The 115,343-nt window shown below is 34.8% G+C and carries 105 protein-coding genes (2 of these 105 cut by a window edge); 52 read left to right on the top strand and 53 right to left on the bottom strand.

From position 1 onward, the window contains the following. From LNP23_RS15005 to LNP23_RS14965, 9 genes are all read right to left on the bottom strand, one after another. On the bottom strand, positions 1 to 970 hold the 5' portion of the coding sequence (locus LNP23_RS15005; RefSeq protein WP_230001814.1) for a GH92 family glycosyl hydrolase. Its footprint begins 1,316 nt before the window's first position; 970 of the gene's 2,286 nt are visible here — the first part of the coding sequence; the start codon lies at positions 968 to 970; its stop codon lies beyond the left edge, outside the window. Between the two features lie 194 nt (positions 971 to 1,164). Then, a complete protein-coding gene (locus tag LNP23_RS15000) occupies positions 1,165 to 3,435 on the bottom strand; it encodes a GH92 family glycosyl hydrolase (protein ID WP_230001813.1) in 2,271 nt (756 codons plus the stop codon). A gap of 94 nt (positions 3,436 to 3,529) precedes the next feature. After that, on the bottom strand, positions 3,530 to 5,521 hold the full coding sequence (locus LNP23_RS14995; protein WP_230001812.1) for a beta-mannosidase: 1,992 nt from the start codon (positions 5,519 to 5,521) through the stop codon (positions 3,530 to 3,532). Positions 5,522 to 5,982: 461 nt separating this feature from the next. Beyond that, a complete protein-coding gene (locus LNP23_RS14990; RefSeq protein WP_230001811.1) occupies positions 5,983 to 7,497 on the bottom strand; it encodes a SusD/RagB family nutrient-binding outer membrane lipoprotein in 1,515 nt (504 codons plus the stop codon). A 16-nt stretch (positions 7,498 to 7,513) separates the two neighbouring features. After that, positions 7,514 to 10,603, bottom strand: a complete 3,090-nt coding sequence (locus LNP23_RS14985; protein WP_230001810.1) for a SusC/RagA family TonB-linked outer membrane protein — start codon at positions 10,601 to 10,603, stop codon at positions 7,514 to 7,516. A gap of 305 nt (positions 10,604 to 10,908) precedes the next feature. After that, on the bottom strand, positions 10,909 to 11,919 hold the full coding sequence (locus LNP23_RS14980; RefSeq protein ID WP_047776518.1) for a LacI family DNA-binding transcriptional regulator: 1,011 nt from the start codon (positions 11,917 to 11,919) through the stop codon (positions 10,909 to 10,911). Between the two features lie 475 nt (positions 11,920 to 12,394). Next, a complete protein-coding gene (locus tag LNP23_RS14975) occupies positions 12,395 to 13,633 on the bottom strand; it encodes an MFS transporter (protein WP_117610311.1) in 1,239 nt (412 codons plus the stop codon). Between the two features lie 21 nt (positions 13,634 to 13,654). Then, positions 13,655 to 13,882 carry a hypothetical protein gene (locus LNP23_RS14970; protein ID WP_230001809.1) on the bottom strand — a complete coding sequence of 76 codons (228 nt, stop codon included), beginning with the start codon at positions 13,880 to 13,882 and terminating at the stop codon, positions 13,655 to 13,657. Positions 13,883 to 13,888: 6 nt separating this feature from the next. Beyond that, positions 13,889 to 14,485, bottom strand: coding sequence for a TetR/AcrR family transcriptional regulator (locus tag LNP23_RS14965; protein ID WP_230001808.1), 597 nt, complete (start codon positions 14,483 to 14,485; stop codon positions 13,889 to 13,891). Positions 14,486 to 14,833: 348 nt separating this feature from the next. Here LNP23_RS14965 and LNP23_RS14960 point away from each other — a divergent pair, with 348 nt between their 5' ends. Next, complete coding sequence (locus tag LNP23_RS14960; RefSeq protein ID WP_230001807.1) at positions 14,834 to 16,066, top strand: hypothetical protein; 1,233 nt, start codon at positions 14,834 to 14,836, stop codon at positions 16,064 to 16,066. After that, positions 16,057 to 17,082, top strand: a complete 1,026-nt coding sequence (locus tag LNP23_RS14955; RefSeq protein ID WP_230001806.1) for a hypothetical protein — start codon at positions 16,057 to 16,059, stop codon at positions 17,080 to 17,082. Before LNP23_RS14960 ends, LNP23_RS14955 begins: the two co-directional genes overlap by 10 nt. 80 nt (positions 17,083 to 17,162) lie before the next feature. Here LNP23_RS14955 and LNP23_RS14950 read toward each other — a convergent pair whose 3' ends face one another. The 5 genes from LNP23_RS14950 to LNP23_RS14930 form a co-directional block, all read right to left on the bottom strand. Beyond that, positions 17,163 to 17,492 carry a DMT family transporter gene (locus tag LNP23_RS14950; protein ID WP_047776512.1) on the bottom strand — a complete coding sequence of 110 codons (330 nt, stop codon included), beginning with the start codon at positions 17,490 to 17,492 and terminating at the stop codon, positions 17,163 to 17,165. 69 nt (positions 17,493 to 17,561) lie between these two features. Next, entirely contained in the window at positions 17,562 to 18,122 is a 561-nt protein-coding gene (locus LNP23_RS14945; RefSeq protein ID WP_230001805.1) for a Crp/Fnr family transcriptional regulator, read from the bottom strand. Between the two features lie 220 nt (positions 18,123 to 18,342). After that, entirely contained in the window at positions 18,343 to 20,208 is a 1,866-nt protein-coding gene (locus LNP23_RS14940; protein ID WP_230001804.1) for an alpha,alpha-trehalase, read from the bottom strand. Beyond that, complete coding sequence (locus tag LNP23_RS14935; RefSeq protein ID WP_230001803.1) at positions 20,198 to 21,418, bottom strand: MFS transporter; 1,221 nt, start codon at positions 21,416 to 21,418, stop codon at positions 20,198 to 20,200. Before LNP23_RS14935 ends, LNP23_RS14940 begins: the two co-directional genes overlap by 11 nt. Before the next feature lie 415 nt (positions 21,419 to 21,833). Continuing rightward, a complete protein-coding gene (locus LNP23_RS14930) occupies positions 21,834 to 24,473 on the bottom strand; it encodes a TonB-dependent receptor (RefSeq protein WP_230001802.1) in 2,640 nt (879 codons plus the stop codon). 480 nt (positions 24,474 to 24,953) lie between these two features. Between LNP23_RS14930 and LNP23_RS14925 the strand changes: the two genes are divergently transcribed. The 12 genes from LNP23_RS14925 to LNP23_RS14870 all read left to right on the top strand — a co-directional run bounded on the left by LNP23_RS14925 (position 24,954) and on the right by LNP23_RS14870 (position 32,724). After that, on the top strand, positions 24,954 to 25,985 hold the full coding sequence (locus LNP23_RS14925) for a LacI family DNA-binding transcriptional regulator (RefSeq protein ID WP_047776499.1): 1,032 nt from the start codon (positions 24,954 to 24,956) through the stop codon (positions 25,983 to 25,985). A 188-nt stretch (positions 25,986 to 26,173) separates the two neighbouring features. Next, the gene (locus tag LNP23_RS14920) at positions 26,174 to 26,632 is read left to right on the top strand and encodes a hypothetical protein (RefSeq protein ID WP_230001801.1); all 459 of its coding nucleotides are present in this window, start codon (positions 26,174 to 26,176) and stop codon (positions 26,630 to 26,632) included. Between the two features lie 233 nt (positions 26,633 to 26,865). After that, positions 26,866 to 27,327, top strand: coding sequence for a hypothetical protein (locus tag LNP23_RS14915; RefSeq protein WP_230001800.1), 462 nt, complete (start codon positions 26,866 to 26,868; stop codon positions 27,325 to 27,327). Between the two features lie 125 nt (positions 27,328 to 27,452). After that, a complete protein-coding gene (locus tag LNP23_RS14910) occupies positions 27,453 to 27,968 on the top strand; it encodes a hypothetical protein (RefSeq protein ID WP_230001799.1) in 516 nt (171 codons plus the stop codon). A gap of 29 nt (positions 27,969 to 27,997) precedes the next feature. Then, positions 27,998 to 28,390: a CDI toxin immunity protein gene (locus LNP23_RS14905; RefSeq protein ID WP_230001798.1), complete on the top strand. Its 393-nt coding sequence runs from the start codon at positions 27,998 to 28,000 to the stop codon at positions 28,388 to 28,390. A gap of 165 nt (positions 28,391 to 28,555) precedes the next feature. After that, the gene (locus tag LNP23_RS14900) at positions 28,556 to 28,999 is read left to right on the top strand and encodes a hypothetical protein (RefSeq protein ID WP_230001797.1); all 444 of its coding nucleotides are present in this window, start codon (positions 28,556 to 28,558) and stop codon (positions 28,997 to 28,999) included. 282 nt (positions 29,000 to 29,281) lie between these two features. After that, positions 29,282 to 29,710 carry a hypothetical protein gene (locus LNP23_RS14895; protein ID WP_230001796.1) on the top strand — a complete coding sequence of 143 codons (429 nt, stop codon included), beginning with the start codon at positions 29,282 to 29,284 and terminating at the stop codon, positions 29,708 to 29,710. Positions 29,711 to 29,803: 93 nt separating this feature from the next. Next, the gene (locus LNP23_RS14890; RefSeq protein WP_230001795.1) at positions 29,804 to 30,187 is read left to right on the top strand and encodes a hypothetical protein; all 384 of its coding nucleotides are present in this window, start codon (positions 29,804 to 29,806) and stop codon (positions 30,185 to 30,187) included. 138 nt (positions 30,188 to 30,325) lie between these two features. Then, positions 30,326 to 30,676 (top strand): hypothetical protein, encoded by a 351-nt coding sequence (locus tag LNP23_RS14885; RefSeq protein WP_230001794.1) that lies wholly within the window; start codon positions 30,326 to 30,328, stop codon positions 30,674 to 30,676. Between the two features lie 201 nt (positions 30,677 to 30,877). Next, positions 30,878 to 31,264: a hypothetical protein gene (locus LNP23_RS14880; protein WP_230001793.1), complete on the top strand. Its 387-nt coding sequence runs from the start codon at positions 30,878 to 30,880 to the stop codon at positions 31,262 to 31,264. 223 nt (positions 31,265 to 31,487) lie between these two features. Further along, positions 31,488 to 31,919: a hypothetical protein gene (locus tag LNP23_RS14875; RefSeq protein ID WP_230001792.1), complete on the top strand. Its 432-nt coding sequence runs from the start codon at positions 31,488 to 31,490 to the stop codon at positions 31,917 to 31,919. 331 nt (positions 31,920 to 32,250) lie between these two features. Further along, a complete protein-coding gene (locus LNP23_RS14870; protein ID WP_230001791.1) occupies positions 32,251 to 32,724 on the top strand; it encodes a hypothetical protein in 474 nt (157 codons plus the stop codon). A gap of 432 nt (positions 32,725 to 33,156) precedes the next feature. Here LNP23_RS14870 and LNP23_RS14865 read toward each other — a convergent pair whose 3' ends face one another. From LNP23_RS14865 to LNP23_RS14840, 6 genes are all read right to left on the bottom strand, one after another. After that, complete coding sequence (locus LNP23_RS14865) at positions 33,157 to 34,113, bottom strand: FAD:protein FMN transferase (protein WP_428979177.1); 957 nt, start codon at positions 34,111 to 34,113, stop codon at positions 33,157 to 33,159. Positions 34,114 to 34,397: 284 nt separating this feature from the next. Then, positions 34,398 to 36,599 (bottom strand): PepSY domain-containing protein, encoded by a 2,202-nt coding sequence (locus tag LNP23_RS14860; RefSeq protein ID WP_230001789.1) that lies wholly within the window; start codon positions 36,597 to 36,599, stop codon positions 34,398 to 34,400. A 5-nt stretch (positions 36,600 to 36,604) separates the two neighbouring features. Then, positions 36,605 to 37,084 carry a DUF2271 domain-containing protein gene (locus LNP23_RS14855; protein ID WP_047776494.1) on the bottom strand — a complete coding sequence of 160 codons (480 nt, stop codon included), beginning with the start codon at positions 37,082 to 37,084 and terminating at the stop codon, positions 36,605 to 36,607. A gap of 13 nt (positions 37,085 to 37,097) precedes the next feature. Beyond that, entirely contained in the window at positions 37,098 to 38,579 is a 1,482-nt protein-coding gene (locus tag LNP23_RS14850) for an ankyrin repeat domain-containing protein (protein WP_230001788.1), read from the bottom strand. A 135-nt stretch (positions 38,580 to 38,714) separates the two neighbouring features. Continuing rightward, positions 38,715 to 40,046 carry a DUF4374 domain-containing protein gene (locus LNP23_RS14845; RefSeq protein ID WP_047776490.1) on the bottom strand — a complete coding sequence of 444 codons (1,332 nt, stop codon included), beginning with the start codon at positions 40,044 to 40,046 and terminating at the stop codon, positions 38,715 to 38,717. A 25-nt stretch (positions 40,047 to 40,071) separates the two neighbouring features. After that, positions 40,072 to 42,459: a TonB-dependent receptor gene (locus LNP23_RS14840; RefSeq protein WP_230001787.1), complete on the bottom strand. Its 2,388-nt coding sequence runs from the start codon at positions 42,457 to 42,459 to the stop codon at positions 40,072 to 40,074. A 618-nt stretch (positions 42,460 to 43,077) separates the two neighbouring features. On the opposite strand from LNP23_RS14840, the gene LNP23_RS14835 reads away from it, so the two are divergent. Continuing rightward, positions 43,078 to 45,168 carry a M43 family zinc metalloprotease gene (locus LNP23_RS14835; RefSeq protein WP_230001786.1) on the top strand — a complete coding sequence of 697 codons (2,091 nt, stop codon included), beginning with the start codon at positions 43,078 to 43,080 and terminating at the stop codon, positions 45,166 to 45,168. A 364-nt stretch (positions 45,169 to 45,532) separates the two neighbouring features. Here the strand turns inward: LNP23_RS14835 and LNP23_RS14830 are convergent, their stop codons facing one another. Together LNP23_RS14830 and LNP23_RS14825 are read right to left on the bottom strand one after the other, a co-directional pair. Next, the gene (locus tag LNP23_RS14830; protein WP_230001785.1) at positions 45,533 to 46,993 is read right to left on the bottom strand and encodes a glycosyltransferase family 2 protein; all 1,461 of its coding nucleotides are present in this window, start codon (positions 46,991 to 46,993) and stop codon (positions 45,533 to 45,535) included. A gap of 493 nt (positions 46,994 to 47,486) precedes the next feature. After that, on the bottom strand, positions 47,487 to 47,921 hold the full coding sequence (locus tag LNP23_RS14825; RefSeq protein WP_230001784.1) for a PepSY-like domain-containing protein: 435 nt from the start codon (positions 47,919 to 47,921) through the stop codon (positions 47,487 to 47,489). Positions 47,922 to 48,281: 360 nt separating this feature from the next. Between LNP23_RS14825 and LNP23_RS14820 the strand changes: the two genes are divergently transcribed. From LNP23_RS14820 to LNP23_RS14805, 4 genes are all read left to right on the top strand, one after another. Then, complete coding sequence (locus LNP23_RS14820) at positions 48,282 to 48,734, top strand: carboxymuconolactone decarboxylase family protein (RefSeq protein ID WP_230001783.1); 453 nt, start codon at positions 48,282 to 48,284, stop codon at positions 48,732 to 48,734. Positions 48,735 to 48,847: 113 nt separating this feature from the next. Next, positions 48,848 to 49,186: a YciI family protein gene (locus tag LNP23_RS14815; RefSeq protein WP_047776481.1), complete on the top strand. Its 339-nt coding sequence runs from the start codon at positions 48,848 to 48,850 to the stop codon at positions 49,184 to 49,186. A 64-nt stretch (positions 49,187 to 49,250) separates the two neighbouring features. Next, positions 49,251 to 50,144 (top strand): RNA polymerase sigma factor, encoded by an 894-nt coding sequence (locus LNP23_RS14810; protein ID WP_230001782.1) that lies wholly within the window; start codon positions 49,251 to 49,253, stop codon positions 50,142 to 50,144. After that, entirely contained in the window at positions 50,089 to 50,499 is a 411-nt protein-coding gene (locus LNP23_RS14805; protein WP_230001781.1) for a hypothetical protein, read from the top strand. Before LNP23_RS14810 ends, LNP23_RS14805 begins: the two co-directional genes overlap by 56 nt. A gap of 48 nt (positions 50,500 to 50,547) precedes the next feature. On the opposite strand, the gene LNP23_RS14800 is transcribed toward LNP23_RS14805, so the two are convergent. Beyond that, positions 50,548 to 50,892 (bottom strand): hypothetical protein, encoded by a 345-nt coding sequence (locus LNP23_RS14800; RefSeq protein ID WP_047776477.1) that lies wholly within the window; start codon positions 50,890 to 50,892, stop codon positions 50,548 to 50,550. 347 nt (positions 50,893 to 51,239) lie between these two features. On the opposite strand from LNP23_RS14800, the gene LNP23_RS14795 reads away from it, so the two are divergent. Then, the gene (locus tag LNP23_RS14795; protein WP_230001780.1) at positions 51,240 to 51,482 is read left to right on the top strand and encodes a hypothetical protein; all 243 of its coding nucleotides are present in this window, start codon (positions 51,240 to 51,242) and stop codon (positions 51,480 to 51,482) included. A 97-nt stretch (positions 51,483 to 51,579) separates the two neighbouring features. Here LNP23_RS14795 and LNP23_RS14790 read toward each other — a convergent pair whose 3' ends face one another. Beyond that, positions 51,580 to 52,188 carry a thioredoxin family protein gene (locus tag LNP23_RS14790; protein WP_047776475.1) on the bottom strand — a complete coding sequence of 203 codons (609 nt, stop codon included), beginning with the start codon at positions 52,186 to 52,188 and terminating at the stop codon, positions 51,580 to 51,582. A gap of 3 nt (positions 52,189 to 52,191) precedes the next feature. Continuing rightward, positions 52,192 to 52,671, bottom strand: a complete 480-nt coding sequence (locus LNP23_RS14785; protein ID WP_230001779.1) for a TlpA family protein disulfide reductase — start codon at positions 52,669 to 52,671, stop codon at positions 52,192 to 52,194. Between the two features lie 655 nt (positions 52,672 to 53,326). On the opposite strand from LNP23_RS14785, the gene LNP23_RS14780 reads away from it, so the two are divergent. After that, positions 53,327 to 54,049, top strand: coding sequence for an AAA family ATPase (locus LNP23_RS14780; protein ID WP_230001778.1), 723 nt, complete (start codon positions 53,327 to 53,329; stop codon positions 54,047 to 54,049). A gap of 82 nt (positions 54,050 to 54,131) precedes the next feature. On the opposite strand, the gene LNP23_RS14775 is transcribed toward LNP23_RS14780, so the two are convergent. Further along, positions 54,132 to 54,371 carry a hypothetical protein gene (locus LNP23_RS14775; protein ID WP_047776469.1) on the bottom strand — a complete coding sequence of 80 codons (240 nt, stop codon included), beginning with the start codon at positions 54,369 to 54,371 and terminating at the stop codon, positions 54,132 to 54,134. A 650-nt stretch (positions 54,372 to 55,021) separates the two neighbouring features. On the opposite strand from LNP23_RS14775, the gene LNP23_RS14770 reads away from it, so the two are divergent. From LNP23_RS14770 to LNP23_RS14755, 4 genes are all read left to right on the top strand, one after another. Further along, the gene (locus LNP23_RS14770) at positions 55,022 to 55,900 is read left to right on the top strand and encodes a helix-turn-helix domain-containing protein (protein WP_230001777.1); all 879 of its coding nucleotides are present in this window, start codon (positions 55,022 to 55,024) and stop codon (positions 55,898 to 55,900) included. 71 nt (positions 55,901 to 55,971) lie between these two features. Next, the gene (locus tag LNP23_RS14765) at positions 55,972 to 56,808 is read left to right on the top strand and encodes a Rossmann-fold NAD(P)-binding domain-containing protein (protein ID WP_230001776.1); all 837 of its coding nucleotides are present in this window, start codon (positions 55,972 to 55,974) and stop codon (positions 56,806 to 56,808) included. Then, complete coding sequence (locus LNP23_RS14760; protein ID WP_230001775.1) at positions 56,801 to 57,214, top strand: DUF5367 family protein; 414 nt, start codon at positions 56,801 to 56,803, stop codon at positions 57,212 to 57,214. Before LNP23_RS14765 ends, LNP23_RS14760 begins: the two co-directional genes overlap by 8 nt. A 317-nt stretch (positions 57,215 to 57,531) precedes the next feature. Further along, positions 57,532 to 59,880 (top strand): mechanosensitive ion channel family protein, encoded by a 2,349-nt coding sequence (locus LNP23_RS14755; protein ID WP_230001774.1) that lies wholly within the window; start codon positions 57,532 to 57,534, stop codon positions 59,878 to 59,880. A gap of 75 nt (positions 59,881 to 59,955) precedes the next feature. On the opposite strand, the gene LNP23_RS14750 is transcribed toward LNP23_RS14755, so the two are convergent. After that, complete coding sequence (locus LNP23_RS14750) at positions 59,956 to 60,834, bottom strand: NAD(P)H-binding protein (RefSeq protein ID WP_230001773.1); 879 nt, start codon at positions 60,832 to 60,834, stop codon at positions 59,956 to 59,958. Positions 60,835 to 60,915: 81 nt separating this feature from the next. On the opposite strand from LNP23_RS14750, the gene LNP23_RS14745 reads away from it, so the two are divergent. Together LNP23_RS14745 and LNP23_RS14740 are read left to right on the top strand one after the other, a co-directional pair. Then, complete coding sequence (locus tag LNP23_RS14745) at positions 60,916 to 61,281, top strand: winged helix-turn-helix transcriptional regulator (protein WP_305070177.1); 366 nt, start codon at positions 60,916 to 60,918, stop codon at positions 61,279 to 61,281. 107 nt (positions 61,282 to 61,388) lie between these two features. Beyond that, positions 61,389 to 62,669 carry an acetyl-CoA C-acetyltransferase gene (locus LNP23_RS14740; RefSeq protein ID WP_230001772.1) on the top strand — a complete coding sequence of 427 codons (1,281 nt, stop codon included), beginning with the start codon at positions 61,389 to 61,391 and terminating at the stop codon, positions 62,667 to 62,669. Between the two features lie 211 nt (positions 62,670 to 62,880). Here LNP23_RS14740 and LNP23_RS14735 read toward each other — a convergent pair whose 3' ends face one another. Continuing rightward, positions 62,881 to 63,270, bottom strand: coding sequence for a DUF1634 domain-containing protein (locus LNP23_RS14735; RefSeq protein WP_047776596.1), 390 nt, complete (start codon positions 63,268 to 63,270; stop codon positions 62,881 to 62,883). A gap of 4 nt (positions 63,271 to 63,274) precedes the next feature. Further along, positions 63,275 to 64,111 (bottom strand): sulfite exporter TauE/SafE family protein, encoded by an 837-nt coding sequence (locus tag LNP23_RS14730; RefSeq protein ID WP_047776459.1) that lies wholly within the window; start codon positions 64,109 to 64,111, stop codon positions 63,275 to 63,277. Positions 64,112 to 64,598: 487 nt separating this feature from the next. On the opposite strand from LNP23_RS14730, the gene LNP23_RS14725 reads away from it, so the two are divergent. Both LNP23_RS14725 and LNP23_RS14720 read left to right on the top strand, forming a co-directional pair. Beyond that, positions 64,599 to 64,793, top strand: a complete 195-nt coding sequence (locus LNP23_RS14725; RefSeq protein WP_230001771.1) for a hypothetical protein — start codon at positions 64,599 to 64,601, stop codon at positions 64,791 to 64,793. A 138-nt stretch (positions 64,794 to 64,931) separates the two neighbouring features. After that, the gene (locus LNP23_RS14720; RefSeq protein ID WP_230001770.1) at positions 64,932 to 65,201 is read left to right on the top strand and encodes a PrgI family protein; all 270 of its coding nucleotides are present in this window, start codon (positions 64,932 to 64,934) and stop codon (positions 65,199 to 65,201) included. Between the two features lie 80 nt (positions 65,202 to 65,281). Here the strand turns inward: LNP23_RS14720 and LNP23_RS14715 are convergent, their stop codons facing one another. Beyond that, positions 65,282 to 66,238, bottom strand: coding sequence for a hypothetical protein (locus tag LNP23_RS14715; RefSeq protein WP_230001769.1), 957 nt, complete (start codon positions 66,236 to 66,238; stop codon positions 65,282 to 65,284). A gap of 312 nt (positions 66,239 to 66,550) precedes the next feature. Here LNP23_RS14715 and LNP23_RS14710 point away from each other — a divergent pair, with 312 nt between their 5' ends. From LNP23_RS14710 to LNP23_RS14645, 15 genes are all read left to right on the top strand, one after another. Next, positions 66,551 to 66,739, top strand: coding sequence for a hypothetical protein (locus LNP23_RS14710; protein WP_230001768.1), 189 nt, complete (start codon positions 66,551 to 66,553; stop codon positions 66,737 to 66,739). Between the two features lie 55 nt (positions 66,740 to 66,794). Continuing rightward, positions 66,795 to 68,495, top strand: a complete 1,701-nt coding sequence (locus tag LNP23_RS14705) for a tetratricopeptide repeat-containing sensor histidine kinase (RefSeq protein ID WP_230001767.1) — start codon at positions 66,795 to 66,797, stop codon at positions 68,493 to 68,495. A 7-nt stretch (positions 68,496 to 68,502) separates the two neighbouring features. After that, positions 68,503 to 69,168, top strand: a complete 666-nt coding sequence (locus tag LNP23_RS14700) for a response regulator (RefSeq protein ID WP_230001766.1) — start codon at positions 68,503 to 68,505, stop codon at positions 69,166 to 69,168. A gap of 164 nt (positions 69,169 to 69,332) precedes the next feature. Continuing rightward, entirely contained in the window at positions 69,333 to 69,539 is a 207-nt protein-coding gene (locus tag LNP23_RS14695; RefSeq protein WP_230001765.1) for a hypothetical protein, read from the top strand. A 6-nt stretch (positions 69,540 to 69,545) separates the two neighbouring features. Next, positions 69,546 to 69,776 (top strand): DUF4236 domain-containing protein, encoded by a 231-nt coding sequence (locus tag LNP23_RS22965; RefSeq protein ID WP_047776450.1) that lies wholly within the window; start codon positions 69,546 to 69,548, stop codon positions 69,774 to 69,776. A gap of 2 nt (positions 69,777 to 69,778) precedes the next feature. Next, positions 69,779 to 70,108 carry an excalibur calcium-binding domain-containing protein gene (locus LNP23_RS14690; RefSeq protein ID WP_117610309.1) on the top strand — a complete coding sequence of 110 codons (330 nt, stop codon included), beginning with the start codon at positions 69,779 to 69,781 and terminating at the stop codon, positions 70,106 to 70,108. Between the two features lie 12 nt (positions 70,109 to 70,120). Then, positions 70,121 to 70,516, top strand: coding sequence for a hypothetical protein (locus LNP23_RS14685; protein WP_230001764.1), 396 nt, complete (start codon positions 70,121 to 70,123; stop codon positions 70,514 to 70,516). 3 nt (positions 70,517 to 70,519) lie between these two features. After that, entirely contained in the window at positions 70,520 to 71,788 is a 1,269-nt protein-coding gene (locus LNP23_RS14680; RefSeq protein ID WP_230001763.1) for an ABC transporter permease, read from the top strand. A 4-nt stretch (positions 71,789 to 71,792) separates the two neighbouring features. Continuing rightward, positions 71,793 to 72,692 carry a hypothetical protein gene (locus LNP23_RS14675; RefSeq protein WP_230001762.1) on the top strand — a complete coding sequence of 300 codons (900 nt, stop codon included), beginning with the start codon at positions 71,793 to 71,795 and terminating at the stop codon, positions 72,690 to 72,692. A gap of 195 nt (positions 72,693 to 72,887) precedes the next feature. Beyond that, the gene (locus LNP23_RS14670; RefSeq protein ID WP_230001761.1) at positions 72,888 to 73,946 is read left to right on the top strand and encodes a type I restriction endonuclease; all 1,059 of its coding nucleotides are present in this window, start codon (positions 72,888 to 72,890) and stop codon (positions 73,944 to 73,946) included. Between the two features lie 14 nt (positions 73,947 to 73,960). After that, a complete protein-coding gene (locus LNP23_RS14665) occupies positions 73,961 to 74,362 on the top strand; it encodes a hypothetical protein (RefSeq protein ID WP_230001760.1) in 402 nt (133 codons plus the stop codon). Between the two features lie 24 nt (positions 74,363 to 74,386). After that, positions 74,387 to 74,596, top strand: a complete 210-nt coding sequence (locus tag LNP23_RS14660) for a hypothetical protein (protein WP_047776442.1) — start codon at positions 74,387 to 74,389, stop codon at positions 74,594 to 74,596. A gap of 303 nt (positions 74,597 to 74,899) precedes the next feature. After that, a complete protein-coding gene (locus tag LNP23_RS14655) occupies positions 74,900 to 76,021 on the top strand; it encodes a hypothetical protein (RefSeq protein WP_230001759.1) in 1,122 nt (373 codons plus the stop codon). A gap of 10 nt (positions 76,022 to 76,031) precedes the next feature. Next, the gene (locus LNP23_RS14650) at positions 76,032 to 76,796 is read left to right on the top strand and encodes a porin family protein (RefSeq protein ID WP_230001758.1); all 765 of its coding nucleotides are present in this window, start codon (positions 76,032 to 76,034) and stop codon (positions 76,794 to 76,796) included. Between the two features lie 666 nt (positions 76,797 to 77,462). After that, entirely contained in the window at positions 77,463 to 78,050 is a 588-nt protein-coding gene (locus tag LNP23_RS14645) for a DUF4142 domain-containing protein (RefSeq protein ID WP_230001757.1), read from the top strand. Positions 78,051 to 78,130: 80 nt separating this feature from the next. Here the strand turns inward: LNP23_RS14645 and LNP23_RS14640 are convergent, their stop codons facing one another. Both LNP23_RS14640 and LNP23_RS14635 read right to left on the bottom strand, forming a co-directional pair. Continuing rightward, positions 78,131 to 78,532, bottom strand: a complete 402-nt coding sequence (locus LNP23_RS14640; RefSeq protein WP_230001756.1) for a cupin domain-containing protein — start codon at positions 78,530 to 78,532, stop codon at positions 78,131 to 78,133. A 243-nt stretch (positions 78,533 to 78,775) separates the two neighbouring features. After that, positions 78,776 to 79,648 carry a helix-turn-helix domain-containing protein gene (locus LNP23_RS14635; RefSeq protein WP_230001755.1) on the bottom strand — a complete coding sequence of 291 codons (873 nt, stop codon included), beginning with the start codon at positions 79,646 to 79,648 and terminating at the stop codon, positions 78,776 to 78,778. A gap of 364 nt (positions 79,649 to 80,012) precedes the next feature. Between LNP23_RS14635 and LNP23_RS14630 the strand changes: the two genes are divergently transcribed. Next, positions 80,013 to 80,390, top strand: a complete 378-nt coding sequence (locus LNP23_RS14630; protein ID WP_230001754.1) for a hypothetical protein — start codon at positions 80,013 to 80,015, stop codon at positions 80,388 to 80,390. A gap of 83 nt (positions 80,391 to 80,473) precedes the next feature. Here the strand turns inward: LNP23_RS14630 and LNP23_RS14625 are convergent, their stop codons facing one another. Beyond that, positions 80,474 to 80,968, bottom strand: coding sequence for a TlpA family protein disulfide reductase (locus LNP23_RS14625; protein WP_230001753.1), 495 nt, complete (start codon positions 80,966 to 80,968; stop codon positions 80,474 to 80,476). Positions 80,969 to 81,439: 471 nt separating this feature from the next. Here LNP23_RS14625 and LNP23_RS14620 point away from each other — a divergent pair, with 471 nt between their 5' ends. Together LNP23_RS14620 and LNP23_RS14615 are read left to right on the top strand one after the other, a co-directional pair. Beyond that, entirely contained in the window at positions 81,440 to 81,739 is a 300-nt protein-coding gene (locus tag LNP23_RS14620; RefSeq protein ID WP_047776431.1) for an ArsR/SmtB family transcription factor, read from the top strand. A gap of 6 nt (positions 81,740 to 81,745) precedes the next feature. Then, positions 81,746 to 82,852: an NADH:flavin oxidoreductase gene (locus LNP23_RS14615; RefSeq protein ID WP_230001752.1), complete on the top strand. Its 1,107-nt coding sequence runs from the start codon at positions 81,746 to 81,748 to the stop codon at positions 82,850 to 82,852. Between the two features lie 491 nt (positions 82,853 to 83,343). On the opposite strand, the gene LNP23_RS14610 is transcribed toward LNP23_RS14615, so the two are convergent. The 6 genes from LNP23_RS14610 to LNP23_RS14585 all read right to left on the bottom strand — a co-directional run bounded on the left by LNP23_RS14610 (position 83,344) and on the right by LNP23_RS14585 (position 94,139). Next, positions 83,344 to 83,838 carry a hypothetical protein gene (locus tag LNP23_RS14610; RefSeq protein WP_230001751.1) on the bottom strand — a complete coding sequence of 165 codons (495 nt, stop codon included), beginning with the start codon at positions 83,836 to 83,838 and terminating at the stop codon, positions 83,344 to 83,346. A 123-nt stretch (positions 83,839 to 83,961) separates the two neighbouring features. Beyond that, positions 83,962 to 85,104 (bottom strand): acyltransferase family protein, encoded by a 1,143-nt coding sequence (locus LNP23_RS14605; RefSeq protein WP_230001750.1) that lies wholly within the window; start codon positions 85,102 to 85,104, stop codon positions 83,962 to 83,964. 532 nt (positions 85,105 to 85,636) lie between these two features. Continuing rightward, positions 85,637 to 87,853: a glycoside hydrolase family 3 C-terminal domain-containing protein gene (locus tag LNP23_RS14600; RefSeq protein ID WP_230001749.1), complete on the bottom strand. Its 2,217-nt coding sequence runs from the start codon at positions 87,851 to 87,853 to the stop codon at positions 85,637 to 85,639. A gap of 404 nt (positions 87,854 to 88,257) precedes the next feature. Continuing rightward, the gene (gene susR / locus LNP23_RS14595; protein WP_230001748.1) at positions 88,258 to 89,901 is read right to left on the bottom strand and encodes a SusR family glycan utilization regulator; all 1,644 of its coding nucleotides are present in this window, start codon (positions 89,899 to 89,901) and stop codon (positions 88,258 to 88,260) included. 744 nt (positions 89,902 to 90,645) lie between these two features. Further along, on the bottom strand, positions 90,646 to 92,913 hold the full coding sequence (locus LNP23_RS14590; protein WP_230001747.1) for an acyl-CoA dehydrogenase family protein: 2,268 nt from the start codon (positions 92,911 to 92,913) through the stop codon (positions 90,646 to 90,648). Between the two features lie 311 nt (positions 92,914 to 93,224). After that, a complete protein-coding gene (locus LNP23_RS14585) occupies positions 93,225 to 94,139 on the bottom strand; it encodes an EamA family transporter (protein ID WP_230001746.1) in 915 nt (304 codons plus the stop codon). A 102-nt stretch (positions 94,140 to 94,241) separates the two neighbouring features. Here LNP23_RS14585 and LNP23_RS14580 point away from each other — a divergent pair, with 102 nt between their 5' ends. Further along, entirely contained in the window at positions 94,242 to 95,660 is a 1,419-nt protein-coding gene (locus LNP23_RS14580; protein ID WP_230001745.1) for an aminotransferase-like domain-containing protein, read from the top strand. A gap of 913 nt (positions 95,661 to 96,573) precedes the next feature. Here the strand turns inward: LNP23_RS14580 and LNP23_RS14575 are convergent. The 5 genes from LNP23_RS14575 to LNP23_RS14555 form a co-directional block, all read right to left on the bottom strand. Further along, complete coding sequence (locus LNP23_RS14575) at positions 96,574 to 97,521, bottom strand: bestrophin family protein (RefSeq protein WP_319624881.1); 948 nt, start codon at positions 97,519 to 97,521, stop codon at positions 96,574 to 96,576. 48 nt (positions 97,522 to 97,569) lie between these two features. Next, positions 97,570 to 98,292 (bottom strand): hypothetical protein, encoded by a 723-nt coding sequence (locus tag LNP23_RS14570; RefSeq protein ID WP_230001743.1) that lies wholly within the window; start codon positions 98,290 to 98,292, stop codon positions 97,570 to 97,572. A gap of 78 nt (positions 98,293 to 98,370) precedes the next feature. Beyond that, a complete protein-coding gene (locus LNP23_RS14565; protein WP_047776587.1) occupies positions 98,371 to 99,774 on the bottom strand; it encodes a sensor histidine kinase in 1,404 nt (467 codons plus the stop codon). 1 nt (position 99,775) lies between these two features. Further along, positions 99,776 to 100,450 (bottom strand): response regulator transcription factor, encoded by a 675-nt coding sequence (locus LNP23_RS14560; protein WP_230001742.1) that lies wholly within the window; start codon positions 100,448 to 100,450, stop codon positions 99,776 to 99,778. Between the two features lie 198 nt (positions 100,451 to 100,648). After that, on the bottom strand, positions 100,649 to 101,878 hold the full coding sequence (locus LNP23_RS14555; protein ID WP_230001741.1) for a BamA/TamA family outer membrane protein: 1,230 nt from the start codon (positions 101,876 to 101,878) through the stop codon (positions 100,649 to 100,651). Positions 101,879 to 102,109: 231 nt separating this feature from the next. Between LNP23_RS14555 and LNP23_RS14550 the strand changes: the two genes are divergently transcribed. Together LNP23_RS14550 and LNP23_RS14545 are read left to right on the top strand one after the other, a co-directional pair. Beyond that, a complete protein-coding gene (locus tag LNP23_RS14550; RefSeq protein ID WP_230001740.1) occupies positions 102,110 to 102,688 on the top strand; it encodes a pentapeptide repeat-containing protein in 579 nt (192 codons plus the stop codon). Positions 102,689 to 102,818: 130 nt separating this feature from the next. After that, a complete protein-coding gene (locus LNP23_RS14545; RefSeq protein WP_230001739.1) occupies positions 102,819 to 103,544 on the top strand; it encodes a DUF6090 family protein in 726 nt (241 codons plus the stop codon). Positions 103,545 to 104,209: 665 nt separating this feature from the next. Here the strand turns inward: LNP23_RS14545 and LNP23_RS14540 are convergent. The 5 genes from LNP23_RS14540 to glyA all read right to left on the bottom strand — a co-directional run bounded on the left by LNP23_RS14540 (position 104,210) and on the right by glyA (position 108,665). Next, entirely contained in the window at positions 104,210 to 104,731 is a 522-nt protein-coding gene (locus LNP23_RS14540; protein WP_047776408.1) for a hypothetical protein, read from the bottom strand. A 78-nt stretch (positions 104,732 to 104,809) separates the two neighbouring features. After that, positions 104,810 to 105,307, bottom strand: a complete 498-nt coding sequence (locus tag LNP23_RS14535) for a GNAT family N-acetyltransferase (RefSeq protein WP_047776407.1) — start codon at positions 105,305 to 105,307, stop codon at positions 104,810 to 104,812. 21 nt (positions 105,308 to 105,328) lie between these two features. Next, complete coding sequence (locus LNP23_RS14530; RefSeq protein WP_230001738.1) at positions 105,329 to 106,369, bottom strand: GMP reductase; 1,041 nt, start codon at positions 106,367 to 106,369, stop codon at positions 105,329 to 105,331. Positions 106,370 to 106,596: 227 nt separating this feature from the next. Further along, complete coding sequence (locus LNP23_RS14525) at positions 106,597 to 107,190, bottom strand: MiaE family protein (RefSeq protein ID WP_007810758.1); 594 nt, start codon at positions 107,188 to 107,190, stop codon at positions 106,597 to 106,599. Positions 107,191 to 107,390: 200 nt separating this feature from the next. Further along, positions 107,391 to 108,665 carry a serine hydroxymethyltransferase gene (glyA, locus tag LNP23_RS14520; RefSeq protein ID WP_047776584.1) on the bottom strand — a complete coding sequence of 425 codons (1,275 nt, stop codon included), beginning with the start codon at positions 108,663 to 108,665 and terminating at the stop codon, positions 107,391 to 107,393. A gap of 108 nt (positions 108,666 to 108,773) precedes the next feature. Between glyA and fahA the strand changes: the two genes are divergently transcribed. Next, the gene (gene fahA / locus LNP23_RS14515) at positions 108,774 to 110,057 is read left to right on the top strand and encodes a fumarylacetoacetase (RefSeq protein ID WP_047776404.1); all 1,284 of its coding nucleotides are present in this window, start codon (positions 108,774 to 108,776) and stop codon (positions 110,055 to 110,057) included. An 820-nt stretch (positions 110,058 to 110,877) separates the two neighbouring features. Here fahA and LNP23_RS14510 read toward each other — a convergent pair. The 4 genes from LNP23_RS14510 to LNP23_RS14495 all read right to left on the bottom strand — a co-directional run bounded on the left by LNP23_RS14510 (position 110,878) and on the right by LNP23_RS14495 (position 114,973). Beyond that, positions 110,878 to 112,035, bottom strand: coding sequence for an agmatine deiminase family protein (locus LNP23_RS14510; protein WP_230001737.1), 1,158 nt, complete (start codon positions 112,033 to 112,035; stop codon positions 110,878 to 110,880). A gap of 56 nt (positions 112,036 to 112,091) precedes the next feature. After that, complete coding sequence (locus LNP23_RS14505; RefSeq protein WP_230001736.1) at positions 112,092 to 112,919, bottom strand: AraC family transcriptional regulator; 828 nt, start codon at positions 112,917 to 112,919, stop codon at positions 112,092 to 112,094. A gap of 31 nt (positions 112,920 to 112,950) precedes the next feature. Further along, positions 112,951 to 113,646: a hypothetical protein gene (locus LNP23_RS14500; protein ID WP_230001735.1), complete on the bottom strand. Its 696-nt coding sequence runs from the start codon at positions 113,644 to 113,646 to the stop codon at positions 112,951 to 112,953. A 286-nt stretch (positions 113,647 to 113,932) separates the two neighbouring features. Next, positions 113,933 to 114,973, bottom strand: a complete 1,041-nt coding sequence (locus LNP23_RS14495; RefSeq protein ID WP_230001734.1) for an agmatine deiminase family protein — start codon at positions 114,971 to 114,973, stop codon at positions 113,933 to 113,935. A 186-nt stretch (positions 114,974 to 115,159) separates the two neighbouring features. Here LNP23_RS14495 and LNP23_RS14490 point away from each other — a divergent pair, with 186 nt between their 5' ends. Next, positions 115,160 to 115,343, top strand: partial view of a choice-of-anchor I family protein gene (locus LNP23_RS14490; protein WP_230001733.1) — the 5' end (the start) only. 1,340 nt of this gene lie beyond the right edge of the window; the window shows 184 of its 1,524 coding nt (coding positions 1-184); it begins with the start codon at positions 115,160 to 115,162; its stop codon lies off the right edge, out of view.

Genomic DNA, 115,343 nt, shown 5'->3' with positions numbered 1-115,343 from the left:
CATATTGTTTTTGAGGGAAACAAACTGTACGGTACAAACAAGAGTAGAAAGTTCTTAATTGGTCTTCGTTGTTATCTTCTACTGTTATTTTTCCTAGAATTTTATTCCACTCTTTTTTAGATTCTGCTACGGTTTCATCAAAAGAAGCGGTGCCTAATTCGTTTTTTAAATTCAATTCAGCCTGAGCTAAACTGATAAAGGAAGAAGCCACTTTTACATTTACTTTTTCTCCTTTTTTAGTTTTAAAACCAACTACTGCACCTACGTGAGTTCCCGAAAATTCTAACTTCCCTTTTTCCAGTTTTTTTTCATTCCAAGTGGCATTAGTCAAAAAAGGTTTGTCGAACTGTAAAACAAAATAGTTCTTGAAATTCTCCGGAACACCCCCACTGTTACGGGTTGTGTAACCAACAATTTTATTTTCGGATGGAATAATTTTGATATATGAGCCTTTATCAAAAGCATCCACTACAATAGACGAATTTTCGTTATCCGGGAATGTAATCTGAAAATGAGCCGCTCTTTCTGTGGTGGTAATTTCTGTTGTAACATCATAGTCAGCCAGATAAACGCTGTAATAATACGGTTTTGAAACCTCTGCTTTATGACTAAACCAACTGGCACGTTCGTCTTCGGTAAAAGCTAATTTACCGGTAACCGGCATAATCGAGAATTGTCCGTAATCATTCATCCAAGGCGATGGCTGGTGGGTTTGTTTAAATCCTCTGATTTTTTCCGCTGTATAGGTATAAGCCCATCCGTCACCCATTTTTCCGGTTTGTGGTGTCCAGAAATTCATTCCCCATGGTCTGCAAACCGCCGGATAGGTATTTCCGTTAGAAAGATTGGGTAAAGATTGTGTTCCCATTAAAGGATTTACATATTCTACAGGATCTAAGGTCTTCACCTGTGCATTTACAAAAAGGCTGCATTGCACTAATCCTAAAAAAATTAAACTCTTTATTTTCATGGTAGTATTGTTAAATGTGAAATGTGGTTTCTAAAATGTAAGCTGTGGGCTCTATTTTTATATAATTGCAAGGTTTTAATAACTTTGCAGGATTAGTTTGAACTGAAACTAAAACTGTGACTGCAAACTGCGACTGTGACTATTGATTGACCGTTATACCTAACAGGTTTTAAAAACCAGTTAGGAACGTTTATTTACATAGGTCTGTCTTCTTTATTTACTCCAAAAGTTGGTGAAGGCTTGTTGCCCATGTACAATTTCAGTTCTCCTCCTTTTACGATCATATCGTGTGTGATGTACGATTTCGTGTAGGGCTTTCCATTGTATTCCGCTTTTTGGATGTACATATTGATATTGCTGTTGTTTACGGCATTTAAAGTAAAGGAAACTCCTTCTTTATGATGGATTACGGCATTATTTACTAATGGACTTCCCAAAACATAAATTCCGTTGGCAGGATTAACAGAATAGAATCCCATCGCAGAGAAAACATACCAAGCCGACATCTGACCTAAATCTTCATTACCACATAAACCATCGGGTTTGGTTGAATAAAATTTATCATCGATTTCACGAATTAATTTTGCAGTTTTCCAAGGTTGTCCGGCATAGGCGTACAAATACGGAATATGGTGATTGGGTTCATTTCCTTGTGCATATTGTCCGATTAGACCACTGATGTCGGGAGAAATTTCTTCGCCCTCTACTTTATCTGTAATTAAAAACAAGGAATCTAACTTATCTAAAAACTGTTTTTCACTGCCAAATAAATCGATTAAACCATAAGGATCCTGAGGAACTAACCAGGTGTATTGCCAGGCATTTCCTTCTACATAATCATCCTTGCGATGTGCAGAAGAAAGCGGATTAAAAGGCGTTCTCCAATTTCCATCTGTTAATTTACCTCTCATAAATGTGGTTTCTTTATCGAAATAAAGTCGGTATAAATTGGCTCTTTTGGTAAAATAAACATAGTCTTCTGTTTTGTTTAGTGCTTTTGCCATTTGCGCCACACAGTAATCGTCGATGGCGTATTCTAAAGCATTTCCAACTGATTCTAACATTTTATCTGCGGGAATATATTCCAATTTTTGAACGTAATCCATTCCGTCGCGTGTTTGCATGGCGGTTTTTCTAATGGCTTCGTAAGCCAATGCTGTATCGTAGTCTCTGTATCCTTTGAGATAAGCGTCTGCAATTACTGCTATGGAATGATTCCCATTCATTGTATTGGTTTCATTCCCCATTAAATGCCAAACCGGTAGTCTGCCTTGTTGTTTATAAATGGCTAAGAACGATTTAACAATGTCGTTGATCTTATCCGGTTGTGTAATGGTATACAAAGGGTGCAAAGCACGGTAGGTATCCCAAAGTGAGAAAGTCGTGTAATTGGTAAAATTGGCTTTTTCGTATACTTTTTTATCGGTTCCGCGGTAATCTCCGTTGACATCATTAAAAATGGACGGTGCAAACATAGTGTGATACAATGCCGTATAAAAAACTTTCATGGTTTTATCGTCTGCTTTTATCTGAATCTTATGCAGTTCCTTATTCCATTTGTTATTTGCTTCTTTTACTACTTTGTCAAAATCCCAATTTGGAATCTCTGCTTTTATATTGGCAGCAGCATTTTCGTAGCTTACAGGAGAAATCCCCACTTTTACCAAAACCTGTTTGTTTTTTAAGGTGTTAAAATCTAGTATGGCTTTCATTTTCAAGCCTTCGCCTTCATTTCCTTTTACAGGAGAAATACTGTCATATAAAGTAACAGCCGACATTGGATCTGAAAATTCGATTGTAAAATAAATGCGCTGATCATTGGCCCAGCCTTTAGAATAACGATATCCTGCAAGTGTTGTTTCGTTTATTTTCTTTATGAATGTTTTAACCGGTTTGTCCCATCCGATTCCGTCCGCAAGGTCCAGTAGCACGTGTGAATCGGTAGCGGAATCAAAAGTATATTTATGAAAACCTACTCTTTCGCTGGCGGTTAGTTCTGCTTTGATTTTGTATTTGTCTAATAAAACACTGTAATATCCCGGTTTGCTTACTTCATTTTTGTGTGAGAAATACGAACCGTAACCGTTTACCATGTCTTCTTTTGTTCCTTTGGTAAGGGCAACTTTACCGGATACGGGAAGCAAAAGAATATCATTTAAATCTCCAATTCCTGTTCCGCTCAAATGGGTATGTGTAAAACCCAAAATCGTATTACTCGCATAGTTGTAACCACTACACCAATCCCAGCCTTCAAAAACATTTACCGGTCCTAACTGTACCGCCCCAAAAGGAACATTTGCACCAACAAATACGTGCCCATGACCGGCAGATCCTATGAGAGGATTCACATAACCGGTATAATCAGTGGGGTCATTGGTGGTTTTATTTTTAATTTCTTGTGCGAATGCCGATAAATTAATCAGCATCATTATTGAAAAAACAATGTATTGGTATCTTTTATTCATTTTTATTTGTTTTTTGGTTGACACGTTCCCGTAGAGACGCACAGCAGTGCGTCTCTACCGTGTATGTGGAGACGCACTGCTGTGCGTCTTTACATTATTTGTATTTTTTCAAAACATCGTATAGAGAGACAACCTTAATATCGGGATTTGCTATTTTACCTTCAAATGAAAGCGTTTTCTCTTCTCCGGCGGTCAGGTCGATATAATTATCACTCCATTTTCCGGTATATCCTTTTACAGAAATGTATACATATTTTGCTGCTTTTGTTGCTTTTAAAACCACTTTATTTCCTTTGACCTGCCAACTTATTTTTGGGTCTTCCAACTGCAAGTCAATTGGACGGGTCAGATCTATTTGAGGCGTGATATCATCCCTGTAAGCTTCGCGCATGGCATACCAGGCTGCTTTAGGTTGGCGGTTGTAATAATCGGTCACACTCCAACTTGCTACTGGCCAGCAATCGTTGAGCTGCCAAACTAAAGTTCCCATATTGTAAGGAGCTTTAGAACGATGAATGCCTATAATATTTTTAAGAGAATAATACTGTAAACATTGGGTCAGATAGGTATAATCTTCCACATTCATTTTTTTAATTTTAGTGGAGTCTATAAAATACCGGTTTAAATAGGAATCTAATTTTATAAAACCTTTCCCTGCTTTTTGATGGGCTTGTAAAATGTCTGAATACAAATATCGGTCTTCGGGTAACGTAAAGGCTTCTATAGACGAATAGTTGGGCATGGCCTGCATGCCATATTCACTCACAAAACGACCCGTTTTATTCTTTACGACTTCAACATCTTCCAGTCCCCACCAAGTTCCCCAGTAATGACTGTCTCCTTCTGTAATACTTTTTTCTTTCGACCAATGAAATAGAGGTGAAGAACTAATATAAGGGCGCTTATTGTCTACTTCTTTTACCCATTTTGGAATACTGTCTTGAAACAATCGAACATAATCGTGCCACAAACGGGTGGAATCTTTTTTCGACATGTTCATACTTTTTTGCCATCCCCAATTTTTAAAGGCTTCATCTGCTTCGTTGTTACCGCACCACAAAACGATACTTGGATGGTGGCGCAAACGTTTCACCTGGTATTTCACTTCTTCTTTTACATTGTCAAAAAAGGCTTTGTCGCCCGGAACCATCGTACCGGCAAACATAAAATCCTGCCAGACGTAAATTCCGTTTTTATCGCATAAATCATAAAAATAGTCGTCTTCATAAATTCCGCCACCCCAAACACGAAGCATATTCATATTGGCGTCTTTTGCCATCGCAATTACCTTTTCGTACTCTTTTTTGGTTACTCTGGAAAGAAAAGCATCCGAAGGAATATAATTGGCTCCTTTCATGTATACCGGTTTACCATCAATTTTGAAGTAAAATGATTTACCAAGACTATCGGGCTGTTGTACCAATTCGATTTTACGGTTTAGGACATACGGTTTCTCTGCCTCTTTTTTATCGTAGGCTTCTAATCGTGGGGTTTTCCATATTCCGCAGGTTGTGAATTTTGGTCCCCAATCCCATCCAAAATGATATTGTGCTTTACGAACATAGGCACGAGGATTATCGGGAATTACAAAAGGCAGGTCTTTTTTAGCAAGAGAATCAACCACATTTTGTGCGGACTGAAATACAATCACCAAATCATTGTTTCCTGACTTTAGCACCTTTTTAACGTCTACACGCCATTGACGAAACATATTGTCGGCTTTAAGAACCAACTGATTGTTAAGATAAACGGTGGCATAAGTATCCAATCCGTCAAAAACCAGTTCGGTGTTTTTCTTTTTTAGCGTTGCTGCAGCTACCTGAAAAGTCGTTTTATACTCCCAGTTTTTGCGTTCTACCCAAACCACTTTTTTTTCATTGTCCCTGTAAAATGGATCGGGGATTGTTTTATTATTCAACAAATCGGTATGTATCTCTCCAGGAACAGTTGCCGGATACCATTTTTGTGTTTTTTCTTCACGATACTTCCAATCCTTTTTTAAATCAATATTCTGAGCAGTAGCTACCGATGAAAAGTGGATAAGACCAAGGCAGATTACGCTGTAAAAGTGCTTTTTTAAATTCATTTTATTTCGGAATAAATTAATAGTATATGAATTTTAATTATTGGCAGTAGGAGAAGGAATAAAGCGCTACACCATTATCCCTCCTCATTAGGGGTACATGTCAACGAATAACTAACAAAATATTCAGAAATCATTTTCCTATACTGCGCATAATTTAACGGGAATTTGTACTACAATTTAATCAATTTAACTGTAGTAACAGTATATTAAATCAACTTATTAACAGTTCTAAAAGCTATTCTTTTTGGTGCTGTGATTGCTATAAGTGTATTAAAAAAGAATCCCCTTTTTTTCAGCAAAAGCAATTTTAGCGGCTGCGAAAAAAAAGACATTAGAGCAATACATCCAATCCATACCATAAGAATTCTATTTGAAACTTATCAATAAACGATTTAAAGATAAGCCGGGTAAAAGGAAATTACCCGACTTATTCTAACAAACCAACCAATATATATTTTAAACTATTTGTCCCACCAGATTCTGGTTGTCATAACATCAAGCCCCTGACGTTGAATTGCTGCCTTGTAATTGTCCGCATTTGTTATCAACTCCGACTGATCGTAAACTAATCTTCTTGGAATAGTACCTTGAGTTTCTCCGTTTACATCATTAACAGGAACCAGTGCCGGATAACCTGTTCTTCTGTACTCAGAAAAAGCTTCAAAACCATTAAACAATAGAACAATCCATTTTTGACCAATAATTTGCTCAATTTTTTGCGCTTCTGTCCCAGCAGATTTAAAAGGGAAAGCAGCGATATATGCATTGTATTCTGTAGTTGAAACTGCCGGCACTTTATCTCCAAAAATAGTCAGAATCTCCATGGCAGCTTTTACTCCGTCTTCGTAGTGTTTTTGAGCTGTTCCGCCAACACTCCAGCCTTTAACTGCTGCTTCTGCCAATATAAATTCTACTTCGGCATACGACAAAATTAAAGTTGGTGCATCTAAACGCAATACTGTTGAAGTATTCGGGTCTGAAAAAAGCTTTTTATCCCCACCCGGAAATTCTTTAGCATCATTAGCAAGACCTTGCTGACTTGCAGGAGAATTATCTCCGGTTGCTTCCAATTTGGCATAAATTCTTAAACGCGGATCATTTGTATTTTTCAACGCATCTATGAAAGTTTTGCTGTATTTAATGTTTGCTTCTCCTCCGTTCAAGTCATTTCTAACCCATGAAGAAGTAATTGGATTCGTTTTAACACCTGGAGGGCCTGCATCATGTTTTAGCACAACACTGTCATTATTTGAAGTAAAAACACCTTTTGCAGCTGCTTTTTCAACAAATTCTCTGGCTTTTGCAGGGTTTACTTTAGACAAACGCATGGCGACTCTCAACATTAATGAATTGGCTAATTTTTTCCATCTTGCCACATCACTTTGATAATACAAATCGGCATTACCAACAAATGGTTTATTCGCATCTAAAGCTGTTCCTGCTTCGTCTAATTCTTTTAAAAGATCATTGTAAATTGCTTCTTGTGTATCGTATTTTGGTGAAAAGATATTTCCGTTATATCCTTTTCCTGCTTCGAAATAAGGAATCTCACCATAAGTATCTGTCAATTTCTGAAACATCAATACTTTCATGATTCTGCAAGCCTGAATCATATTAGAGTTTTCAGGCGTATTTTCCAATACCGATAACAATTGCATGATCTGATTCAATCCTTTTCCATACGATTCACCAAAAAGAGAACCTGAATATTCGGGAGAATAGGTATATTTTGATCCTGGTCCACCCAATGAAGAAAAATGCTGTACAATTTGTGCTGCATAAGCATTGTTCCCTCTTGTATTAGAAAAATCTTGTCCGTCTACATAAATTTCAGCCAGGGTAAACATTGATTTTACCGCAGGTTTTGTCAAGGCATTTGGGTTGGTATTCATTTCCTCAAATCCTTTGTCGCATGATGTTAATGCCAGTGTACTAACTATTGCAACGCAAAATATTTTTATATATTTATTTTTCATTTTTTACTTTTTAGTATTAGAATTTAACATTAAGCGTTACACCGTAATTTCTTGTCAAAGGCATAGATGCTCTTTCAAGTCCTTGTGCATTACTGTTAGAATAGTTAGATTCCGGATCAATGTTCGGAACTTTATCATAGATCGTCCATAAATTATGAGCAGAGAAAGCTAAACTAATGGATTGAAATGGTGATTTCTTGATAAAAGAGCTTGGAAAATTATAACTAAAAGAAATTGCTCTAAGCTTTACAAAATCAGCATCGTATACAAAGTTTGAGGTTACATCACTATAACTTCTCCAGTAATCGTATGCAGATACTTGTTTGTTAACCGGATTACCATTTACATCTGTACCCGATACGGCAACTCCTCCTTCACGACCTTCAAGTGTGCTTTGAGCTAATCCGTAACGTGTTCCCAATTGGTTAGTCGCCGAATAAATTTCTCCTCCAAATTTAGCATCTACAAAAACAGATAATGTGAAGTTTTTATAGGTAAAATCATTTGAAAGTCCCATTGAAGTTGGTGCTACTCCTTGTCCTGCAATAATTAAATCACCTCTCAAAAATTTACCATCAGTTCCTAATACAATGTTTCCGTTTTTGTCTCTTAAATAATCATAGGCTTTGATTACTCCGAAAGGCTGTCCTTTTTCTAAAACTACAGAAGCTCTTGAGTCTCTGTTTCCTTCCAATGATTTGGTGTTAATCTTGTCAGAAAGACTAATAACCTCACTGTCATTATAAGCAAAATTATATCCAACACTCCAAGAAAAATTTGGCGTTTTAATCGCTTTTACGTTGATTGCAAACTCCACCCCTTTGTTCAGGATTTGTCCCACATTAATTTTGGTTGTTCTGTATCCTGCTGCCTGAGAAATGTCTGCATCAGCAATATCTTTAGTCGTTTTTTTGCTATAGAAAGTCAAATCTGTACTTACTCTGTTATTGAAAAATGTATTTTCAAAACCAAATTCAATTGTACTTACGTTATAAGGTTTTAAGTTTCTATTTGGAACGGTTTCTCCGTTAACACCTAAAATCGGTTGTCCTTGCGAATCGGTTTGCCCGTCCGGTGTTGTATACGTTAAGTCTAAGGCATAGGCATCCTGCAATCCACCTCCTACATTACCCCAACCTGCTCTAAGTTTACCATAAGACATCCACTCCGGTAATTTTATCACTTCAGAATAAATGAAACTGGTACTTACTGATGGGTAAAAAATACTATTGTCTTTTGGATCTAAAGTAGAAAACCAATCTCGACGACCTGTTAAACTAACATATAAAAAATCCTTGTATCCCAAATCTGCCGAGTAAAAAAGAGAGTTTACTTCACGTTCAGAAAACAATTTTTCTGTTTTGTCCGGTTGTGTATTTCCATAGAAATATTCAAATGGTACAATAAAGTTATTTCCCTTCATTTTAATACCACTGTATCTGTTATGTTGACGGTTAGCACCAACAAAAGCATCTAGTGACAGGTTTTTAACGATGTCTCCTCTATAACCTAAAAAACCGGAGGCATTAACTTCTGAACGATTTTCAATTCTGTTTTCATAAGATCCTCCAGGATTGTAATTGATTCCTGTTGGCTCAATTTCAGTATATTCATAATTAATATCATCAACACCGATAACCGCTTTTGCATAAAATTTGTCTGTAATATTATACGTTACTTTTGTCGAACCAATAAAACGTTTTCTAAGATCCTCGTTTAAAGGCTGTTCTGTAGTATAATATGGATTGGTATGATACACATTCGCACCAAAATAATCTGCTTCACCTCCATTTTGATCGTAAGCATTTTTAAGCCATCTGATGTCTGTTCCCGGAGTCAGGAAAACAGTCGGGAAAGAAGGATTTCTTGGAGAATCGTTCAAGTAAGGTCTGTTATCACTCTTCTCTGAGATATACTGTGCATTTGCTTCTACATTGATCTTCTTATTTGGAGACGAGTTTAAACTCAAAGACAGGTTATTTCTACCAAAATCTGTTCCCGGTAAAATAGATTCGTCTTTTGTGTTTCCGAAAGATAATCTGAAATTAGTAGTTTCATTTCCACCCGAAATAGCTAAAGTATTACTGAAAGAAAATCCGGTTCTGTAGAAATTCTCCACATTGTTTTTTCCATAGGCTTTGTAAGGTCTTGTTGTACCATCGATGGAAAGTGAATTTGTTCCGTCGTATTTATCACCCCAGGCAAAATAGTACGAATCTCTTAGTTCCTGCAAATCGCTAAATCTCGTATAAACACCATTTACAGGAGCTCCTGCTCCGTATTGATCCTGCCAGTTCAAAAGACTTGCAGGCGTATTAAAAGTTGCACTTGAGCTAAAATCTACTCCTAAACCTGTTCCGTTTTTTCCTTTTTTTGTCGTAATTAAGATAACACCATTTGATCCTCTGTACCCGTAAAGAGCAGAAGCGGCACTTCCTTTTAAAACCGACATCGAAGCAATATCATCCGGATTGAAAGAAGACATACCATCACCTTTATCGGCACCTCCCCACATTCCTGCATTTCCTTGCTGCGTATTGTCTATCGGAATACCGTCTACTACATACAAAGGCTGGTTAAACCCTGAAGCTGAAGTAGCACCACGAATCACCACACGACTGGAACCTGAAGGTCCCGTAACCGGTGCAGAAACGTTAACCCCTGCAATTTTCCCCTGAAGGGCATTACCTAGGTTAATTTCTTTGTTTTTCGTCAGTTCATCCCCTTTTAATTCTCCAACGGCATATCCTATACTTTTCTTTTGTTTTTTAACACCGAAAGAAGTAATTACCACCTCATTTAATTCCTGATTGCTCTCTGACAATACAACAGAAATTTTGCTTTCATTTTCTTGAAGTACCACTGATTTTGATACAAAACCTAAAGAAGTTATTTTTAAAGTAACTTTACCTTCAGGAACATTTAATTTAAACTGACCGTCAAAGTCAGTAATGGCATTAAACGGTTTTCCTTGTACTTCAACCGATGCACCAACAACTCCCTTGTTCTCTGCATCTACCACTATGCCTGTTATTAATCGATTTTGCGCAACAACACCTAAGCTGCTGAACAATATCATTCCTAACACTGCTAAAATTCGTTTCATAAGCATTTTTTTTGGTTTAATTGTTTTGATTATTGTTTGTTTCTAACGCGTTTGTTTTTAAATATTAATAAAAATTTTGAACTCCATTTCAAGAAAAAAAGCGGCAAGTTTAGCTCTCGGAATAGCCCAAAAAATAAAGCTGTAAGACTGTTTTTTCTATGTATCTCTTTCTCAAAAGAAGCAACTAAAAGCGATTCTTTTTGTTTACTGATTTTACTAAAACGATTTAGTAAAATGACTAAAAAAAAACTACTGCAATAATTTATCTTTTTCTTTTATTTTTAACTTCAAAAATTATAGGTTATCTAAACCGATTCTCTAACAATCAATGTACCTTTTTTAAGTACTTTCTCTACGGTAAAGGAATCAAAATCTGTCATCTGACTCATTAAGAGCTCAATCGATTTAATCCCAATATCATTTATGGGCTGCGCTACGACAGAAATGGTTGGCGTATGCAATTTGAAACTATCATGATCATCAAAACTGATCACTGAAAGATCATCCGGGATTCTGTACCCCATTCCTCTAAAGGCCTGAAGACCGGCAAGTCCCATATAGTTGGCCAAAAATAAAACACCGTCAATCTTGGGATTTTGCTGAAAAAAATGCGCAATCGAATCGATTCTGCTTTGTTCATCAGTATGGTAATCTAAGTGAAGCGTCAGGGCTTCATCATAAATCCCTTCTTCTTTCAGGGCATCTGTATAACCCTTTTCCCTTAATTTCATCTGAATCATTTCAGATTTAGTATTGACAACGGCAATATTTTTGCGTCCTTTATTTATTAGAAATTTCGTAGCTGAGTAAGAACCTTCATAGTTATCCATTACGACGTGACTTACTTCCTGATTGGCAAAATACCTATCGATTAAAACTACCGGCTTTTGCAATTTTAAAAGCAAATCAATACTTTTTTCTAAATTTTTTGTCGGTGTGATAATAAACCCCTCCACATTGGCCTGCAAAAGACTTTGCACTAATTCCTCACAACGTTGATCATCATCTCCGGTACTGCAATAAAAAACTCTGTAATCAATATTTTTCGCTTCGTCTTCTATTACCCTCGCTAAATCAGCAAAAAACTGATTGGAAATATCTTCTACAATAAGACCAATTGATCTCGTTTTTCCTGTTCTCAGACTACTGGCAATCATACTTGGTCGGTACTGAAGCTTTTCGGCAACCTCTTGAACTTTTTTTATAACAGCCGGACTAATTGCCATCTTCTCGCCTTTTCCGTTAATAACAAAAGATACAGTAGATATAGACACTTGGGCCTCGGTGGCAATATCTTTAATAGTGATTCTTCTCATTAACGTTTTTTATTAAATGGCTTTATAATGCTTTGGACAAATATATATAAATAGGGTTTACAAAATCGTTTTAGTAAAATATTTTTTAAACAAATCGTTATTTTAAAGCCAAATTAAAGTATAATAATCAGTAATTATAAAGTTTTTACCTATAATTCTCATTTTTAATTTTACAGAATATTCATCGTTTTTTAACTTTGTTTTTACCTCTGTTCCCTATAAAATAAAGAAAAGTTAAATTGGAGTTAAGTTCTTACTTTATCGCTGAAAAATTTATTTTGATAGTAGTCGTATTACTGTTTAATCCGAATAGATTTTGCACATATCTTCTTACTTAAATGTTTTTGCTTTCTGTTTTTTTAATACTAAAAACAAAAAAAGACAATCAAACGATTGTCTTTTTTTAGTTTAGTTCTTTATAAAATCTATTCGAAAACCTTCTTAGTAAACGATCTCGAAAATCTTCTTTTTTCAATTAAACTTTATCTTTTGCTTTTGCTAATTGATTTACTCTCCACATTAAAAACACGGTACATAGGGTAATAACCGCAATTACATAGCCCAATATATCGTAGTTTTCTAAAGGAGACGTTTTGGTTTCCTGATGCACAATAAAACCCGCACAAACAGCCGCAATACCACCGGCAATCTGTTGTAGCGATGACGTTATAGACATATAAGCGCCACGGTCTTTCATCTCTGGAATAGCAGTGTTTAACGTCGTTGCCGGAATCATACGGCTCATGATTCCCATAAACAATACCATATTAATCACTACTACTTCCCACATAGGGATCGGGTTAAGATTGGTATAAATTAAAATCATAATTACCGAGATGACTGATCCAACTGCAAACAACTTAAATTTGCTGACTTTATCGCTTAATTTCCCAACTAAAGGCATAATAAAAAGTACAGAAAGTCCCGTAAAGAAAAAGACCAGTGGTAACTCCAGATGGCTGATATGAATGTTATTAACCAAAAAGGCTGTCCCAAAAGGCTGTAACATAAAACCTCCCACAGAAAGGAATGCAATGGCAGTAAAACCAACCTGATAGTGTTTGTTACTTAAGGTATGCCAAAGATGCAGAAAAGGACTTTTGTCTGATTGTAGTTCCAAATGTTTTGTGATCGGTTGCATTTGTGTTATAATAGCTGCAAGAATCAATAGTCCCAAAACTGCAATCATAATAAAGGCGGAATGCCATCCCCAGTTATTGGCAAAATAGAGTCCGACCGGTATTCCCAAAATCTGACTGGTTGCAAAGGCCATTTGTATAAATCCCATCACCCTGCCTCTTTGATGAATTACAAACAAATCCGTCACAATTGCCAGTGAAACAGAACCGATTACACCTCCAAAAAGTCCTGTCACGATTCTCGCCAAAAGTAACATCTCGTAAGTTGAGGCCAGCGCACAGAAAACGGTACCTATAATGAATCCCGTATAAAAGAAAATCAGCAATTTTTTTCGGTCAAATTTATCTGCAAAACCTGCCGCAAGTAATCCCGAAATTCCGGCACTAAAAGCATATCCGGAAACTGCAAAACCGAACTTTGAGGGTGTCATATCAAGTGTTTTCATCAGGATATCCCCCAACGGAGAGATCACCATAAAATCAAGTATAACGGTAAATTGTAAAAGCGCCAATATGGCAATAATAATTTTTTGATGTGTGGTAAAAGCAGGAGCTTCTATAGTATTTTTTTCCATTTTAACAGGTTGTTCTTTAGGTTAAGGCAAGTCCTGGCACTCATAGCCAAGTCTTTTAATGATACTCTTTATTGTATCCGGATTAAGGGTTTCTGACACGATGCGGAGCACGCAATCAATATCTTCGTAATCGATACTCCATTGCTGTATCCCTACATGATTATCTAGTGTTTCAGATAAAATAGCTGCTGAGCTAATTTTATCAATATTTGTTTTAAAAACATGTACTGTGTTTAAATCTGTTTCCATAATTTTTCATGGTTTTAAAGCTTTTATGGTTGCGGTAAAAGCTTCTTTCATCATTGTATCGGTAAGAACAAACGGCTTCCCTCCCAAACTCTTACCCTCAGTATGGAAGTTCAACAAAGTATATAATGGTCCATAGGCAATAGCCCAAAAAACTTCAAAAGACATTGGAATAAGTTCATTATTTTGCAAACTATTATCAATAAACTGTTTCATTATCATTCTGAAATCTGAGAATTTGGTGGTAGAATTCAATATTATTTCCCCATGTGGCGAGTGTTTAATGATCTCAAAAAAAGCAACTTGCTTGGGATATTTCATGGTAAAATCAGCCCTGTTTACCCATTGTATCCACAATCCTTCTTCAAAAGACATTTCAGGTGAGAAGTCTTTAATTGTGCTTGAAAAAAAATCAATCGCAACGGTTGCCCCTATTTTCTGAATTAAATCATCTTTGTCCTTGTAGTAAATATATAATGTCGCTACCGAAATATTGCAGGCTTTTGCAAGCTTGTTCATACTGAAACCCTGAAATCCATCCTGCACGATTTGATCTATTGCTCTTGCAACAACCAGTTTTTCTTTATCAATATCTCTTATTCTCATGCCATTTTTTTAGCAAAGATAAAATAATAAGTGAATGAACGTTCTTTTATTTAAACATTTTTTTTCCAAAGCCCTAACTATCAATTTTGAAAGCTCCTTTAACAAAAAAAATAGTGCTGCCTAAAACTCATGTAGGTTCTCTTAAATCCTGAACCCTAATAAAAGCAAGCCTTGCGAAATAATTTTTAATTTATTGCTTCAAAATTGCAGTAGAGCTATTATAATTCCGTTATTTTGCCGGCAAATAAATTAAACCTATTATTCTTAATTATTTAATTACAAGCCTATAGAAATTATTTAAGCGACATACTACAAAACCCCACATTTAACCCCAAAATTTTAACGACAATGAAACCTACTTTTTCCAGAAGTCTATTCACAATAGGCTCCTTATTTTTAGCCATTGCGCTACAGACAAGTTGTAGCGACAGTGAGCCGGATGCTTATGAACCGCATTATTTAGCCCAAATTGATGCAGAGAAACTACCTGCTGCGAATCATCCGATGATTATGTTTGCGGATAATGAAGATCCGGCAAGGATGTACGACAAAAAAGACCGATGGTTTAGAGTGAATCAACCTTTACAGATCATACAAAAAGGAAAGGACTCTATACAACTATCTCTTTATTCGCCGGTTGGTCTTAAAGATGTAGTGGTCTATGCCAAATTACCGAATTATAGCAAACGTTTTGCATTGTATCATTTTACACAAATTCCTGCTTTTCATCGCTCTGTTCACCAAATTCCATTGGTAGCGGCCAAAAATGATTATCAATTAGAAGACGGAAAAACCGTTACTATCGACAAAATAGATGGATTCTCATCCGGAGGCATTGAATTTTCAATCGAATCCTCTGATCCTTTATTCGCAAAATTCAAGAAAATTAAATCTTCACAATTGGTTCAGTTTCACGACGGGTATCATATCGAAGAACTTGGAAAGTTTTTACCAATGAATCCGGTATTAGCCAAGGAAGCTATTACCATGATCATTAACTACTCTTATGCGTTGAGTCATCCTATTTATTATAAAACACATAATAACTTTGATGTTTATAAAAAAGAACAAGCTGCACTTGCCGGAACAGCCGTAGTGGGCGCTACAGACTGGCATGGCAATACTGCGGATGCAAATGGCCAATATGACTATTTTACAAAAGCCGAAATTGAAAAGCGTTACTGGGACTATGTTGACGGAAGAACGCTCTACATGGCAATGGTTGGCGGTGATGCTGCATGGGGCGGCGGAGCACTGGCTTCACAATACGAAGGCGGATACGTAACAGGACACTGGAACGGAGAAATGTCGCTTTGGTCTCATGAATATTCGCACCACACCGGTTACAATCATGACAGTAATTTTGCCAACAGTGGCGAAGGTGGCGGACAACAGGAAATGCTGACGCAGTTTTACAAATACCTGATTTACTTAGACGATCTTCCATTTACGGATCCTGATATATTAAAAACCTATACTAAAACACAGTATCTGAAAGGAACTTATAAAAAACCGGTTTTTAAAATCGATCCAAAAAATACATTTTTATTAAAATATAAAGGAGAAGGAAAATGGAACTAACAAGACTATTCAATATACCAAAACTGGTTTTCGTACTGCTTTTAGCATTAACAAGTTGTAGCGATAAAGATGAAAATAATGCCCCTACAGACTACTCCTATTACTATCCAACTGAAGAGGCAACGATAACTGCCAAACAAATTGGAGACGGAACCGGAGCTTTAGATCCAAGAGGAATAACTATTGCCAACGCAAAATTATACGTTTGCAACGGTGATGTTCTTGAAATTTTTGATGCAAAAAGCCTGAAATACATCAAATCTCTAACGGCTTATACCAAAGGAACTACGACGATTCCTTTTACCAACCTTTCTTCTGTTTCTGTTGACAATAATAGAATTTATTTAGGAAGTGTTGATTCACGTCTTTTTGTATTAGACGAAAACACTAATCTGGGAATCAATACAGTTGGTAACGGTCAATGGTGGAACACTTTTGTTCACGTTTTTGGAGTTACAGTAAAAGACGGATTGGTTTTTGTAAAAGAAAAACACGCCTCTATAAAAGTTTTTGAGACCTCTCAAATTACAGAAAGCAGTAATTGGAACCTCACTCCTATTGCAAAACTAAACACCCTAAGCGGTTTTGATGAAATGTATTCTATGGATGTGGCGGTTGGAAATCTGGTTGTTGCCGGAAGAGATTCCAAAGCCTATTTGCTTTACAATATTGCAGCTATTCGTGCCAATGCAGCAGCTTCTCTTGTTACACCGTTACAGCCTTCAGCAAAACCAATTTCGAAGAGCGAACCAACAACAGTCTCTTTAGGTGCTGATTGGGCCATAACTTCTGAGAATGTTGATTCGGTTGATTATCTAAGATTTTACCCAAAAGAGGAGTTTTTAAATCAAACCTATACGGCCAGAATAAATGCTACTGATATTATGGGGAAAAATTCTTTCGGTACAATCATGGGAATTACACAATTGGAGGATCGCATCTTCTTATCGGATAAGACCAACAAACAAATTAGAATACTCAAGCTAAAGAAATCTAACATTAGCGAACAAAAATAATAGTAAAAAGCTGCTTCAAAAAATTGAAGCAGCTTTTTTTTATTCAAACAAAGACTATATCTTTTTCACAAGTATTTCAATTAATGTGTGGCCGATTTCGAAAATACATTCATTATGACCACTCCCGAAACAATAAGCAGTATACCTATAATTGCCGGTAGATCCAGACTTTGTTTAAAGAGAATTACCGAAATAATCGCCGTCAACACAATCCCAAAACCTGCCCAAATCGCATAGGCAAACCCAAGTGGAATCGATTTTAAAGCGTGCGAAAAAAAGTAAAAACAAGTTACAAAAGCCACAACTGTTACAATACTTGGTACCAGTTTTGTAAATCCTTCCGATTTTTTCAGAAAGCTGGAACCCACGATTTCTAATATAATGGCTAAGCCCAAGAATACGTATTTCATTTTTTTTGATTTTAAAGTACAAAGAAAGCGAACAATTCAAAACGCTTTTTTGATGTACATCAAAATCATCTATCTCTTTCTGATTCTGCTTAACGTTTCCTGAGTGACTCCAACATAAGAAGCAATGTGTCCCAAATTTATTCTTTGCAAAAGGTCGGGAAACTCCGTAATTAGGGACAGGTAGCGTTCTTCTGCAGCTTCTGTATGCAATGAATTGATTCTTTCCTCCAGAATAATACAAAGTTCTTCTGCCAGTTTTCTTCCAATAGTGTTGAGTTCCGGATACGTTTTATAAAGTTCATTCAGGTCATTGATTGCAATAGAATATACCACAGAGTCCTCTAAAAATTCGATATTTTCGAAAGACGGTTTCCCGGCATACAAAGGAAGAATTGAACCTATTATTACATTTTCAACACCAAACCAGGAATTGACTTCTTTATCATTTTTAATAAAATAGGCTCTTACCAAACCTTTTTCAAGCATAAAAAGACTGGCCATTATTTGTCCTTGTTTTAACAGAAAATCATTTTTCTTTTTGCTGAAATAATTGATTTTCCCGGCAAGCTCTCGTTCTGCTTCGACGGTTAAATCGCCATAGGTCTTTAGTTTTTCTATTAATGGATTCATATTTTCAAAAAGAGATTCTTATACGTTATAGAATGTGTAAGCTACGAAATAATCGACAAAGAAATCTTGTTTTCTGAAAATCTACAGTTATTCAATAGCCTTCGTTAGTTACAAATTGACATTCACAACAAAGTAAAATGGTATTTTAAACAAAGTCACCCATTTTTGCCAATTAAAAACAATTCTGTCTCCTTTTTAAAACAAGACAGAATTACTTTTTTTAGAATAGAATATCAGGATCCACTAAATCGGATAATTTTTCTTTTAAATGTGGTTTTAAAAGTGTCAGTCCAAATTGGTAAGAGGCATTCATCCAGCCAAATCCTTCTTCGGTGATGTAATTAAATTCTGTTCCCACATTTCCGTACTCTGCAAAAATTTTATGGGAACTTATAGACAAATCAAATTTTTCGGGAATTGTTCCATTGTAATCAACCGCATTTCGCGTGATCAGCCACAACCAGCGATAGACCATCTCTTGTGTTTCTTCCTGAAAATTGTAATTCAATAACCCTTTCCATAATAATATTTGATGCGGAGCCCAGCCAAAAGGATAATCCCATTGCCTTGTTGGATCATTTTCGGTTACTGTAGCAATAGATGATTTTGTACTTCCGGCAATTCCACCCTTCATTTTAAATTTAGGCAATGTCTTTTGAACCAAAGTGGCAGCTTGTTCCTGCGTACATATTTTGGCCCACAAGGGATAAAAAGTTGTTGCAGCTTCAAAATAATGTTGCTCTTTTAACTCGAAATTATAGTCAAGATAAAGACCATTAGCTTCATTCCAACACAATTCGTTGATCTTTTCTTTTCTTTGTGCTGCTTTTTTTCTCCAATAATCACTGGAATAACGGGTGTTCTCGTTGTACTGGAAATCATCTTTAAAAACAGTTTCAATCAAAAAGGCAATATCAGTTTCATATTTATAGAGAAGACTGTTTATGGCTACCGTATTTAAATCGGCACAAATCCCAACCAATCGATTTGTGGTGTCGTGACCGCTTTCGCGCATGCTTCTGTCATGGGTGAAATAATGGTCCAGATCGGCATCTAAAATTTCTCTTTCCAGGTATTTTTTCTCAAATGCTCTGGTCGAAAGCTTGTATTTTGGAGCGTACTTTTCTAATATATCATCAAAATGTCCTTCCTCGACCTCAAACGGAAGTCCAATTCCTTCTGCTTTGTAACGGTTTAATCCATTTGGAGTAAGCCTTTTCCCCTGCTCCATCCAAACTGTTTGGTATTCTTTTATGGCTGTTTTTAAGTGCCTTTCAACCCATGAAATCTCGGGATTGGACTTTTGGATAATGTCAACAATCAATGAGGTATATAAAGGCGGCTGAGTTCGGGTTAAATAATAACTGCGATTGGCATTTAAGATTTTCCCATAATGATCAATCTGGTATTTAAAGTTTTCGGCCATGCCAAGTGCCAAATCAATTTTGTCATCAATCAGAAGCCCCATGGCAATAAAATAACTGTCCCAACCGTACATTTCATTAAACCTTCCACCGGGAACTACAAAAGGGACTCCATCGGTTGTATCGTTCTTAGTTTGCAGCGCTAAGGCTAAAATACCGGGTTTTTTATTCAATGATAAAACATATTCCGGTGAAATAACCTCAGGCAACTGAACCACTTTTAAAGTAGGATTTGCTGCTTCTAAATTTTTGAAATAAGTAAAAGCTGTTGTGTCTCCGGCTGGTACATATAAATACGAAATCGCATTTTCTATTTTATCATCCTCCAAAATCTTTTTTACTCCTGCAGCATCGATCGTTCTGGTAAGCCCGTTCCAATATAAATCCTTAATTTTTCGGGAGATTCTTTTTACCGGATCTTCTGTAATATCGGCTAAGTTGATTTCGGCAAATTCAACATTCGTCTTTTTGGACAATGCCAATTCCTGCAACAAATTCGAAAGCTGATACGTTCCTTTAATGGCAATCGAATTTCCTTTATCATCTTGCAATGAAAAGCTTTTTGGTCCCTTATCATCAATGGTTATCTTCTTGTCGCCATCAGTGTCTTCCTGAGCCAATAGTTGACTAAGCGTCTGATTGATATGTAATTTAAATTTCATTTTTCGAAGTAATTTTTTTGAGAATAAAAAAGGAGATCAATAATAAAAACATTGGTATCAACGTGAAATAAAAGGCTTTCTCCGGGCCTTCATTTTTAAATAACCAACCTGTTATACGCGAGCCTAATGTACCTCCAAGAGCAGAAAAAATAACAATTAATCCTGTCATTGAACTTTGCAGATTTTTGGGTAATGAACTGAGTACAATTGAATTCAGTAAAGGATAAATTGGTGCTATAAACAACCCGATAAGTGGAAAAGCAAATCCAATAAGCGGAATATCTGAAAGTGAATTAATATTTTTTACTTCAAGTCCAACTACATTGGGCAGCACAAAATAGACAATCAACATGGCTGCTACCACGCAAAAACTTAGTACCCAAATCCAATTAATCTTTTTGGTAACGATTCCGGCAACAAGCCTCCCGATCGCCAATGATATCGCCAGAATACTGGCCATCATTATACTGATGTTTTCCGGTAAATGAAGTACTTTGGTATTAAAGGTTGGCAGCCAGGAAAGTATTCCCTGCTCGATCATTACAAATAGAAAAACGCTGATTACAAAAACAACTGTAAGTGTTTTTGCGATCAATTTAAACATTTGTAAAAAATCATCTGTAAAATTTGCTCCCGCAGTTACCTTAGTTTCTTCAAATTTGGTAAAAAACAGAAACAAAAAAGAAAGCAATGATAATCCGGCCAGAAACCAATAGACATTTAACCAGGAATCCGGGTTACTTTCGTCATTAAAAGCCGGAAACAAAAAATAAGCCAATGCGATTCCGATCATAAAAACGCCTTCAATACTGCTCATTAAAGCGTTATGTTCCTTCTGACTTTCGGTAACCGTTCCAATTAACGAATAAACCGATACTTTTATCAATGCAAAAGAGACACCTACCGTTGCAAATAATATTTTGGCGTTATCAAACGAATTTCCAAAATACATTGAAATACAGGCCAGAGTGACCAATGCCAAACCTGTCAGCATTGCTTTTTTGTAACCGATCCGAGGCAGAAATGAGGCTATAAAAAAAGAGACAATAGCTATAGGCATATCCTTAAAAGCCTCTAGAATACTGGCCTGTACTTCGTCTACTCCGTAATTTTTTTGTGATTTAAGAATTACAATCCCTACGCTATTCAATAAAATAGCAAAGACAAAGTAGTTCAGATAAAGTGATATTTTAATTCCCAGGTTTTTCATTCGTGGATTTCTTTTTATTTTAAACCAGTAGGTTAGTTTTGAATATGCTTGTTTTTGGCTTCTATAGTTCTATATTTTCGTATAATAAAACATTTGTAATTAAGTGGTTCTTGTTCTTTTATGATCATGCTTATTTTGCTACGACTCGAGCGATAGCGAACAGGCGAAGCAATTTCACCAATTGCCACGAAATTTTTTTTCTTACCACTGATTACATAGATTAAAAGGATTTTTTTCTTTGTATAAATTACTCTGTGTTAATCTGTGGCAAAAAACTATTTTTATTCTACCGCAACAGAGTTTTATAATCTAACGAAAGATATCTCAATAAGGTTCTTTCTCTAAAGTTACAAAAATACCAAATGCCGTTTTTCACAACAGCATTTGGTCACCATCCATCTAAACTAACAACTAATTAAAAATTAACGGCTACTGAGAATCTAAAAGCGCGTCCCAAAATTGGTCTTGCCATAAACACATCGCTTGCTGCTGATGTAGTTTGTCTCGGATCGCCTTCTGTTAAACCGATTTCATTGAATAAATTCGATGTATCAACCGCAAAACGAAGGTTGTTGTACGTATAATTTAAACCTGCCCCAACTTCTTTATAGGCTGGTAAAACCTGCTTATTATCTTGATTGGTGAATTTTTTATCGTAATAAGAGAATTGTACATAAGCTGTAAAATCTTTTGTAATATCTACTTCCGGTCTTAAATTACAGAAGAATTTAGGGATTCTTCGGGCTGTATTTCCATTAAAATCAAAGGTAGAACCGTCTGCATTTGTACCGGTAAACTTATCATATTCTGGCTTTTGAACAGTGAACGTAAAATTCAGTTTTACCATCTCGTATCTGGCATTGGTTTCTACTTCAAGACCGATATTGTTCACGTCAGCAAACTTGTTTTCAGAACTTCCGTCCGATAAAATATCGGTAAAAGCGACATTTTTCAAATTCATATGGAATACATTGGCATTCACAGTAAAAAACGAACCTGAATATTTGTAACCAAGTTCTAATTGATTCACTTTTGTATTTTCCAGCTTGCTTAAATCAGCAGCGTTGTCATAAAACGATTCTTCAATTGGAGATCTGAAACCTTGACTATAACGAATATAAGAAGCCATATTATCGTTGAATTTATAATTTCCGGCGGCAGTATAGGACCATTCACTCACATCATATCTCCAATAGGTATACGGATTTCCTTTTACGGTTGTCACAGCATCATCGGCGGTATTGTTGTCTAAAACCCCTAAGTTTTCGGCAAAGAATCGGGCATTGTCTCTATAACCTGAATATTTGTCTTTATTGTAGCGTAAACCGGCATTAAAAGTAAGATTATCAGTGGCTTTAATTTCTGCGTCGGCATATATGTCATTTAAAACACTTTTGGTTTGCGCGTCTCTTTCTAACCAAGTGATTCTTTCAACTCCATTCCACGTGTGGTCTACCCCGGTTGTATTGTCTTTTACATTTAAAAGTCTTGGGTTGTCTGAAACATTAACCAGATACGAATTCCAGTTCCAGTATTGATTCGATTTCCAATTCGAATAATAGTATCCTGCGGTCAATTTCACAGGGTCTAAATCAAATGAGAAAGAGAAATTATTCGCAAAATTGTTCATTTTTTTCTGAATGTACCAATGATCTGCTCTCATAATTAGTGCATTTGGATCAACAGCAGCCCCATTATCTACATAAGTATAAGCTAAATTACCAGCAGTGGTTTTTTGAATATCGGTCGCATAAAAATCTTGCGTCCACGGACCTCCGTTAGGAAAAATTGCATTGTAATTCAAATCGATTGCCGTTTGTTTGAATGCATTTTTGAATGTCACTTTATCAGATATTTTCTTTTTAAACTCCGCTCCAATTGAATTGATAACAGGATGTGAACCATCTTCTAAATCGGCAGTAAAAGTGCCACCACCGTATTGCGGAACATTCAAATGACTGAAATTTGCAGAAGTCAGCGTTCCATAATTTGGATTGAAACCGTCTATGCCTTCAATTTTTCCGTTATTACTTTTTAAGGGTATTGGCAGATAAAACGTATTTCTGTCATTAAGATGTTTGAAATTAACTCTTAAATAATCTCCATCATCAAATTTATAAGTCAAATTTCCTTTGATCTGACCTCCTTTATTAGCAGTGAAACCTGTATTTCTTACTCCATTATCAGCTCTGTAAAAACCGCCAACATTAAAGAATAATTTATCTTGAATTAAAGCACCTGATAAATTAAGGTCGGTTCTGAACATCCCGTAATCCGAGGTCGAAAATTTAGCTCTTCCCTGAAACTCATTTTGCCCTGTTTTGGAGATAAAATTGATGATTCCACCCGGAGCATTGTTCGCAAATATCGAAGCTGATCCTCCGCGTACTGCTTCCATTTTACTAACGGTCTCATCTAACCTGTAAAAAGTATCGGCATTGGCAAACTGCAACGCTCCATCTTCAAAAACCGGTAATCCGTCTTCCTGAATTTGTACATATTCATAAGCTCCTGCTGATGGAATCCCTCTTGCAAAAAGGTTGTTTCCAATTTCTCCTCCCGAGGCTTCTACTACGAATCCCGGAATGGTTTGAAGTAAAGCTGCGGTACTTATTGGGGCTCGGTCTTCAATAGCCTTTGCTCCCATCGTTGTAATTGCGACACTCGATTCTAATTTAGATCGTGGACTGGATGATCCTGTAACCACTACTTCTTTCAGGCTCTGTGATTCCGTTTCTAAAAACAGGTCTTCCTTCACTGACTCTCCATCTTTTACCGTAATTTTTTTCTCGAAGCTTTTATACCCCACATTTGTTGCTGAAATGGTATAACTTCCGGCAGTAACATTCGAAAATAAATAACTTCCGTTTACATCTGTGATCACATTTTGATCGCTTCCTTTTAAGGATACATTTGCTCCCGGAATAGTTTGTCCGGTTTCGTCGAATACTTTTCCGGAAACAGTATTCTTCTCCTGTGCCAACAAATGGTTGGGAACAGAAATTAGGCACAACATTAAAAATAGTCTGCCTAGATACGCATTAATTGGTTTCATTTGGTATTGGTTTGGTTAGTAAATCTTATGATTGTTACTGTAAACTTATACAACTAATTATACCCTGACTATGAAAATAAAATCGAAAACGTTTTCGAAAACACCTAAAACGTTTTCGATTTTATTTTATTTAAGTATAAAGTTAGTTTTTTTAACCGCTAAGTTCACAAGGGGCTATGCTAGTGTCTGTTATTTTATGTTTTTATGTCTTTGCGGAAAAATTTTCACGCAGATTTTGCAGATTGAGCGGATTAATTTGGTTGCTTATGATTTATTTGGATTGTTCTATTGTTAAAATGTACAAATCAACCGATCGCAATTATTTTGGAGAGTGGAGAAAATCGGCCTAATCTGCAAAATCTGCGTGCACAAAAAACTTAGTACCTTTATATCTCCCAGTCTTTACTGACTTACACTATTATAAAGAATTAAAAAATCACTCCGGATCTTGCGGTTAAGATTTTTTAGTATATTTAGTTCATGAATGATACAAAATTAATTGATATCGCTTCGGCATTAGGAATTTCTGTCACCACCGTTTCGAAAGCTCTGAAAGGTTATACAGACATTAGCCAAAGTACTCGCGCAAAAGTAATTGAGATGGCAGATAAGATGAACTATATGCCTAACTCTGTTGCCGTAAACCTCAGGACTAATGAAACCAAAACTATCGGAGTCATCGTTCCTGCGACCGTGCATCACTTTTTTTCGAGCGTTCTAAACGGAATTTTAGAAGAAGCCGAAGAAAGAGGCTACATGGTTATTATTCTGCAGTCAAGTGAAAAATATGAGTTGGAGAAAAAGCAGGTCGCCTTATTGCTTCAAAAAAGAGTAGATGGTATTTTGATGTCTCTTTCAAACGAAACCGATGATTTTTCGCATATCAATGAAGCTATTCGAAAAAAGACTCCTGTGGTTTTATTTGATAAAATTGCCAAAAGGGTTGATTGTTCAAAGGTTGTAATTAATGACATGAAGGCCGCATATGATGCTGTAACTTATTTAATAGAAAAAGGATATAAAAAGATCGCTCATTTTCGCGGTTCTTATGTTCCTCAGAATTCCATCGATCGCTTTCTAGGATACAAAAAGGCATTAGAAGATCATAATATAGTATACGATCCATCTTTGGTCTACGTTTGCGATCACAATACAGATTTTGAAGATGGTTATGAGAATGCCAAAAAATTAATAGAAGACCACGATGATGTAGATGCCGTTTTTGCCATCACAGATTTGGTTGCTATTGGAATTATTAAATATTTCAACGACAACAAAATAAAAACCCCGGAGCAAGTCGCTGTTTTTGGATTCAGCAACTGGTTCATGAGTACGGTAATTTCACCTAAACTAACTACTATCGACCAACCCGGCTATGATATTGGTTATCGTGCTGCTGCAATATTAATTGATGAAATCACACAACTCAAAGAACATCTTCCGGTAGTGCATCAGACAGTTGTATTGCCTACTTACATTATTGAAAGGGAGTCTACGCAGAGAACTTTGTAATTTTTTCTTAACTGCAAGGGACGCGAAGATTTACGCAACATTTACAAAATTGTAATTGAAAAGATTTTCACACCACCATAAAACAATCCCGATCGAACGAATATACTAATACAATATTGAAGTAGATTTGCAATCTATATTCTCAAAATAAAGCGGCCAAAACATAAAAGCTAGAGACTTTAAAAAACATGAAAAAAATATTCTTAAGTTTAGTATTCTTTTTTGTACTATCCTGTAAAAATGAAAATTCAAAAAACAAAATCAATTCAGAAATAAAAATAAAAAAGGAAATTAAATTAGATTTTTTTAAATCTATTCCAGATACATTAGATGGGTGTTTATATACTTTTAACTATGATTCTATCCTCTCACCCCAAAAAAATATTTTATTGTCTAATGGTTCTGACATTACCATAATTAAAATAAAGGGGAGAGAAATATACTTAAATAAAGACACGATAAATACGAAACAATTATCTAATTCGTCCTATCGAGAGGTTTATTTTAACAACGATTATAAATTAATTCTAAATATTGAAGAATACAATTCGGCTAATGAAGCAGCACTTTACAAGGGAACATTAGAAATATCAACTAAACAAAATTTCACCAAAAAATATAAAATTAAGGGGAAAGGTGGTTGCTAAATTATTTACCGAAAGAATCGCGCTAAAAGGTCAATTGCCCAAGTTTCAAAAAAGAAAGTTCTTGTAAAAACATAAATCTCTCAAAATTCTCTCCTTCTTTTACTAATTCTTCAATACACAACAATAAATAAGATAACCTTATCTTTTTAAAAAACTAAAAATGAAGGAGAACAAGGCGATTCAAGATCAAAATTTTCCTTATCCTGAATTTAAAAAAAACACTAATTAACACAATGGACGAAAAAAAAATAGTACTTCGTTTTTTAAATTCATTCAGGTTTAATGAAAAAGTTATCTACTCTGACGAGTGTATTAATCATCTTGAAAATAGTGAAATAATAATTACATATATAGGTAATAATAATATTTCCAATTTGATTACATTTTATGAAGAAAGATTAGAGACAAAATCAATTACAGGCAGTGTGTCCGTACCGGGTTATGAAAATTTAATTTCTAAATTATCGGAATCAGCCAATAAAGAATCAATTATTTATATTATTCGTTTATATGCTCCTAAAGTTGGTTATATTTTGTTTTACTTAAAAGAAAACAATGAGTTGTTTTACATTTTAAAAAATTATAATATGTCTATTGAAAAAGAAGAAGAAAGAAATAAAATTTATTCAAACCTTGGGTATCAAACATCTTTTTATATTAAACTGATAGCGGGGAAGATAATTACAGAATTTTGATAACCTATTCTGTTCTGCACAGAGTTCCAATAGATAGTAGTACCGTAAACTATTTGCGAGCAGTAAAAGAAATCTAATAAAAACCGGACTACAGTTCCATCTCCTCAACTAATTAGTAAAATTTCATGAAAAACTACAACTTAGATTTTCTTCTAAATAAAAAAATAAATAGCATCCACGCTATCTCTATCAATGAAAACGATACTGTCTATGTTCTTTCTGATACATTAGTATTAACATTGGACGATGATTCACTTGTTCAGATCGTAATGAATTACGACATAAAAGTTTATCCATTATCCTCCTTAGAAAAAGTTATCCTATTAGGTGATTATGACCTTCAAAACTCGCAAATTTCTTTAGTAAATACAAGTAAAACAACTGATAATCAAAACATAAAAGTTATTTATAACTATTCTCAGTCAACATACCATTTTGGTTCAAAATTTCTAAATGCAAATCATGAATTTATATTTGGATTTTCTTTTGGTTGGGACGAAATTATATTATTAGACGAGGAAAACTTTCTCACAATGGTGGGTTCTTACGAAGAAAAAACAGATTCTCTTAGACTTAACCGGAATTTGACCAAAGTGGAAAAGAGCACTACCGGAAGATTGAAACCAACTTATGTATTATGAAAAAAACAGTAATAAATTAAACAAATAGAATGAGTTTATTTCAAGAATGTGTAGACAGTTTAAAAAAAGAAGTAATTGTATATGCTGCTGCTGCAACATTGAAAATATTTGAGGAATTTCAGCAAAAAAACAAATTTACGTTTTATGGCAGAATAGATTGGTCTACATTTCAGAGATCCTTCAAAATAAACAACTTGGATGACATTAGAAAACACATCGTGCACAATGAAAAATGCTACATTTTATGGAATGATACGTCATTTCCTGTTTTAGAAACTTCTTTACAGTCAGTGTATATGAACGTTGATAATGTCCTTGCAGTAAGTTATGATACATGGCTTTATGTTTTTGAAAAAAATATTGTAATTGAATTCTATCATGATGGAGAAATAACCATAGGGTTTATTGATTCTAATGATTAAATATGTTCCGTCTCTTCGAATAGTCTTAATCAAAGATTTTACAAATGTTGCTGTTCTATGGGAAGTTTTTTATGAAAAGCTATACAAAGTCAGCCCATCTACACAGCATATCGTCAACGCTTAGAGAAGCTGGACTCAGTAATTTATATCCAAGAAAAGTATTAAATGAAAAATAAATTTTATTCAAAATACCAAATTTATGCGATTACAGGCTTGTTTGTCGGGATTATGTATATGATTTTCAACTTCTTTCAATATGAGAAGAGTATTAAAAATGGTGTCTTAGTCGAAAAAGTAGTAATAAGTCAAAGTTGCAGATCATATACTAAACTTGCTTCAGGAATATCGATAAAAGAAGGTAATGAAGTATATAGTGTCAAATTAGATTATGGCACTTGTATTAAATACCCTGTAAAAAGCAAAATAAAAGTGGTGCACGATAAAAACAGAGCTCTTTTTATTTACCCCGTTAAAATCCTCAATTATGGAAAGATATATCTTTTGGGGATTTTATTATTAATCTCACTTATCCCTTGGTTGTACCTAATCAAGCTGGTCCGAAACACTAAAAAACCACAAAGCCGGAGACGTTCTCGCAGAAGGTATTGAACTCTTAGGAGAGTCGAGACTGTTTATAATAATCCATATGAGATACAAAGTAGTGTATTTATAGATCCTTTTAAAGAAGAGAAAAAAGAAGAGAATGAAACATAAAAAGATTTTAAAACTAGTCCTTCTTTCAATAACAACGGCAGCTGTAGTCAAATATATTCACCTATAACTGTTCAAGGCCTACTACACCTCATGATACAACAAATACAACAACAGATTTTTTTATAAATGGAATACAGCTTGATAATTAAAATAAAGAAGACCACTATCTTACTTTTTATGATAACTATATTTTGTAGTTGCGGAGGACACAAAAATCCCGCTTTAAGTCCTGTTAGCGAAACGGATGATTGTTCTTTAACAGAATGTAAAATCATCAAAATTGATAATTTTAAAAATTATTATCTTATTTATGCTAAAGGAATTAAAAATAATATTGGATATAAAATTATATCGCCCATAAAACCAATAGTCCCTTCTACTACTTCTAAAACTAATAATGCCAATTTACCAAAAGTGATGGTTGGCAATACGTACCGCTTTAAGCTAACTTGGATCAGTGAGCCTGCAAAGGAAAACAGAGTCATGAATTATCTTGATCTCGAACGATGTATTATCCGTCATCCCTTCGTTGAAATATGCACTGAGGCTGGATTTGAGTTATATGAGGCCAATAACCTGCAAGGTTTGGAATTACATAAGGGATGAAAAAGATAAAAAACGCAAAGTCAGAGATATTTGGCGCAGCTTATACTGGGCTCTTTAGGAGATCTTGATTTGGAATTTTTAAAATAAATTAAGATGTTAAAAAACAAAGAAAATATATTTAGAGTAATTGTTTTAGCCCTTCTAGTAATCGTAGTTATTTTTTTAGCTAATTATTTCTCAAATAATGAAGCTTTTTACAAAAAAGCACTTGAAAACAGAAAAGAAGAATCATTTTCAGGTATTGTGATTGAAAAATTTATTGATTCATCACAGCATTGTACTCCAATGCTAAAATTTACAAGTAATTCAAGTAATCCTGTCGTAAATAGTTTTTGGGATGGAGTAGCAATTGGAGATTCCATAGTAAAGAATAAAGGGCAGGCAACTATTTATTTATACAAAGATACACTGCTAAAACAAGTATTTGATTATGAGGCGCATTATCAAGGTCTGATTGATCGAAAATCAAAAAAGTAGACCATATTATTTTAACAATGTACAACCGACCAGTAGTATAATTGGTTCGTTAAATCAACAGCTGAATTTGCAAAATGTTGCAAATAAAATTGGGCATGCGATTAGAATTGACGCAAGAACTTACTATACAAGAGGATAATGAAAAAAACACCTATATTTTTACTTTTCGGTTTATTTGTTTGTTGCAAATCAATAAAGCCGAATACTTATTTTAGTACCTGTACACTCTATGGAAAATCGGAAATTAGCTTAAGGCTAAATAGAGATAAAAGCTTTATTTATAATTTTAGATACTATGATCAAGCAATAATGGGAAAGTGGAAAGTGAACTCTGATACTTTGATTTTGACTTCCGATTTTTTTAATGAATCAATGGACAGTTTAAGTCCAAAAATTAAAAATTCTGATGAGTATGGTGTGGATAAATATTTAATAAAAGGGAAAAAGCTTTTTATTATAAATAAAAAAGGAATGTTATCTAGAAAGTAAATAACCCCTATTTTTCCAGGAATTCTAATGAAATATTGCGACAAATGCCTTCAACTTAGTATCCTCAACATTTCAATGGTAAATGATTAAAGAACTGGATATATTTGTAAAAAAAAGCGCAATGTCATGGACATTTACACTGAACTCTTAAAGGAGCCCGGCTTACATTTATTTTGAATATTACAAACAATTTTACAAAGAATGAGAAATTTTTTAATCTTTATACCTGTTATAACTTTTGGTTGTGCTAATAAATTACAAGAAGATCGTCTGTATTTGAAAGAAATAAAAGCAAAAAAGAAGATTATAGAATGGTTTTATTATTCAAATGTTGCTTCAACTAGTGCTGACTATGTACTACTGTATGATTCAATAAATGACAAAAGCGATACAATTGTTAATTCAACAAACCTAAAAGATCTTCATTTTGCAAACTATACCGTTACTTTATTTTTTTATGGCAAACCGAAAATTTACGATGCCCCTTTAATAATTAAAAACACAATCGATGAATTCAAAATTATAGTTGATACGAATGCAATATCAAACGAACCAAGCCCAAGCAGGCAGTCTTATTTAAAAAAATGATTAAGAGTTTTAAGGTAATGGAAGTCTAAGAAAAATATCCGAGACTTTGACAGGATTAATCATTATCATAAAAAAACGCAAAATCAGAGACATTTGTAAAAAACATAAAATAAGGGCCATTTCCGTAGCGTGTATTGGGCACTTAGGAGTGCTGGAATAAGGAAACTGTTCCAACTGAAACGCGATGTTAAATAGCTAAAGAACTAAAAGATAATAATAATCTATGAAAACAAAATTCTTAATTCTTCTAATGTTACTTGGAAATAGCATGTTTTCACAAGAATTTGCTAATACAAAGCAAACGCAAGAAATATTGGATGCATCTAAAAAATTTTTACTTGAAAAGAAAGAAATGGATATCGAGCTTCCAATGATAACTTTTTCGATACGTGAATTAATCAACAATAATGAACTTAAATATAACACTAAAGGTATTTACAGATTGTTTACAAATAAAAGTCCATCATCTACATATATTGTTTTAAAAGATAAAGATAAATTTCAAATCATAGACTTACGATCTTTTTCAAAAAACATAGTCGTTATATCTGATTTCCTATCATCCAGATTTGATGATACAATTGTTGCGCAATATCTTGAGGAGATTTTAAAGATTTATAAATATAACAGATATGATGAAAAAATAAAAATGTAATACTTTCATAGTTTAGGTTAATAATAACCTCAGTTCTGCAAAGTGTTCGTTAAAAAACTTAATATTGTGTGAACGTCTCTGACTTCGAACTCTCTTCTCTCCACTAACAGTTCTTCACGAAAAGCCGTCTAAAGTCAAAGATTTTGGAAAGATTAAGATTGTAATAAGATATATTTGTAAAAAACGCAAAGTCAGAGACATATTTGTCCAGCGTGTACTGGACTTTTAGGAGAGCTGGGATTATAAAAAGAATAAACCTTTTTTCAAAATTTATCGAATACAAAAGAGATAACCAATCATTAAATTATTATACAAATTTTAAAAAAATCTCGTGAAAAAATATTTATTATTAATCTTAATTAGTTTCCATATTTCAAATAGATGTGATGCCCAAGAGATTACTAAAGACCAACAAATTTCAAACACATTAAAAGAGTTCTATTCAAGCTATACCAAAATAATAAGTAAAAGTTATTTTCCTTTTAAAAAAGAGCAATTAGTAGAATTAAGCTTACTTCAAAAAAAATATTGCACTAAAAAAGTGATTCTAGAATACAAACAATGGTATGAAGATGGTCATGACTTATTTACAAATTATTGGGAGGTCGATACGAAGTCATTAAATACAATGAGAATAATTAAAAATTTAAAGACTCAAAATAGTTATAATGTTTCATTTATAGTTGATTCGAACCCTGTATCACCCCAAAAAATTGTTAAAAAGGATATACAACTTCAAATTAACTTAATAAAAAACGGAGAAATATATAAAATTAATTCAATTATAGATATTACAAAAGAATAAAACTATTATGCAAGTCAAAGTCTTCTAATTTCCAAAGTCTTCCTTAAAACATAGAAGTGCTGACGAATATCTCCGACTTCGAACCTTCAACAATGAGCAAACAAAACATATAAAAACAAAATCGACTGTCTCTAAATTTATTATGAAAGCCTACCTATTTTGTTGTCTCTTTTATTGTTCATTTCGAGGTACGAGAAATCATACAAGAAACTCCGTTTCTATTTTCCGCAATTTTGTCATTCTGAGGAACGAAGAATCTTCATCAGATAATCCGTAAAGTGAAGTTCAACAGTATCAATTCAGCGAACGAAGATTCTTCGTTCCTCAGAATGACAAACTGGACGTAAACTATGTGTGATTTCTTTTACCGCAATGACAAAATTTACTTATTATATTGATAAACCAGCATTGTTCTCTCGACTCAAAAGCCTTTTAACGCTTAAACTTCTTTGATTTGAAAATCTTCCCTTTGTCTGTAATCATCATACAACTATACTCCGGATATTGATTGATTAATTGAAGTCCTGATTCTTTTCCTAGAACAATTAAGGAAGTGCTAAATCCATTTGCCATTTCTGCGCTGGGACCAAAAACGGTAACACTTACCAATCCGGTCGCGGGATAACCTGTAATCGGATTTATAATGTGTGAATAACGTTTACCGTTTAATTCTACAAACTTTTCATAGTCGCCGGATGTGGTAACGGCTTCACTTTTTAACGGAACTATTTTAACAAACTTCTCGGTATCAAAAGGGTTTGTAATCCCAATCGTCCATGCTTTTCCGTTGGGTTGTTTTCCCCAGGTTGTCAAATCACCGGATGCATTTACAATTCCGGCTTTTATACCTTTGGCTTCCATAACTTCACGGGCTTTATCGGCTGCGTAGCCTTTTCCAATTGATCCAAAACCGATTTTCATTCCAGGCAATTGGAGGAAAATAGTCGATTGAATACTGTCCAAAACTATGTTTTTATACCCGACCTTCTCTACCGACTTTTTAATTTGTTCAGGAGTTGGGATTTCGGTCATTGAACCGTCAAATTTCCACACCTTTTCCATTGCGGCAAAACTAATGTCAAAAGCACCGTTTGTCATTTTAGAAATTGCGATGGCACGTTTGGTAAGATCAAACACTTCCTTGTCTACTTTTACAGCACGAATACCGGCATTTTGATTGACTTCGGAAACTTGAGAATCTGATTTCCAATCTGAGATAAGATTTTCTATTCGTGTAATTTCTGCAATGGTTTCGTTTATTCGGGTTTCGGCGGTCAGAGAATCCTGCGCTACAATGGTAATATCAAAACGACTTCCCATCAATAAAGTGGTTCTTTTTCGCATTACCTCTTGCCCTGTACAGCAGAAACTAAACAGGATCAAGGACATTAGAATAGTATTTTTAAATTTCATAATCATATTTTATAACCTTATAACCTGAGTTGAATTATTAAGTTACTGATTTTTTTTAACACATAGAAACATAGATTTGGAAATTATAATTCGAGAAATTTTAAGAAAATCACACTTTTTTCACATAGTGCCATGCGATTTATTCAAAGTAAAACGTCTTTCTAAGCTTTGTTAACTATGTCTCTATGTGTTACAATTAATTGCACCCAACGGGTATTAAATACTAACAAACAATAATTTAAATATTAAACGAGTTCCGGTTAATAACAATCTGCTAACACCTGCTTATTTGTTTTGTAGTACGCGAGATTATTTCCGTTTTTCTCTATGCAAATGGCATCCAGTACTTTTTCAACATCTTGTTGCATTACCAGTGAACCGCAGATCATAACAACTCCACCTTGTTGCAATAAAGTAGCAAAGAACTCAGTCTCTTTTTGTATTAAATCCATCACATAACATTGATTTTGTTCGCGTGAAAATGCAATATGAAAATCTTTTAAATGTTGCTTCTCAATCTGGTTTTCTGCAAACTGTTTGTGTTTGGTAACGGTTTCAGTTTCATTTCGAAAACCTGTATACAAATGACAGGCTACCTTGCTCTTATTTTGTTCTATCATTCCCAGAAATGGTGCAATTCCGGTTCCGTTTGAAATCATAGCCACAGCAGTAGCTTTCTTAGGAAAATGGAAAGCTTCATTTTTCATCACACGGGCTTTGATAACCGAACCCGGCTGAAGATTGTACAAATATCCTGAACCCAGTCCATGTGGATGTAATTTTACCACGAGACTTATATTGCCATTACTTTTTCCAATCGAATACAAACGATCTCTGCCATCTCCCGCAGGATAAACAGCGAGTAAATCTCCGGAAGTAAATTTTGTTCTCATTCCGGCACGCAAGGTCAACATAAAGGTATGATCGGTTTCTGAAATTGTCGTTTTTTCCAACACAATCATTTTCTCTAAACCTTTTGGCTTTTGAGCATACGTTGCTGGTGTTGTAGCTAAAGTAATTTCAGATTTTGTATTCCATTTTTTAACCCAGTCCGCAAATTGTACGGGGGATTTATCATCTATCGTATGCAAATCCAAAAAGCGGTTGCTCCAGGTTTGAGTGGTCAAAATTTCATCTGTTTTTCTAGCAAAACCGCAGAAATCAGGATATGATTTTGAACCAAATCCGATTACTGAAACATTAACTTTTTGTTCTTGTGGGTATTGTTCTACCAAGGACAAAAATTTGGTCCCATTTGAAGGTGCATCGCCTAATCCGTGTGTAGAAGTAAAAATAATAATATGTTCTGCTTTTGAAAAGAGAGCATATTCATTTAAACCTCCCAAATAAGAAGAGAAACCGTTGGTCATTAATTGCGTATGAACCGCATTGGCAAAACGCAATGTACTTCCGTTTTCTGAACCGGCCAGTAAAATAAATTGACTGTCTTTTGCTTTGTGTTTGTTTTTAATTCGGGTTTCTCTACGACGTAAAGTAATTGCAAATCCGGAATAAATAAAAAACAGGATGTTTAGTGCTGCTATTGCCAAAACGATTGCCCAAATGGCACTTGCTCTTCCGGTATGGAGATCAAGGCTCAGGTTTTCGAGCAAAACTGTAGTTGGATAGTGTACTTCACTACTAATTTGCCCTGTAAACTGGTTTACCTGTATTTCACGGTCTGTTAATTTCAGTACATAAACTTCTTCGGGATCTTCTGTATCAAAAGGGAATTCTATTTTTTGAACTTCAGAAAGTTTAGTCTTTTTGAAAATTTCAAAATCGGCAATGCTCTGCTGTTTAAGGGTCTTATTTTCAACTTGTACTTCTTTCTGATCGTTTTTGTTTTCAGGGAAAAGTTTAAATCTTTGCATTGAAAGATACGTACCCGAAAGTGCCATGATCAAAATAGGAATTAACATCAGTCTTCCTAAGATAACATGGTAATATTGTACAAAACTGTCTTTAATAATTTTAGAGAAAAAACGTCGTACTCCTTTTTGTCTCTGTATCACTAATACGGAACCCGAAATAGCAATCAGAAAAAGTAAAAAAGAATTAACGCCTACAAAAAGTCTTCCGGCTTCATGTAAAAAAAGAGAACGGTGAAGTGAAGTAACCCATTGTATAAAATCGCTTTTCTTTTGGTTTTTCCCTACCACTTTGCCGGTAACAGGATTAATGTATGCATCAACATCGTTGCCGTCTTCATCAAGACCTTTTAATGTTGTAAATTGATTGTGATCTACGCTGATTTCACTAACTTCCAGATAATTTTTAGTCAACGCAGGAAGAACCTCCGCTACTGACAAATTCTCAAAATTAGCTACACGATAAGGCGGTATTTTCTCCCCTATTGCGTCGACAGCAAGTACCACTCCGGTAAGCGATGCCAAAACAAGAAAGAGTGAAGAAAATACCGCCAAAGTTAAATGAGCATATCTCCAAACGGATAATGTCATATGCCTTATATATTGCTAAGTTTTACATATCTAATGTAGCCTTTACCTTCCACTTTTTCAGTAATACCAGCTGTTGTTAAAGGTATTTCTGCGTCTGTAACGTGATATTTTTGATCTTCAACTGCTGATTCAAAACGTATTTTATACCCTTTGTCTATTTTAGCGGTTTCGATTTCAAACATCGTCACACTGCGGTCTCCTCCGGTAACAGAAGCACCTGTTTTTGCACTTACATCTGCCTTTTTAGAACTGAATTTATGCCATTCTTTTAAACTTGTATACCATTTTTTATCATCACCCATTACATACAGGGTTTTTTCATATTCTCCTTTAGCATTAATAAGCGATACAGCTACATAAGCTCCTTCACCTACATAGTTTGACATTTGCAAAAGACATTTGTATTTGGTGGTTTGTGCCGAAGCCTGAAAAGAAAATAGGGATACAAGTACTGCCATCAGGCAGATTTTAGATACTGATTTCATTTATATTTATTTACTATTTTAAAAAGTCAATTGCTATATTATTCTTTGTTAACAATTCATTCTCTTGTGCCAGATTATAAGCCGTTTCGTCAAATTCAGTTTTAATCTCTTTTTTAGCCCCGATCGACAACAAATACTTCAAAACACTATCGTCTTTTGCAATCATTGCTGCTTTGTGTAATGCTGTTAAACCTTCTTTGTTTTTAGCATTGACATCAATGTTTAATCCGTCCAGTTTTTTCAACAAAGCGATATTGTTTTTGGCTGCAGCAGTATAATACAGGGTGCTTCCGTCTTTTTGTTGCGCTGCAAAGTTAATTCCTTTACTCTTTAATAAATTCAATTTATCGTCAAAATCATCTTTTTGCGCTCCGCCTCTTGAACCTTTGTAAGATTCAATCAGATAGAATGCCAAATTGTTTCCTGCCGTGTCCTTAACATTGATGTCAGCTCCTTTGCTTAAAAGCAACGAAATCACTTCTGTAGAACTTCCTTTTACGGCCGCAGTTAATGCAGACTCTCCTTTAGTATTTACTGCATTGATATTTTTTACTTTTGGCAACAATGTTTGTATTAACTCAACATCTTTTCCTGCTGCTGCAATGATTAAAGCTGTATTTCCTTCTTTATCGGCTTTGTTTGCGTCTACTCCTTTGTCTATAAAATACTTTACAATCTCAGCTTGCTTTTCTTTATAAGCAATGATATGAAGTACTGTTTGCCCATTTGAAGCAGTTGCAGTTGGTTTTAATTTTAAATCATCTACCAAGTATTTAAACACTTCAATAGAATTTGCACTTCTTCTCATTCCTTGAGCTGCTGTTATTAAAGCATTATCTGTATATTTTACTCCTTTGGCAGCTAATTTTTTCAATAAATCAACATTCCCTGATCTTGCTGCATAGTCAAAAGCAGTATTTCCATGACTATCAACCTCTTTAAGAGATAAACCTTTTGATACTAAATAGTCAGTAATGGTTAAATCTTTATCGCCGGGAATCGCAAGCAATAAAAGGGTTGCTCCCTCACTGTATTTTTTCTTAGGATCAATTCCTGCTTTAAAAAAAGCATCATATGTCGTTGGATTATTTACCCCTGCCGAAGCAGCAAATGCAATTGGTGTTGTGCCATGGCTGTCTTCCAGATTAATATCAGAACCTTTGGCAATAAGATGTTGTACCAGTTCTGTGTTTCCTTTGTAAGCCGCCCAATGCAAATAAATACGATTATCGTGTGTCATTTTATTAGTTGCATTACCAGGGAGCTCTAACAAATATTTTATATCCTCAAGAGGTGCACTATTATTAATGGCCAAAACAACCGGATCGAAGGCATTTGCATTTAATTCTGCAGGATTATTTCCTTTTTCTATTTCAGCTTTTAAAGTCGCTAAATTTGGAGAAGCTTTCCAGAAATTTGCATCTAAAAGTTTATTTTCCTGAGCGTTAACCTGCAATGTCGCTGCGATTATGGCAGTAAAAAGTATTTTTTTCATAATTTAAATAATAACAAATGGTAGTGTATGAAACGAAACAATCCGCCCCGTGATTTCGAGGCGGAAAGTTAGTTCTTATTTAGAATATTTCAAAATAAGAATTAATGATTCTGTTCTAATTTTTCAACAAAAATCCTAGAACACTCCAATATAGCGATTTCCAGTTTTATTAATTAATTTAGCACCTTTTGTAACGGCTCCGGTTTTACCATCCAAAATATAGATATTACCATCTTTACCAACAGGAGTAACTGCAATAAAAAGTTCATTTTTATCTACCACAAAACCTTGATACTGCTCAAAACTTAAATCTGCATCATATGGAATACCCTCTACTAATTTAGCTGTTTTTGCAGTAAGATCAATTCTGGCTACAAAACTTTGCTTGCTAGCTCCAACTCTGTATACTGCATACGCAATACCATTACCAACATATCTCCAAGCTTCTACATAAGAACCTTTTACTCCTAAAGCAGTATCTAAACTAAAGTCATAAGTGTTATCGTATTGATTGTTTTGATTGATTTTTAAGATATAAGAACCTTTAATTAAATCTCTCTGAGTTGCCTGATAAATGTTTCCGTCAGTAGCAAGAAAACTGTTAAAACTTCTAAAACCACTTGTATCTCCAAAAGCTACTGTAGAAGTAATAATCTGAGGATTTTTTAATGAAGGATAATCTACTACGACAGATTTAGAGCCAATACGAGTAAATTCTTTATCTTGCTGTCCTGTAGCTGGGTTAGTCTTAGCCATCCAGGTACCAATAATCAATTTATCTCCTGCTTTATTAAGAGTTGGAGCGTCTAAACGAAAAATATAGTGCCCTAAAGCTTCTTCTGCATCTGACAATGGAATTTGGTATTGTTGAGCAGCAGAAATTGCTATCCCTTTTAAATCTAAAGACAATACGGTAGCTCCACCTCTAGTGTGTTTGTAGCTTTTATCTTCATTTGTAACTACAACCGGAGTTGTTATGTTTACTGCTACACCTGTTTTATCTCCGTCAAAAAGTTTGTTCCATCTAGGTGATGTCCCTGCATATTGTGAAATATTTACAGTAGTTCCTGATTGAATAAAGTTTTTTCCACCACCTACAGTATAAGTCATAAATTCACCTCCATTTGCTCCTGTATAGGTAATATTAAAAAGTGTACTACCATCTACAGAAGATTGTAAACGTGCCGTTCTGCTTGATTGTACCGGAGCTCCGTCGTCAAAAACATTAACAGAGAAAGCAGGATCTTTTGCATTTTCTTTACTAATCGAAAACACTTTGGTTCCACCATTTCCATCCCCTGGCTGATCTTGCATTAAAGCTCCTGCAAGAGTGATCCAACGACTATCTGCTGCTGGCGGAGCAACAATAACCTCTTCTTTTTTATCGTCACTACTGCAGCTAGTTGCCAATCCAAATGTGGTTAGAACCAAACCACATGCAAGTAATTTAAAGGTACTCTTTTTCATATTTATTGTATTAAAAATTTAATTATTAAAATTTACTGATCGTATAGTTCAACTTCACATAAAAGGCTCTTCCGGGTTTTTGAGCACCAAAATTATCATATATCTGTTCGTTAAAAATATTTCTGGCATCCAAGCTCACTACAAATTTTTTATTTGGAAACGTATAACTGGCTCCCAAATCCTGCGGAAACTGTGCCGGAGCAAAATCCAGTTCTTTCTGCCATGACGTATAAAAAGGAGCTACATAACCAAAATTGTAATACAGATTAAACTCTGATTCACTCTGTATAATATTTTTAAAATTGTATTGAACACTTCCATTCACTGTAAAAAAGGGCTCGTTTGGCAACTGCCGGTTATACCATGGAACGAGATTACCATTACTATCATACTTCGTTTTATATAAAGAATTGAATTTTGACATGTTCAAAGACACAAACAATCTGTTATCGTAAACATACTCGGCTGAGGCTTCAAAACCAACTGACTGCGCTCTTCCCACATTCACATAAGGCGATGCCTCGATTGCTTCATTTACTCTGTCACTTATTCTTTGAGCAATTTTATCTTCGGAATTCCTCCAAAAATAAGATCCACCCCAAGAGATTTTATGCGCGTTGTATTTATAAGGACCAAATCTTAATCCTACATTCAGGTTATTACTTAACTCTGGTCCTAAAGCAAGGTTAGGTAAAATATTTTGTCCGGGTCTACCAAATATTTCATCATCAGACGGTAATCGGTATGCTCTTTCTGCAGAGGCCGAAACCATCACTTTTGGTGTCACATAATAAGATCCTGCAAATCCATAACCATAAACCGAGGTGGTGTTTTTGGTTATCTTTTCCGTTATAACATTTTGTACCAAGCTCCAGTTTCTGTATACGTACTTTTGCTCATAAAACTTACCGAAAAGATTTGTTTTCAAACGATTCTCAAAAGCACTCATTTCATAACCCAACGAGGTAATGCTTTTTTGATAATCACTCTTAGGTTCATAAGTTCTTTGCAATTCGGGTTTCATTATATCTAAATCACTTCGATCTGAATCATAAAACATGCTACCAATTGTTATTTTGTGATTTTCATTCAAGCTGTAATTTAATGCCGCTCTTGTATTTAGTATGTTATTTTTAATTGTAATTAGTGTTGCCGCGCCTTGTTGAGCACCCAAAGGTGTCAAAAGTGGCACTCCATGTATACCAATTGACTTCTTACCATCCCAATTATAAACCCATTTAACGGTATCATTTACGATCTCATTTCTCTGGCTATAAACCGCGTTCAGAGTAAATTCAAGCCCTTTTACCAAAAAGTCCTTTTTGGCATAATTCAAACTAAGCACATGAGCCTCAGATTCCGTAAAACGACCTTTATAGGGTTTGGTCATATATTGACCGTGTTGGATTTGATTGTAATCTGCTGAACCATTGTATCCGATCAAAAAAGCATCAGCCCATTTAACTTTTGTAAAACCAGCCTCTATCCTTCCGCCATAAGAGCGGTACATACTCTCAAAACGTTTAACTCTCGTTGGAATACGTTGCCCACCAGGATTTATATTGTAAACAAATCTTCCCCATACTTCATAATCGTTGTCGGAGTAATTTGAAAATCCCGATGCTTTTACCGTAAAACCGGACTTAGCACGATAACTTGCATTTAGATTGGCTTGAAAAGTATTGAATGAACCGTATGAAACAGAAGCGTTTAAAGTATTTTTAGCTCCGTTTTTAAGAATAACGTTGATAGCTCCACCTAATGCATCATCAGCCAGGTGTGCGGGAATAACGCCTTTGTACACTTCGATACGCTCTATTAGCGCCGGTGGGATACTATTTAAACTGAAGGATGGGCCATAAGTAGAAATCGAAATTCCGTCAATAAATACGCGTACTGCATTTCCTGACATTCCGTTTAGGTTGTAATCCACTCTGGAACCCAGTCCCCCGTTTTGTCGAATTCTAACCCCTACGGATCGGTCTAATAAATCGTTTGTTTGAAGATTTCTTTTGGCTGCTTCTTCCGTCTCAATTACGTTTACAGAAAACCCTTTGTTGATAATCTCTTTTTTAACCGATGTTTTTTGAATAACAACTTCCTTTAAACCCTGTGCCCCTTTCTTTTCTACTGTTATGGCAACTGTCAAAGAAGGACGGTCTAAAACAATATCAACTGTTTTTGTTTGAGCCTCTGCAGAAGAAACCTCTAAAGTATGCGCTCCATAAGGAAGTCCCTTAATTTCAAATCGGCCCTCATTGTCTACCACCACGTATTTTTGAGTCCCCATGACCATTACTGTTGCACCAAAAGCATGTTCCTTGTCATTAAAAGTAACTTTTCCACCAACATTTCCGTTTTGAGACCAGGCCGAAAAATTAACCAGCAAGAACATGAGCAATAGTAAACGCATTTTTTTTGAATTTCTTAAAATAGGAAGGCAAAACTAGCAATCTATTTTTACTTAATCTAAATAAGCAGATTAGAAAATCATTAGAATTACATTAGAGATTCTAATCTTAAAGGTAAAAGAGTCGTTACATTCATTCAATTTACCCTTCAAAACAAATACTCAGAAAGGGAGCGCGTAGCACTATTTATCTCATGCTTAATAATTATGCGCATCGAGAATTACGAAATCTTAAAGACAACTTATGTTCATATATCCAATAATCTTAGAATTACCTCTTAAATAAAAACAAGAATATTCATACTTTTAGTAACGTTAATATAAATATTATTTACAAATATAAACTCATATAAATCATATATGAATCAGTACAAACTCTTTCAAACTGCTCATCTTATATTTGTGCCAATACAAAGAAAGAGGTTTCATGAATTTTTAGTTTTTTATTAGTTTTAAGCATAACTTCTGTTATGCTTTTTTTTGACAACTATCTTAGTATTATAAGAATTATTACTTATTTATGATGCTTTATATCAAAATATTTTACATTTTTGCTGACTTTAATGAATACTTGACTTATTTTTCCAAATAATTCTCTATTCGACTAACCCCACTTTTATTATGAAAAAAAACTACTTTATTCTCTTTTTATTATTCTCTTTAAAAATTCTGGCGCAGGATATTGATAACAAATGCGGCTTTAAGATTGAATTAAATAAAATTGACCCTGCTGTTCTTAAAATGCAGGAAATGCAATTACAGCAAAAGATAAAAGAACGCGACGAGTTTTCAAAAACCTCAAAAAACAACGCGACTGTTCTTTATCAAATTCCAATTGTGATACATATTATACATACAGGTGAAGCTTTAGGAACAGGATTAAATTTATCTGAAGAGGTGGTCTTAAACTATGTAAAAAGATTAAATCTATACTATCGCTATTTAAATGGTGATGTGAATTTTGATAAGCGTTATGGTTTAGATTCTAAAATCGAATTTGTTTTGGCAGTACGTGATCCAAAAGGAAATTGTACTAACGGTATTGAAAGATATGATTATTCAAACAACGCTACTTACGTTAGCGGCGGAATAAATGATAAGACCGGAGTGCCCGATTCCCAAATTAGAGCGGCCATGCAGTGGGATCCAAAAAAATATTACAATGTTTATTTAGCAAAAGTTCCAGGAGTTAACGGTTATGCTTATTATCCCGGAACAAGCACAGACGGGGCTTTTATTAACGCAACGCTTGCCTATGATCTCAATAACAAAACAATTGCACACGAAATAGGACATGGATTAGGCCTACGTCATACTTTTGAGGGAAGTTCCGATACTACATGTCCGTCATTAGCCCCTGCTTCAGGGGATCTTTGTGAAGATACCCCGCCACATCTCGAAACAAATCAGGATTGTGATAAAAACAAAGACGAAGACATTAATGCATGTGCTCTAAATTATGTTGATTCGAGAACTGGATTATCGTTAAAAAGTAATAAATACTTTATGAATAATATAATGTCGTATTCTCCGAACTCTTGTAAATTCATGTTTACACAAGACCAAATCGACAGAATGATCGCTACATTAGAAACAACCCGAAAAGGTTTATTGGCTCAAAACGGAAATTTATCTTTAGTACCGGTACAACAAGCAGAAGTTGATTTTGTTGCAGATAAAACTATAATCTGCCCTTCTAATAATAGCGTTACACTAAGAGATGCCTCAACGTGTATCCCTAACAGCCTTTTACCAAACAGCCAATATCCCGGCATTAGTTTTCTTTGGACTGTTACCAATGGCACTACAACATTAAACTCTACGGTGCAGAATCCAAGTTTTGCTTTGACACAAGGCGGAACTTATGATGTAACATTAGCCATCACTACTTCAGCAGGAACTGTTACAAAAACAAAATCAAAGCTTATTACTATAGGCGAGACCGGAACTGCTCCGTCTTGTAAATTTGGAACGTACCAAAGCGGAAACTTTGGAGCAGCATTAAGTAAAGTAGAATTTAACACCATACAAAACACAACTCCTGTAAGTCTAAATGAACAATACTCTGATTTTAAATGTTCAAAAATTACCGAAGTTCAAACCTCTAAAAGTTACCAATTACAAGCCTCTATCTCTACTATAACAAGTCGTAATAGTTATGTTAAAGCTTGGATTGACTATAATAATGACGGGGTTTTTAATAAAAGTGAAGTCATCTTTGCCGGTAAACAAATGAGAGACCAAACCCAAACACTACGTACTGTTTTATCGCACAATATTGTAATTCCTAATCAGGTTGTAAGTAATAAAATTTTAACGATGCGTATCGTTTACAGATCTTCTTCTTCTGATTTAGACCCTTACTCTGATGCAGCAATATCAGACTCCGGCTGTTATCCAAGTTCATCAAATGTTTTTGATGTTGAAGACTATGGTATAATAATCAAAAGTGGAACATTGGGTGTTGAAAATTTCGAAAGTGAGCTACCATCTTATGTTATCTATAAAAACAACGGTTCTTTCAGGGTTGAAGCCAATAAGATACTATTGCAGGAAATCTATGTTTACGATATTACCGGTAAAGTTTTATTTCATTTCGATAAAATTAATTCCACCCACTATGATTTACCAGTATTAAACAATCACCAGATGTATATTATTAAACTAAAAGATACAAATGGTACTGTTTATTCTAAAAAGGTCATCAATTAATTCAAGTTGCCAGTTCTCTTATAACTAAAATGAAACAAGTTATAAGATTGTCTAAAAAAATCTCACGCAAAATCTGCAGATTTTAGCAGGATGTAATAAAAAAAATCCGCAAAATCTGCAAAATCTGCGTGAAAAAGCTCTTAACTTAATGACATTGAGCTAAAGCTCGAGGCTATTCAGATTGAAAAAAAAACAATTAGCCAGCAACTCGAATTAATTAGAATTTAGCTTTTTAGAGGTTTGCCATTTAAATAAGTTATAAAACAAGAAAGCTCCTGTTCAGTCGAACAGGAGCTTTTCAAACAAATTAATCTCAATCAATTCAAAATTACAATTTTCACTTTTTACTCTTCAATTTTCACTTTTAATTTTTATCCGACAGTCCACGGGTTAACCATCCTCTTTTATTTGCTGTAACAATTGCGTAAGGCGTTATCCAGAACAAACTAAAGGTGTAGAATATACTATAGGAATATGCCCATAGTGAATCAGCAAAATTGTATCTTTTGGCGTAAAATAAAACCGGAAAAGTAGACACTATCAAGATACTCAACAAAGTCGAGCTTAAAAATAACAACGGATGTGTCAGTATAAAAAACAGCATAAAAATCAGAAACGGATATGCTAAAATGATTTGCAAAGATTGGTTCACAAACAAAAGTCTTGTACCAAACTTAGATCCTTTTCTAAAATCTTTAAAAACATATTGTGCCATCATAAGATTCTCACGCACATTACTCCTGCTCCATCTGATAAACATTTTGTATAGACCGGTATATTCTTCCGGCACATTTGTTAACACTAAAGCATTTCGCTGAAACAAGACATGAAGTCCTTGTTTTAGAATCATATTGGTCATCGCACGATCTTCTCCAATATCAGAAGGTTGTCCCATAAAGGTTTGATTGATCCATTCCGGAAGACATTCCAAAACAGCATCTCTGCGGTATGCCGCTGCTGCACCCGGAGTACAAAGCACCGATCCCAGACTACTTTCAGCAGAACGCATAAATTCAAAACTCATTACAAAACTTACGTTTAACATTTTAGGAAGCAATGCTTTTTTATTATTCAAAACAAGAACATTCCCGGCGACTGCACCACATTTTTCGTCAATTATAAAAGGACTCACTAAATTTCTCAAAGTATCCTTTTTTACGATCGAATCGCTATCTACGGTTACAAAAATTTCTCCCGTACCAAGTTCAAATCCACGGTGAAGTGCATGTCGTTTTCCGGCATTTTCAGGTTGCTGAAAAATAGTCAAACGATCTCCTAACTTTATTTTTGCTTGTTGCATCCAGTACCAAGTATCATCTTTACTCCCATCATCAATAGCAAGTATTTGTAGTTTTTGCTCCGGAAAATCACTTTCGGCCAAACTCAATAAAGTATCCCAAACCAATTTCCCTTCATTATAAGCAGGAACGATAACGGTACAGGTTGGCAATAAATCATCCGAAACGGACTCGATTGGTTTGTAGCGCAGGTAAAGAAATAAATTATAAGCAAAAACACCGCTTTGAAAGACAAATAAAGCAATCGCTAAAATTAAAAAAGGAAATCCCCAACTGGAATTTATTCGGTCAATTTGAAACTGATCAAAATCGGTTTGAAATTGATGCACCATAAAAGCGCCCGTTAACATCAGTATAAAAGTACTTGCAAGGACTATTAAACCTAATGGACTTGCCTTTTCTTCACTGTTATTGGTTGCTGTTTTACTCTTAAAACGAAAAATGGAACTGCTTACAGAATGTTCGTTATTGTTTGTATTGTCGCTTGTAGTATAAAATTGTTCTGAAATAATTGTTTCACTCTTCATATTGTACTTCTATTGATTTCTATCCTATGGCTTTTAAATAAATTTTCCCGAAAACAGGAATTCACAGTAACACATTTAGCAATGCATGTGCCATTATTCTATAAAATGGATTCTGAGGGATTTACGATAATTCAATACGATTTAGTGTGTATAAAGTTTATACACTTGTACAATGTTTACACAGGTTTTGTGTGTCCGGAAGCTAAGATTATGAGTAAATACAATTGCTTTGAAGTGTTGCAACCGTCAATTCTATCAATTTTGAAAAGTACTTCAAAATGAATTTTAAATTACTCCTGTATTAACGCAAAAAAAAGAGGAATAGTATTTACCTACTCCTCTTTTCATGTTTCATGTTTCATGTTTCATGTTTCATGCTTCATGTTTCATGTTTCATGTTTTATGTTTTACATTCCACCTTTCACAACAAACAAGTCACATCAAACCATCTGAAAAAATTGCAATTTCCCTGAACCGCACTCCACGGTTTAATTTATTCTTTTTTTCCTTTTAGAAGTTTGCCCTCTTTTGTAAATTCAAGATCAATTTTGTTCGTTAAATCTACATCGAGGTCTTTGTGACCGTAATCAATGTGGGTTATTTTTTCGTTCGGATAGTTTTTTGCGACATAGTCTTTAACAGCTGCCGGAATAAATGCAGTCGGAATTGGCTTCTTACCTCCGTCAACCTCCCGATAGGAACCGTCTTTCCAGAACTCTACTTCGGTTCCGTCTTTCAGTATGACTTCATATCCTTTTTCACCGTGTTCCGCGTCTTTTTTGACTACTTCAACAGTGGTGTAACTAAAATGTTTTTTTAGAAAATCTTGTGATGCTTCGGGAAGCTCGGTAATTTTGATTCTCTTTTGCGCGTTAGCCGATATTGCAAAACCCAGCAATACTGTGGCAAAAATGATTTTTATTTTCATGATTCAACTGTTTTAAGGTTATTGCCTTACTAATTTACTACAAGCAAAAATGTTTCCAAATCAATTTAAGAAACCTTTATCACTTATAAAATGCTTCTTTAAAAATGCTAATCTTGTATTTTTTACTTTTCTAAATGTGTTTACTGCTCATTACTAACTCCATTTCCAACACGATTTCGCCTTCCGGAATACTTTCAAATAAAAATACACAGCAAATAATTCTTTTTATTTCAGTTCGTAAGTCCCGTAAACATTCACTTTTACGCTCACGTTCATTTTTTTTACATTTTTTTTATTTTTTTTGTCCAATTTTGAAAGTTCAATTGTTATTAGAGTATAAACATTTAAAAATTACACTACATGGAAACTAGAATTAACGTATTTGAAAAAGGTCAAAAAGCAATCGGAACTTTATTTGCAATTACCGGTTATTTGAAAAAATCAAGCCTCGATAGATCTCTTATGGAATTAATCGATTTTAGAATATCTCAAATTAACAACTGTGCTTATTGTTTAGACATGCACTCCAAAGAAGCATTGGCCAATGGCGAAACTACACAACGTTTATTTGGATTAAGCGCCTGGAAAGAAACTCCTTACTTTACAAAACGTGAAAGAATTGCTCTTGCCTACGCAGAAGCCGTAAATGCCTGTGATGTTCCCGATGAAATTTACAATATTGCACAAGAGGAATTTACAGAAGAAGAATTAATAGATCTTACACTTGCCATTACTACAATAAATACCTGGAATCGCATTAATATTGCTTTTGCTAATACTCCGGGAACTTACAGAGTAGGGCAATTTGGATAATTAAATTGGATTTTTTAATCCCGCAAAACACTATTTTTATTGTTTGAATAAAAGCAGTGTGTAGCCAAAACTATTTTACAAACGCAAATTGACAACTTATAAAACGTACAAAAATGAATGAATTTTTATTGATTTTCAGAAGAGATTTTATAACCAAAGAGACACAGCCTTCACCCGAAGAATTGCAACAACATTTACAACAATGGCAAAATTGGTTTGGCAGCCTTGCAGCACAAGACAAATTAGCAAGACCCTTACAACGTTGGGACGGACAAGGTAAATTGGTTTCTTCTAATAAAGGAATCACCGATGGTCCCTTTGTAGAAATCAAAGAATCAATTGGAGGGTTAATTATAATCAAAGCCAAAGATTATGAGGAAGCAGCCGAAATCGCACAGGGATGTCCGGTTTTAAATTTCGGTGGAAACGTTGAAATTCGTATGGGCGTTTAAACTTTCAAATGACAAATTTTAAAAATGCCTTTGTATCTTTACTTGGGCATTTTTACTTTATACTATGGAGAACAAAGAACTTATACCTCATTTATTCAGAACCGAATATCAAAAAATTGTTTCTGTTCTTTGTAACCTGTTTGGTATTCATCATATCGAAATTGCCGAAGATATCGTGAGTGATACCTTTTTGTCTGCTTCAGAGACCTGGGCTATAAAAGGAATACCTGAAAACCCGGCCGCCTGGCTCTATACCGTTGCCAAAAACAAAACCAAGAACTATTTGAAAAGAAATACTCTTTTTGAAACCAAAGTAGCCGCTGAAATAAAATACAACACCCCACTAAACAATCCCGAGGTCGACATTGATTTATCGGATCAGAATATTGCCGACAGTCAATTGGCAATGATTTTTACAGTTTGCAATCCTTGTAATTCCAACGAAGCACAGATTGCACTGGCACTAAATCTACTGTGTGGTTTTGGAATCAATGAAATCTCCGATGCTTTCCTTTCCAATAAAGAAGTCATTTACAAAAGAATCAACCGCGCCAAAGAAAAGCTTAAAGAAGAAGATATTAAAATTCAAAATCCTAGTATTTCGGAAATAAAGGAACGAATAAGTACCGTTTTGAAAACCATTTACCTTCTTTACTCCGAAGGCTACTACTCTACTTCACAAAATACGATGTTACGCGAAGATCTGTGTGCCGAAGCCATGCGTCTTACCTATTTATTAATTAGCAACAAAAACACCAATTTACCGGAAACGAATGCTTTAATGGCTCTAATGTGTTTCCATTCTTCCCGATTTGAGGCCAGAACAGCCGAAAACGGAGAAATTATCTTATACGTCGATCAGGATCAATCGCTTTTGGAATCAGGAATTAATAGATCGTGGAATGTATTTTCTGAGCCAATCTTCTACCGGGAGTACCCTTTCAAAATACCATCTTGAAGCCGGAATTGCCTATTGGCATACGATTAAAGAAGACACAACCGAAAAATGGCAACATATTCTGGAATTATACAACAATCTGATCATTTTAGAATATTCTCCTATTGTCGCGCTAAACAGAACCTATGCTTTATCAAAAGTAAAAAGCAAAAAAGAAGCCATTGTAGAAGCCGAGAAACTCAATTTGACCGACAATCATTTTTATTATTCTTTGCTTGGAAATCTATATGCGGATTTTGACACAAAAAAAGCCTTGAAACAATTTGAAACAGCTTTGGAGTTAGCCAGAACGACAGCGGACCAAAACGTTATTAGTAAAAATATCGAGAAATTGAACTTAAAAAACAATCCCTAATGACCCGATGCTTATTCCTAAAATATTACATTGTATCGCACGAATACCTTAGTCTTTTTCTTTGACGACGAAAAGATCGTTAAAAGGATAGGTAATAAAATAAACTTTACTTCCATATTCTGATTTTTTCTTAAACCTGAAAATGATGACATACGATTCTCCCTCAGAAACATCAGGGGGAACTTTAACTGAAAAATGAGTATAGGATTCATTTACTACACCGGAAGTAGTAAAAGCAGAATTTAATCTTCTATTGTTACTACAGGCAAACTCAACACCTTCCAATACCAAAGACTCCGGTTCAACATTCTTATTATCGGAAGACACCAATCTAATTATTGTTCCAATCGGGCCTTCTGATGGTGCAAACGAAATGATTTCAAATACTTCCATATATACTGTCCTTATTTTTTGTACTCCATAAAAACTACACGCGATTAAAATAACAACCAAACCCTCAGTAAAATAGATTTAAATCGATATTTGAGTGTTTTCATCTTATATTTGAAAAATACTTTTCGGTTTTGCGAATTGGCAAGATTTTTACTTCCGTAAAACTTTTGGACTTGAACCCTATTCCTAAAAAAAAAATAGAATTCTACTAAAACCAAATTACCTATTTGAGCGTATTTGTAAGAAAGGATACTCTTGAATGAGGTGAATTCAAATGAATAATACGTTTTTTGGAGCTATTGAACTTTACCTCATTCCTGATTATTCACCATTAAACAAAGTAACAGGTGGAAAAAATAAACATTCAAACATTAAAAGAATCTTTAAAATATCTGGAAAGCAAACAGCGTCAATTAAACCGAATGCACGAAACAGATAGCCGAAGTCTCGAATCAATAATAAAATACACAAAAAAGGATATGATAGAGCGGTTCAATTTATTGGATTTTGACTCTTATATCAAACAGGAAATTGAAAATACGGACACTTTCATCAGTATCGTAAAAAGCATTATAGAGACCAACTCCTAGGGGAGCTTCTAAGATTTGACCAAAACACAAAGTCAGAAATAAAAAAACGCCTCAAAATTTGAGGCGTTTTTACACTATTTTAGCGGTATTAATCCAATTATGCTTTCGCTTTTCTTTTCACTGTACAACCAATTTCTTTCGTTTCCGTTATAGTTGGCTTTTGATTCTTTTGTAAGGCCGAAATTACGTCTTCGACATACTTTGTTTTTTCTGCTTTGTCTCCTTCAGGGTCATTGTCAATTGCACCGGTATATTCTACAAAAGTTCCTTTTGCACTTTTAGACACCACAAAAAGATGTGGTGTATGTTTGGCTCCATATTGATCGGTTACCAACTGTCCTTTATCAAATAAATAAGGGAAAGCGTATTTTTTATCTTTAGCCAAATCCTGCATTTTATCAAACGTATCAGCTTTTGATGCTTCCGGATCATTTGGATTAATGGCAATTACAGGATATCCTTCGGGTTTAAATTTTTTGTCCAGGTCAATTATTCTTTGCTCATATGCTTTGGCGTACGGACAGGTATTGCACGTAAAAACCACAATAAAGCCTTTTGCTTTTGGAAAGCTTTCAAAAGAAACGTCTTTGTTGTCTACATTTTTAAGTTTAAAATCCGGTGCCGTCTCTCCGGCCTTTAAAGTTTTGCTTTGCGCCTGAGAAAGAAAGGCAGTCAAAAACAACATAATGGTGATGTACTTTTTCATGATTTATAGTTTTTTATACTCGGTTAATAATTGTTCGTAGGTAAGTTCACTTTCGGTGAATTTTCGTTTCTCCTTTTTAATAAATAGTGTTGCCGGAATACTCCCCGACCACGATGGTTCTATACGATCGATATATTCCTGTGGATTGCTTTCGTTGAGAAGAAAAACCTCATTTTTTATCTTTTTTCTTTTCACAAAAGGAATGACTGCCGAACTCAATTTCGATTTAAAATCCACACTAATCAACAATACAACCAGTTTTTCTGATTTATACTCCTGACCCAATTTTTCAAAATACGGTAATTCTTTAATACAGGGTGCACACCAGGTCGCCCAGAAATTCACCACATAGGTACTGTCATTTCCTTTTTTGATTCTTTCTTGAAGCTGATCAACCGTAATGAGTTTGACTTGCTGACCGTAGAACGTTGCTGAATACGTCAGTAAAAAAGCGAAAATTATAAAAATGCTGATTTTCTTCATCTAAGTACCTGATTGGGTTTCTTTTATACTATTTGGATTCTCTGTAACAAATATAAATATTATATCTAACCTGTTGAGCATAATTTTTTAACACATAGAAACATAGATTTAGAGTTGTTCTTTTCCCAGAGTTTTTAAGAAAATTACATTTTTTTCACATAGTCTTAATGTAAATTATTTTAAGTGAAACGTCTTTTTTGCGGCTTTCTTTGCTATGTCTCTATGTGTTAAAAAATCGCACCCAACAGATCATCCCTACTACCTAATCACTCCTAAACGCAATATTTTGAGCCCGCCAGAAGCCTTATTATAATCTTGAAATAACCCGTTGATCATATTTTTTTTTAACACATAGAAACATAGATTTAGAGTTATTCTTTTTCCAGAGTTTTAAGAAAATTACATTTTTTTTTCACATAGTCTTATGTGATTTATGTTAAGTGAAACGTCTTTTTTTACGGCTTTGTTAGCTATGTCTCTATGTGTTAAAAATTATACCCGACAGATCATCCCTACTGCCTAATCACTCCTAAACGCAGTGTTTTAAGCCCAACAGGAGCCTTATTGCATCTGGACATCAAAATATACCTCAAGTAAATTTTAAGCTGTTATATTACAGAATAAGCTTTATTTTTGCACCAAATAAAAACTGCAAATGAATTTGTCCGAGCTTATCGTAAATGATACTGAAAAAATTGCGTTGAAAGATCTGTTTTTTAGCCCCGAGAATAAAGCTGCCTTAGCGCAGACGATCAAAGAGCATCACTATCTGGAGGAATTAAAAAAATACAATCTTAAAGTAGATCATAAAATACTGCTTTACGGTCATTCGGGCTGCGGTAAAACCACGACTGCAAAAGCAATTGCGACGGCTTTGGGGAAAAACATTGTCATTTTAAATCTTAGTACTCTAATAAATGCCCGTATTGGCGAGACATCCAAAAATGTAAAAGCCTTATTTGACAAGGCGATTCGCGAAAAAGCAGTGCTGTTTTTGGACGAATTTGATCAAATCGGGAAAAGTCGCGATAGCGAAGACAAAGACGTCGGAGAAATGAGACGTCTCGTAAATACCATCATTCAGTTAATTGATTACTTTCCTGCAGACAGTTTACTCATTTGTGCCACCAATCATTACCACAGTATTGACACCGCTTTATTGAGAAGATTTCAGTTGCAATTGAAATTTGAAATGCCTCAAGAAAACGAACTTGATCGTTATTACGATACGATCTTAGAAACTTTCCCTGTTCAATTCCGGGATATTCCACGAAAATATCAGATTTCTTATGCTGAGGCCAAAGATTACACTCATACGCTGATGAAAAGGCAAATTATTGCAGCATTAGAGCTTGCTCACAAAAAAGACAGGGTTTAGAACCATTAAGCTAAACCCAGCCCTGTTTTAGACTATGTTATCTATGAATCTAGGTGTTAAAAAAATGCGTCCAAGGGGCTATTTATTCCTTCCGGATCAGATAAATCAATATCTCTTCTTCCAGTTCTTTTGATAAGTTTTCAAACTCCAACTGGTTGCGAAAATCCTTTTCAAATTTCTTTCTGTACTTCTCTGTTTTGATTCTACTCTTCGAATACTCATCACAGATTGTTTTAAATTTATCATCTACCAAATACAAAATCTTAAGCGATTCAATGTATTCAGCAAATTTTGTATTGTACAATTCGTTGGGAAGGGACATATTTCTCTTTTTAAATAAAACAATAAATTAAAAAAATAAGCAGCTGTTTAATGAAATCGCTTTTTAATAATCAATTGTTACTATTGTTTTGATACCTACTAAATTAACAAGAAGTATTAAACAATAACTTGCAAAGAGGTTTCATTCTATAAAATGAAACATGAACATCCTACATAATACGGTTTTGAAACACATAAAAATTAAAAAAGTCTTTCTCTTTGAATTAATTTTGAGCCTTTATTGAGTCAATTCCAAAAGTTGTGAAGAAGTAAAATCTCGCAAAGTCGCAAAATCGCAAAGTTTTAATAAAAAAGTAAAAAACCTTTAAAGCCCTTATCATTTCGAGAAAGCTAAAATGAGAAATTAGAAAACAAAATAGTAAAGCTTAAAAAATAAGAAGAAAAATTTGGCGTCTTTGTGTCTTTGCGAGACCCTCAACGCGAAAATTTGGAAAATGCCCCTTTGAAAATCGATGGCAAAAAAAGTATAAGATCTGCTACTTCTAACAAAAGAGAAATTCTACAACTTTTGAACTTGATTCACTTTATTCTAAAACTTTTTCTATCTTGACGTAACAAAATTTCATAACACTGACTCATTAAAAAACAGAAAAAGACATCCTGCCCCAACCAATTCTAAAGCAAAAACCAATGACAACAGATATCATCGAATTAAACGACTTTATTGTTTTGATTGAACAATCCAACACAACAAAAACATTTGTTCAGAAATGTGAAATTGATGGTGACGCTGTAGGATTTGCCTTTTATGGTTCAGGTAATGTTGAACTGGAAATAAAACACAACAATCAAACAAAATACTTGACTAACACCACGGGTTTGGCCATTTGCTTTTTTGGAAATCAGAAAGTAGAATTTGCGCATAAAATTGAACCCGATAAACCTTTACAGTCGATTAGCATCTTCACCAAACTAAAAAATCTGCCCTCTTTACCACAAGCAGAAAAAGAAGTTTTTGAAAAATACCTGCCTCAATTGCTCAACCCTCAGGAGCATTTTGTAAAAGGCCCGTCTTTTTATATGACCTTGGATATGCAACTGGCCGTTCAGAAAATTTTCAATACCAATTATACCGACAATACCCGATTGTTATTCCTGAAAAGTCAGATCAACGAACTATTAGCGCACTTTTTCGGACTATTAGCAAGTGATCAAAAACAAGCCTTTTCGGATAAGGACAAAGACAAAATTTTTCAGGCAAAAGAAATCGTTACACACAATTACTCTCAACCTCCTTCTATAACACAACTATCTAAAATGGTTGGACTTAACAGTAACAAGTTAAAAAAGAACTTTAAGGAAATATTTGGCATTCCGGTATTCAAATTTGTTCAGGAAGAACGACTAAACAAAGCTTATGAGCTCTTGCAAAACAAGGATAAAACGGTTCAGGAAGCCGCTTGGGAAGTGGGTTACGAAAGCATCAGTTCTTTCTCTAATGCCTTTTATAAAAAATTCGCAACCCGTCCGAATGACGTAAAGCAAAAGTACTTTTCAAACAAATTATAATTCTTTTGCAACAAATGATTTAGCCTTAAACCAGGCACCTTTGTATCAGTATTCATTTAAAAAATATTGATATGAGCAAAAAGAAAATTTTAGTACTTGGTGCTAACGGAAAAACCGGACGAAGAGTCGTAGAACGTTTACAACACCTAAACGATATAGAAATCATCATAGGATCGCGTACTGCGGAGCATCCTTTTGATTGGGAGAATCCTGAAACCTGGCCAGCAGTTATTGAAGGGGTTCATTCGGTTTACATCACTTTTCAACCCGATCTGGCTGTTCCCTCCGCTCCGGAAATTATCACCGAATTTACACGTCTTGCAAATAAATTTGGCGTTGAAAAAATGGTTCTCTTATCCGGAAGAGGTGAAAAAGAAGCACAGGTATGTGAAGAAATAGTACAATCTACCGCAAAAAGCTGGACTATTATAAGAGCGAGCTGGTTCAATCAAAATTTTAGCGAAAGCTTCTTTCTAGAGCCCATTTTAGCCGGCTTTGTTGCCTTACCCCGAGCAGAGGCTCTCGAACCTTTTACCGACGCTGATGATATTGCCGATGTTGTTACAGCATGTCTTTTGAATGACAAACACAACAGTCAAACCTATGAACTTACCGGACCAAGATTGTTAACCTTCCCCGAAGCGGTTAAAGAAATTGCCAAAGCAACTGACCGAGAGATTCAATTTCAATCTTTAACTCTGGAAGAATACACGCAGCAACTACGGGAATATCAAGTTCCGGAAGATCATATCTGGCTGATCAACTATCTTTTTGAACACGTATTGGACGGCAGAAATTCAAGTATCACCAACGACATCGAAAAAGTGCTGAACCGCAAAGCCACCGATTTCAGTGCTTATGCAAAAGAGATCGCAAAAACCGGAATTTGGAATGCTGTAAATGTCTAAAATCACGATGATGACTTATTCAAAAATTCTGCTGCCCGGTATTTTTGTTTGGATTTGTGTTAGTCTGTCCTTTTCACTTTTAGGTCTAATTCCGATAGTGAAAGATTACTTTAACCTGCAAACCCTAATAGCAATGATGCTGATTGTTTTATATGCTATAATCGGAGCTTCTTTTCACTATAAAAACAGTTCAAAAATGCACGGTTTAACTCTTGGTTTAATTATGTCCGTCACAGCATTATCATTGGATGTCTTAATTACCGTTCCTTTGGTCGAAATTCCAAACGGAAGAACCTATCAAAGTTTTTTTACAAGTCCGGTTCTTTGGCTATTGGCTTGCATAAATTCGATAACCGTTTATAGCTATTGGAAGGTGAAAATTAAAGCTAAAAAACACTCTTTTTAACACAAAATTTAATGACAAAATGGCAAAAACTCCAATTTATCACAATTGGAGTTTTCTGTATAAAAGTATAAACAATTAATTCAAATAAAGAAACATAATAAACTGAATTACAATACAATTAACTCAATTCCTACAAAATATAATTTCAGTAAAAAAGCAAGTCTTACACCTCTAAAAAAGCCTCTTTTTATTTCCGAACCGCTAAGACGTTTAACTTTTGATTTTCTAACCAAAACTTTCTCTTAAATCATGACTGATTTTAACGAAAGTTCCTCAAAAAAAATTAAATTTGAGCCCTTAATTCATTCCCAAATTTTATGATTCAAAAAAGAAGTTTTACGCGTTTTCTGAGTTTATTGACGTTGTTGTTTTTTACCACACTTACCTACTCGCAAACTCCGGCTAAAAAAACAGAAGGCCGTTCTAAATTATTTGAAGAAACCGCAACCGACAGCGATTATCTGATGGCAATTGAAAAGGCCAGCACGGTAATGGAAACAGCATACAACGATGCCGATTTTGACGGAGCAAGTCATCACCTTTTTGGAGAGATTAAAGGAACCCAAAGCAAACTGGATTTAATTTTAGAAAGTCTCAAAGACGCCAATCCAAATGTGCGCAACCAACAAATGTATCGTGTTGTTTTAAAAGAAATCCAACAACAATTGGACGAACAGAATGACGCCATCAACTTGCGCAATAAAAATCTTGAAAAAATCAAAGACCGATTTATCGAATTGCGTAAAGACAAAACATTAATAGGACTTTTAAAGGATACGATCCGTCGTAAAAATTTTAAGAATGAATTTGCTAATCTTAGAAAAAAATACAAGAATACGGACAGTCTGATGACTAAAAACCAAGGCGTATTAAACAAATACAAAAGGCTGACCGTACAAAGAAAAATTGCCGTTTCTAATGCGCTTATCGCCGTAGAAAGCAAACTTGAAAAAACCGGAATCAGTATCCTTAAAAAAGAATATCCTTTTTTATGGAATGTAACCGATTCTGTACCCAGAAAGAAAGTAGCCCAGACCATCAAATCAAAAATAATTGTCGAAGAACATGTCGCAATCTACTATCTGGGTTATTGTGCCGGTGGCTTATTTACCTTAGCTTTTTTCATAGGTTTATTGGGTTGGTACATCTCTCGCAATATTAAATACCTGAAAAGCAACGGTCATGCCGAGAACTTGTCTCTTTTTAATTTTAAATACCTCAACAGAGGCATTCTGATTCCTGTAGCCGTAATAGGCCTTAACATTGCCGTGGTGAGCAATCTGTATGCTCCGGCTTTATTTATCGAAATACTTCAGCTTATTCTGCTTGGAATTCTTACGATCCTTTTCAAAAACAAGTGGTCAACAAATGCGATGAGAAACTGGACCTTTCTTTTGGGACTGTTTTTTGCCCTCTGTTTCCTTGATTTATTCATCAGCGTTGGGTTATTGCAACGTTGTTGCTTTATTATCATAAACCTATGTGGAATACGCTATGGACTGGTTCAGATCAAAAGTGTGAAAGACGAATTGTACATTAAAGGGTTCTTTAAATGGGCTAGTATTCTTTTTGTTGGATTTAATGGTTTATCGATACTTTACAATATTTTCGGACGCGTTTCGCTTTCAAATATGCTAAGTTTAACGGCTTTTATTTCCCTTACGCAAATTATCGCCCTGAGTGTTCTTTTAAAAATAATCTTAGAAGTTATTATTCTACAAATCTACACGACCAGAGTTAAGCGCGGAATTGAGAAGATTTTCGATCACGAAAGTTTATCAGATACTTTAAAAAAACCCTTTATTATAATCATCAGTTATATGTGGCTGGTTGTGATTGCTTCTAATTTGAATATCTGGGAATCACTTCGGGCTTCGTTCGGATTGCTGCTTAGTCATCCTAATACCATTGGTAGCATTACCTTTACCTTAGGCAACATTTTATTGTTTTTTATCATTATCTGGGTTGCACATTTGCTGCAAAAATACGTCGCTTACTTTTTTGGAGAGATTGATGATGAAAACGAAGAAAACATCAACAAAAGACAACATTCCAGATTACTGATCACCCGACTTGTTGTTTTAATTGTGGGATATCTTCTGGCGGTAGCAGCTTCGGGTATGCCTTTAGACAAATTAAGCATTCTTTTAGGGGCTTTAGGTGTAGGAGTCGGACTTGGATTGCAAAACATAGTCAGTAACTTCGTTTCGGGTATTATTCTGATCTTCGATAAACCCATACAAATTGGAGATGTAGTAGATATTAGCTCTGAATCAGGCCGCGTAAAATCTATGGGATTGCGTACCACAAAAATTAATGCCTCAAATGGAGCCGAGATCATTATTCCGAACGGAAACCTATTGTCTCAAAACATCACAAACTGGACGTACACGGACAATTTTAAGTTGGTCGAGGTTTCTATTGAAATTACAGGAGATAGTTTACCAGAAGCCATTAATAGCATCATAAACGAGTCCCTGCAAACGATTCCTTTAGTTAACGATACAAAACCTTCACAAATTTATTACACTGCCATTTCTGAAGGCAAATTTAAAATCCAGATTAAATTCTGGTGCAGTATTTACAAAACTGAAGAAACAGTCAGCAATGCCCGTCAGGTATTGTTTAGTAACTTTAAAGCAAAAGGTCTGACTTTTTCAACCTAAAATCAGTTCTGATTCAAAAAAACCAAAAGCCGTCAAGTATCCATTTGACGGCTTTTAGTTTATATTCTATTGGACTTAAAATTTCTCAGCAAATTCTTTTGCAAAATCCTCCAATTTGATTTTTCCATCAATAGAGAAATTTCCTTTTATAAAATCTTCTGTAATTTTACCACTTCGCAAACCTGAACCCATTTCGGTATACAAACCGGCAATTTCTTCGGGCAATCCCGCCTGTATCATCCCCTGCAAAGATTGTTCATCCGTAAACTCAACCCAAGGTAAATCGGTTTTGTCAATGGCTAATCCTACTGCTTTTGCGATTTCACCGGGAGTTCGTACATCGCTAATGATATAACGGATATTTTTACCTGTAGCTTCTTTTAACAACTCTTCCGCCACTGCGGTTGCAATGTCTTCGGGATGTACTAACGGCATTTTAATACCAACAGGATAATTAGCGCCCATAATTCCGGCACCTTTAATCATCGGGACATCATTGTACAAATTGGTATAGAAAAATCCGGCACGCAGAAAGGTAACCGCTGCACTTTCTAATTTATTGTAAACTGCCTCTATATGATGAAGTCCTGCAATTGGTCCCGTTCCACCTGGTAAATCTGCACCGATACTACTAAGCATTACTACACGCTTAATATTTGCGGTTTGTATTGCTTTCGCGAAAGCTTCTCCGGCCGCAACGGTATTAGAAACCACATTTTTTCCTCCTAAATTGGGTGGTGTCATTGCAAAAATAGCGTCAGCTCCGATAAAAGTATCAGTCAAAAAAGCAACGTCACTAACCGAACCAATAGCCGCTTTTGCTCCTATTTTTTCAATTGCTTCTTTTTTATCGGCATTACTGCTGATTACCGTTACATCATGTCCGGCAGCTACCAGTTTGTTTGCCAATGGCTTTCCTATGTTTCCTAAAGAACCTGAAAGTATAATTTTCATCTTTAATTTGTTTTAAATTTATAAAAACAAAGGTATATTTGTACTTACTTTTATACAAGTACTTACCCTAAAGTATGTATCATGACAGCAATCAAAGAAGCCTCTACAATACAGGAAAACAAACAATACGCATTAGACACCTGTCCTGTGACTTATGTAATGGAAAAAATTGGCGGATACTGGAAACCCATAATCCTTTACCATTTATCAACCAGTAATAAGCGCTACAGCGAATTAAAAAGAGCCATCCCGGCCATAACCGAAAAGATGCTTATTCAGCACCTGAAACAACTGGAAGCCGATGGTTTGGTAATCAGAGAAGCCAAGCCGGTTGTACCTCCGTTTGTAACCTATAAATTAAGCAATGCCGGAAATGGTTTGATTCCTGTAATTCATGCCATGGCAGAATGGGCTTTTAAAGAAAAGGATGGAGTTTATAAAAAGTAATGAGATTCGTTGAAAAAAATCTCAATACTAAATTGCAAAACCTTACCTATGATTTACAACAAGATCGTCGTACTTTTATTACCCAATAAGAACTTAATACAATCACTATGGAAAATCAGGATAAAATTAGAAAAGTAGCCATTGTTGGATATAACCGAATTCCGTTTGCCAGGGCTAATACTTTCTATTCGGATGTAAGTAATTTACAAATGATGACCGCTACACTTGATGGTCTTATCGAGAAATACAAACTGCAAGGTCAATTGCTTGGAGAAGTGGTTGGTGGTGCTGTAATCAAACATACAGCAGATAATAATCTAATAAGAGAATGTGTGATGAAGACTGCTCTTGATCCTGCAACACCTGCCTGCGATTTGCAGCAAGCCTGCGATACAGGAATTGAAAGTGCCATCTACATCGCCAACAAAATTGCCCTTGGACAAATAGAATCCGGAATTGCTTGCGGGGTTGATTCGATCAGCGACATGCCAATTGCGGTGAGTGAAAAGCTCAGAAAAATATTGCTCCAGGCAAGAAAAGCAAAATCATTAGGGGAAAAAATCAAGTTGTTTCTGAAAATCCGACCAAAGGATCTAACGCCCTTAGTGCCAAAAAACGAAGAATCACAAACCGGACTTTCTATGGGTGGACACACAGAAATCACGGCTAAATATTACCAAATCACAAGAGAAGATCAGGACAAACTGGCCTTACAAAGTCATCTGAATATGGCAAAAGCTTATGATGAAGGCTTTTTTGCTGATATGATTAGTCCGTTTAACGGACTTGACAGAGACAACAATTTAAGAAAAGACAGCACACTGGAAAAACTCTCCAAATTAGCTCCTGCTTTTGATAAAATCAACGGAACGCTCACAGCAGGTAACTCTACTCCGCTTACTGATGGTGCTTCGAGTATACTCTTGGCCAGTGAAGAATGGGCAAAAGAACACGGCTTACCGATTTTGGCTTACATCACCCACGCAGAAGTAGCTGCTATTGAATATGTCAAAAACCAACAAAATTTATTGTTAGCCCCTTTATTTGCTGCATCGCGAATGTTGGAGAAAGCCAATCTTTCTTTGCAGGATTTTGATTATTATGAAATTCACGAAGCTTTTGCTGCTCAGGTTTTAGCCACGCTCAAAATTTGGGAGAGCCCCGAACTTAGCAAAGAAATTGGTCTTAAAAAACATCTAGGTGCCATAGACAGAAGCAAACTTAATGTAAAAGGAAGCAGTCTGGCCGCCGCTCACCCGTTTGCAGCTACGGGAGGAAGAATAATTGGCGTAATGGCCAAATTACTAAACGAAAAAGGCTCCGGAAGGGGTTTCATTTCTATTTGTGCCGCAGGCGGACAAGGAATTACAATGATTTTAGAGAAGTAGTTCTAGCTCAAAGTTGAAAAGGTACTGAGGCACTAAGGTACTGAGATACTGAGATGCTGAGATTTGGCTAAAGCCTTTTATATCCTTCTTTTATACCTCCAGCTGAAGTTGGAGGCTATTGAAAAAAAGCTGTGCGCCTTTGAACCTCATTACCTCATTACCACAGCCTCATTATCTCATTATCTTAGTACCTCAGCAACTCTGAACCTCTTTAATGCGAGAAACCAAATGAAATACTCAGTACAATTATTCCAATAACGATTGTGGTAATGACAACATATAGGTAATCTTTCTCTAAAAAGAATGAAAACAATGACAATAATACTCTGAAAACCGGCGTCAGGAAAAGCAATACAATACCCAGAAATATTATCGATTCTCCCCTTCCCTGAATTACACCTTGGTATACTGCGGTAATTACTTCGAAAATATTTCGGTCATTTTCTTTAAAAACAGAATAGTCTTCAAGCTCGTTGCCGTGATGCAACAGATATACAATACCTCCAATAAATGCTACGGATAACGAAGTCCAAACCCCATAACGCAATAAATTACCTATAATAGTCTGAAAATCTTTTTCTCCAAATTTTTCCTGTGTCATATGCTTAGATTTTTCCATTAAGTCCACTGTAGATCATGTTTAAGGCCAGTACAAAAATAAGACAGGCAAAAAAGATGCGCAGTTTTTTAGGATCTGTTTTCACCAGAATTTTAGCTCCCGCCATGGCTCCGAACAGTACTCCTATTACAACTGGCATACAGATTCCCGGTTCGATATATCCTTTTTGAATGTAAATAACAGAACTCGCCATTGCAGTTACTCCCATCATAAAATTACTGGTTGTGGTAGATACTTTAAACGGAACCCGCATGATATTGTCCATTGCAATTACTTTAAAGGCGCCTGAACCAATTCCTAATAGTCCTGACATCATTCCCGCAATTCCCATCATGCTGAATCCTCCCAATACATTTTTTGTTCCGTAAGTCACCAATTCTCCATTGTGCGTAGGATAGGTTCCTTCTAATTTTAACTTTTTGGCTAATGGACTTGATTCCAAAACAATATGTTCTGTCTTTTTTCTTAATGAATTTATGGCAGAGAAAATTAAGGTCAGTCCAAATAAGACTGCAATAAAAGAAGTTGGCGCAATTGTAGAGAGTAATGCTCCGCAAACCGCTCCGATTGTGGTTGCGATTTCAAGAAAAATCCCCAAACGCATGTTGGTGATCCCTTCTTTTACATAAGCAGCAGCCGAACCCGATGAAGTGGCAATTACAGAAACCAAAGCAGCACCGATGGCATAATGAATATCGACTCCAAGAACAATCGTCAAAAGGGGTATGATAATAATCCCGCCGCCTAATCCTGATAAAGAACCTATAAAACCAGCTAAAAATGCACCCAGAATCATAATCAGGGTAAATGTAAGTACTGTCATTTGGATTTATTTATTTGACAGCTAATTTACAAATACAATTCTGCTATTGGAATATTATATTTTATGACAAACAGGCAGAAACCACTTTTACGTACATAAAACATTAACTACCAATAAATTAACACTAAACTTAAAAAGACCTTAAAAATTCTATTCCTCAAAAATGGTTTACTTTTTACACACAACTGAGTATTTTTAGGTCATAAACGGAAATCTCAAATTGCATTATTTGTATCCTGTTTTAAAACAATCCAACTACAGCTGCTCTAAAGAAGGGTCTACGTTTTATCAATTCCTTTTCAAAAACATCTTATTACAGTCATTGTATTACGCTAATTTCCGGTTAAACTGTTATATCCAAAACAGTAACCGTTTTTCGCTGAAAATTATGTAATTAGAAATCTAAATTCTATAAAGTAAAAACGGTTTATGGCCTTAATTTTGATACATACAACCTATTGAGGTTAATTTTTAAATCAAAAGCGTTATGGTAGAAAAGAATTATGATCCCGACAACGATCATTGTCCGGAAAAAGACACCGTAGAAAATCTTCATAAATCGAAGCTAAATAATGGTAATACTCAGACTGTAGAAGAGTTTATAAATGATCATCCAAATTTTTCTAAAGACAAAGAGAAAGAATCCGGGCAAAAAAAGGATACGGATCGCACAAGAGATTAATATCCTAAAAAGAAGATTTACTAAAAAGAACTAATAAAAAAGCTATAAACCTCTACAATTACAGGTTTATAGCTGAAAACCGAATCTGAACTGATTTTCAGATTTTAAAAATGTCTAATTAAAAAAACAAAACAGAATATGGCAAATTTCATTAATCCATTACTAGCAGCAAATACCCCTTTATTAGAAGATAATACATCAAAAATCTCTGTCAAACAATTGATTTGTGCCGGAGTAGGTTCACTTTTAGTTGGTGCAGCTTTAAAGAAAACCGGACATGACAAAGCAGGGGCTTTTATTGCAGGTCTGGCTATACCAATGCTGACATCTGCTTGTTATAAAAAAATCAAGGAAAAAAAATCAGAGAATTTTAATAAGAGTACCGACATTACCGGAAATTATTATTAATCTGTCATCCCCAATAAAAAAAGCACTTCCGTAATAAGAAGTGCTTTTTTTATGCCCTTGTTTCACCAAAGTCCATCAAACTATTTTTTTCTGTTTTTGGACTGACAATCTTCTTTGTACTTATTAAATATATGATCTGTTACTGGTCTTAATTGTTTACCATTTATGGGGTTCCACCCGTCTATATTAAAGAAATCAACTTTATTATTAATTTTTCCGTACCAGATAATCGGCTGGCCATTCTTAAGATACGTTGTTGTATCGCAAACTTCAATTTTCTTTAGCTCAAACTGCTGCTCTTCAAAAGATTTGATACTATTAAACCCTACTAAACTTTTTACTTCCTGAACGCAATCTACTTTTTCATAATGATCTCCTGTCCATTGCATGCACTGTTTCTTAGGATATAAATAATAACTTATTAAAAACCCTAAACAGAAAACTATTGAAATTCCTGCTATCGTCAATTTTACTTTGTTGTTAAATCGTTCTCTAATACTTTTTCCAGATGGTACAGTATTAACTAAATTATCTTTTAATAAAGCTTGCTTTCCATTTTGATCTTCACCTTTTTCTACTTTTTCTACTTTTTCTACTTCTTCCGCTTTTTCTACTTCTAAAATAAATTGCTCTGATCCATTCAGATCTTCAATTGTTTTATTTTCTTCACTTATCCCTTTATTATCTTCAAAATTTCTGAAAGGACGCGGTTTAAAATCAACTAAAATAGCTGCCATTTCTATTCTAGGTCCATTCTCTGTATTTCCACCTTGCAAGAAAGAGATAATAGGCTTTAACTTTCCAGTGTTACAGTTTTCAATGGCTCTTTTCAATGGAAAACTTTCCCTGGTTTCGAAAAATATTTCCATAATTTCCGTATCAATTTTTCCCACACCTTTTTCAAAAATTCGAAAATAAAAATTTCTAATCTCAGCTGGTTTTGGATTAGACAAAATACCGGACACATCCTCTGCAGTAGCAATTTTATACTTAGCTCTAATTGCTCTTTTATAATCTTCAATAGTAATGTTGCTCATAAGTTTCTGCGGAATTATTAGAAAAACTGGAATGATCGGAAATATAAGAATCTTCTATAAATTCAAAAGTAAAACTGCCATTCCTTTGTCCTCAGATTAGTTATCGATTTGATCTGCAGGTCAAAAACAAATGTACAAAACTAGTTCAATTAAAGAGTGCGGAAAACCGTAAGACGGACTTTATCCGGGAAGTATAAATAAAATCATACTGTTCTACGCACTTCACTTCCCAACCTCAATTGGTATTGCTTTAACAAGATCCGGACAGAATCCGGACGGCCATACCCATGTCCACTTTTAAAATTTAATATCATGAAAAAATTAATATACTTGGGAACATTTGCGCTATTGACTACTACATTATTTTCTTGCACAGCTGACGACTATGAAACAGCCGACAAAAAAACAGATCTAAAAAAAGAAAGTCTGAAATATGAAACACAAGCAACTGATGAAGGTCCCGGAGATGATCCAATTCCAATCAAACCACCAAAAAAATAATAGATTAAAGTAGTTCGTTTACTATTAATTACTAAATTCGGGGAAAGTAACTTTCATGCTACGATCCCCGTTTTTTTGTTTATTTATTTTTATACTTTTCCTTTCCTGTAAAGAAAAAACAACCGTTTCAATACAGCCGGACTCTCGCAAAAAAGAAGCTCATTCTTTGCGGGAAAAAGCACTGAATTACCTTGATGACAAAAAATTCAATAGTGCATTTTACTACTTCAATAAATCAAAAATACTTTTTGAGTCCATAAAAGACAGCTCTAATATTACTTATAATCTTGTCATGATGGCGTCTATTCAACAAATAAACGGCGATTATTATGGTAGTAAAGAGACATTGACAGAGGCTTTACCCTTTGTTAGGAAGGACTATAATTATTCGGCTTCAATTAATAATTATTTCGGAATTGCAGACAAAGAACTCTCCTTATACGATGATGCTGCTTCCTATTATAACGAAGCAATAAAAGAGGCTAAAGATACTACATCAAAGCAATCTCCATTAAATAATATTGCAGTCGTTTACATTAAACAAAAGAAATACGATCAGGCAATTACTATTTTAAAGTCAATTCTGGATTCAAAAATATTAGACGATTCTGAACTTCATAAAGGAAAAGCCAGAGTTCTTGACAATCTGGGATACGCCTATTTTAAAAAAGGAGTCAATGACAAAGGGCTTCAACTAATGAATAAAAGTCTGGAACTCCGAAAACAAATCGATGATTCTTATGGAAGTATTGAAAGTTATCTCCATTTAGCGGAATATTTTGCTGAAACTGATCGTCAAAAATCTAATCAATATGCTCAAAGTGCTTATGCGATAGCGACAAAATTTAATAGTATTGATGAGCGTCTCAAAGCTTTATCCTTATTAATATCAAATGATGCCGATACAAAATATGCTCAAAAGTATATTACATTAAACGATAGTATCATCAAGATCCGAAACAACTTTAAAAATAAGTTTGCCAAAATCAAATACGATTCCAAAAAAGAAAAAGACGAAAACCAGAAACTTCGTTTAGAAAAAGCAGAGGATTTAGTGTCCTTACAAAAAGCAGAATATCAAAAATTTGTACTCCTGATCATTTTTGCTCTTCTCATACCACTTGTGATCGTATACAGAAGGTACTATCTGAACAAACACAGAATAGAAAAAATTCAGACTTCTTATGATACGGAGAAACGAATTTCGAAGAAAATCCATGACGAATTAGCGAATGATGTTTTTCATGCCATCACTTTCGCAGAAACACAACCTTTAGCTACAGCAAACACCAAAGAAAATCTACTCCAGAAATTAGACGATATTTATGCCCGTGTGAGAGGGATTTCGAGAGAAAATAATGATATCGACACAGGTGCAAATTATTCAGCAACCTTAAAAGAGATGCTCTCTACTTATAACAGCAGTACCACAAACGTCATTGTAAACAATATCGAAAAAATAAACTGGGAAGCGGTCGACGAAATTAAAAAAGTTACTATTTATCGCGTTTTACAGGAATTGATGGTCAATATGAAAAAACACAGTCAGGCCCCTGTGGTGATGGTAAAATTTGACAGTAACGCAAAAGCACTGCTTATTGATTATGTAGATAAGGGAAAAGGATGCACAAAAGAAAAAATCATCAAAAATGGTTTGCAGAATATGGAAAACCGTATTCTGACTATAAAAGGAACTATTATTTTTGACACTGAACCTGACAATGGATTCAGAGTTAAAATATCAACGCCAAAATAAACTTTATATGTTTAAAAAAGTAATAATTGCTGAGGATTTGGATAGCATCAATTTAGGAATAGAGCAAGCCCTTGATGATTTAGGCATTATCAATTATCAACATGCTAAATATTGTGATGATGCTTTTCTAAAAGTACGAAAAGCAGTTCAGGACAACGAACCTTATGATTTACTAATTAGCGATTTGTCTTTCAAAACCGATCATCGCGAAGTAAAAATTGCCAATGGTGATGAACTCATACAGGAGGTTCGCAATTTACAACCACATATTAAGATCATTGCCTACTCTGTCGAAGACAAAGGCTATCGCATAAAATCACTTTTTGATAAATCCGGAATCGATGGTTTTGTATTGAAAGGCAGAAATAGCATTGAAGAGTTAAAAAAAGCAATTCATTTAGTGCTGTCCAATCAACAGTACATTTCGCCGGATATTGCTTCTGCAATTAAGGAAAATAACAATTACGAAATAGATGATTTTGATGTGTTAATCATAAAACATTTGTCTTTGGGAACCCCACAAGACGATTTTACTGAAACTTTTAAAGAATTGGGGATAAAGCCAAACAGCAAAAGCACCATCGAAAAAAGAATCTCAAAACTAAAGGACTTTTTTAAGGCCAATAATACGATTCATCTGGTTTCTATTGCCAAAGATATGGGGATTATTTAAGTCTTTTACTAGTCCATACCATCATTTATCAAGCTCCTTCGGGGGCTTTTTTTATGGCTCGATTCTAAATTCTTATGGTTTACGGTTTTCCGTAAAATACTGGTTTCTATTGGGTTTACATTTGAATAATTAAAAATCAAACTATTAATTAAACCTGAAAAATTATGAAAATTTATTACGTAAACAAAAATGCACAAGAAAGTAAAGATCATGAAGTCCATACAAGCGATTGCAGCCATTTACCAATTTCTGCCAATAGAAAATACTTAGGTGAATATGCTTCCTGTGAACCTGCCATTATCGAAGCAAAGAAAACCTATCCTCAATCCAATGGCTGCAAAATCTGCTGTCCTGATTGTCATACCAATTAAACTGCCATGGGATTTCGATTTCAAAAGAGAATAAAACTCGGAGGTGGGCTCGGCATAAACCTAAGTCAATCCGGTATTTCTCCAAGTTTAAGAACAAAAATGGGGACGTTTAGTAAGAATAGCTATTCGGTTAAGACGGGAATACCTGGGCTAAGATATCAAAATAGCGGTTGTATGGTACTTATTGCTTTTACAGGATTTACAACACTTTTAATTTACACACTAAAACATTTATAACTATGGGATATAGAAAAGCATATTTTAAAAAAGATGGAACTTATGTTCAAGGACATTATACTAATAACAGATCCAAATCTTTTTCGAATAAAAATAACGGATGTCTGATATTATTTTTAGCACTATTGCTATTAGGATTGCCAATGGCATGTTCAGATTCGTCCTCATCAGAAAAAACAGATACAACAGCAAAAAACAACTGTCCAACTAAAACTTGCGGTGATTTTACAACTCAGGCGCAAGCACAAGCAACTTTTAATAGTAATAAAAGCTGTTACAAGAATCTCGATGCGGACGGAGATGGAATTGCCTGCGAAAACTTATCTAAATAAACAGTACAAAACATGATGACACTAGAACTAAAAAGCCATTTTTTGAGATTGTATCAAATGGCATTATCCGATGATCAATTTGACGTATTAGAACTTCAAATGCTATATCATTTTGCTGATGAACGAGGAATTCCACGAGAGGAATTAGATAAACTTTTCCTGAACCCGATCAATTCTGAACTAATTATACCGGAGGCACTAAACACACGGATAGAGTACTTATATGATCTTGCACGAATCATATGGGCCGATGGAAAAGTTACCGATGACGAACTAAATATGCTGAAAAAGTATTGCAGGAAATTTCATTTTCTGGACGAAAACATTGAGGAACTCTCTAGTTACCTTATTGATTGCGTTCAGAAAAACATTCAAAAAGAAGAAATCATTAGTCAATTAAACACTTAGATCATGAAATCACTTACCCAACTGTTCAGCATAAAAAAAACGGAAGATTCTACAGTCGAAACTATTGATGAAAACGAAGAAGACAGAGAACAAATCAGAATTACCTATTATCAAAGCGGGTTTGCAGCATCTATAAAAGCGACTGGCAAACCAATCGTTCTAAAAGCATGTTTACAAAATCTTTATATGAGTTTTGAAGATCAATGCCGGAAACAAAAACTCGAACAGGATAAGCTAAAACAGCCTTATCGCGAAGAACAGGAGAAAAACAGAACAGAACTTAAAAAATGCGAGGCAGCAATTGGCATTTATGAAAAAAAAGAACTGGATATCGATGCTACTGTTGATCAACTAAAAAATGAAATTATCGAAGTAAAACGCAATCCTGATAAATACGGTATTGAGGATGGAAAGGGCTTGAAAGCCCAGTTTTACATCGGATTATTTTTGCTTCTGCCCATTACACTTTATGTACTGGTTTTTTACATTTCTGCTTCTTATTCTGCCTTTTTTAAAGAATTTTCAAATGATAGTTTAACTGCAGCCATTTTTGATGCCGATGCGTTGACCAATTCCTTTAAAGCAAGCTGGTTAGAAGGCGTTTTGGTTGTCACTATACCCTTTGTTTTTATGGGGTTAGGTTATGTAATTCATATGGTACAAAAAGGAAAAGGCATTAAAAATACCTTCAGGATGATTGCTTTATTCCTTACCACCTTTTTATTTGATGCCTTATTGGCTTACCAAATCGAGAAAAAGATTTACGAATTTAATAAAACAACAGATTCTGCTCCTTACAATCTAAATATTGCATTGGGAGAAGCCGAATTCTGGATGATCATATTCGCCGGATTTGTAGTATATATCATCTGGGGACTTGTTTTTGATTTTGTGATGAAGGAGTTTGAAAACATCGATAAAATCAGAGCTTTCGTAAGAGGTAAAAAGGAAAAACTTATTGATTTAGAAAAACTAAAAACAGACTACATCAATAAAACAAATGATTTCAAACAACAGCTAATTGCCATAACTGGGAAAATCTCAGAACTACAGTCCAAAATCGATGGATTTGTATTCCCTGTCAAAGAATACCTGCACTACCATCATCAGTACAAAGAAGGGTGGTTTCAAGCAATAAATACCGAAATCGCTTTGGCTCATAAAGAAAAAACAGAACTGCTGGAAAACTGTGAACTTCATTCCGAAGAACATCTTAGTAAATTAAACTTAGTAGATCCTGACTTTCAGCATTTGGTCTATTCTAAAAACTAATTCTATGAACAACCTTATAAAAACATTCGTCCTGTTACTAGTATTAGTTTCTGCATTTTCGTGCAAACAGGATTCTGATACAACTCATGAAGAAATACTATCTAAAAACACAGTCACAGAAAATTATAACATTAGTATACTTTTGGACTTGTCTGACAGAATTAGTCTTCAGAAGAATCCAAATCCAACAATGGAATACTATCAAAGGGATTTGGGATACATAAAATGGGTTTCAGAAGCTTTTACCCAACATTTAAAATCCAAAAGAATAAGGCAGATTAAGGACAAAATGCAATTGTTTTTTAATCCTGAGCCTCAAGATCCGGAAATTAATTCAATTTCTCAAAAGCTAAAAATTACGATTGATAAAAATAATGCTTCAAAGGAGTTATTGAATTCAATAAACTCAAATTACGCTTTACAAACCTCAAAAATTTATAATTCGGCCATAAAAGACAACAATTTTATTGGCTCGGATATATGGAGTTTTTTTGATTCCAAAGTGAAAGATCAGTGTATCGAAAATGGAGACCGTAATATACTAGTCATATTAACCGATGGTTATATGTATTATGAAAGTACTAAAATGAAAGAAGGCAATCGCACCTCTTTTATTACACCGGAACTGATCAAAAAAAATAGTCTGAACACAAAAGACTGGGAGGAAAAAGTACAAAATGGCGATTTTGGTTTTATCAAAGCCAATGATAACCTGTCAAATTTGGAAGTTTTGGTTTTAGGAATTAATCCCAGTCGTGCGAATCCTTACGAAGAAAAAGTCATAAAAGCCTATTGGACCAAATGGTTTACTGAAATGAAAGTAAAACGTTTTGAAATTAAAAATGCCGATTTACCATCGAATATGGAAAAAATCATCAAAAACTTTATACTGGAAAAGCAGTAGTCTTTTTACTTCCAACTAAAAGAAAATTATTAATTCGTTTCGCAAAGAGGATTTTATCGATCCTCTTTTTGTTTTATAACACTCCCCTTCAGATAAAAACATAAAAAATTTCAGTTTACGGTTTTCCATAAACTACTGATTTTTATTGGGTTTACATTTGAATAAACAATCAAAGTATTACTAAACTACACAATTATGGAAATTAACATTCAACTTAAAGCATTGGCAGATAAAATTATACTGCTAAAAGATAAAATTGAAACAGAAGAGTCAACCAAACATGCTTTTGTTTTACCTTTTATAAACATATTGGGTTATGACACTTTTAATCCGACAGAAGTTGTTCCTGAATTTACTGCCGATCTGGGCTTGAAAAAGGGAGAAAAAGTAGATTATGCGATTTTTCAGGATGGTGCTCCCATTCTTATCATCGAATGCAAGAGCTGGAAAGAAAAACTAACGATTCATAATTCTCAGTTATTCCGTTATTTTCATGTTACTAAAACACGATTTGCCCTTTTAACGAATGGAATTACCTATCAGTTTTTTACCGATTTGGATGAAAAAAATAAAATGGATGAAAAACCATTTCTGGAATTTGATATCACAAGTTTAAAAGAGAATGTAATAAACGAGATCATTAAATTTCACAAGTCCAATTTTGATGTGAATAAAATTGTAAACAATGCCAGTTTACTTAAATACACCACCGAAATCAAAAAACAAATCGACAATGAATTACAAAAACCTTCCAATGAATTTGTAAAACTATTTGCTAATAAAGTATATGCCGGACGATTAACCGAAAAAGTAGTGGATGAATTTAAAGATCTTGTTCAAAAAGGCTTTAATCAATTTATCAGCGAAAAGATAAACGACCGTCTAAACGCAGCAATTAATAAAGAAAACCAAAAGCAAAAAGAAGAATCCGAAGAGATTGTCATTCCCGAAGATACCAAAATTATTACCAGCGAGGAAGAACTGGAAGGTTACAGAATTGTTGTGGCCATACTGAGACGAAAACTTCCCACAAACCGCATTGTCTATCGTGATACGCAATCTTATTTTGGAGTATTACTTGATGATAATAACCGTAAACCGATTTGCAGATTGCATCTTAACGGAAGTAAAAAATACATCAGTCTTTTTAATGACAATAAAAGCGAAATTCGTCAACCCATACAAACTATAGATGATGTATATTTATTTGAAAAAGAACTGTTAGAAACTATTGAAAGCTACGAGTTGGCTTAAATTCAGGTATAACTATGATTAAAAATATACTCTTAGTATTGCTATCAACACTAGTCAGTTGTAAAAAAGCCACTCCCACACAAAAAATAAATTCCTTCTACCAAGAAGTCGTTACAGCCGATGATCGAAAAACTATTACGCCCGAAGAAGCAAAAACCTATCAGGTAAACACCAGGTATCAGTACGAATACCGAACGGGTACACCAACTCATTACGAGTATAACTATGATGTAAAAGGGGTAAATTCGAAAGGAGATTCCGTACATGGGAATATTAATGTTCAAGGAAAATACGGAGCCGGAATACTCCTTTTTGATACCATCGCGGATATTGAAATTAAAACAGAGTGGATTTCCCGTGGAAAACTAAAAGCAACTGACAATCAAAAAAATGAATACCTCTTACTAGTCGATTAAAACCCTAACCCCAAATCTCATCAAATGAAACATGCCATTATCCTGCTCTTTGTCATTTTTGCTTCTTTTCGTCCGCTGGAAACCAAAGTATATATCTGTGGGCCTGTAGGAGCAAAAAAATACCATTACACCGAAAATTGCCGTGGATTAACCGCCTGTCGGCATGAAATTACAAAAGTACCTGTTTCTAAAGCTCAGGGCTACGGATTAACACTTTGCGGTTGGGAAGATTAATTTTTCAACGTCATTACCCCATAAGGACAAAAGAAGCTTTCTCTTTTGTCTTTTTTGCTTCAAACTCCACATCCTATTCATTTTCAACACATTATTCCTATTATAAAAACTCATCTTATTGAAAATAATATAAAATTGGTAAGAAAAATTATTTAACTTTAACACTAATTAACATATTTGCCCCATTCAATCCTTTAAAATAATCCATTTATACTACCACAATTCTAAAAAAGAACCAAAAAGAATATTAGTACCTATTTATTTTACGCAGTTTGATTAATTAATTTTAAAAACACTAAGCCAATGAAATGCAATACACTACTATCCGCTTTTTTATTATTCTTTAGCATTCAAATTTTCGGACAGGTATATACTGATAAAATTGTTGGAGAAAAAAACCAGGAACTTAAAGACAGTCTCAAAGTCGAAAAATACCCGTACGCTCTACCCATATGGGGAGAAAAAGTAGCCCAAAAAGGGTATAAACTACCTTATTCTGCGGGGCTTTCTGTAAATTACTTCTGGCAGGAATCTGATATTATCATCAATAGCTTAGAAGTGGGATTTAATAATGGCCCCTTATACAATCTGGACGAGATTATACGTTTTGATAAATCTTCTGTTGTGGCCAGTTCTGTTACGATTCGACCAGATGTATGGCTGCTTCCCTTTCTGAATGTATATGGCATCTTTGGGAAAGCCAATACCGCGACCAAAATAAATGCCGGTGTCTGGATTCCGGATGCCGATAATAACTGGTCTGAAGTTGTCAGTTTTAAAACCCAACAGCATTTTAACGCCACTACATTTGGAATTGGTATGACTCCCACAATAGGTATTGGTGGTGGCTGGCTGGCCCTTGATATGAATATGGCCTGGACCGATATTAGTGCTTTAGATAAACCTGCCTTCTCCTATATTTTTGGACCGCGATTGGGTAAAACTTTCAAATTTCACAAAGAAGATCAAAACATTGCGGTATGGGTTGGTGGATTTAGAGTACATATTTCCGGTGATACCAACGGAAACCTAGCTTTATCTGATGTAATCCCTTTGGAAGGTGCTCAGGAAAAAGTTGATAACGGTTTGGCAAAAGTGTCCGAAAATCAAACAAAAGTAGATAATTGGTGGGGGGCATTAACACCTACGCAACAAAAAAATCCAGCCAATATTGCCAAACACAATACCGCAAACAGAGCCTTAGAATCTGCCGGAAACATTTTGACAACCCTGGACGGCGCTTTAAGTACCGCTGGTTCTTCAACTGTGCAATACTCGCTTCAGAAAGCCCCTAAAGATATGTGGAACTTTATTGTGGGAACTCAATTTCAATATAATAAACACTTTATGCTCCGATTAGAGACTGGCTTTTTAGGCAGCCGCACCCAGGTTTTATGCGGTCTGCAATATCGTTTTGGACTTTAACTTCAGCTGTATGAAAAAAGGATTATTACTACTTGTCATATTATTTAGTATGACTCCGGTACATTCTCAGGTTTTAATCTCTCTGATCTTTGGAGACAAACTCAACTCCCCTTTTCTGGAGTTCGGTTTAGAAGGAGGTGTCAATTTTTCGACAATCTCTAACCTGGATACTTCAGGAACAGAGCCCGGTTTTAATCTAGGTTTTTATTTTGATATCCGATCCAAAAAGAATCCGGCCTGGATGATCAACACCGGAGTAATTGTAAAATCTCCCATGGGCGCACACGGATTGCCGGTCTATTCTTTAAACGATGAAAACCTGGATAAAACTTTTGCTAATGGAAGTGTTGATCGGGAAATTCGGTACTTTAATGTTCCTATTTTAATCAAATACCAACTTAAAAACGGCATCTATTTCAAAGCCGGACCACAGTTGGGTTTATTAGCAAAAGCCTTTGATAAATTCCATCAGGAATACGACAAAGAGGATGTTGTCTACAAAAAAAACATCCGCGACCAGATTCATGTCATTGACGCCGGTATCGCTATTGGCACCGGTTATCATATGAAGGTTGGAAATGGTTTAAACCTAACCGTTCAATATTACTACGGATTGGTTCCGGTTATGAAAAATGATATCAACCCAAATTCATACAACAGATCGCTGTATGTAACAGCCGGAATACCTATCGGGAAAGGAAAAGCGGCTCAAAAAAGAGCTCAAAAAGAGGAAGAATTAAACAAAATTCCACTTCCTGAAGAAGCAAAACCTTAATTAACTCAAGTAGCTGATTAGTTATTCTTTTCAATCTGTTACTATTTTAGTAGTCTCCTGATTTAGTTCAATGGCATTGTGTTAAGGTGTTTTTTTTTACGCAAATTCTTCGGATTCTTCGGATTTTTCTATTTCAATCCGCTAAAATCTACGTGAGACTTTTTTTTAGCAATCCTTAACTAAATGATATTTTTTCACGCAGATTCTGCGGATTCTGCGGATTTTTTCTATTTCGATCTGCTAAAATCTGCGTGAGACTTTTTTTGACAATCCTATAACTTGTTTCATTTCAGGGATCAGAGAACCAACAACTTGAATTAATTGCACTCAACTTTTTTCAAAGACATAAACACAAAAAATCTCTATTCCGCTGAGTAAAGTTTTCCGAAAAGGTAAGAATCGTTAAAATCTAATTTTTTGACCACCTTTACTATTGTCTTTTTATCTGATTAACTATCATCGTCTCTTAATACAAATAAATCTATCCTTTTGTGGAACTTTATCTTCTGCGCTTGTAACGGTATCCAATAAACCATCATTCTTCCTTTCTTAATTTCCCTTAAAAACTACTAAAAAGAGAAATCCTGTAACATTATCTATAAATGCTGTAAGATATTTTTTAAGATTCTGAATAGTTTTACAGTATAACATTTAAAACATACCATTATGAAAAAGTTAGCACTGGCAGTAAAAGTAATTTTTGGCGCAGGATTAATCCTGATATTTCTAAATTCCTGCAAAAACGAACCAAAACAAGAAGACCCTAAAGAGGCCGCTGAAGATACAAATGAAGCCAAATTTGACTCCATTGAAGATAAACAAGATGACTCCGAATTTTTAGTAGATATTACGGAGGTAAATTTAGCTGAAATTGAAATCGGAAAACTGGCTCAAACCAAAAGTACCAATGCAGAAGTAAAAAAACTGGGAAAAATGCTTGTTGATCAACATACCAAATCTGCTTCTGAAGTAAGCGCTTTGGCTAAAACCAAAAACTTCACTATCCCAACTTCTTTAACCGAAGAGGGTCAGGAAGCATACAAAAAACTAAACGAAAAATCTGGTGTTGATTTTGATAAAAAATTCGCAGATATGATGATCGACGGTCATGAAAAAGCAATTAATGAACTGCGAAAAGCCTCTGAGAGTGCAAAAGATCAAGACATAAAACTTTGGGCATCTAAAAGTATTGCCGGTTTAACGGTACATTTGGAGCATGCCAAAATGCTTAAACAAGGTTTAGATAAAAAATAAGGTAAGTTTCTAAGGTACTAAGATGCTAAGTTTCTAAGTTTAACGTTTGTTTTTCTTAGAAACTTAGTGCCTTAGAAACTTTATTCAAAACTATTGTATTCTTCATCGGTTACACTTGCTAACCAGACTCCTTTGCCTTTATCAATTTCTGTGATAATTGTGATATGAGAATATCGGCTATTCGGTGTTGCACCGTACCAATGCTCTACTCCTGGCAATACGGTAATGACCTGTCCTTTATTAATCGTTTGTATTTCTTTACCCCTTTCCTGATAATAACCAACTCCGGCTGTCGCTATAAACAACTGCAAACTTGAATTGATATGCCAGTTGGATCTTGAACCCGGTTCAAAAGCAACATCTTTTATCATTGTATTTCTTGGGTGAATAGCACTGGTTTGTTTTTTATAAGAAACATCACCAGTCATATAAGTATTGGAAACTTTTCCTTCTTCCGTGACGGTACTATATTTTGTTGACATAAATTAGGTATTAAAGGGTTTCTTTTAAAGTATTCAAAAACTGTTGGATGCTGGTCTGTCACTCTTCAGTCCCGATTTATCCGCGGTGTTATCATTAAAAAGCAATCCGTTATTGAAAACTGCGCTTTAACCGACCACTAAGGACTTGTAAATGAGTATTACGATTAATCGAACACAAATTTACTTTAGTAAAGTCACTCCGAATAATAAAAATCAAACAAAAAATTAAGAATATCAAACAATTTACCCCCTAAGTGATTTCGGAATCGTTCCAGTAAGTCTTTTAAAATAATTATTGAAGTAACTCGGGTATTCAAATCCTAACGAATATCCGATATCTGCAATACTCCAATCGGTGTGTTGCAGTAATGCTTTTGCCTCACTGATAATTCGTTCTGTAATATGGGCTGTGGTAGGCTTTCCCGTGATTTCCTTTACCGAACGATTTAAATGATTTACGTGAACAGCCAAATTTTGCGCATAATCTTGTGGTGTCTTTAAGATAAGCGGCTGGTTTTTAGTCTCAATCGGAAATTGCCTTTCTAAAAGTTCTAAAAATAAGGCCGTTATTCTGGAAGAAGCATTTTTATGCTTATAGAAATTTTCCGAAGGCTGCATTTTCATGGATTCATGAATAATCAGATTGATATAATTTCGGATTAAGTCGTCTTTAAAAACATAATCCGTATCCTGTTCTTCAATCATTTTCTGAAAAAGAGACGTTACAAATACCTTTTGTTCAGCGGATAAATAAAAAATCGGAGTTCCGCTGATTTTAAACAACGGACATTCATGAAGACTTTCTGAACGATCGTTTACCTTTAGAAACTCCTCCGTAAAAACACAGGCAAAACCATGATAAGAAGGAGACAATACTTCCCATGAATAAGGAATATGCGGATTCCCGAAAAACAAAATAGTTCCGTCGGTTTCAATCCCTCTGTCGGCATATTGTATGATATTCTGACCGGTAGTAATACAGATCTTATAAAAATCTCGTCGATTATAAATGGGTATGGTACTACAATCACTCCCCACTTCATACACTTTAAACCCCTTCAGTTTCAAGTCGGAAGCAGCAAAATCAACAGTTTCAGAAATAAGGGTTTCCTTCATGCGCCAAAGTTATGAAATTCAAACAGATATTTGCTTCTTGGAAGGGTGAAAAGATTTTAGATTGTAGATTGCAGATTGTAGATTGTAGATTGCAGATTTTAGATTGCAGATTTTAGATTGCAGATTTTAGATTGTAGATTTTAGATTTTAGATTGCAGATTTTGGGATTTGTTTTTTGATTTGGAATTTGGAATTTGGAATTTGAGAATTGGGATTTTACCCCCCCTTAAATCACTAGTATTATTCAAGTTACATCTACAATTGCTGGGCTTTGAAAAATTTAGAATCATTCTATCTGCCCTTATTTGTCAAATCTTATTCAATTAACTTAATTTTACTTACAAATAGATAAATTGTATGAATTATGAGTGTTATAAAAGATGTAGACACGTTTCATAGCACCCTGAAAAGCATCGATCAGAAGATTAATACGCTGAATGATGAAAAAATAGTTGCTTTTTTTGAGTCGCTTGGTCTAAATGAAAGAGAAGATATCCCTAAAGATTTCCTCCAATGGGAAACCATACTTATCATTGTACCCGACCGTCATGTGTCTAATGAACTAAAATCCTATAAGTACTCAATTGCAAGGCTTGCCTTCGTTACCAACCCGTACGCCAGCCAGATTCATATTCTTGATTTTCAGGAATGGAAAAACAGTACCCGAAGTAAAACACAGTTTCAAATCAGAGAAATGCTGAAAACCAATTTTGGAGGGGTTAGAAAAATACCGAACGATTAATTAAATTCCAAATCTCAAATTCCAAATTCCAATCTTATACGTTAAAATTGGAATTTGGAATTTGAGATTTGGAATTTTCAACCCTATTGTGTTGTTACCAGGCTTTTGACCATTTCATTCAATGCATTTCCGTGAATGTTCTTCGCTAATACGACTCCGTTTTTATCCAGTAAGACATTAAATGGTAAAGCCTGAATCATATAATCCCCCACAACAGGAGAGCTCCAATACCTTATGTCACTAACCTGAGACCAAGGTTGTTTTAATTTCGCAACCATTGCCACCCAATTCGCTTTTTTATTGTCTAAAGAAACACCATAGATAGAAAGTTTATCCGGATACGTATTATAAAGTTTTAGTAATTCCGGTTGTTCTTTTAGACATGGTCCACACCACGTTGCCCAAAAGTCAACTAAAACCAATCCGCCTCTTAAAGACGAAAGTGCAATTGTCGTTCCTTTGGTGTCCGGAAGGTCTATTTCGGGTGCAATATCTCCTACATCAGTTCCAACAACTTGCGCGTTGACATGGATTAGAGTAAAGAATACTAAGGCTAAAATAAAGTAGCTTTTTTTCATAGGTAATTGTGTTTATCAGATAAATTTGGGACTATCTTCTTTTGTATCATTTTTAATTCAAAATCTTTCGCATTCTACGCTAATTGGCTTAGTAAAAGAATTAGCTATTTTGCATTTCTGCGTGTGAAATTTTTAACCCTATAAGTTATGTAAGTTCAATTAAACTAAACTTTATGATTGGAACGCTCACTTATCTATCTGTTCTCTTATTCTATTGTCAAAATAATCCAAATAAATCTGCTAAATCTGCGTGATAAATTCACATCAAAGTAAGTCAAAAAACCTGTATTCTGGCGGCTTTCCGGGAATAGCAATAAAAGACCTAAATCAAAACAAATATAATGACTTCCTGAAATATTTCAATACCTCCTTCAAAATTTAAGCTTCTAATATCCCCTTGCTCCATCTTAAAGTTATGCTAAATATTTTTCGCTAAACAGATATATCGGGAAAAGTCGATATCTTTGTTACATGGAACATATCGAAATATTCAAGGCATTGTCTAATAAATCCAGATTACAAATGCTGGAATGGTTAAAAGAACCTGAAATAAACTTCCCGGGCCAAATCACTGCAGGATTTGAACATGGGGTTTGTGTTGGGCAGATACAAGCCAAGGCAGGCCTGACACAATCAACAGTTTCTGAATATTTGTCGATTTTGCAACGTGCCGGTTTTATCGAATCCAAACGCGTTGGACAATGGACATACTACAAACGCAACGAAGGTGCCTTTGAAGCACTCAGTAAAATAATTAAATCTAATTTATAAATTACTATGAGTACAAATAGTTTATTTACTCCCTTTCACTTAAAAACTTTAAGTCTTAAAAATAGAATCGTAATGGCGCCAATGACGCGCTCTTTTTCTCCTAACGGAATCCCAACTAACGATGTAGCTTCTTACTACCAAAAAAGAGCGGAAGGCGAAGTTGGATTAATATTGTCTGAAGGAACTGTAATCAACAGAGCTTCTTCCTCAAATGATGCCAATGTACCTCGTTTTCACGGGGATGCAGCGCTGCAAGGCTGGAAAAAGGTCATCGATGAAGTTCATGCAGCCGGAGGACAAATGGGGCCTCAAATCTGGCATATGGGAATTATGGACAACCACCATTCGGGATGGGTTCCTCCTACTCCTTTTGAAGGGCCATCCGGATTAAACCGACCTGATTTTAGTAACGGAAATGCAATGTCTGAAAAAGATATTGAGGATACGATTATCGCTTTTGGAAAAGCCGCTGCAGATGCCAAAAGATTAGGTTTTGATACCATCGAAATTCACGGCGCTCACGGTTATTTAATCGATCAATTCTTCAGAGCCGAAACCAATTTACGTACCGACGTTTATGGTGGAAAAACATTGCCGGAACGTAACCGTTTTGCTATAGAAGTAATTAAAGAAATCAGAAAGCAAGTTGGAGAAGATTTCGCAGTTATAATGAGATTTTCTCAATTTAAACCTTCTGATTACAATTATAAACTGGCTAAAAATCCGCAGGAAATGGAAGCCTGGCTTACTCCTCTTGTGGATGCCGGTGTAGATATTTTACACTGTTCACAACGCCGTTTCTGGGAACCTGAGTTTGAAAATTCTGATTTGAATTTTGCAGGTTGGGCTAAGAAAATTACAGGTAAACCAACCATTACGGTAGGTTCTGTTGGATTATCAGGAGATTTTTTTGGTGCTTTTGCCGGCGAAAGTTCTCAGCCAACTTCATTAGAAGAATTAAACAGACGTTTCGACAGAGGCGATTTTGATTTGGTTGCGGTTGGAAGACCTCTTTTATCTGACCCGAATTGGGTGGCGAAAATCAAAACAGGAAAAACAGACCAGTTAAAAGGTTTTAGCAAAGAAGCTTTAGGACAATTGGTTTTGGAGTAATTTATTTTCCGGATCTATGGCGGCAATTTTAACCGCAAGGTACGCAAAGGGTTTACGCAATGAACGTAAAGTTTAATTATAGCAGTATGGCTCCTTTTTAATTTTACACCTATTTTTTTTTTTTCACGCAGATTTAGCAGATTGAACAGATTTTTTTAAGAGGTAAATAGATCAGCCTAATCTGCTAAATCTGCGTGAAAAAAAAATCTTTGCGAACGTTTACTTTATTTAATCACAAAGTAAAAACAAAGTACGCAAGGATTTGTGCAAGGGTAGCAAGGTTTAGTTGTAGCTTACTACCTTCTCTATGACTATTTGATTTTAGAATAATTTTTCTTTCTACTATCTAAAAAAGACATCTCTTTTACAGTTAATTACAGCATCTTATATACTCCTGCAAGGTCTTTTTGACCTTGTAGGTTTTTAATAACTCCAATTATACCTACAAGATCAAAAAAAGGCCTTGCAGGAAATGGGTTAACTCCAACAAATTACTCATCATCATCTCCATCTGTTTCAAAAAAGTCATTTGAATCAAAAGGAATATCATCGTCGGGATCTTTATCATGGGCATTAACTCCGGGTGGATTAAATAGCCCCCAATCATCTTTGATATAATTCCAAACATCAAAACTTGCTACCCAATCAACAAATAAAAGACGGAATTCATCAATTGCATTTCTTAACAAATCAATATAATCCAAATCTGTAATATCTTTTTCGAAGCGCAAACTTCCTGCCTGAACATATAATTCTCTGGCAGCTTTTCGAATAATTGAAGCATTTTCCATACGTAAATCATATAAACCACAACTTTCCGCACCTGCTATTTTAGCTGGAATAAGCATTGCATTTTCCAGCATAAAACAAACGGTTGTTTCTTGCAAAAAAACATTTTCAGCTGGCACAATATGCACAAATCCTTCTGTAAGTTTTAAAATTTGTTCTGCTTTTTGAAAAATGGGTAATTCATGAATTTCATCCATATCTGATATCCTTTGTATGTTCTACTTTCATCAAAGATATAAACTAAAAAAGGGACAAAACTTAAGTTTTCATCCCTTTTACTTATCTGTAACTAACAAAATCACAAATGAAATTTTTATCTTTTATGAAACAGGCACACTTCTTTTTTGAAATTTCTTCTGCAACCAATTCCTAACCGGCTCATCGTATAGTTTCAAACAGGCATAAGCCAATACGATACTGGCAATCAAAACTCCGATTCCCAACATATAACCGTCTTTTAAAGCAACTTTATTATCTACAACCCAAGCTGTATACCAATAAATAAGCGGATAATGTGTAATGTAAATCGGGTATGAAATAGCTCCCAAAAGTTTACAGATTTTCAATGAAAAAGGATTTTTTAATTCTCCTCCGGCTCCAATAGAGACAATTAAAGGAAATAATAAAATAACACAAACGGATTCATAAATCCCATTCATCCATAAAGTATTTTCGTCTCCAATTCTTGGGATGGCTAATACTATTGTGATCAGTAAACTACAGATCCAGAATGCTCCTTTTATGTGAATTAATTTTCCTAAACGGGAAAGTAAAACTCCGGCAAAAAACGGATACAATAAGCGGGTAAAACCAATATTCATTTGCTCCAGGTTTAAAGACCAGCCACCAATCACATCCCCTTTTGGTCCAAAAACAGTATAATTGATAAACATTCCGGCAAATATCACAACAAATAATGTCATCACTTTATTTGAAAATCTGCGAAAGAGTACCGCGTAGAGTATATTGGCAATATATTCAAAAAACAAAGACCAGGCCGGCCCGTTGAGTGGATGCATTTCACCCCAACCTCTAATCTCTGCTGATGGTGTCAACGGAATTAAAGTAAATCCAACAAACATCACCAGAATCAGTTTCCAAACCGGCATAGTTGCAATTTGCGGAAATAAAACGTCTGAAGCCTGAAAATAATACAATGCGGCTCCAATGATCATTCCCATAATGACCATAGGTTGCAAACGAATTAAACGTCGTTTGTAAAACTCCCATTGGGTCATCTTTTCCCAGCGATCGTCGTACGCATAAGCAACGACAAAACCCGATAAAAGAAAAAAGAAATCCACAGCCAGATAACCGTGATTGATCATTTGTATAAAACGATTCCCGCCTGAGAAAGTTTCAAAAATGTGAAAAGCAACTACTAAAATTGCCGCAACACCGCGCAATCCGTCAAGAATCTCGTAATGCTTTTTAGGTTTGATAATTAATGAATCTGAACTCATAAAATATTTTGGTGGTTAAAAGGTTAGTTTTGGTTTAATCTAAAATACTAAAAATTTCAAGTAGAGCGATTTTATCTTTTTAACACATCAAGACATTGTTTTGCAACTCAAAAAACATCTCAATAATTTAAACAATCAGAACTAAACAAAGTTTCGCGTTAAAATTCCACATCCAAAAAGTAAAACAAAAAAACAATCGTCATTATGTTAGGATATTTTTTCACGCAGATTTTGCGGATTCTACTGATCCCGCGGATTTTTTTAATTCATTCCGCTAAAATTTGCGCAAGACTTTTTTTGATAATCTTTGACTTACTGACATTGAGCTAAAGCAGGAGATTCTTCAAAATGATACTTTTACAAGCCTTTTAATTTTCACAAGAAACTTGAATTAAACTATTGTTTTCAAAAAAAACCTCCCACATCTCACATTTAATATTTCACATTCCCACAAATAGTCGCTTAAAAAAAAGCTGCAACTTTTTACCATTGCAGCTTTACAAACCAACCAAAGTTTAGAAATTAATAGAAATTATTGAAGCGAGAAACTCACTTTAGATTTTATATCCACTGCCGAAGCTCCAATTATGGCTTCGAAAGCTCCGGGTTCAGCCACCCAGTCGTGTTTTTTATCATCAAAAAAGCTTAAAGCTGTTTTATCTACTGTAAACGTTACTGTTTTCTCTTCTCCCGCTTTAAGCGAAATTTTCTCGAAACCTTTCAATTCCTTAATCGGACGAGGCAAAGACGATTTCAAATCACTGATATAGAGCTGAACGACTTCAGATCCTTCTCTGTTTCCTGTATTTTTTACTTTTACGGAAAACGTGATCTGATCTCCGGCTGTCATTTGTTTTTTGTCGGCTGTCACTTTCCCATATTCAAAAGTAGTGTAGCTTAAACCATGTCCGAAAGCAAATAAGGGTTTTGCTTTTTGCTTGTCTGCCCAGCGGTATCCGACAAAAATGCTTTCTTTATAGGTTACCTCATCGCCACCCGGAAATTCTCCTAAAGCATGAGCACCATTATCCGATAATTTTACCGGAAAAGTAAATGTCAGTTTTCCTGATGGATTTACATCTCCTACTAAAACAGCTGCCAAAGCATTTCCGGCCTCGGTACCTAAAAACCATCCCTGAACAATTCCGGGAACTTCTTTTACCCACGGCATCGCTACAGCATTACCTGAAATATTTATAAAAACGATTTTTTTATTTACTTTAAGCAATTCAGAAATCAATTGATCCTGATGGTACGGAAGTCCTAGTTCTGTTCGATCATGTCCTTCTGCATCCTGATGATCACTTTTGTTCAATCCTCCAAAAAACAATACAATATCGGCGTCTTTTGCCACCTTCAAAGCTTCGGCAGTCAACTCTTCCTGGGAACGTTTGTCCTCTAAGCTAACTTTTGCAACTACGCCGTTGTACTTACTGGTTGGGTCTCCCACATAACCACGGGCATATACAATTTCGGCTTGTGAACCTACTCTTTTCTTCAAACCGTCTAAAGGTAAAACTTCATATTTCGCTTTAAGCGAAGAACTTCCCCCACCAACGGTCATCATTTTGATCGCATTTTCTCCGATTACCGCAATTTTTTTGGTTTTAGAAAGATCGATTGGCAAAACATTATTTTTGTTTTGAAGTAATACAATTCCTTCTTCGGCGATTTTTAACCCGGCATCAGCATGTTCTTTTGTTCCGAAAGAGCCGAAAGGTCTTTCTTTATTCATAGTAGTTAAGAAAGATAAACGCAAAATACGACGTACTTTATCGTCCAGTTCTTTAGTTCCTACTTCACCATTTTTAATCATGTTTGAGTAAGGTTTTCCTAAATAATAGTTGTCGTAAGCATTACTCGTTCCCCACGAAAGTCCGTTTGTCCAGGAACCAAACTCCATATCCAAACCATTGTGAATGGCTTGTTTGGTGTCATGAACTCCTCCCCAATCGGAAATTACAACACCTTTGAAACCCCATTCACCACGAAGAATATCATTCAATAAAAACTCATTATGACAGCAATGTTGACCTTTGTATTTATTGTAAGAGCCCATTATTGCCCAAGCATCACCTTCTTGAACGGCAGCTTTAAAAGCGGGTAAATAAATTTCATATAAAGCACGATCATCCACAATTACGTTTACAGCATTACGGTTGGTCTCCTGATTGTTTAGGGCGAAATGTTTGACACAAGCAGCAACTCCATTAGACTGAACTCCTTTGATATAAGGAACTACCATTTTTGAAGTCAGAAAAGGATCTTCACCCATATATTCGAAGTTACGACCGTTTAATGGCGTTCTGTAGATGTTTACGCCTGGTCCTAACAATACATTTTTATTGCGGAAACGGGCTTCTTCTCCAATTGATTTCCCGTATAATGCAGCTAATTCCTTATTCCAGGTAGCTGAAAGAGCGGTAAGCGCAGGAAAAGCAATACAGGAGTCATTTGTCCAGCCGGCCTGATCCCACTCGTCCCATAAAACCTCCGTACGAATTCCGTGTGGTCCGTCTGTCATCCAGTTTTCAGGAATTCCCAAACGAGGAACGCCGGGCGAACTAAACTTAGACTGTGCATGAATCATGGCAATTTTCTCGTCGGTAGTCATTCGCAGAAGCGCATCTTCTACGCGTTCCTGAATTGGCTTTTTATCATCCAGATAAACCGGAACTTTATTTTGCGCTTGAAGCCCTAACGAACTCCATAAAACTAAAACAACAATTGTCTTAACGTTTTTAAACATAATTATTAATTTATTAAAGCATTTACTTTGGTCAGGAGACTCTTTTGGTTTGCCGGTTATTGTTGTTTTAACACATCAAGGCATAGACTTACTAAGCTTAAAAAAGACATTTTATTCCGAATAAATCGCATAAGGCTGTTTGGAAAAATTGTGATTTTCTTGAAGCGTCTTAGATGGTCAATTCTAAATTTATCTTTCTATGTGATAAGATAGTATGCGACACCATTACACCCAACGCATTCTTTTAAAAAGTGTCTTTTAATACTATTGTAAAGCTAAAACGTTATAGTACACGTTACATTTCTAAACGAAAAAAAGTAGTGATCTAAAAAACCAAAACACTAACAACCAATAAGTTAACAAGTTAATAAGCCAAAAAAAAGTAGTACTTTTAAAATCAATCCTTAGGCTTTCAAGGAAATTAAACCGATTTTCATGACCATTTCTTCGAAATCATTTCGCGAAACAGCGGCTTTATTTCGGGCTCTGGTGCGGTAATTATAAATCGTACTTAAAGAGTAACGCAGGAAAGCAGCAATTTTTACACTGTCGGTAATCCCAAGACGGATTAAGGCAAAAATTCTAAGTTCTGTATTGAGTAATTCTCCTTGTTTTAAAACGATCTGCTCCTCTTTAATAAGCAGTTCATTAAAATCTTTTACGAAGGTTGGATAGAGGTTTAAGAAAATACTATCGAAGTTTTTGTATAATTCCTCCAATTCTGTATCAACCAATGTAGTTGATTTTAGCATTTTATAGATCTCATCAAATTGTTTGGCCGTAGCTTTTTTATTCAAAGTGATTCGATAATTCTCTAATTTGTTGATGTAAGTAGAACAAAGACTAAAAAAGTGCGCAATATATTCTTCTTTAATATGATTTGATTCTGATAATTGTGCATTACGTTCCTGCAACTGATTGTTGGTTTCAGTAATATCTTTGTTTAATTCGGCTAGTTTCTGACCACTTTCATAAAGTTCTCCACGGATTTTGGATACCTTTTTCATTTGTTTGTACACGTAAATCACCGCGACAATCAAAAATACCGAGAGTAAACTGATACATAAAAGATAAAGTTGCAGTTCTGTTTTTCTCTTGGCCTCTCTTTCTAAATAAACTGTATTGATTATCGAATATACTTCGGACATCAAAAGGGTACGAAACTGGACATTGCAATACAAGGCATCTTCAATAGCTGATTGCGTCAGTTTGTAAGCCATATCTACATCCCCCACTTCATAAAAAACCAATGCCAATTCCTGAAGGGAAGCATTGTCTTTATTTGCATTTTTTATGTCTGAGGTAGCCGAAAGGGCATAGTATTTTTTTCTTAATTCTAATTGATGTGTTCCTTCATAAATACTCCCCAGAAGATACGCAATCATAGCATACTGAGGGTTATCTTCTTTTTGATATTGCAATAGATCAACTAATTTCTTTTGGGCAACAGCATATTTTTTTTGGTAAATCTCCTGTTGGATTTTGTTAATCTTATAATTTAAAGAGCTCGGATCTAAAACAGTCAACAAAGAGTCCCGGTACTGCTGTATTTGTTCTATGTATCTTTTGTTGTAACTGTTGGCTGCATAATGTTCAAAAAACTCGCGATATGCAATGTAATAGGTCGGAAGCAACGTAACCGACAATTTTCTTTTGTCGATACTTTTTAAAATCCCTTCCGATTCACGGTATTTTCCGGAAGAGGAATAAAGCGATACCAATTGCAGGTTAGCCAAATCGGAAAGTTCTTTATTTTGAAGTTCAGCCGCTATTTTCAGATTCTTTTTCACATAAAAAATAGCCGAATCTGAATTGAATTTCTGGTACTCCGCGTACAAAGCTTTGTTATAATTGTACTCCTGCTCTTTGGTTAAATCAGCTGACTTAATTTTTTTGAAGTTCAGAATTCGTTCTTCCTTAAGTTTAACGTAATACTGCTTCTTTTTCAGAGCATCATTCAGTTTATTCAAAATAGTAGCTGTACTATCCGATGAGTAAACCGGAAAACAAATGAGAAGGGTGAAAACAAACAGTAAATATTTTTTCAAACTAATAAAAGATAAAACAGAATTACAAATATAAGTAAAGTGATAGTATAAAAGGATAAATTAAAAGAGTGACAAGCATCAAAATTTTAGGGCGACAAACCTAAGGAAAACTATTATATTGGAATCTGTTTTTCATTCCATTTCTAATTTGGTTTAAGAGAATTTTTTATTCCAAATACCGTTTATCGCTTCTAAAACTTTGTCTTGGTATTACACCAAATTTGAATAATCGTTAGTCTTAACCAATGGTTGTGTATGTTTGAGTCGATAGGTTTTAGCCAAAAACCTTACGAATCGCATTTTGGCTAAAGCCTTTATCATCTCCTTTTTTAATCCGTTGGTTAAAACCAACGGCTATTCAAAAAACACATAGGGCGACGTTTTGGCTAATGCCTGCATTATAAATAACCAATCCGGATTTGAATTGCCGTTGGTTTTAACCAACGGTCGTGCATCTTGGGTTGATAGGCTTTAGCCAAAAAACCGTAAGCCTAGCGTTTTGGCTAAAGCTCAATGTTATTAAGTTAAGAGATTTTTTCACGCAGATTCTGCGGATTTTGCGGATTTTTTTTATTTCAATCCGCTAAAATCTGCGTGAGGCTTTTTTTTTGACAATCCTTAACTTTCTGATATTGACCTAAATTCAAATCATTACCTTTTTTTTAAATTCGTTGGTTAGACCAACGGCTATTCAAAAAACACCTATTAGATATTTAAAAAAATAGCATCGAAATGTACTGCTAATTAATTACTTTTTACTGCAATTGGCGCAGCCAGACAGCTCTCGGGAATATCAAAAGCATTTACCAAAGCAACAGCATCGGGACGAATATCCCAACAAAGCTGATTGACCATTTTACGGATTGCTTTCGTTTTTACTGCTTCCATATAACCGTCTTCAAGATACCAAGCTTTATTTTTTTCTATTTGCGAAAGTGCATACAATTGATTTAGTTTTATCAGGATAGCTTTAGAATTTTCATCTTCTACCGTCTGAATCGCTGCTTGAAATTGCTCTAAAACTACTCGTTCCAAATACGCTTGCGCTACATCTATCATTTGATGTTGTACAACATTAAAAGCATCATAAGCTTCTAAGCCTTCTTCAACCAGTTTTTTGATTCTTTTTGCTGCCGATGCCAGAATTGTTTTTTCTCTGTGCTGAAAGGCCAACAAATGAAAGGCTCCATCCAATAAATGCTCCTCATCTGTTTTACGCGTTGCGATTGGATTTTTCTCAGCAATGGCAGATTTTGCATTTTCATACACATAATTAATGATTCCTAAAGAACCCATTTCGCCAAATGCCTTTCTGAATTCAGACAAACGGTTTTTAGCTACCAATTGCATTAAGACCGTATTATCTCCTTCGAAAGTGGTGTAAATTTCGGTATCGTTTTTTAAGGCATTAATTCTGTTTTCAGATAAATAACCTTTTCCACCGCAAGCTTCGCGGCATTCCTGCAAAATATCTCTGGTGCTCCAAGTCGAATAGGATTTCATTCCCGCTGCCAAAGCTTCTATTTCTTGCATTTCTGATTCAGTTCGGTTCAGAAAACGATTCGTCAGGTATTGCAAAGCAAAATGTACGGCGTATGTTTTGGCTAAATGAGGCAATAACCTGCGTTGGTGCATACGGTAATTCAGAATCGGCACTTCAGAACCGCCTTCAGGGCCAAATTGTCGGCGTTGATCGCTATACCGAATTGCGATCGTAAGCCCCGATTTAGCAGCAGCCAAAGCCGAACGTGGAATACCAATTCGCCCTCCGACCAAAGTTCCCAACATCGTAAAAAAACGTCTGTTATCACTTGGAATCGGGCTTTCGAATTCACCTTTGTCATTTACAGAGGCAAAACGATCGAGCATATTTTCTTTTGGAATTTCAACCTGATCAAAACTAATTGTTCCGTTATCGACACCATTCAGTCCCATTTTGTGTCCGCAATCTCCGATGGTAACTCCTTTTAAGGTATTTCCGTTTGTGTCGCGTAAAGGAACTATAAAAGCATTTACACCATAATCATGATCGTCAATAATCAGTTTAGCGAAAACGGTTGCCATTTGACCGTGAACTGCAGCGTTACCGATATATTCTTTTTGAGCATTTTTGTTTGGCGTATGAATGATAAAAGTTTGATTGTTATGCTGGTAAGTTGCTGTAGTTTCAAGTCCTTTTACATTGGAACCGTGATGTGTTTCGGTCATGGCAAAACAGCCCGGAAGCTTTAAGGAACCGATATCTTTTAAATATTTTGCGTAATGTTTCTCTGTTCCCAGCGACTGAACACTCATTCCCCAAAGTCCAAATTGGACTCCAAACTTAATTACAAGACTCAAATCGTGATAACTGAGTGTTTCCATTATGGCAAAATAGTCCGCTATGTTTTCTCCTCCTCCATATTGTTTTGGATAGGCCATATTTCCGAGATTTTCACCGGCTAAAATTTTACACCAATTGTATACGGTTTGACGATAGACATTGATATCGGTTGAAGTTTCGTAAGCAAATTCGGGTTTTGAAATAATCGATTTTACCTTTTTAATGATTACCGCTTCTTTACCATCCAAAAGTGTTGTTATTTTTTGGATATCAAAATTAGAAGTGGTTTGAGAACTGGCGGTAAAAGAACCTGTTCTGGTTTTAAAGTTCTGAATTACTTCTTCTCCCAAAATTCCAAGGTCATTTTCTAATTTTAAAAAATCAGCCTCTGCTACATAGATCGCAGAATCCTTTTCTGAAAGCGCTCCGGCAAGTTCAAAAATAGTTTTAATGGCAGGTTTATTTTGAATGGTTTTCGCTATATCTGATTTCCATTGTTCTAATTCATTTCGCGAAGGCGGATTTGAAATGTCAATTTTAGACAAAAGATACTCTTGGTCTTCGGGCGAAATTCCTGTTTTTGCAACGATAAATTCTTTTAAAGTGGCAAACTCTTTTTGGGTCAAAAGATCATCGGACCATACTAGATAAAATAACGGTATAAAGGCTTGGAGCTTGGTGTTTTTCATAACATCTTAAATCAGTTAGTGTATTTATTTTTTTTTGCCACAGATTCAAAGGATTTACACTGATTTTTTTGCCACGAATCGCACTAATTTTCACGAATTATTTGTTGATGGTGCATCACTAAATCATTTTAATCCTTTAATCTGTGGCATTATTTCGTTGCAAAAAATTTCAATCCTTAATTTGTGCAAATTCGTGGCATAATTTTTTCTGATTTTGAATTGTCCGTAAACAAAAAAACAGAAATGAAAAATACTCATTCCTGTTTATAAATCCTGTTAAGATTCTGGTAATTTTATTGAACTACTGTTTCTTATGTGTTTTTCGATGCAAGAATCCATTTTTGTCTTATTGCAAAAAGGTGATGTGAATTAAATACCAATACTGCCATAAAAATAATCCCGTACGCACCAATCTGTAAACTGCTTATTTTTTCGTGGTACACAAAATTTGCCAGACCAAAAGCAATCATTGGATTGATGTTTAAAAGCATTCCAACTGTAGAGGAATTAATTCCGGAAAGCGCATACAGATTTAAGAATAACGGAAAAATAGTAAACAGAACTGCTATTGTCTCTATACACAAGTAGAATTTAAACTCTGTTGGAACCGGTCCACTGTAAAACGGATAAAAAGGCAATAAAACAATTGCTGCAAAAGTAATGTGAAATGTAAGTGTAATAAATTTATCAAAACCTTTATTTACTCGTTGGCTTACTAAATAACCCGCATAGGTCAAACCAATTATTATACTAAAAAACATGTCCATTATATCGGCATAAGACAATAACAAACAGCCTGAAACGCTTAGTCCAACAGAAACCCACTGTACTTTAGAAAGTTTTTCATGCAAAAGAAAATAAGCCAACAACGTGGTTAGAATTGGGCACACCAAATACGCCAGCGAAGTTGCTTTTACACTAACATGATTCATTACATAGATAAACGTAAACCAATTGGCCATTAGAAAAGTACTACCTCCGAAGTTTAATAAAATAGTCTTTCTTTTTTCTGCTTTTGATAATGCTTTAAAAATTTCTATCGTCTCTTTTATTCTTTTTCTTTTAAAAATAAAGACAATCAATAACATTAGAATGCTACAACTAAAAACGCGATTGAATAAAATATCTAAAGAAGGATAGTCATGAATTGGCTTTAGCGCTAAGCTAAAAAATCCCCAAATCGTATAAGCTGTAATGGCTGCTAAGTAATATTTTGTTGTTTTCACGGAATCTTCTTTTTTGATTGATTTCTGATGCAGCAAATTTCTTAAAAATAATACAGCAATACAGATACAGTTTTTGTAAATTGCACCATAACAGTTTCTTTTATGAAAAATTCAAATTACTTATATCTACAGTTTGCTGATCGAATTGAAAAGCAAATAAAATCGGGCGTTTTGAGTGTTGGAGACAAATTACCTTCGATTCGGGAAGTCTGCTCAGAAACCGGCTACAGCATGAGTACGGTGAGCAAGGCCTACTACGAAGTTGAAAGTCGTTCTTTGATCGAATCAAGGCCGCAATCGGGTTATTATGTAAGTAATATTTCTGCCCGAACGGTTCCCGAACCCTCGGCCAGTTCTCCTATTTTAAGCGTAAAAAATGTAGAGCGTGAAGATTTAATCGATTTGGTTTATAATGATATGAGAGCAAAAGGAGTTACGATGTTTTCATTAGGTTTTCCATCAAATGAACTTCTTCCTATCGCCAAACTGAACAAAGGCATGATTCAAGCCATGCGGTCTTTACCCAATAGTGGAACCAGTTATGAAGATCTACAGGGAAATCTAAACTTAAGAAAAGAAATCGCACGTTGGGCATTCACTTGGGGAGGATCTCCAACCGAAGATGATATTATAACCACTCCCGGTTGTGTCAATGCCATATCACATTGCCTAATGTCTTTAACCAAACCCGGAGATACTATAATCACAGAAAGTCCTGTTTATTTTGGTGTTTTACAATTGGCCAAATCTTTGGGCTTGTATGTGATGGAATTACCGACCAATATTACCACAGGAATTGAATTAGATGCCGTAAAAAAAGCCATTGCTACCAAAAAAATAAAAGCCTGTGTATTGATGAGTAATTTCAGCAATCCGTCAGGAAGCATGATGCCAAATGAACATAAAAAAGAAGTCGTTCGCTTAATGGAGTTTTATAACATTCCACTTATTGAAGATGATATTCACGGGGATTTGTATTTTGGCTCCGGCCGTCCAACAAATTGTAAAACTTACGATGAAAGTGGAATTGTACTTTGCTGCAGTTCTGTTTCCAAGACATTGGCTCCCGGATATCGTGTGGGTTGGGTATTACCGGGGAAATTTAAAAAAGAAGTCCTGCGCTCTAAACTCTATCATACCATCTCCTCTCCTACCATCACACATGAGGTTGTGGGGGATTTTCTAAAAAACGGAAGATATGAAAATCATCTTCGTAAGATTCGCAAGATATTAAATCAGAATTGTAACAATTATATTAATACGGTCTTAGAATCTTTTCCAACGGGGACAAAAGTGAGTCAGCCACAAGGTGGTTTTTTCCTTTGGGTTGAACTTGATAAAAGAATAGATACGGCTGATCTTTATCATTTAGCAATGAAACATCAGATTAGTATTTCTCCCGGAAGAATCTTCTCTTTTCAGGATCAATTTTCGAATTGTATGCGTTTGAGTTTTGGCTTGCCTTGGACCAACGAGTTGAGACAATCTATACAAACTTTGGGCAAACTGGTTGATTTATAACCAAACATTCCCCTGTATTGAAAGTTAATCAATGGTTTATGAGCAAAAAAAGCCACAGATTAAAGGATTAAAATGATTCATAAATTGTGATGTAAAAAAAATAAACACGAATTGCACTGATTACACTAATTAACTCGGGTTAACTTTGAAATTCTTGGCAAAATGATCAAAATGATTTGTTAATCTGTGTGAATCATTTTGATCTGTGGCAAAAAAAATAAACACGAATTGCACTGATTACACTAATTAACTCGGGGTAACTTTGAAATTCTTGACAAAATGATCAAAATGATTTGATAATCTGTGTGAATCATTTTAATCTGTGGCAAAAAAAATAGACACGAATTACACTAATTTCACTAATTAACTCACTTTGTCTTTTTTTACGAAGGTGGCTCGAACCAAAGCGAATAAACCAAATAAATCTGCATTTGCTGAGCTTGTTTTTACGGAGTTTCTTGCGGAGATTTCTCCTTCGTCGAAAGGACAAACCGTGTGTGTGTGTGTGTGTGTGTGTGTTAGATAAACTAAATTCTCACATCTATTTTTCCTTTTTAGACTAACGAATATATAAGCTTAATTTTTGCTACTCCACAGATTTTCATGATGATCCATAATCTGTGTGAATCATTTTAATCAATGGCAAAAAAAAATTCGCGCCAATTAGTGAAATTCGTGGCAAAAAAATTAAAATGACCAGATAATCTGTGTAAATCTTTTTAATCAGTGGCAAATAAAATTCGCGCCAATTGGTTGAATTCGTGGCAAAACATTTTTAGAAGCTAAAGAAATCACAAAACTATTTTTACCCTTTGTAGCTTCGTAGTTTTTTAAACCAAAAAAAATACCAGGCAGTGTGAACAATAAACACACTGCCTGGCTAACAATAACAATTAAAGGACCAAAAAATTAATTATAAAACGAAATAAGCGTCGTTTTCCGCTTTTCTAGGCTCGGGTTTAAGATCAAATTCTTTGATGATATCAAATTCACTTTGATACTCATCCAACATTTGCATTAAATTCTTTTCGATTGTATTTGCAATAGCGGTAACCGGCGTATCTGTAGGCCTGTTTTCAAACGGGTCCTGCAAATGAATCGCCATTTTTTCAATTAAGAAAAAAGTACCTCCAATGATTGTGATCAAAGGAATGGCAAACCAACTTAATAAGCTGATCAATCCAAAAGGCAATAAGATAATAAACAAACACAATGTCATTCTGATATACATACTGTAGGTCGTTGGGAAAATCGTATTTTTAATACGCTCACATTTCCCCATTGCATCACACAATCTCGTTAATGTATTATCAATTTCAACTTGTTGATAAGTGTTGAAACGTTTATTTTTTTTGGCAATTCTCAAATCTCTCGCATGTAACAACAAGATCGCATTTGGAATGTTCTGATGGTTCTTTACAAAACGCAATTCTTCCTCACTTAAAAGGTCTTTAATTGGTTTTATAGCGTCTTTATTTCGTAAAGACTGTCCCAAACTAAAACACCATGCAATTTGTCTTTTAGTGAAATTTTCTTTGAATTCGTTTGCTTCAACAGAAAAATCAGGGTCTTTGTAGAATGTCAACAATTGTCTGATCAAAGTCCTGGATTCGTTTACGATAGATCCCCAGATAATTCTGGCTTCCCACCATCTGTCATACGCCTGATTGGACTTGAAAGCCAATAACAAGGATATAATCGTACCAATCATTGTTGGTATCGCAATCGGAATATCTACGGAAACATTAATAAAATAGTGATGAAAAATCTCAAACAATATCGTATAAGCCATCAATAGAGCCAATTCTACTTTTATTTTCCCAAGAACGTACTTCATTGGGATTTTCTTTTTTAACAGCATATTTTTTCGCTTTAAAGTTTAAACTTGTATTTTTTAAACATTTAAGTTTTAAGCCAATTCTTCGTAAAGTGATAATACTGGAAGCCCCAATTTATCATTCACCGTCTCTTTTTTGGTCTTTTTGAATTTGATTTTCTCGCCTTTACGGGTTTCAACCAGTAAATCAATACCGTATTTTGAAATTGCTTCAGACAAATAAGGTTCAAATTGCTCTAAGTTGTCATCAAAATTCGCTGTTTGGCTTACAATTTCATAAGAGAAATTTTGACTCAAAAACTGCTGAACATCCTTTACGTGCATGTTAACATTGCTGTTTTCTATATAAAGTGCTTTATTGAAGTCTTCTTTGATTGCTTCTGTACCTAAATGCAGTATAGGGCATCTTTGATTTCCGGCTAATTTTACGGAGTATTGGTGAATACGCTTTGTTTCCTGCTTGTAAGAAGGAGTCAGGATAACCAACTTCACATCAAAAGCATCAATAATACCTTTAAATATTGGTGACGAAAGTCCGAATTGGTTGTGTATTTTTATTTTGCAATTAGCAGTATGCTCTACAATATAGCGGCAGGTTTCCAGGACTTCTTCCTGACTTAAGGTAAGACCAGTTCTCATCTCACGCAAGAAATGCGACGAAGAAAAAGAGTCGGGAGCATCTGCAACCATCATTAAAACAATCTCACAACTCGTGTTCTTTGCCTGATTAACAGCCGATTTAACAGCGCTTATGGTATCTTCTTTTAATGTAGTGGGTATAAGGAAATTTTTCATAAGTATAATTGTTTAGTTTTATACGTACAAAATAACTGCCTGAGAATTAGAAGGGTCTTAATATAAAATTAGATTTCTCTAAGATTCAATATTAGATTTTTTAATATTGGCTTTTTTATTATTATCTTTCCTAAAGACGATCGTCACAATGGTACCTTTGTCCTGCTCTGATTGTACTTGTATTTCACCATCATGCATTCGGATAATCTTAGAAGCTAAAGGAAGCCCCAAACCATATCCTATATATTTAGCGGCGATTTTACCTCTGAAGAAAGGTTCATACAAATGCGGAATATCCTCTGGAGGGATTCCGATTCCGATATCATTTATCGCAATTTTAATCCATTCCTTATTCGCGGAAAGCGATACAAAGACTTCATTATTGTCTGAATATTTTACACCGTTGGTAATAATATTATTAATCGCCAGTTCTAAAAGTGGTTTATTACAAGGAATCAACAATAAATTGGAATCTTTAGGCGCAAAATTAAGCTTGATACTTACACGGTTATCCGGATAAATTTTATCCAAATCCGATTTTACATCCATCAATAATTCATCAATTCGGGCAATGTCCAGAACTTGTTTTTTTCCGTCGTAACCTGTTTGCGTCAGTTTTAGCAAACTTTCTGTTAGATTTCCTAATCTTGATGCCTGACTGTAAATATTTTCTAAAGACTGAATGTATTCGGATACTTCTCTTTCCTTAAGAAGCATGATCTCAGACTCTGCGATGATCGTGGTAATGGGTGTTTTTAACTCATGAGAGGCATTATTAATAAAATTTGCCTGTATTTCAAACGAGGTTTCCAAACGGTCCAACATATCATTAAAAGTCTCCGTCAGATCTGAAATTTCATCTGAGTTTTTAACTTCAGGCAATCGGTTGTGCAGATTAGAAGCACTTATTCGGTTTACTTCTTTGGTAATTCTTGCTACCGGATTTATAACACGTTTTGCCAAAAATCGACCTAAAAAGAAAGCCAGAAATATAAAACCGATACCACCAAAAAGCATAATTTTGACAATATAAATCGCGGTCGTTCTTCCTTTTCTGTCCCTTGCACCGACAATTACTATATACTTTTGGTTGTGTTCTGTAAAAACCTGTCCTAAATAATACTTGCTATTAATTTCAAAATAGTCTTTTCCCGTTTTTAATATATTTGTATAAAAGTTATTGGGTAAATTAAGATTGGTATTGTAATCAAAACTATTGGCGCTGTTTATTTTAAGGACAAACTCTTCTTCTTCAATAAGTTCTTCCAGTCCATTTTTTTTAAGATTACTGTAGTATTTTATTTTTTCAGGATCTTTCTGAAAATGAATTGACGCTACAATTTTAGCCCTGTCTTCCAGTCGTTTTAAAAAATGGTATCGGTTGTTTTCACGAAATAAAACAAAAACAACGATACATAATAGCAACGTACTAAAAGAAGAAAGAGCCACATAGGTAACCGTAATTTTTTTTCTTATATCCATTTTAAGGCTGTATGACATAACCCAAACCTTTCATGGTATGAATCAGTTTGGTTGCAAAAGGTTTATCTATTTTTTTTCTTAAATAATTGATATAAACGTCCACGACATTGGTGTTCATATCAAAATTAATGTCCCATACATTGTCTAAAATTTGATCGCGGGATACAATTCTACCCGTGTTTTTAGCCAAATAATACAGTAATTTAAATTCTTTAGCTGTCAAAACAATAGATTCGCCGTCTCTTTTAACCGTTTTGGCTCGTCCGTTTATTTCTAAATCACTAATCGTAATGGTATCTACTTTATCTGTTTCCTGATTGGCTCTTCTGTTTAAAGCATTTACTCTTGCATCAAGTTCGCCAAACTTAAAAGGTTTTACCAAATAATCATCGGCCCCGGCATTAAGACCGGTTACAATATTCTCAGAAGTTCCAAGTGCTGTGAGAAGCAGAATAGGAACAAAATTTTTACTGGCTCGCAATCTTCTGCAAATCTCAATTCCGTTAATATCCGGCAACATTACATCTAATACAACTACATCAAAAGTATAATTATGAAGCATCTCTAAGGCAGTTTTGCCATCAAGTGCTACACTTACTTCATTATTGTTCTCAGCAAATCCTTTTCGTAAAATGGATAAAAGGTTTGGTTCATCTTCGACTATTAGTAATTTCATCTTTAGAAAGTAGTATATCGAACAAAAATAAGCATTGAATTTTATAAAAGTAGTACATCAACAAGAAAATATGAGGAATAAAAAAGAGGCTGTCTCCCAAATGTAGTGAAACAACCTCTTTTCTAATTCTTGTTCCGGCAGCATTGTACCGCAAAACAGGAATAGCAATATGTCTTAAATCATTAGAAAAACAAACTCTTAAAAAGTCTCACCCGCATTGAGATAAAACGCATTTGAATTGTTTCCAACTGCGTAATCTACAACTAAGTTGGTACGTGTTTTTTTATCTATTAAAATACGTAAACCAGCGCCAATTGCGGGTTGCACATAACTAAAAAGAGGTGTATTGGTTTCTGAATTACTGGCAGTAGTAAAATTGGTAAATACAGTTCCGCTAAACATTTGATTGCAACTTATCGGAAATCTGAATTCTGCTGAAAGATAGACTAAATTACTACCTCTGAACAATCCCTGTGTATACCCCTCTCCGCTCCTGCTTCGCTGATCCCAGCCAATAGCGGGCAGATTCAGATACGGTACTTTTCCTCTTGTTACAAATTGTCCATACGTCCAAAATGCCAAAATATAACGCTCATTTTTACTGGAAAGAGGAATAAAATGCCTGTATTCTGTATAAAGAACATTACTGTATCGCTGATTTTTGAAGAATACCGGATTAAATCTATAATTAATATTGGCAAACCAGCCGCGAGCTGTATTAACCTGATTGTCCCGGGAATCGTAGACGAGATTAAGGCTCATTCCGGTTAAATAATACTCGAGATCATTAAATCCGTATTTCTGACTGTAGTTATAATGGTAGGTAAAAACCTGATTCGCCACATCTAGATCTTCGTCTTTTATAGACGAATACCAATCGATATTGATTCCGCCACCCACATAAAAATTCTTTTTTACCTCCCAGGATGCGGTTTGATGGAATTTAAAATAATTATAATCCATAGGTTGTGCAATAGAATCGATACTGAAATTATCTCGCCTGCTGTGATGCGGAATAATATTGGTTCCGAGACCATAATTGGGCTGCGAAAAAATATACATTCGATAATCGCCACTCAAAAAAATCTTATTGTTTTTTAGTAAAATATTGTTCTTGACATTTATAAGCCATTGTTTTTTGGTGGTATAGGTTACTCCTAAATTGGCAATAGAGTATTTGTCTGTGGCCTCTTTTCCTTTAAAAGTATATTGTGCCACTCCGCCAAAAACAAAACCCGTGGCAGGCTGCGCACCGATAACAGGGATTACCAGAAAAAAACTGTTTTTTATGGGCTTTAGAACCAAAAGAGAATCTTTCTTCTTAAAAAGTTCAAATACGGTTTTAGGTGGGCATAATTCCGGATTGTCGGAATCATTTTGCGCATGAAGCATAAATGGAAGAAAAAACAATAGTACTAAGACTGTCATTGAACATTTAGAATAATTATTTTTTAAAAACTTTACCATTTCTAAGTTCAGTGTTTTTGGATAATAACAAACTCTATTGTAAATATAACCCTTATTTTCAACATTTTACACAACTATTCTTAATAATAAAATCGGTTTTATAAAATCAAAGAAGCAAAAAGTCAGACAAAAAATGTATAGTATCTTGCTTAAATTAGTATCTTTTCGCTCTGAAACAACGAATGAAAAGCATTGAAAAAAGAATCTGAATATTTCCTTGATAAAGAATACAATACCATCGTTTATGGTAAAGAGGATCTTAATTTTAAGGATTTTGAATGCTGTGTTTTTTCGAATTGTAATTTTTCTGCCTGTACTTTTCTAGCCGTTACCTTTATTGATTGTGTTTTTAATGATTGTACTTTTACGAACACAAAAATCAATTATGTGGCATTCAGAACAGTTACTTTCAACCGCTGCGAGATAAAAGAAGTCAATTTTGCGATGTGCGACAAATTGATTTTCGAGGTTCATTTTTACAATTGCATTTTAGATTTCTCTAAATTTTATACCTTAAAAATAAAAGGAACAACCTTTAACAATTGCAGTCTGATCGCCGTAGATTTTATGGCCACAGATCTGACAAGTGTTCTTTTTGATCATTGTGATCTCTACCGCTCTGAGTTTGACAAAGCCATCGCCAACAAGGCCGATTTTAAAACCAGTTTCAATTATACGATTGACCCTTCTAAAACAAAGCTCAAAAAGGCTGTTTTTTCTTTGAATGAAGTGAAAGGCTTATTATTTAAACATGATGTTATTGTGAGTTAGATATTAACTTCAACCTTATTATATTCTTTCATCCTAAATATTTAAATTTTAACCGATAAAACTCAAATATTTTAAGATATTTTAGTCAATTACTATATTTTTGTAAAAACGTAACTAACTAATACAAAAAATGGCAGACCAGGAAATCATTAAACACACTAAAAAAGTACATCGAATTATAACAAACAAGAAGCACAATCTTATAGAAAAAATAAAAGAAATTAGTTTAGAGATTTTTATCATTGTTTTTGCCGTTTCGCTATCGATCTGGCTACACGGATGGAGCGAACACCAACACGACCAGCAAGACGTTAAAAAATTCCTGATTGGACTTAAATCAGATATCCAAAATGATATTAATAGTACTAAATCTTTAATCAAACAGTATCAGGAATTTGGTCAAATATACCAGCACCTTAACCAATTAGATCAAAATAAATCTTACGACGAAAATCAATTTAAAAAAGAATTATCATTTATCAATTTAAATGCCTATTTAAGACCTAATATTTACAGATTTAACGGTTTTGTGTCATCGGGCAGAATCGGAAATATCGAAAATGATTCTCTTTCCCTAAACATTCTGAGATTCTATCAGAAAAACCTCTCTGAAGTTAATTCTTCTGAATCAGGATGGCTAGCGCGACAAAAAAAATTACAATCTTATTTAGAGGATAATTTAACCAATCCGGAAAGCACTGCCGACAATTGGAAACTACTTAATACTCCAAAGGGTAAACAGTTGACAAAAAATCTTGTTCCGTGGGATCAGATTTACGAGCGCTACAATAATTTAATTCTTTTAGGAGAAACAATTGTTAAACAGATTGATAAAGAATACGATATAAAAGAATAGAACTTTTTCTTAATCAAACAGGATCTAATCAATGTTAATAAACAAGTGATTAGATCCTGTTTTGTTTTTAAAGCGGTCGCTATGGTCAATAATTTATTACTTAAAGACAATCTTATTTTGAATCAAATCCAAAAGTTATAGGGTAATTTTTAGAACTTTCCTCTTGTTAGAATTAGCAGATTTTATACTTTTTGATCACAGCTTTTTAAATTTCCCAACTTCTCGCTTTGACGATCTCGCAAAGACGCCAAGCCGCAAAGTTTCTTCTTCTTATTTTTAAGCTTTACTTTTCTATTTTTCACTTTCTCACTTTGGGCTTCTCGAAATATCATGGAGTCTCAAAGTTTTTTTTCTAATTTTTTTATTAAAACTTTGCGATTTTGCGATTTTGCGACTCTGCGAGATTTTTACTTCTCCGCAGCTTTTGGACTTGATCTCTTACTTTGAGTTATTACCATAAAAAAAAGCCAGTATAAACTGGCTCGTGATTTCTATATTTTCTTTAGGATTATCCTACTATAACATCTCTTTTCATGGCATACAATTTTAAGTTAATTGGATATACAATTTTACGCAATAATTACCTTGTAGACAAATAATTAGTGTTAAATATTAGTGTTAAATATTAGTGTTAAATATTAGTGTTAAATATTAGTGTTAAATAATTAAGCAACCCCTAAATCATCTCCCGATTTAAACCTTTTCGTTGTAATAACATCTTTACAATAGAAGTCCTGAACAAAAATATTTGTAAAACCCGACAGTGAATGTTTCGCAATTACAGTAAGTCTAATATAAGAAGACGTATCACTCCAATTTGATTCGATATCTTCACTGGTTCTGACTCGCATGGCATGTAAACTATTTGTATCAGATTTCTTTTTACAGGGAATATAGGAGATGAAATTATCCTTTAAAACGATATCCTTTCCTTGAATATTCATGCCTCCAACACCTCCTACTTGTTTATAAAATGTCGGTTCAATTCTAATATCAAATATTTCTGAGTTTGTTTTATTGACAAATTTGAAAAAATAATTTACTTCTCCTTCAAATATTACCTTACTTACATGAGGTGATATTTCAATCTTTACTCTTTTTCTTTTTAAAAAATACATTAAAAACAGGTAAGATGAAATTACGCCTGCAACGATACTGATAGTGATTCCTAAAATTAGATCTGTCATTAAATGAATACTTTGACAGAAAGTTAAACTCAAAATTCAAACCATTAAAAGATTATCTCACATTGCTTTGATTTCGATTTACAATCGTTTCTCCATCACATAATCCTCCATTAAATAACCGTTTCCAATTTCGATATTAACTTCATCGATGATTTTAAAACCTGTTTTCTCATAAAAATGTAAAGCTTTATTAAATCGGTTTACATTTAAATACAATGAAGCTGAATTATGCTCTAAAGCAAAATTTCCAATACTTTCCATTACTGATTTTCCAATTCCTTTGCCCTGTGTTTCCGGCAAAAGATATATTTTATGAATTTTTGTAATAGCTTCTTTTTTATAATTGTGCTCAATTCCTATAAATCCTAAAACCGAATTTTCGTCAGAAATCAAATAAAACAACTGTTCTTTTTTATCCAACTGAGCGGTTAAAGCTTCGTCCGAGTAAAACAAATCCAGCATATATTTTAGTTGTTCTTCAGTCAAAATTTCACCATAAGTTATAGGCCATGTTTTATAGGTTATATCCTGAATTATTTTAATATCATTCCTGCCTGCTTCTGAAATTGTAATCATATTTAAGTATACTGCTTTAAATTAATTCGTAAAAACTTGATTTTCCTGTTCGCTTACCCTAATAAAAGTAGTTCGTTTGGTAAGCTCTTTTAATCTTGAAGCGCCTACATAAGTACAAGTGCTTCGTATTCCTCCTAAAATATCTAAAATTGTATTTATAACTTTTCCTTTAAAAGGAACCTGAACTGTTTTTCCTTCACTTGCTCTGTATTCAGCAACACCGCCTACGTATTTATCCATGGCGGTCTTCGAACTCATTCCGTAAAATTGTCTGAATTCCTTACCATTAATTTCGATAAGCTCTCCACCACTTTCCGTATGTCCGGCAAGCATACCGCCCAACATTACAAAATCGGAACCTGCGCCAAAAGCTTTGGCAACATCCCCTGGTATTTTACAGCCTCCATCGCTAATAATGTGCCCACCTAAACCATGAGCAGCATCAGCGCATTCTATAATAGCTGAAAGTTGCGGATACCCAACACCGGTTTTTACACGTGTTGTACAAACGGATCCTGCCCCTATGCCTACTTTTACAATATCTGCGCCGGCTAATAACAGTTCTTCCACCATTTCACCGGTTACCACATTACCGGCAATAATAACTTTATCAGGATACTCCTTTCGGGTTTGTTTTAAAAACTGAACAAAGTGTTCCGAATACCCATTGGCAACATCAATACAAATAAACCGCAACAGTGGATTAGCCGTAATAATCTCTCTGATTTTTAAAGAATCTTCTTTTCCAGTACCCGTACTTATAGCGATATAATTGTAAAAATCGGGAGAAACCTTCTCTAAAAAATCAGTCCATTCCTGAAGCGAATAATGTTTATGAATTGCCGTAAACATTTTTTCTTTAGCCAAAACTTCAGCCATTTCAAAAGTTCCGACCGTATCCATATTGGCAGCCATAATCGGAATTCCTGTCCAAACACTACTACTGTGTAAAAATTTAAAATTTCGTTCTAAAGAGACCTCCGATCTGCTCTTTAACGTTGATCTTTTAGGTCTGATCATCACATCTTTAAAACCCAATTTTAAATCAGTTTCTATTCTCATGGTGCTAAATTTCTGTTACTCTCAAATGTAAGGATTTTAGATTTTAGATTTTAGATTTTAGATTTTAGATTTTAGATTTTAGATTTTAGATTTTAGATTTTAGATTTTAGATTTTAGATTTTAGATTTTAGATTTTAGATTTTAGATTTTTGTTGGAACGGAAAATTGGAACGGCAAAATGTAACTACAAACTGAGACTGAAAACCGAGACTGTAAACTAAAAAAAACTACCCGTGAATAGTCTCTCCTTTTCCGTAATTTGAGATAATTGACTCTTCGTAGGCCAACCATTCTCTCCAACGTTTTTCAACATCGATTCCTACTCCGTATTTTCGGGCATAGGTGATGAATGTAGTGTAATGACCGGCTTCACTTTCCATCAATTCTCTATAAAAAACAGCCAGCTCTTCGTCTTGAATGTTTTCAGATAAAACTTTAAAACGCTCGCAACTTCTGGCTTCAATCATTGCTGAAAACAATAATCTTTCCACTAAACCGGAAACTCTGCTGCCATCACCGCTTTTCTTCATGTACAAATACAATTCATTTACATAATCGTCTTTGCGCTCGCGTCCTAGTTTAAGACCTCTTTTGATGATGATATTATGCACCTGCTCAAAGTGATCGATTTCTTCTTTCGCTAAAGCCAATAAATCTTTCACTAAATCCTGATGCTCAGAATTATTTGTGATAATCGTTATGGCATTTGTAGCCGCTTTTTGTTCGCACCAAGCGTGATCTGTCAGGATTTCCTCGATGTTTTTCTCTACTATATTAACCCATCTAGGGTCAGTTGGCAGTTGTAATCTTAATACACCCATATTCTTTTTTTGTTTCAGGTTTTCTTTTGTTTCAGGTCTCCTTTTGTTTCAGGTCTCCTTTTGTTTCAGGTTTCTTTTGTTTCAGGTTTTCTTTGTCTCATTTTTAGTTGAAATAAAAACTAAAAAAAGTTTAAAGCTTTGTGCTGTTTTAAACCAACACAAAACTTTAAACTTGAAATTTTAAACTTGAAACTTATTTCTTAGTAAACGAAAATCGGTCTTTCGCTCATCATTTCATTTACTTCATTTGCTACTTCTTCGATCACTGCTTCGTTAGTGTGATCCACAAGTACTCTGTCAATTAAAGCTACGATAGTTTCCATATCAGCTTCAACTAAACCACGAGTTGTGATTGCAGCTGTTCCAACACGAATTCCTGAAGTTACAAATGGTGATTTGTCATCAAAAGGAACCATGTTTTTATTTACTGTAATTTCTGCTTTTACTAATGCGTTTTCAGCTTCTTTTCCTGAAATGTTTTTGTTTCTTAAGTCAATTAACATCATATGGTTGTCAGTTCCTCCAGAAATAATGTTATATCCTCTTTTTACAAAAGCATCCGCCATAGCGTTTGCATTTTTTTGCAATTGCATAGCGTAAGTAAAGAATTCGTCTTTTAAAGCTTCTCCAAAAGCAACAGCTTTAGCAGCAATAATATGCATTAATGGACCACCTTGATTTCCTGGGAAAACAGCTAAATCTATCAAAGAAGACATCATTCTGATTTCTCCTTTTGGAGTTTTTAAACCTTGTGGGTTTTCAAAATCTTTCCCCATTAAGATCAAACCTCCACGAGGTCCGCGTAATGTTTTATGTGTTGTTGTAGAAACAATATGACAATGTGGAATTGGATCATTTAATAATCCTTTTGCAATAAGACCTGCAGGGTGAGAAATATCCGCAAATAAGATTGCTCCTACACTATCTGCGATTTGTCTGAAACGTGCAAAATCCATATCACGTGAGTAAGCCGAAGCTCCTGCAATGATTAATTTTGGTTGTTCTTTAGTAGCAATTTCCTGAATTTTATCGTAATCTAAACGACCTGTTTCAGCATCTACACCATAAAAAACCGGACGGTATAAACGTCCTGAAAAGTTTACCGGTGAACCGTGAGTCAAGTGACCACCGTGTGACAAATCGAAACCTAAAATCTTGTCTCCAGGGTTCAAACAAGCATGGTAAACTGCTGTATTTGCTTGAGAACCTGAGTGAGGTTGTACGTTTGCATATTCAGCACCAAATAATTCTTTGGCTCTGTCAATAGCAATTTGCTCGATTACGTCTACTACTTCGCATCCTCCGTAGTATCTTTTGCCAGGGTATCCCTCAGCGTATTTATTCGTTAAAACAGACCCGGCTGCTTCAATTACTTCATCACTTACAAAGTTCTCTGAAGCAATAAGTTCTAATCCGTGAATTTGTCTGTCCTGTTCCTCTAGTATAAGGTCAAAAATTTGTTCGTCGCGTTGCATTTTTTCGTTTTTCGTTAATTTGATGCAAAAATACAAAAAAACGTTTGTCATACAGTTAGATTATGATATATTTGACAAGTAATTTTTCAACAAATAATTAACATTCACATGCCGATAACCGCCAACGATACCAAAAGAAAATCATGGTTAGAAGTGCCTGAAAATAGCGACTTCCCTATTCAGAATATTCCTTTCGGTGTATTTCTTACCAAAGAAAATGTCGTTACAGTAGGAACCAGAATTGGCGATTACGCTATAGATCTAGGAGCTTTACAACAATTAAACTATTTCTCCGGAATAGATTTAACTGATGATATGTTTATGCAGGACACGCTTAATGATTTTATTTCTGACGGAAAAAAAACATGGCGCCTGGTCCGCAACCGCATCGCAGATATTTTTGATGCAACCAACCCACAACTTAGAGATTCGACAAAAGATCGTGATATCGTTATTTTCAAGATCGACGATGTTGAAATGCAATTACCGGTTTTAATTGGTGATTATACAGATTTTTACTCTAGTAAAGAACACGCTACAAACGTAGGTAAAATGTTCCGTGATCCCGAAAATGCTTTATTACCAAACTGGTTACACATTCCGGTAGGCTATCATGGAAGAAGTTCTACGATTGTTCCGTCTGGAATTCCGGTTCACAGACCAATGGGACAAACATTACCTAATGGAGAAAAAACACCCGTTTTTGGTGCTTCCCGATTAGTTGATTTTGAATTGGAAACTGCTTTTATTACTACAGACGTAAACGTAATGGGCGAAAATATCCCAACTTACGAAGCCGAAGATTATATTTTCGGAATGGTTTTACTAAACGACTGGAGTGCCCGTGATATTCAGAAATGGGAATATGTACCACTTGGGCCTTTCCTTGCAAAAAACTTCGCGACTTCTATATCGCCTTGGATTGTAACTATGGATGCATTAGAGCCTTTTAGAACAAAAGGCCCAAAACAAGATCCGGCTCCGCTTCCTTATTTACAAACGAAAGGAAAAAAAGCTTTCGATATTCATTTAGAAGTTTCTATTCAGCCTTTAGATCAGGAAGAAACGGTTGTTTCTAAATCAAATTTTAAATATTTATACTGGTCAATGTGTCAGCAATTAGCACACCACACTTCTAATGGATGTCGTGTAAATTCTGGCGATATGATGGGTTCAGGAACTATCTCAGGACCAACACCGGACAGCTTTGGTTCGATGTTAGAACTAACCTGGGGAGGAAAAAATCCATTAAAATTAAAGGACGGAAGCGAACGTAAATTTATAGAAGATAATGATACCGTAATCATCAGAGGTTTCTGTGAAACTAATGAAGTTCGTATTGGTTTTGGTGAAGTTGCCAGCCAATTATTACCTCCTTTTGTGAGACAATGAAGAGCAAATGAATTGCCTGAATAATATAAAAAACTTGTTAGAAGACTAACAAGTTTTTTTTTGTTTACGTTGTTTCTCTCGCAAAGTCGCAAATACGCAAAGTTTTTACTTTATTACGTTAAGCTCTATACCCTACAAAATAGCGAAAAACGTGTAAGTAAGGTTTAATCGAAGCCGATTTGTGTTTTGTTGAAAGGACCGGATATACTTAAATAAAATAGCACGCGGATTTTGCGGATTTAACGGGTTTTCGCGGAAAGCAATGATCAAAAATCTGTGAAATCTGCGTGAAAAAAAATCTTAAAACTTTGCGATTCTGCGACTTTGCGAGAAATCAATCACGCTGCGAAATGAATTATATTAATTTGACGATAAAAAAAACTTGTTAGTCTTCTGGATATACTTAAATAAAATAGCACGCAGATTTTGCGGATTTAACGGATTTTCGCGGAAAGCAATAATCAAAAATCTGCAAAATCTGCGTGAAAAAACCTTAAAAACCTTGCAATTCTGCAACTTCCCTACAAAATAGCGAAAAATACGTAAGCTAGGTATAATCGAAGCCGATTTGTGTTTTACTCAAAGTACTGGATATACTTAAATAAAATAACACGCAGATTTTGCGGATTTAGGGGATTTTCGCGGAAAGCAATGAATAAGAATCTGCAAAATCTGCGTGAAAAAATCTTAAAAACTTTGCGTCTTCGCGACTCTGCGAGAGATCAACCACACCGCAAAACGAATTATATTAATTTGAAGACATAAAAAAAACTTGCTAGTCTTCACTAACAAGTTTTTTACATTTTAAAATTTAATAATGCTATTGCTTAGGTTGCTGTTGGGTAACACAATGTACCATTCCGCCATTTGCGTATAAGTTTCTTACATCTATACCGACAACTTCTCTTCCCGGATAAAGACCTGCAATAATTTTATTTGCAACACTATCATTTGGATCATTATAATTTGGAACCAAAACTTTACCATTAGCAATATAGAAATTAATGTAATTCCCTTTGTAACCAAGGGCTTTCCCTGTTTTTGTCACTACATTTTTCTGCGTAAGTGGCAAAATTACTTTTGTATACACTTCGTTTTTAGTGTTTGAGGCTGCATTTAAAATCGCAATATCCGAATCTATCAGTCCCCAACCTGATAAATCAGAATTACTCATTGTGATCATTTTGTTACCAGCTGCAAATTTCATGATCCCATCGATATGCATATCTGTAACATCCTCTTCGCTAAAACCTCCTTCAAGCCAAATGAATTTTGTAGCTCCAAGATATTTCGTAAAATTTGATTCCGCCTGAGCTTGGCTCATTCCTTTATTTCTAACCGAATTTCTAGCTTTTTGACTGATTATAGAACTTTTAGTTGCCATTAATACTCCATGACCGTCTAATTCTACCGAACCACCTTCGTTTACCATTACATTATTTAAGTTCAATACGGTTACTCCGGTGTCAGCTCCGATCGCGCTTGGTATTGCATCACAATTCGCTGAATCGTATTTGCCTCCCCAACCATTAAATCCCCAGTCTTCGATCACTAGTTTTCCCTGAGCGTCACGTACGTAAATTGGTCCGTTATCTCTAACCCAAACATCGTCTGTACGATGAATTTTAAAATCAACATTAGTTAAAGAAACATTTGCTGCTTTTAATAAATTAGTAATTCTCGTTTGTTCAGCGGTATTGTAAGCAATAATATGCACTTTTTCGGTAGATTGCAGCGCTTTTGTCATTGCTACCCAAGTTTCGTCCAGTTCGTTTCTGTAGGTAACACCGTGTTGGTATTGATGTGGCCATTGCAACCACGTCCCTTCATGTGGTTCTGATTCTTCGGGCATTTTATACACTATTTGTGTAGGATCAGGTTTACCGATTACCTCTGCAGTACCTTCGTCGCCGGCACAAGAATTAAAGATTGGAGCAGCCATCGAAGTAAATAAAATTAAGAATTGAAATTTAATCATGATGTATATTTTTTTAGATAGGCAAAACTAGAATATGTCTGAGTATCAAGATTGTCTTATTTTGACAACTTTCGTTTTACGGGAACGTATATTGCTGTTGTTAGTTGGTCTGGCGATTTTTCATCATCAATATACTGTTCTATAATAGGAGAAATTCCTAATTCATAGTCACTCTCATAAAGCCATCGGTAATATATTTTTCGGTAGGTTTCTTCAATTTTATCAAAATCACCAAGATGAATATACTTCGCATACCAGCCTCCAAAAATAGCCTTCGAAAGGTATAATTTTGGATTAACACAGGTGCCGATACAGGCCTCATACCTTGATTTCTCTTTATCTGAAATTATAGGTTGATCCACAATCACGCCAAAACAATTGTAAGGTGGGATCGTTTTATTCTCTTCAATAATCGCATCCCATAGCTCATTTATCGCCACATTATTGTAATTATTACTGATAAGCGTTTTAGAATAAACTTGTATTTTCTCTTTGTACTCGTATTCAAAATCAATAAACGAAAGGTCATTTTCTTTCCCTTTTATATATTCCTCAAAAAGAGGTTTTCTGTTCTGGCGGGCTTGCAAAGGCGTAATTTCAAATTTATTTTTAAATGCTTTCGCAAAAGACTGATTGTTGCTATACCCAACATCATACGCAACAGCTACAATGGTATTATTGGTATAAATCAACTGTTTATAAGCGTTTTCCAGCTTTAACCGGGTACAAAAATCACCTATTGTTTCCAATAGTATCGCACTAAAAATACGCTGTATATTTCTATAAGAATAATTCGAAACTGCTTCTAATTCTTCCGGTTCGATTTGCCGATGATAATTGTCTTCTAAAAAAGTAAGTACCTTTTGTATATTCTCTATTTTCATCGATTTTAATGTGAGCTGTAAATAAACATTATCAGTTTTTTAAATCCTCAAACTCCAAATAAAGCTGCCTTAACAAATCAACTTTAAGTTTTCTACCATCAAAATTAACTTCAATCGTGTTTCCGCTAACACCAATAGGCGCATTAACCGTTTCATCAAAAGTGAAAATTTTATACGTATCTAACCGTTCTCCTGTTTTTATTTGCAGAATTTGATCGAAATCCGGAGCTTTCGCAATACTATGAACGGCAAACTGCTCCCTATTATTACCAAACAAAATAAAATCTGTAGTTTTTGGCTTAATCGTATTTGGACTCAACTTCTTAAAATAAATAACCTCCTGAATTCTTACCGCAACCGATTCGGCAATTTTAATGCCTCCGCGTTCAAAATGCCCTCTGTAAATACTTGCTTTAAACGGACGGGGATTTGCAATCATGTCCGGTAGAATAAACTTTTCCGGTTCAATTGTGTAAGTAGCATGTTCAGGATGTTGCTGTTGATCCCTTATAAATTGCTGTCTAGTTCTTTCATCAAAAACCAATTCCAGAACAATCTGATAATCATGCGGAGATCGAAACATTGGTAAATGGTACGCATAAATTTTATTTCTTCCAAAGATAGCCATCCCGTGTGTTGAAGGCTCGTCCTGCGCACCATGATCGTGTTGCTGCGAAAAAACACCACAAGAAATAAGAGCAAAAAAGAAAAATACTGTTTTTTTCATCTTTAAGTATATTTAGATTAGGGACTTTTTTTTGTTCTAAAAACAATAGCAATGCAATAATTGTCTTTAGAATTTAACTTCAAAGTTAAAACAAATCTACTATCTAAAACATTTTTCACAAATCAATACAACACTGAAATTCAATATCTTAAAAATAAAACTACATCAGACCTGGTAATTACTTATCCATCTGAATAAATAAAAGCAAAAAAAAATATCCGTACAGCTTATGTACGGATACTTTTATCAAATGCCGACTTACGGCACTCTATTTTAAAACACTTGTTTAAGCCGGAATCTGCTGACTTAGACAGTGCAACGTTCCAAATCCCCAAATAAAATCGATACAGCTAATTCCGATTACTTCACGATCAGGGAAACACTCCGATAGAATATTCAAAGCCACACGATCGTTACTATCATTAAAAGTTGGAACCAGGACACAATTATTCAAAATCAAGAAATTAGCATAACTCGCCGGTAATCTTAGATCTCCAAAATCAACACGTTTTGGCATTGGCAAAGCTACAATTACTGGAGATTTTCCGTTTTCTAACTTCGCATTTTGCAAACGTTTTAAATTATCCTGCAAAGCCTTGTAATTAGAATCGGTTTTATCAGTTTCAACAATAGTAACAATTGTATCTTCATTTACAAATCGACATAAATCATCAATGTGTCCGTGCGTATCATCCCCTTCTATTCCGTCTCCTAACCAAATCACATTGGTAACACCCAGGTATTCTTTAAAAACAGCTTCGTAATCTTCTTTTGTAAATCCGGGATTTCTAACCTGAATTGACTGGTGCATCAGACATTCCTCAGAAGTCAATAAAGTTCCTCTTCCATTTACATCAATAGCACCACCCTCTACAATTACCGGTTTACCTTTATACATTACCTGCGTTACCGGCACTTCAATAAAATCAGCTATTTTAGAAGGAACATGTTTATCTAACTGATGATTTTTATATTTTGCCCAACCATTAAAATTAAAATTCAGCGCTTCTCTTTTTGAACCGTTTTTTACAATAATCGGTCCTGAATCACGCATCCAGCTTCTGTTGGTTTTATGAATGATAAAAGAAATATTACCCATATTTACTCTTGCGTCTTCTAACATTCCGGCTACTTTCTCTTTTAACTTTTCATCGGCTACAACCAAAAAAACAGTTTCAAAAGTGGCTACTTTTTTTATAAATTCTACAAAAGCCCATTGAATGGCTTCGTATTTCCCTGGCCAGTCATTGCCATTATGCGGAAAACACAATACAATTCCCTGTTGTTTTTCCCATTCTGCTGGGAATCTTCTATTATTTGTTGACATAAAGCATTTCTAAATTTGAAAGAGTACAAAGATAATGATTCATAAGGATTATAAAACAACTAAGCGAAAATCAAATCAAAATCAGTCCAAAACAATTCCTAAAATTAAGTTAAAGATTAAATAATACAGCCTTAATACAAAGCCAGCTTCTGCTATTTACATTTGAAAAAACTAAAAACAAACACAATGAAAAAACTAAGTATCTCTTTATTAACCGCTTTGTTTCTAATGGCAAGCTGTAATAATGACGAAAACTCAAACAATGAAAAACCCGAAGCTGTTGTAAACGAAGATCCCGGAACCTTCAAAGAAATCGGAAGCATTACTATAGGTGGCGAAGGTGCAGCAGAAATTTCGGCTTATGATGAAA

This window comes from Flavobacterium cupriresistens (assembly GCF_020911925.1).
In the GTDB taxonomy this organism is placed as follows: domain Bacteria; phylum Bacteroidota; class Bacteroidia; order Flavobacteriales; family Flavobacteriaceae; genus Flavobacterium; species Flavobacterium cupriresistens.
Note: the sequence above shows the minus strand (reverse complement) of the source record. Positions and strands in the feature narration are given on the sequence as shown.

What these genes read in the sequence shown, in the direction of transcription:
- LNP23_RS14745 (WP_305070177.1), top strand. Translation starts at nt 60,916, where the DNA reads ATGACAGCAATCAAAGAAGCCTCTACAATACAGGAAAACAAACAATAC.
- LNP23_RS14785 (WP_230001779.1), bottom strand. Translation starts at nt 52,671, where the DNA reads ATGAAGAAAATCAGCATTTTTATAATTTTCGCTTTTTTACTGACGTAT.
- LNP23_RS14510 (WP_230001737.1), bottom strand. Translation starts at nt 112,035, where the DNA reads ATGATTAAATTTCAATTCTTAATTTTATTTACTTCGATGGCTGCTCCA.
- LNP23_RS14855 (WP_047776494.1), bottom strand. Translation starts at nt 37,084, where the DNA reads ATGAAATCAGTATCTAAAATCTGCCTGATGGCAGTACTTGTATCCCTA.
- LNP23_RS14880 (WP_230001793.1), top strand. Translation starts at nt 30,878, where the DNA reads ATGAGAAATTTTTTAATCTTTATACCTGTTATAACTTTTGGTTGTGCT.
- LNP23_RS14640 (WP_230001756.1), bottom strand. Translation starts at nt 78,532, where the DNA reads ATGTCAACAAAATATAGTACCGTCACGGAAGAAGGAAAAGTTTCCAAT.
- LNP23_RS14945 (WP_230001805.1), bottom strand. Translation starts at nt 18,122, where the DNA reads ATGAATCCATTAATAGAAAAACTAAAGACCTATGGCGATTTAACCGTC.
- LNP23_RS14605 (WP_230001750.1), bottom strand. Translation starts at nt 85,104, where the DNA reads ATGAGTTCAGATTCATTAATTATCAAACCTAAAAAGCATTACGAGATT.
- LNP23_RS14555 (WP_230001741.1), bottom strand. Translation starts at nt 101,878, where the DNA reads ATGACAGTCTTAGTACTATTGTTTTTTCTTCCATTTATGCTTCATGCG.
- LNP23_RS14935 (WP_230001803.1), bottom strand. Translation starts at nt 21,418, where the DNA reads ATGAAAAACCTGGGAATTAAAATATCACTTTATCTGAACTACTTTGTC.
- LNP23_RS14850 (WP_230001788.1), bottom strand. Translation starts at nt 38,579, where the DNA reads ATGAAAAAAATACTTTTTACTGCCATAATCGCAGCGACATTGCAGGTT.
- LNP23_RS14975 (WP_117610311.1), bottom strand. Translation starts at nt 13,633, where the DNA reads ATGGAAAAAAATACTATAGAAGCTCCTGCTTTTACCACACATCAAAAA.
- LNP23_RS14705 (WP_230001767.1), top strand. Translation starts at nt 66,795, where the DNA reads ATGCTACGATCCCCGTTTTTTTGTTTATTTATTTTTATACTTTTCCTT.
- LNP23_RS14830 (WP_230001785.1), bottom strand. Translation starts at nt 46,993, where the DNA reads ATGAAGAGTGAAACAATTATTTCAGAACAATTTTATACTACAAGCGAC.
- LNP23_RS14675 (WP_230001762.1), top strand. Translation starts at nt 71,793, where the DNA reads ATGAACAACCTTATAAAAACATTCGTCCTGTTACTAGTATTAGTTTCT.
- LNP23_RS14725 (WP_230001771.1), top strand. Translation starts at nt 64,599, where the DNA reads ATGGTAGAAAAGAATTATGATCCCGACAACGATCATTGTCCGGAAAAA.
- LNP23_RS14865 (WP_428979177.1), bottom strand. Translation starts at nt 34,113, where the DNA reads ATGTCCTTGATCCTGTTTAGTTTCTGCTGTACAGGGCAAGAGGTAATG.
- LNP23_RS14655 (WP_230001759.1), top strand. Translation starts at nt 74,900, where the DNA reads ATGAAATGCAATACACTACTATCCGCTTTTTTATTATTCTTTAGCATT.
- LNP23_RS14700 (WP_230001766.1), top strand. Translation starts at nt 68,503, where the DNA reads ATGTTTAAAAAAGTAATAATTGCTGAGGATTTGGATAGCATCAATTTA.
- LNP23_RS14735 (WP_047776596.1), bottom strand. Translation starts at nt 63,270, where the DNA reads ATGACACAGGAAAAATTTGGAGAAAAAGATTTTCAGACTATTATAGGT.
- LNP23_RS14570 (WP_230001743.1), bottom strand. Translation starts at nt 98,292, where the DNA reads ATGAAAAATTTCCTTATACCCACTACATTAAAAGAAGATACCATAAGC.
- LNP23_RS14680 (WP_230001763.1), top strand. Translation starts at nt 70,520, where the DNA reads ATGAAATCACTTACCCAACTGTTCAGCATAAAAAAAACGGAAGATTCT.
- LNP23_RS14900 (WP_230001797.1), top strand. Translation starts at nt 28,556, where the DNA reads ATGAAAAATAAATTTTATTCAAAATACCAAATTTATGCGATTACAGGC.
- LNP23_RS14915 (WP_230001800.1), top strand. Translation starts at nt 26,866, where the DNA reads ATGGACGAAAAAAAAATAGTACTTCGTTTTTTAAATTCATTCAGGTTT.
- LNP23_RS14815 (WP_047776481.1), top strand. Translation starts at nt 48,848, where the DNA reads ATGAATGAATTTTTATTGATTTTCAGAAGAGATTTTATAACCAAAGAG.
- LNP23_RS14990 (WP_230001811.1), bottom strand. Translation starts at nt 7,497, where the DNA reads ATGAAAAATAAATATATAAAAATATTTTGCGTTGCAATAGTTAGTACA.
- LNP23_RS14835 (WP_230001786.1), top strand. Translation starts at nt 43,078, where the DNA reads ATGAAAAAAAACTACTTTATTCTCTTTTTATTATTCTCTTTAAAAATT.
- LNP23_RS14695 (WP_230001765.1), top strand. Translation starts at nt 69,333, where the DNA reads ATGAAAATTTATTACGTAAACAAAAATGCACAAGAAAGTAAAGATCAT.
- LNP23_RS14600 (WP_230001749.1), bottom strand. Translation starts at nt 87,853, where the DNA reads ATGTTTAAAAACGTTAAGACAATTGTTGTTTTAGTTTTATGGAGTTCG.
- LNP23_RS14615 (WP_230001752.1), top strand. Translation starts at nt 81,746, where the DNA reads ATGAGTACAAATAGTTTATTTACTCCCTTTCACTTAAAAACTTTAAGT.
- LNP23_RS14955 (WP_230001806.1), top strand. Translation starts at nt 16,057, where the DNA reads ATGGAACTAACAAGACTATTCAATATACCAAAACTGGTTTTCGTACTG.
- LNP23_RS14575 (WP_319624881.1), bottom strand. Translation starts at nt 97,521, where the DNA reads ATGCTGTTAAAAAAGAAAATCCCAATGAAGTACGTTCTTGGGAAAATA.
- LNP23_RS14630 (WP_230001754.1), top strand. Translation starts at nt 80,013, where the DNA reads ATGAGTGTTATAAAAGATGTAGACACGTTTCATAGCACCCTGAAAAGC.
- LNP23_RS14715 (WP_230001769.1), bottom strand. Translation starts at nt 66,238, where the DNA reads ATGAGCAACATTACTATTGAAGATTATAAAAGAGCAATTAGAGCTAAG.
- LNP23_RS14930 (WP_230001802.1), bottom strand. Translation starts at nt 24,473, where the DNA reads ATGAAACCAATTAATGCGTATCTAGGCAGACTATTTTTAATGTTGTGC.
- LNP23_RS15000 (WP_230001813.1), bottom strand. Translation starts at nt 3,435, where the DNA reads ATGAATAAAAGATACCAATACATTGTTTTTTCAATAATGATGCTGATT.
- LNP23_RS14910 (WP_230001799.1), top strand. Translation starts at nt 27,453, where the DNA reads ATGAAAAACTACAACTTAGATTTTCTTCTAAATAAAAAAATAAATAGC.
- LNP23_RS14905 (WP_230001798.1), top strand. Translation starts at nt 27,998, where the DNA reads ATGAGTTTATTTCAAGAATGTGTAGACAGTTTAAAAAAAGAAGTAATT.
- LNP23_RS14980 (WP_047776518.1), bottom strand. Translation starts at nt 11,919, where the DNA reads ATGAGAAGAATCACTATTAAAGATATTGCCACCGAGGCCCAAGTGTCT.
- LNP23_RS14780 (WP_230001778.1), top strand. Translation starts at nt 53,327, where the DNA reads ATGAATTTGTCCGAGCTTATCGTAAATGATACTGAAAAAATTGCGTTG.
- LNP23_RS14620 (WP_047776431.1), top strand. Translation starts at nt 81,440, where the DNA reads ATGGAACATATCGAAATATTCAAGGCATTGTCTAATAAATCCAGATTA.
- LNP23_RS14750 (WP_230001773.1), bottom strand. Translation starts at nt 60,834, where the DNA reads ATGAAAATTATACTTTCAGGTTCTTTAGGAAACATAGGAAAGCCATTG.
- LNP23_RS14770 (WP_230001777.1), top strand. Translation starts at nt 55,022, where the DNA reads ATGACAACAGATATCATCGAATTAAACGACTTTATTGTTTTGATTGAA.
- LNP23_RS14580 (WP_230001745.1), top strand. Translation starts at nt 94,242, where the DNA reads ATGAAAAATTCAAATTACTTATATCTACAGTTTGCTGATCGAATTGAA.
- LNP23_RS14790 (WP_047776475.1), bottom strand. Translation starts at nt 52,188, where the DNA reads ATGAAAAAGTACATCACCATTATGTTGTTTTTGACTGCCTTTCTTTCT.
- LNP23_RS14885 (WP_230001794.1), top strand. Translation starts at nt 30,326, where the DNA reads ATGAAAAAAACACCTATATTTTTACTTTTCGGTTTATTTGTTTGTTGC.
- LNP23_RS14730 (WP_047776459.1), bottom strand. Translation starts at nt 64,111, where the DNA reads ATGACAGTACTTACATTTACCCTGATTATGATTCTGGGTGCATTTTTA.
- LNP23_RS14890 (WP_230001795.1), top strand. Translation starts at nt 29,804, where the DNA reads ATGTTAAAAAACAAAGAAAATATATTTAGAGTAATTGTTTTAGCCCTT.
- LNP23_RS14535 (WP_047776407.1), bottom strand. Translation starts at nt 105,307, where the DNA reads ATGATTACAATTTCAGAAGCAGGCAGGAATGATATTAAAATAATTCAG.
- LNP23_RS14650 (WP_230001758.1), top strand. Translation starts at nt 76,032, where the DNA reads ATGAAAAAAGGATTATTACTACTTGTCATATTATTTAGTATGACTCCG.
- LNP23_RS14660 (WP_047776442.1), top strand. Translation starts at nt 74,387, where the DNA reads ATGAAACATGCCATTATCCTGCTCTTTGTCATTTTTGCTTCTTTTCGT.
- LNP23_RS14565 (WP_047776587.1), bottom strand. Translation starts at nt 99,774, where the DNA reads ATGGATATAAGAAAAAAAATTACGGTTACCTATGTGGCTCTTTCTTCT.
- LNP23_RS14875 (WP_230001792.1), top strand. Translation starts at nt 31,488, where the DNA reads ATGAAAACAAAATTCTTAATTCTTCTAATGTTACTTGGAAATAGCATG.
- LNP23_RS14970 (WP_230001809.1), bottom strand. Translation starts at nt 13,882, where the DNA reads ATGGAAACAGATTTAAACACAGTACATGTTTTTAAAACAAATATTGAT.
- LNP23_RS14590 (WP_230001747.1), bottom strand. Translation starts at nt 92,913, where the DNA reads ATGAAAAACACCAAGCTCCAAGCCTTTATACCGTTATTTTATCTAGTA.
- LNP23_RS14530 (WP_230001738.1), bottom strand. Translation starts at nt 106,369, where the DNA reads ATGAGAATAGAAACTGATTTAAAATTGGGTTTTAAAGATGTGATGATC.
- LNP23_RS14610 (WP_230001751.1), bottom strand. Translation starts at nt 83,838, where the DNA reads ATGGATGAAATTCATGAATTACCCATTTTTCAAAAAGCAGAACAAATT.
- LNP23_RS22965 (WP_047776450.1), top strand. Translation starts at nt 69,546, where the DNA reads ATGGGATTTCGATTTCAAAAGAGAATAAAACTCGGAGGTGGGCTCGGC.
- LNP23_RS14985 (WP_230001810.1), bottom strand. Translation starts at nt 10,603, where the DNA reads ATGAAACGAATTTTAGCAGTGTTAGGAATGATATTGTTCAGCAGCTTA.
- LNP23_RS14820 (WP_230001783.1), top strand. Translation starts at nt 48,282, where the DNA reads ATGGAAACTAGAATTAACGTATTTGAAAAAGGTCAAAAAGCAATCGGA.
- LNP23_RS14965 (WP_230001808.1), bottom strand. Translation starts at nt 14,485, where the DNA reads ATGAGAATAAGAGATATTGATAAAGAAAAACTGGTTGTTGCAAGAGCA.
- LNP23_RS14635 (WP_230001755.1), bottom strand. Translation starts at nt 79,648, where the DNA reads ATGAAGGAAACCCTTATTTCTGAAACTGTTGATTTTGCTGCTTCCGAC.
- LNP23_RS14525 (WP_007810758.1), bottom strand. Translation starts at nt 107,190, where the DNA reads ATGGGTGTATTAAGATTACAACTGCCAACTGACCCTAGATGGGTTAAT.
- LNP23_RS14755 (WP_230001774.1), top strand. Translation starts at nt 57,532, where the DNA reads ATGATTCAAAAAAGAAGTTTTACGCGTTTTCTGAGTTTATTGACGTTG.
- LNP23_RS14500 (WP_230001735.1), bottom strand. Translation starts at nt 113,646, where the DNA reads ATGAAAAAAACAGTATTTTTCTTTTTTGCTCTTATTTCTTGTGGTGTT.
- LNP23_RS14625 (WP_230001753.1), bottom strand. Translation starts at nt 80,968, where the DNA reads ATGAAAAAAAGCTACTTTATTTTAGCCTTAGTATTCTTTACTCTAATC.
- LNP23_RS14895 (WP_230001796.1), top strand. Translation starts at nt 29,282, where the DNA reads ATGATAACTATATTTTGTAGTTGCGGAGGACACAAAAATCCCGCTTTA.
- LNP23_RS14710 (WP_230001768.1), top strand. Translation starts at nt 66,551, where the DNA reads ATGAAAAAATTAATATACTTGGGAACATTTGCGCTATTGACTACTACA.
- LNP23_RS14740 (WP_230001772.1), top strand. Translation starts at nt 61,389, where the DNA reads ATGGAAAATCAGGATAAAATTAGAAAAGTAGCCATTGTTGGATATAAC.
- LNP23_RS14925 (WP_047776499.1), top strand. Translation starts at nt 24,954, where the DNA reads ATGAATGATACAAAATTAATTGATATCGCTTCGGCATTAGGAATTTCT.
- glyA (WP_047776584.1), bottom strand. Translation starts at nt 108,665, where the DNA reads ATGCAACGCGACGAACAAATTTTTGACCTTATACTAGAGGAACAGGAC.
- LNP23_RS14800 (WP_047776477.1), bottom strand. Translation starts at nt 50,892, where the DNA reads ATGGAAGTATTTGAAATCATTTCGTTTGCACCATCAGAAGGCCCGATT.
- LNP23_RS14950 (WP_047776512.1), bottom strand. Translation starts at nt 17,492, where the DNA reads ATGAAATACGTATTCTTGGGCTTAGCCATTATATTAGAAATCGTGGGT.
- LNP23_RS14760 (WP_230001775.1), top strand. Translation starts at nt 56,801, where the DNA reads ATGTCTAAAATCACGATGATGACTTATTCAAAAATTCTGCTGCCCGGT.
- LNP23_RS14765 (WP_230001776.1), top strand. Translation starts at nt 55,972, where the DNA reads ATGAGCAAAAAGAAAATTTTAGTACTTGGTGCTAACGGAAAAACCGGA.
- LNP23_RS14690 (WP_117610309.1), top strand. Translation starts at nt 69,779, where the DNA reads ATGGGATATAGAAAAGCATATTTTAAAAAAGATGGAACTTATGTTCAA.
- LNP23_RS14995 (WP_230001812.1), bottom strand. Translation starts at nt 5,521, where the DNA reads ATGAATTTAAAAAAGCACTTTTACAGCGTAATCTGCCTTGGTCTTATC.
- LNP23_RS14720 (WP_230001770.1), top strand. Translation starts at nt 64,932, where the DNA reads ATGGCAAATTTCATTAATCCATTACTAGCAGCAAATACCCCTTTATTA.
- LNP23_RS14845 (WP_047776490.1), bottom strand. Translation starts at nt 40,046, where the DNA reads ATGAAAAAGAGTACCTTTAAATTACTTGCATGTGGTTTGGTTCTAACC.
- LNP23_RS14825 (WP_230001784.1), bottom strand. Translation starts at nt 47,921, where the DNA reads ATGAAAATAAAAATCATTTTTGCCACAGTATTGCTGGGTTTTGCAATA.
- LNP23_RS14545 (WP_230001739.1), top strand. Translation starts at nt 102,819, where the DNA reads ATGGCAGACCAGGAAATCATTAAACACACTAAAAAAGTACATCGAATT.
- LNP23_RS14560 (WP_230001742.1), bottom strand. Translation starts at nt 100,450, where the DNA reads ATGAAATTACTAATAGTCGAAGATGAACCAAACCTTTTATCCATTTTA.
- LNP23_RS14860 (WP_230001789.1), bottom strand. Translation starts at nt 36,599, where the DNA reads ATGACATTATCCGTTTGGAGATATGCTCATTTAACTTTGGCGGTATTT.
- LNP23_RS14685 (WP_230001764.1), top strand. Translation starts at nt 70,121, where the DNA reads ATGATGACACTAGAACTAAAAAGCCATTTTTTGAGATTGTATCAAATG.
- LNP23_RS14840 (WP_230001787.1), bottom strand. Translation starts at nt 42,459, where the DNA reads ATGCGTTTACTATTGCTCATGTTCTTGCTGGTTAATTTTTCGGCCTGG.
- fahA (WP_047776404.1), top strand. Translation starts at nt 108,774, where the DNA reads ATGCCGATAACCGCCAACGATACCAAAAGAAAATCATGGTTAGAAGTG.
- LNP23_RS14960 (WP_230001807.1), top strand. Translation starts at nt 14,834, where the DNA reads ATGAAACCTACTTTTTCCAGAAGTCTATTCACAATAGGCTCCTTATTT.
- LNP23_RS14920 (WP_230001801.1), top strand. Translation starts at nt 26,174, where the DNA reads ATGAAAAAAATATTCTTAAGTTTAGTATTCTTTTTTGTACTATCCTGT.
- LNP23_RS14810 (WP_230001782.1), top strand. Translation starts at nt 49,251, where the DNA reads ATGGAGAACAAAGAACTTATACCTCATTTATTCAGAACCGAATATCAA.
- LNP23_RS14645 (WP_230001757.1), top strand. Translation starts at nt 77,463, where the DNA reads ATGAAAAAGTTAGCACTGGCAGTAAAAGTAATTTTTGGCGCAGGATTA.
- LNP23_RS14505 (WP_230001736.1), bottom strand. Translation starts at nt 112,919, where the DNA reads ATGAAAATAGAGAATATACAAAAGGTACTTACTTTTTTAGAAGACAAT.
- LNP23_RS14775 (WP_047776469.1), bottom strand. Translation starts at nt 54,371, where the DNA reads ATGTCCCTTCCCAACGAATTGTACAATACAAAATTTGCTGAATACATT.
- LNP23_RS14805 (WP_230001781.1), top strand. Translation starts at nt 50,089, where the DNA reads ATGTATTTTCTGAGCCAATCTTCTACCGGGAGTACCCTTTCAAAATAC.
- LNP23_RS14540 (WP_047776408.1), bottom strand. Translation starts at nt 104,731, where the DNA reads ATGACAGATCTAATTTTAGGAATCACTATCAGTATCGTTGCAGGCGTA.
- LNP23_RS14665 (WP_230001760.1), top strand. Translation starts at nt 73,961, where the DNA reads ATGATTAAAAATATACTCTTAGTATTGCTATCAACACTAGTCAGTTGT.
- LNP23_RS14670 (WP_230001761.1), top strand. Translation starts at nt 72,888, where the DNA reads ATGGAAATTAACATTCAACTTAAAGCATTGGCAGATAAAATTATACTG.
- LNP23_RS14495 (WP_230001734.1), bottom strand. Translation starts at nt 114,973, where the DNA reads ATGTCAACAAATAATAGAAGATTCCCAGCAGAATGGGAAAAACAACAG.
- LNP23_RS14940 (WP_230001804.1), bottom strand. Translation starts at nt 20,208, where the DNA reads ATGAAATTTAAATTACATATCAATCAGACGCTTAGTCAACTATTGGCT.